Below are 111,726 nucleotides of genomic sequence, written 5' to 3'. Positions count from 1 at the left end.
TTGCGGCCCGCCCAGGGGAGCCTGCGGCGGTCTGCGGTCGTACGGGACGGGGTGGTGGGGGGAGAGCTCACCCCCGGACTATCCACGCCCCGGACCCATAATCCAAACGGATTAGGGCCCGGGGCGCGGGGTGGGACGAAAGGTGCCGAAGGGGTCGGCGGGTGGGTCAGCCGTTGCTGGCGGTGCCGTTCAGGCGCACCGAGCTGAGGACCTTGTCCATCGTCTCCTGGGGGACCTCGCCCGGGACGCCGGCGACGCTGTAGAGGATCCAGCTGGAGAAGTCACCGTTGGCGGTCTTGAAGCTGAAGGCGATGGACTTGCCGTCGGTGGTGCACTTGTCCGCCTTGGGCACGCCGATCGCCGTGGCGGTCGCCATGTGGCCCTTGAGGCCGGAGGAGGTGGTGTACTCCTTCGGCTCCGAGACCTTCACGGTGCCCTTGGGCGCCTTCTGCGCGTACGCGGCGAAAGCCCAGTTGCCGGCCTCGTTCTTCACCGCCTCGGCGGTGTCCTTGGCGCCCTGGCCGCCCTTGGTCCCGGTCCCGGCGAGCCCGGTCGACTCCTCGCGGCCGTCCTTGTTGGAGTCGACCTTGCACCAGTCCTCCTTGAGGAAGGCCGGCGCGGAGAAGGTGGTGAGCGGCATGCCGTCGTTCTTGCTCGCGTCCTCGAAGCCCGAGATGACGCCGGCGCTCGCGACGTTCCACTCCGGCGGGACGTCGAAGGCGGTGCCGTACTTGGGGTTGAGGACGACCTTCCAGCCGGGGATCACCGGCTTGACGTCACCGCCTGCGCGCGGGTTGGCGCCGGGCGAGGCCGGGGCCTGGGCAGTGGCCGGCGCCGAGGAGGACGCGGCGGGCTTGCCGTCGGCCACGTCGTCCTTCTTGTCGTCCCGGGTCAGGACGAACGCGCCGGTGCCGGCGGCCACCACGACCACCGCGGCCGCCGCGACGATGGCCACCGTCTTCGTCGAGAAGGGGCTCCCGCCGCTCTGCGGCGGCTGCACGGCCTGCGTGGGCTGGCCCCACGGCTGGACCGGGGGCGGGGTCTGGTAGCCGGCCTGCGGGTATCCGTAGCCGGGCTGCTGCTGGTAGGGGTTCGGCTGCTGTCCCGGCTGCCCCTGCTGCTGGTACGGGTTCTGATGCGCGTCCTGAGGGTTCTGCTGTCCCCCGGGCGGCTGCTGCTGTCCTGGCCACATGGCCGGTAACGATAGTGGGAGTGGGTGTCGGGGGCACGCCCGCCCCGTGTGAAGGTCTGGCCAGGGTGTCTACTCGCGGGTAACATCGCCTCCCATGAGCGCAGATCAGATGAACGTGGGCGAACTGCTCGCCGCGACCGTGCCGATGGCCCGGACCCTGAACCTCCAGTTCCTGGAGACCACCCCCGAGCGTGCGGTCGTCCGGCTGCCGGACCAGCCCGACTACCACAACCACGTGGGCGGCCCGCACGCCGGTGCAATGTTCACCCTCGCCGAGTCCGCGAGCGGCGCCATCGTCCTGGCCGCCTTCGGCGACCAGCTCTCGCGCGCCGTGCCCCTCGCCGTCAAGGCCGAGATCGGCTACAAGAAGCTCGCCAAGGGCGTCGTGACGGCCACCGCCACCCTCGGCCGCCCGGCCGCCGAGGTCATCGCCGAACTCGACGCGGGCGGCCGCCCCGAGTTCCCCGTCACCATTGCCATCCAGCGCGAGGACGAGGCGGTGACCGGGGAGATGACGGTCGTCTGGACCCTGCGCCCGAACGCGTAACCGGCCGCCGTACCCCGGCCGCGGTACGCGGCGGCCCGCGCCGCGGCCGCCGCCGCAGGGCTGAAACTCGGGCCGGCGGTGGCGCGTCCGGCGGACCCCGGCGGGGCGGCGGAGCACAGTGGTCGGCGGGAGCGGTCCGGCGCGGGCCGCTCCCGCCGACCCGAGCCGCAGCCGCAGGGAGCGCCGATGAGCGAGGCCTTGTCCAGACGCCGCGCGATCGGGCTGCTCGGAGCGGTGGGCGCCGCCCTGGGGGCGGGCGGCTGCGTGGCCGCGGTGCCGCCCGCCGGCACGGGCCCCCGCAAGGCCCCGGCATCCGCCGCCGCGACCGGAGCCGCCGCCCGGCCCGGCAGCGCGGCCCGTATCGACGCCCTGCTGGAGCGACTCACCCTCGCGGAGAAGACCGCCCTGCTGCACGGCGGCCCGGACCCCGCCCCGCTCGGCCAGGCCGGGTACGTCCCCGGCGTACCGCGCCTCGGCATCCCGGCGCTGCGGCTCGCCGACGGGCCGGCCGGGGTGCGGGTCGCCAGGCCCGCCACCGCACTGCCCGCCCCCGTCATGCTCGCCTCGGCCTTCGATCCGGCGCTGGCCCGCGAGTACGGGAGGGTCATCGGCCGCGAGGGCCGGGCGCTCGGCCAGGACGTGCTCCTCTCGCCGATGGCCAACCTGATCCGCACCCCCTACGCCGGGCGGAACTTCGAGACCTTCGCCGAGGACCCCCGGCTGACCGCGGACCTCGTCGCGGCCGTGGTCCGCGGCATCCAGGACGAGGGGCTGATCGCCACCGTCAAGCACTTCGCCCTGAACAACCAGGAGCAGGGCCGCGACACCGTCGACGCCGTCGCCGCCGAACAGACCCTGCACGAGACGGAGCTGCGCGGCTTCGAGGCCGCCGTCGCCGCCGGGGCCGGTGCGGTGATGGGCGCGTACAACAAGGTCAACGGCACGTACGCCTGCGAGAGCAAGGCCCTGCTCGACGAACTGCTGCGCGGGCGCTGGGGGTTCGGCGGCTGGGTGATGTCCGACTGGAACGCGGCCCACAGCACCGTCGCCGCCATCGGCGCCGGCCTCGACATGGAGATGCCCGGCGGCACCCACTTCGGTGCCCCGCTCCTGCAGGCGGTGCGCGGGGGCTCCGTCCACGAGGACGCCGTGGACCTCGCGGTGCGCAGGATCCTGGTCACCATGGACCGGTTCGGGCTGCTCGCGGCGCACCCCCCGGCCCGGCCCGCGCGCGACGCCGCCGCCGGGGCCCGGGTCGCCCGCCGGGTCGCCGCCGCGGGCGCGGTGCTGCTGCGCAACGAGCACGCCACCCTGCCGCTGACCGGCGCCGCGGCCCGCTCGATCGCCGTGATCGGGCCCACCGGGCAGCTGCCCTTCGTCAGCGGCGGGGGCAGCGCACACGTGGTCCCCGACCAGGCGCCCGCTCCGCTCGACGCCATCAGGCGGCGCGCCGGAACCGGCAGCACGGTGCGCTACGCGCTCGGCGAGGACCTGTACGGCCGCCCGCTTCCGGCGAAGCTGCTGACCCCGGCCGCCGACCTGGCCGACCGGCGCGTCGGGGCCGGGCGGAGCTGGAGCCACGAGGGCGAGTTCACGCTCGCCGCGGACGACGAGTGGACGCTGCTCGTCCACTACACCGGGAAGCGGCCCGGCGTGCGCCTCGACGGCGAGGAGCTCTTCCCCGTCCGGCAGGGCGTGGCCGAGCAGTTCGCCGGCGGACTGCTCGGCGCGGCCCCCGACGGGCTCGCCGTCCGCCGCCGCACCCTCGCCCTCACCGCCGGCACCCACCGGCTCTCCGTCTTCGCCGAGGGCGGGGACGAGGGCCAGCGGTTCCGGCTGCGGCACACCACGAACGCGACCCGCGCCGCCGATATCGCGGAGGCCGTGAAAGCCGCCGAGCAGGCGCACAGCGTCGTGCTGTTCGCCTACGAAGACGCCACCGAGGGCACCGACCGGGACTCGCTGGGGCTGCCCGGCGGGCAACCACGGCTGATCGAGGCGGTCACCGCCGTGAACCCCCGCACCACGGTCGTGCTCAACACCTCCTCCAGTACGACGATGCCGTGGCTCTCCCGTACCGGAGCGGTCCTCCAGATGTACTACCCGGGCCAGGAGGGCGCCGGAGCCACCGCCGACCTCCTCTTCGGGGACGTGGACCCGGGCGGCCGGCTCACCCAGACCTTCCCCGCCGACGAGCAGGCGACCCCGGTAGGCGGGGACGCGCTGCGCTACCCGGGGGTGGGCGGGCGGCAGGAGTACGGCGAGGGCGTCCACGTCGGCCACCGCTGGTACGACGCGCAGCGGGTGGCCCCGCTGTTCCCGTTCGGGCACGGGCTCTCGTACACGACCTGGGAGTACGAGAACCTGAGCGTCCGACCGGAGCGCGGCGGCCTGCGGGTGGAGTTCACCGTCCGCAACACCGGGCGCCGCAGGGGCACCGAGGTGGCGCAGGTGTACGTCGGCCCCTCCGCGGACCTGAAGCTCGACCAGCCGGTGCGCGCGCTGGCCGGCTATCGGCGGCTCGCGCTGGCACCCGGCGAGGCACAGCGGGTGGTCCTCGACGTCGATGCCCGCGCCCTGTCCTCCTGGGACCCGGAGGCGCATGCCTGGGTGCTCGGTTCAGGCCGTCGTGAAGTGTTCGCGGGCCGTTCCTCCCGCGAACTCCACCTGCGGGGAAAGGCTGTGGTCAAGAGCAGATAGGCTGCCCGTTCGGCGTGTCACAGGGGACGCGCCCCCGCGATTCGGGAGGACGTACCGGTGCACATCCAGGAATGGCTGGAGACGATTCCGGCGGTCAGCATCTATCTCCTGGTGGGTCTGGTCATCGGGCTGGAGAGCCTCGGCATCCCGCTGCCGGGAGAGATCATCCTGGTCAGCTCGGCGCTGCTGGCCTCGCAGCACGGCGAGATCGACCCCGTGGTGCTGGGGATCTGCGCCTCCACCGGGGCGATCGTCGGCGACTCGATCGGCTACGCGATCGGGCGCAGGGGCGGCAAGCCGCTGCTGGAGCGCCTCGGCCGGCGCTTCCCCAAGCACTTCGGGCCGCAGCACGTGGCCCAGGCGGAGCGCGCCTTCGAGAAGTGGGGCATGTGGGCCGTCTTCTTCGGGAGGTTCGTGGCCCTGCTGCGGATCTTCGCCGGCCCGCTGGCGGGTGTCCTGCACATGCCGTACTGGCGGTTCCTCGTCGCGAACATCCTCGGCGGGATCCTCTGGGCGGGCGGCACCACGGCCGTCATCTACACCATCGGCATCGTCGCGGAGCCCTGGCTCAAGGGCTTCTCCTGGGTCGCGCTGGTGCTGGCCCTGGTGATCGGCCTCACGGTGACACTGGTACTGCGCAGCCGGATGAAGAAGGCGGCCGAGGCCGAAACCGAGACGGAGACGGCGGCCGCCGCGGCCGAGTAGCCGGCCGCGGCGCGCGGGCAGGTGCGGACGGCTACTGCGGGGGCTGGACGGCGGCGCGGTGCTGCTCGGCCAGGTCCGCGTACATCAGGGCGTTGACCTTGATGCCCTCGCGCTCCTCGTCGGTCAGCTCGCGCCGCACCTTGGCCGGCACGCCGGCGACCAGCGAGCCGGGCGGGACCACCATGCCCTGCGGGACCAGCGCCTGCGCGGCGACCAGCGAGCCGGCGCCGATCACCGCGCCGTTGAGGACGGTGGCGCCCATGCCGATGAGGCAGTCGTCCTCGACGGTGCAGCCGTGCACCACCGCGTTGTGGCCGATGGAGACGCGCTCGCCGATCGAGACCGGGAAGCCGGGGTCGACGTGCAGGGTGCAGTTGTCCTGCACGTTGCTGTCCGCGCCGAGCGAGATCGGGCCGCAGTCGGCGCGCAGAACGGCCGAGTACCAGATGCTCGAATGCGGGGCCATCGTGACGTCGCCCACCACGACCGAGGTCGGCGCGGTGAAGGCCGTGGGGTCGATCTGCGGGCTCTTGCCGCCCACGCCCGCGACGAGAGCCTGGCCCCGGTCCGCGTGATACGTCATGTTCTCTTCCTCAGTCCTGTGTGCTGGAGTGCCCTGCGTGTCGCGCTACCGGCACGGTAGGGCACGGCCCCGGTCCGACCGGCGATGGGGTGAAGATCACGGCGCGCACCGGGTGCTCGGCACGTTACGGTGACCCGGTGCCGAAGAACCAGAACACGTTCTCATCGCTGACGGCCCTGACCGCGCTGACCGCCCTGCGCCGCAGGCTCGCCAACCGCGCGGTGCACGCCGGCTGGCGCTGGATGCAGCAGGCCGGTGCGGTCACCGCGCAGACACCCGGTCGGCTGCGCTTCGGCGCGATCGGGCACGGCACCCGCCTGGCCTTCCCCCAGGGCACGGTCTTCGGGGAGCCGTGGATCCGCTTGGGCGACCACTGCATCATCGGGGAGCAGGTCACGCTGACCGCCGGGATGATGCCGGGGCTCGACCTCGGGACCGAGCCGGTGCTGGTCCTCGGCAACGGAGTGGTGCTCGGCCGGGACACCCACGTCATAGCCGACACCCGGATCACCATCGGGGACGACACCTTCTGCGGCCCAGGGGTGTACATCACCTCCACGAACCACAGTTACGACGATCCGCACGAGCCCGTCGGCAAGCAGTGGCCGCGCAGCGCACCGGTGGAGGTGGGCCCGGGCTGCTGGCTCGGCACGGGCGCGGTGATCCTGCCGGGGGCGCGGCTGGGCCGCAACGTGGTGGTGGCCGCGGGGGCCGTCGTACGGGGCGAGGTGCCGGACCACGCGGTGGTGGCCGGGGCCCCCGCGAGGATCGTCCGCCGGTGGCAGCCGGAGACGGGCTGGCAGCCGCCGCTGCGGACCCCGGCGCCGGTGCCGATCCCGGAAGGGGTGACACCGGAGCAGCTGCGCGCGGTGGCCCTGCTGGCGGAGGCCGAGCAGCCCTCGGCGGACCCGGCCTAGCCGTATCGACCCGTGGCGTCGTCCCACGGCCGCGGGCCGGTACACCTAGCCGGCGGCGAGCAGAACCGTTCCGGCGAGGGCCAGCCCGGCGCCGGCCGCCTGGACCGTCCGGAGCCGCTCCTTGAGGACGACGAAGGCGGCGAGCGCGGTGATCACCGGGTAGAGCGAGGACAGCACGGCGGCCACGGTCACCGGTCCGTGCTGGGCGGCCACGGAGTACGTGCCGTTCGCCGCGACGTCGGCCAGGCCGACGAAGGCCAGGGCGGGCAGCAGCCCCCACAGGATCCGCCGGCCCGTACCCGCGGGCAGGGCCGGGGCTCCGCGCCGGGTCCGGGCCCACAGGGCCGCGCCGCCCGCGGCCACGTTGGTCACCCGCTGGACGAACAGGGCGAGGAAGAGTCCGGTGACGCTGCTCGACGCGTGCGCGATCAGGGCCATCACCGCACCGAACCCGAAGGCCGCCGTCAGCGTCAGCACGACCGCCTGGCGCTGTACCGGCGCGCCGCGCAGCTCCGGGCCGCCCGCGAGGACGATGCCCACGACGGCCACGGCGATCCCGGCGAACTGGCCGGGCCCGGGCCGCTCGCCCAGCGCCAGCCCGGCCGCGACGGGCACGACCACCCCGAGCGAGCCGAGCGGCGAGACCACGCCCATCGGCCCGAGCGCCAGCGCCTTGTAGAAGCTGAGCATGGCGACCGGCCCGACCAGGCCCGCGGCGACCGCGAACCACAGCTGCGGCCCGGCCTCCCGCCAGGCGCCCGTACCCAGCACCACCGCGCCGAGCGCGACGACGGCGAGGACCTGCGAGACCACGACCACCGTGAGCGCCGGCAGCCGGCGGGTCAGCAGCCCGCCGCCGAAGTCTGCGAGACCCCACAGCAGGGCTGTGGCCAGGGCAAAGAGGGCGGTCATGACGGGGCCTCGCAGTACGGTGCAGTGAACGGGGGAGTGCGGTGCGGAACACCCCGCACGGTAGTTCAGCCGCACCGTGCCACCGCGGACGGGTCGGTCAGAGGGCCGGGATCTCGATGGCGGGGCAGCGGTCCATCACCATGTCCAGGCCGGCCTCGCGGGTACGGGCGTAGGCGGCCTCGTCGATCACGTCGAGCTGGAACCAGACGGCGTCCGCCCCAGCGGCCACGGCCTCGTCGGCGACGGCCCCCGCCAGGTGGCTGTTCACGAAGACGTCCACCACGTCCACCTTGAACGGGATCTGCGCGAGCGACGCGTACCCCTGCTCGCCGTGCACCGTCTCCGCCTTCGGGTGCACGGGGACGACCCGCTTGCCGAACCGCTGGAGCGTGCGGGCCACCCCGTAGGCCGCCCGGTCCCGGTTGTTGGACAGGCCCACCACGGCCCAGGTGTCGCCGAGCTCGGTGAGGATCTTGCGGATGGTTGCCGGGTCGCCGTACACGGGTGCCGCCTCCTGTCGCCTTCCGGATGCGGTCCGGCACTCCGGCCCGCATCCGTGATCAACCGAAAGGACGCATGTCCGATTCCCCGTAGGGTGGAGCGGTGAAGTCAGACCAGTACGTGACGGTGGCCCGCGAGGGCGTGCACGAGTCGGAGATCAACCGCTCGCGCTTCCTCTGTTCGCTCGCGCCCGCCGCGACGGAGCAGGAGGCGCAGGAGTTCATCGCGCGCGTCCGCAAGCAGCACCCCACCGCCACGCACAACTGCTTCGCCTACGTCATCGGCGCCGACGCCTCCGTCCAGAAGGCCAGCGACGACGGGGAGCCCGGCGGCACCGCCGGGGTGCCCATGCTCCAGATGCTGATGCGCCGCGACATCCGGTACGCGGTGGCCGTGGTCACCCGCTACTACGGCGGCGTGAAGCTCGGCGCCGGCGGCCTGATCCGGGCCTACGGCGGCGTCGTCGGCGAGGCCCTCGACGAGCTCGGCACCCTCACCCGCCGCCGCTACCGGCTGGCCACCGTCACCGTGGACCACCAGCGGGCCGGCAAGACCCAGAACGACCTGCGCTCCACCGGCCGCACCGTGGTGGACCTGCGCTACGGGGCGGCCGTCGAGATCGAGGTCGCCCTGCCCGAGGCGGACCTGCCCGCCTTCGAGGCCTGGCTCGCCGACAGTACGGCGGGCAGCGCCACCCTCACCCTCGGCGGGGAGACGTACGCGTCCTGAGGACGTGGCTCGGGGGCCCCGGTGACGCGTTAGCGTAGAGGGGCTCAGCGAGCGGGAGACGACCGGGACGACCAGGGGGACGGAAGAAACATGTGCGGCGAGACGTCCGGCGGGGCCGGCGAGTGAGGCTCCTGCACACCTCCGACTGGCATCTCGGCCGGTCCTTCCACCGCGTGAACCTGCTCGGCGCCCAGGCCGCCTTCATCGACCACCTCGTCGACACCGTCCGCGAGCACGAGGTCGACGCCGTCCTCGTCGCCGGCGACGTCTACGACCGGGCCGTGCCCCCGCTGCCCGCCGTCGAGCTGTACGACCGGGCGCTGCACCGGCTCGCCGACCTCGGCGTGCCCACCGTGATGATCTCCGGCAACCACGACTCCGCCCGCCGCCTCGGCGTCGGCGCCGGGCTGATCGGCCGGGCCGGGATCCACCTGCGGACCGACCCCGAGGGCTGCGCCGACCCCGTGGTGCTGGCCGACGCACACGGGGAGGTGGCGCTGTACGGACTGCCGTACCTGGAGCCCGCCCTGGTGAAGGACCGGTTCGGCGCGGGAAGGGTGAGCCACGAGGCCGTGCTGGGCGCGGCCATGGACCTGGTCCGGGCCGACCTCGCCGCGCGCGCCCCCGGCACCCGCTCCGTCGTCCTCGCCCACGCCTTCGTCACCGGCGGGCTGGCCAGCGACAGCGAGCGCGACATCGCCGTCGGCGGAGTCGAGGCCGTGCCCGCCTCCGTCTTCGACGGGGTGGACTACGCGGCCCTCGGCCACCTCCACGGCTGCCAGACGATCAACGAACGGGTCCGCTACTCCGGTTCCCCGCTCGCCTACTCCTTCTCCGAGGCCGACCACCGCAAGACCATGTGGCTGGTCGACCTCGGCCCGGCCGGGGAGATCACCGCCGAGCGCGTCGACACCCCCGTGCCACGTCCCCTGGCGCGGCTCCGGGGACGGCTCGACACGCTGCTGGCGGAGGCCGCGTACGACGCGTACGAGGACTCCTGGATCGAGGCCACCCTCACGGACCCGGTCCGGCCCGAGGACCCCATGGCCCGGCTCGCCGCCCGCTTCCCGCACACCCTCAGCCTCGCCTTCGACCCCGAGGGCCGCGAGGAGTCCGGCGGGGCCTCCTACGCCCAGCGCCTCAAGGGCCGCAGCGACCAGGAGATCGCCGAGGACTTCGTCGCCCACGTGCGCGGCGGGGGCGCGGACGAGGCCGAACGCGCCGTGCTCCAGGGCGCCTTCGAGGACGTACGGGCCGACGACAGCCGGCAGGAGACCCGCCGATGAGGCTGCACCGGCTCAGGATCACCGCCTTCGGTCCCTTCGCCGAACCCCAGGAGATCGACTTCGACGCGCTCTCCGGCGCCGGGATCTTCCTGCTCCACGGCCCCACCGGCGCGGGCAAGACCTCCGTCCTCGACGCCGTCTGCTACGCCCTCTACGGATCGGTGCCCGGCCCCCGCCAGGCCCCCGGCACCAGCCTGCGCAGCGACCACGCCGACGCCGGCACCCCCACCGAGGTCACCCTCGAACTCACCGCGGGCGGGCGCCGCCTGGAGATCACCCGGCGCCCCGAGCAGGACCGGCCCAAGAAGCGCGGCACCGGCACCACCAAGGACAAGGCGCAGAGCTGGCTGCGCGAGTACGACGGGGAACGCTGGCAGGCGCTCAGCCGGTCCCATCAGGAGATCGGCGAGGAGATCGAGCAGCTGCTCGGCATGAGCCGCGAGCAGTTCTGCCAGGTCGTGTTGTTGCCGCAGGGCGAATTCGCCAAGTTCCTGCGGGCGGACGAGGCGGCGCGGGGCCGGCTGCTGGGCCGGCTCTTCGACACCCGCCGCTTCGCCGCCGTCGAGGCGCTGCTCGCCGAGCGCCGCCGGGCCGCCGAGGCCAAGGTCCGCGCCGGCGACGAGAGGGTGCTCGGCACGGCCCAGCGGCTCGCCCAGGCAGCCGGGGACAGCGCCGACCTGAGGGCCTGGCCGCTGCCCGGGCACCAGCCGGGCGATCCCGGGCTGGCCGGGGCCGTCCGGGCCTGGGCCGCCGTCGCCCGCTGCGCCGCACGGGAGCGGCTGACGGTCGCCGAGTACGCGCTGGCCGCCGTAGAGGGCCGCCACGCCGCCGCCCGGCGGGCCGCGGAGGAGGCGCGGGAGCTCGACCGGCTCCAGCGCCGGCACGCCGAGACGGCCCGCCGCACCGCCCTGCTCGCCGAGGCGGAGCCCGAGCGCGAGCGGGTCCGCGCCCTGCTGGACCGGGCCCGGCGGGGCGCCCTGGTGGCCCCCGCCCTGGAACTGCGCGGAGCCGCGTCGGCGGCCCACCTGGCCGCCGCCCACGCGGAGGCCGCCGCCCGCGCGCAGCTCCCGCCGGCCCTCGCCGAGGCGGGCACCGAACAGCTGTCCGCCGTCGAACAGCGGCTGCGCGGGGACCTCGGTGCGCTCGCCGCAGCCCAGCGCTCCGAGCAGCGCAGCGCCGAGATCGGCCGCGAACGGGCCACCCTGGAGCGGGAGGCCCGCGACGCCGAGGAACAGCTGCGGGACTCCGCAGACTGGCTCGCCCGCTGGGAGGCCACCCGGACCGCGCTCGCCGAGCGGGTGGACTCCGCCCAGCAGGCCGCGACGCTGGCCGAGCAGCTCGCGGGGCGGCTGGAGCCGGCCCGGCTGCACCTGAACGCCGCCCGGCGCCGCGATGCGCTGGACGCCGACGCGCAGCGCGCCGAGGGCGAACTGCTCTCCGTGCGCGAGGAGTCGACCGCCGCCCGGGAGGGCTGGCTGGAGCTCAAGGAGGCCCGGCTGCGCGGGATCGCCGCCGAGCTCGCCGAGGCGCTGGTGGCGGGGGAGGCGTGCACCGTGTGCGGATCTGCGGAACACCCCGCTCCGGCGCGCCCGGCCCCCGGGCACGTGGACCGGGCCGCCGAGGACGCCGCCCACGCCCGCTACGAGCGGGCAGAGGAGCGCCGGGCCGCCGTCGAGCGGAAACTCGCCGCCGTCCAGGAGGCGCGGGCCGAGGCCGCGGCGGCCGCCGGGGAGGCCACCACCGGGGAACTCCTCGCGCTGACCTCGGACCTGAGTTCCCGGCACGCCGCCGCCCATGCCGCGGCGGCCGGGCTGCACGCCGCCCGGGAGCGGCTGGCCGGCGCGGAGCGGGAGCACGCCCTACGCAGCTCCGACCGGCTCGACGCCGAGCGCCGGGCCGCCGGCCGGGCCTCCCGGCGGGAGGCCCTGGACCAGGAGCAGGCCGCGCTGGAGGCCGAGTTGGCCCTGGTGCGGGGGGACGCGCCCACGGTGGCGGCCCGCGCCCGGACCCTGGAGGACCGGGTCCGGATGGTCACCGGGGCCGCCGCGGCGCTGCGGCGGGCCGAGGACACCGCCGCCCGGCTCAAGGAGGCCGACGCCCAGCTCGCCGACGCCGCCTTCAAGGCCGGCTTCGACACCGTCGAAGCCGCCGCCGACGCGGTCCTCCCGGACTACGAACGCACCGCGCTCCAAAGGAGGCTGGACGCCTGGCAGGCGGAGGAGGCCATGCTGGCGGACCGCCTCGGCGAGACCGACACCGCCCTGGCCGCGACGCGGCCCCCGGCCGCGCCGGATGCCGCCGAGGCGTACGAAGCCCGGGCCGCGGCGAAGCATCGCGTGGCAGCGTCCGCCGTGGACGCGGCCCGGGTGCGCTGCACGGAGCTGGACCGGCTCTCCCGGCAGGCGGAGCAGGAGCTGCGCGCGCTCGGCCCGCTGCGCGAGGCGTACGACCGGGTGGCCCGGCTGGCCGGGCTCACGGCGGGCACCTCCGCCGACAACGAGCGCAAGATGCGGCTGGAGGCGTACGTCCTGGCAGCCCGCCTGGAGCAGGTGGCGGCCGCCGCGACGGTACGGCTGCTGCGGATGTCCGGCGGCCGCTACACGCTCGTCCACTCCGACGCCAAGGCGAGCGGACGCGGGCGTTCGGGTCTCGGGCTGCACGTGGTGGACGCCTGGACCGGCAGCGAGCGGGACACGGCCACGCTGTCGGGCGGCGAGACCTTCTTCGCCTCGCTCGCCCTGGCCCTCGGCCTGGCCGACGTGGTCACCGACGAGGCGGGCGGCATGCGCCTGGACACCCTGTTCATCGACGAGGGCTTCGGCAGCCTCGACGACCAGGCGCTCGACGAGGTGCTCGACGTACTGGACTCGCTGCGCGAACGGGACCGCAGCGTCGGCATCGTGAGCCACGTCGCCGACCTGCGGACCCGCGTCCAGGCCCAGTTGGAGATCGTCAAACAGCGCGGCGGCTCGGTGGTCCGCCACCGGACCGCGTCCCTCACGGACTGAGCGCGGTCCTCAGGGACCGAGCGGACGCCTCGACAGGGGTGAGGAGTAGACGATGCTGGTGGTGACGGAGCCGAGGCCGGCGATCCGGCCCGCCACCTCCTCCAGATGGCTCATTGAGCGGGTGGCGACCTTGAGCACGAAGCAGTCGTCCCCCGTGACGTGGTGGGCCTCCAGGATCTCCGGGGTCGCCTCCAGCAGGTCGCGAAACGGCTTGTAGTTGCCGTGCGGATAGCGCAGCCGGACCAGCGCCAGGATGGACTTGCCCAACTTCTCCGCGTCCACCACCGCGGTGTACCCGGTGATCACGCCCGCCTCCTCCAGGCGGCGCACCCGCTCGGTGACCGCGCTCGCGGACATCGAGACGGCGCGCGCGAGATCGGCGAAGCTGGCCCGGCCGTCCTCTTGGAGGGCCGCCAGAATGCGCCAGTCGGTGGCGTCGGGGGAATAGTCGGTCATGAGGCAGGTGTAGCAGGGGAATCCCCGGCCGAACAAGGGGAAGGCCGGGGAAAGCCACTTCCCGGGATCATCGGCGGCTCGTAGATTCAGAGCCATGACGACGACACAGAACAGCGCCGGCCCGGCCGCCCCCGCCCCCGCTCCCGCCGCCCCCGCCCCTGCTCCCGCCGCCAACCCGGTGCTCCGGGTGCCTCCGGCCGCCCCGGCCGCTGCCGCCGCCTACTTCGCCGCGAGCCTCGCCTTCCACGCGGACGTGTCCGACGTCGCCGCCGCCTTCAAGGCCCACCGAGAGCAGGGCGCCGAGCTCGGCTTCCAGCTGGTCGACTCCCGCTCCACCCCGGCCTGGGACCAGGCCCACGTGCCGGGTGCGGTCCACCTGCCGACGGCCCTCGTCCCCGAGCAGGCCGAGCGGCTCCTCGACAAGGGCCTTCCCGTGGTCACGTACTGCTGGGGCCCCGGCTGCAACGGGGGCGCCCGCTCCGCGCTCGCCCTGGCCCAGCTCGGCTTCCAGGTCAAGGAGATGCTCGGCGGCATCGAGTACTGGATCCGCGAGGGCTTCGAGGTCGAGACCTGGCAGGGCGGCCGGCAGCGCGCCGAGGCGGACCCGCTGACCGCGCCGACCGACTCCGACGACTGCGGCTGCTGACGGTCCGGTTTCGCGACGGAACGCCGTACGGGCGGCCCCCTCCCTCGCAGGGGAGCGGGCCGCCCGTACGCGCGACCGCCGTCGGTCAGAGCTTCGACAGCTCGTCCACCAGGTCGTCCAGGCCCAGCGAGCCCTGCGACAGCGCCGCCATGTGCCACGCCTTCAGGTCGAAGGAGTCGCCGTGCGCGGCGCGGGCGTTGTCCCGCCCGAGCAGCCAGGCCCGCTCGCCCAGCTTGTAGCCGATCGCCTGCCCCGGCATCGACAGGTAGCGGGTCACCTCGCTCTCGATGAAGTCCGCGGGGCGGCCGCTGTGCAGGCCGAAGAACTCCTGCGCCAGCGCCACCGTCCAGCGCTCGCCCGGGTGGAACGGCGAGTCCGCCGGGATGTCCAGACCCAGGTGCATGCCGATGTCCACGATGACGCGCGCGGCGCGCATCATCTGGCAGTCCAGGTACCCGAGGCGCTGCTCGGCGTCCTTGAGGTACCCCAGTTCGTCCATCAGACGCTCCGCGTAGAGCGCCCAGCCCTCGACGTTGGCGCTGACGAGGCCGACGCTGGCCTGGTAGCGGGAGAGCTGGTCCGCGACGTGCGCCCACTGCGCGAGCTGCAGGTGGTGGCCCGGAACGCCCTCGTGGTACCAGGTGGAGACCAGGTCGTACACCGGGAAACGGGTCTGGCCCATGGTCGGCAGCCAGGTGCGCCCCGGGCGGGAGAAGTCCTCCGAGGGGTTCGTGTAGTACGGGGCAGCCGCGCCGCCCGGCGGGGCGATCATGGACTCCACCCGCTTCACGCGTTCGGCGAGCTCGAAGTGGGTGCCGTCGAGGTTCTCGATGGCCTCGTCCATGATGCCCTGGAGCCAGGCCTGGACCTCGTCGACGCCCTCGATGTGGGTGCCGTGCTCGTCGAGGTGGGCCAGCGCCTCCCAAGGACCCGCGCCCGGCAGGATCTTGGCGGCCTCGGCGTTCATCTCGGCGAGCAGCCGGTGGTACTCCGACCAGCCGTAGGCGTACGCCTCGTCCAAGTCCAGGTCCGTGCCGTTGAAGTACCGCGACCAGCGGGCGTAGCGCTCGCGGCCGACCGGGTCCGGCGCGTCCGCGACGGCGGGGGCGTACACGTCGCGCATCCAGTCGCGCAGTCCCGCGACGGCCGCGGTGGCTCCGGCGGCCGCCTCCTCCAGCCCGGCGCGCAGCGCCTCCGGGCCGCGGGACGCGAGTTCGCCGAAGAAGTCCGCGCCGTCGCCCTCCGTGCCGTCGCCGTCCTCGCCCGCCCAGGTGGTGAGCTGGTCTATGAAGGTGGCGGTGGCGCGCGGACCCCCGTACAGGCCGCGTTCCAGGCCGAGTCCGAGGCTCTCGCGGTAGCCGGCGAGGGCGGCGGGGACCGCGCGCAGCCGCTCGGCGATCGCGGCCCAGTCCTCGTCCGTCTCGGAAGGGGTCAGGGTGAAGACGTCGCGGACGGCGTGCGCGGGCGAGTGGATGTTGCTGACGGTCCGCAGGTCCTCGTCCGCCTCGTACACCGCGAGTTCGGCGTTGAGGCGCTCGCGCAGCAGGCGGCCGCAGCGGCGCTCGGCGTCGCTGTCGGCGCCGGGCAGCCGCTCGGCTGCGTCGAGGCGGGCGAGGGTGGAACGGGACAGGTCGGCGGCGGCCGCACGGCCGGCGGGCGAGAAGTCCGGGAGCCGGCTGGAGCACGCGGCGACACCGAGATAGGTGCCCGCGATCGGATCGATGGCAATGAGGTCGTCGACGTATGCGTCGGCGACCTGGCGGGGCAGCCGGGAGGCACTGTCGCTGCGAAGGGTCTCTGACATGCGGCCATCTTCGTACGAGGGACGGCTCCGCGTCATCACCGTTCGCTTTCAGCCTCCTGACGTGCACGGGAGCGGCGGAGCCTGGTTCCGCTCCCGTGCGGTCGAGGACGTGCGTCCGGGCGCGGGTCCACGCCGTGCGGCGCGATCCCGTGGGCCGGGTAGCCGGGTTCAGCGCGGGTGCTGCCGGCCGTACGGCTGCTGCGCGTGCGGGAGTTCGTACGGGACCCGGGAGACGACCGGCGTCGCGTCCAGCCGGGCCGTGATCACCAGGGTGCCCTCCTCGATCTGGTAGTCGAGGGGGAGGCCGAGGCCGCGCATGGCGGCGACCATGCCGGTGTTGGAGGACTGGGTGACGGCGTACACGCTGTCACAGCCGGCCTCCACGGCCATCGCGATCAGGCGGCCCAGCAGTTCGGAGCCGATCCCGCGGCGCTGCCAGTCGTCCTCGATCAGGAGCGCGACCTCGGTCTCGTCCCCGTCCCACAACAGGTGGCCGAGGGCGACGAGCTTGCCGGACGCGGTGGTGGCGGCGAGCGTACGGCCGAAACGGGGGCTCAGCAGGTGGCCGAGGTAGCGGTCGGCATCGGCGACGGGCCCGTGGTAGCGCAGGCCCAGGGTGCGCTCGGAGCAGCGGTCGTGCATCGCGCGAGCGGCGGCCAGGTCGGAGCCGTCGGCGCGGCGGACAGTGATCTCGTTGCCCTCGGGCAGGGTCAGCACGTCCTGGCTGCGCGGCACGCGCGGGCCGAGCCGGGCGTCGAGCTCTACGAGGGCGCGGGCGCGGGCGAACTCGGTCGGGGTGAAGGGCAGGTAGGGGCGCTCCACGGTGATGGCGCCGCCCGAGGGGTCGCGCAGCCGCATCACCGTCGTCTCCAGGACGCCCTCGACCGGGGCGTCGGCGCCCGCGTTGGGGCGGCCGGAGAGGGTGGTGGCCGGGATCGAGTGGATGGTGCAGCGGCCGAGCAGCTGGCGCAGGGCGAGGGGCAGCTCGGCGGCGTCCAGGGCGGTGCGGGTGGCCAGGCCCAGGACCCGGGTCGGGGTGTCGACCAGGTCGTGCGCGTCGGCGCGTTCGATCCAGGTGCTGTGGCCGCCGGCCCCGGCGATGGCGCGGGAGAGGTCGGGGGAGGCCAGCTGCTGCGGCGAGCGGAGCAGGAACTCGTCGACGGTGCCGCCCTCGGGGAGCGGGTGGGTCTGGAGCGTCAGGATGTCCACGCCGTGGTGGGCGAGCGCGCTGCAGATCGCGGCCAGGCTGCCGGGCTCGTCCCGTACGGTCGTCCGCATCCGCCACAGGGCGGTCGTGGCGGCGGTGGCGCTCTCCGACGCGGAACCCGATGCGGACGCGGACGCGGCGGCGGTCGTGCCGGGGGCCGGATCGGAGGGCGCTGTGCTCGGCGGCGGCGGTGCATGGCTGTGGCGCCGTGCCCACCAGGTGTGGAACGCCGTGGTGACCAGGAGCGCGACGGCCGAGGCGATCAGCAGGACCGGGCCGTGGGGGCCGTGCGCGACGAGATTGGCGATGCCGTCGGCGACCGCCACGGCGCAGAACAGCGCGGCCAGTTCGACGAGGTCGCGGCGCCAGTGGTGGCGGTGGTGGCGGTGTGCGGGGGCCTGGTTGCGTTCAGTCATGCATGCCACTGTGACGCAGGGGTGTTGCGTGATCACGAACGATCTGTGTCCGCCTGGTTAAGTGTCCGTCTGGTCGATTTCACCCGGTTTTTCGAGACGGCGGCGGGCATGCGGAATCCGCTGCGGCGGCCGGGGGCGGCGTCCCGGGTCCCGGTCCGGGCCCCGGACGTCCGGCGCCGGGGCCCGGCAGGTTCCGGGGGCCCGGGACCTGCGGTGGTTACTGGCCCACGCGTCCGGGCTGGAGCGAGGTGGTAAAGAGTACGCCGCCTCCCTGGCGCCGCAACCGGACGGTGAGTTCCCCGCACTCGCCGTCGATCTCGACCTCGCCGTAGTACGGGGGGTTCTCGGACGGTGACATGTTGGCGAGCGGGGCCGACTGGACGTAGGCGGTCTCGGGGCCGAAGGTGGCGTCGAGCCTCCCAGCGGGGAACCCGCCCGCGCCGATGGGACCGGAGACGAACTCCCAGAACGGCGCGAAGTCGGTGTAGGCGGCCCGCTCGGGGGCGTAGTGGTTCGCGGCCGTGTAGTGGACGTCGGCGGTGAGCCAGAGGGTGCCCGTGATGCGCTGGTGCTTGATGTGGCGCAGGAGTTCGGCGATCTGGAGCTCGCGGCCGAGCGGGGCGCCCGGGTCGCCCTGGGCGACGGCCTCGAAGTTCTCGGCGCCGTCGGGTACGACGATGCCCAGCGGCATGTCGGAGGCGATGACCTTCCACGTGGCGCGGGAGCGCGACAGCTCGCGCTTGAGCCAGGCCAGTTGTTCCCCGCCCAGGATGCCGACGGGGTCCACGGTCCGGCGGCCGGGTGAGTTGGCGTCGCGGTAGGTGCGCATGTCGAGGACGAAGACGTCGAGCAGCGGCCCGTACCGCATCACCCGGTACATCCGGCCCTCGGCGCGACCGCCGCGGAGGTCGGTGACCGGGAAGTACTCGCCGAAGGCCTGGCGGGCGCGGCCGGCGAGGGTGTCGACGTCGCGCACGCTGTAACGGGGGTCGTCGATCACCTGTCCGGGGTACCAGTTGTTGCGCACCTCGTGGTCGTCCCACTGGGCGAGGACCGGCACCTGGGCGTTGAAGTCGCGCAGGTTGCGATCGAGCAGGTTGTAGCGGAAGTTCCCGCGGAACTCGGCGAGGGTCTCGGCGACCTTCGCCTTCTCCTCGGTGGTGATGTTGCGCCAGATGCTGCCGTCGTGCAGGGGGACGGAGGCCTGGATCGGCCCGTCGGCGTAGATGGTGTCCCCGCTGAACAGGAAGAAGTCGGGGTCGCGCTGGCACATCTCGTCGAAGACGCGGTAGCCGCCCAGGTCCGGGTTGATGCCCCAGCCCTGGCCCGCGAGGTCCCCCGACCACAGGAAGCGCACGTTGTGGCGGCGCGAGACGGGGGTGGTCCGGAAGGTGCCGCGGACCGGCTCGCCCGTGCGGCGCGGGTCGTCCGGGTCGGCCAGGACCACCCGGTAGTGGATCTGCTGCCCGGGCGGGAGGTCGCGCAGGGTGGTGGTGCCGGTGAAATCGGTGGCGGGGCCGAGGAACGGGCCGCCGTGCCGCCGTACGCCGTAGCGGAACGACTCGCTCGGCGAGGTCTCGACGTACATCCGCGCCGGCCGGTCGGAGCGCGTCCAGACGGTGGCCGAGTGCGCGGTGATCTCACCTGACTGGGTGCCCCAGGCGGCGCTCGGGCGCCCGGAGCGGGTGAACGCCGCGGCGGTGGTGGGCGCGGCGAAGGCGGGCGCGGCGAGCGCGCCGGACAGGGCAAGGCCCACGGGAACGGCGAGTGAACCGCCGAGCAGGGAGCGTCGGGTGTGCGGCAGCGGTGCCATCGGGGCGTCTCCAGGGGCCGGCGGGGGCGGGTCGGACCAGTGTGCCGTCGCACACCGGCCCGCCCGCGTCGCCCAACCGAACCGTGGGTGAACAGCCGTCAGCAGCTCAGGACCGTTGGCCGGTTGTGGCGCGCACCGTGTCCAGAACCACGCGGGAGACCAGCGCCGGGTCGTCGTTCATGGGGACGTGGCCGCATCCGCGGAGCCGGACCAGCCGGGCGTCGGGGACCGTGTGCTTGGCGCGTACGCCCTGGCGCGGCAGGAGCAGCCGGTCGCGGGAGCCCCAGGCGATGGTGACCGGCAGGCCGGGCACGTCCGAGGTGAACCGTACGGAACGGCCTGCGGCGAGGGTCTCCTCGAAGCCGGTGGCCTCGCGCAGGGCGAGGGTCTCGGCGACCACGGCCTCGGGCGGCCGGCGGGACGGGTGCGCGTAGATGGTGCCGGTGAGCGCGGTCCGGCCGGCCGCGCTGCGCGAGAGCCGCTCCAGGGTGGAGTGGGGCAGCGTGAGCGCTCCGACGCGCATCGCGCGCAGGGTCGCGAAGGCGTACTTGCGCTCGGCCTCGGTCCAGAAGCCGGCGGGGGAGAGCGCGGTGACCGAGCGGACCAGGTCGCTGCGGCCCATTTCGAGGGCGAGGAGCCCGCCGAGGGAGTTGCCCACGACGTGCGGGCGCTCCACGCCGAGGGCCGTGCAGAGCGCCCCGAGCGCGGGGACGAAGGTGGCCAGGTCGTACGGGACCCCTTCGGGCAGCGGCTCGGAGGCGCCGAAGCCGGGCAGGTCGACGGCGATGACGTCGTGCTCGGCGGCCAGGATGTCGGTCACCGGGTGCCAGGCCTGGAGGTGGTGGCCGATGCCGTGGAGCAGGAGGAGGGGTGCGCCGGCGCCCTTGCGTTCGTAGGCGACGGTGGCGGTGCGGGGGCCCAGCGGCGATTCGATCGGGAAGGAGACCGTGGCGGTCATGCAGCTCCTCGTCGGGTGGACGCGTGTGAGACAGGCTGTCAGTAATGCCTACCGCCATGATTACCGCCCGGTAGCCCGGCGGGACAAGCCCTGGGCGCGTGTCGGGGGAGCGAGAACATCGCATGAACGGCTTGATACGTATGCCCGATGTGCCCGGTAAAGGGGTGAGGATTGGTCTTGACCAAGGGGGTGCGCCGTCCTATCGTCGCAGGGATAGTGCAGGAACCTTTAATAAACAAAGGCGCGGAACTGCCGCTGGAACACGGCGATTGCAGCGATGGCAGGAGGAGTCAGGGTGGGGACCACGCAGCTCGAAACGGTGCCGGAGCCTAAGTACTGGCACCTCAAGACCGTCCTCAGCGAGGCGCTCGACCAGGACTTCGCGGTGGGCGAGGTCCTGCCGAACGAGCGTGAGCTCGCCGCCCGCTTCGGAGTCGCCCGGGCGACCCTGCGCCAGGCCCTGGAACAGCTCGAACTCGAAGGACGGCTGCAGCGCCGCCGCGGGGTCGGCACCACCGTGGCCCCGCCGCGGGTCGGCGTGGCCGTCGGCAGCACGGGGCAGAGCTGGCCCGGCGAGAGCGTCGACGGCTGGGAGCTCGTCGACGCGGACGTGGCCGATGCCGCCGCGCCGTCCGCCGCCGTCCTGAAGCTCCTCGGTGGCGCCGGCGCCGCCGACCAGCCCGTGCACACCGTGCGCCGGACCCGGGTCTCCCACGGGCAGGCCGTCGCCGCCGAGCTGCTGTACGTGCCGGCCGCTTCCGTGCCCGGCCTCTCCGCCATCGACGCCCCGGCCGGACCGGCGCGCGCCCGGGCCGTGTTGCGCGAGCTGCAGCGGCTCGCCCTGGACGGGCAGGACCGCTCGGTGGAGCTCGGCTCCGCACGTGCGGACGACGCGAAGGAACTCGACCGGCTGCCGGGTGCGCCGGTGCTCGTGGTCACCACCCGGTACTTCACCGCCGCGGGCACGGCCGCCGTCTCGGTCGCCACGTACCGCGCGGACACCTGCCGCCTGACCTTCGGCGACTCGGGCGACGTGGAGATAACGCACGAAGCCCGCGTCGCCTCCTGACCTCCTGGGACCACGCGCAACTCCTGGGACCAGGCCCAACGCGACGGCCCCGCCCCGGCACCTGCCGGGGTGGGGCCGTTCGCCTTTCCGGCGTGGGGCGGGGTCAGCGACGGCGGGTCGTGACCGTCTTCTCCACCGCGAAGAGCTCTTCTTCCACGTGGTCCAGCGCCAGGCGCAGCGCTCCGGTGGCCACCGCTGCCTCGCCGAGCAGGGACTGCGCCACCCGCGGGGGACGCAGGCAGTAGCGCTCCAGTTCGCGGCGCAGGGGGTCCAGGACACCGGCCAGGCCGGCCGCCCAGCCGCCGACCACGACGAGTTCCGGATCCATGGCGAGGACCAGCGCCGCCACGTCGTGCACCAGCCGCTGGATGAAGCGCTCCACCGCGGCCACGGCCCGCTCGTCGCCCCGGCGGGCCATCGCGAAGACCTCGGCGACCGCCTGCTCGTCCAGGGGGTGCAGCGGTTCGCCGGTCGTGGACAGCAGTTTCTCGGGCGTGACGTCGCGGCCCAGCAGGTGCAGGGCGCCGATCTCGCCGGCCGCCCCGCCGAAGCCGCGGTGCAGCCGCCCCCCGATCAGTGATCCCGCGCCGGGGCTGAGCCCCGCCATCACGAACACCATGTCGTCGGTGTCCTGGGCGGCGCCCTTCCAGTGCTCGGCGACCGCGGCCGCGTTGGCGTCGTTCTCCACCTGTACCGGGCAGCGGAACGAGCGCCTCAGCCGCTCGCCGAGGGGCAGTCCGGTCCAGCCCGGCAGGGCCGTGCCCAGGCGTACGGTGCCGTCCGCCTCAACGATCCCGGGGCTGCCGACGCCGACCGCCCGCAGGGAATCCCGCGGTACGCCGGCCCGCCGCAGCAGATCTGCCACCGCCGCCCGCACCCGCTCCAGCCGCTCGTCGGCGGACGCCGTCTCGGCGACCTCCTTCGTGCCGGCGCCGATCACCCGCCCGTCCAGCCCGGACAGCAGCACCGCGATCCGGTGCGAGCCGATCTCGATGCCGAGCAGATGGCCCGCCTCGGCCCGGAACCGGTAGCGCCTGGCCGGCCGTCCCTGGCGCCGCGCACCCTCCTCCGCGCCGGCCTCGACGACGAGCCCGGTCCCGATCAGCCCCTCGACCACACCTTCGACGGTCGGCCGGGACAGGCCGGTCACCCGGGTGAGATCGGTGAGGGTCGGCGATTCGGCCGCCCGCAGTGCACGCAGCACCACGGCCGAATTGATCCGCCGGAGCAGAGAGGGATCCCCGCCGGTCAGCTGCCCCAACGTGTGTCCTCCCAGCTGGTGAGCTTGTCTGCCGGATCGTACTGTGCCCCCGGGGCAGCTGCGAGACGCAGCCCCCCACTGGCCGGAACCGGCTCCTCCCCTCAGGCCGGGGCGACGAATCCCGACTCGTACGCCGTGATCACCGCCTGGGTCCGGTCCCGCGCCCCCAGCTTGCCCAGAATGGCGCTCACATGGGACTTCACCGTCTCCGTGCCGACGATCAGCTCCTTGGCGATCTCGACGTTCGTCAGGCCGCGCGCCATCGCCCGCAGCACCGCTTCCTCCCGCTCGGTCAGCGCGGCCCGCTTCAGCACCGCCCGCGCCTGACGGTTCCCGTACTCCGCGGCCAGTGCCCGCACGGCCGCCGGGAACAGCAGCGTCTCGCCCTCGGCCACCAGCCGCACCGCGTGCACGATCTCGGAGGGGCGGGCCCGCTTCAGCAGGAACCCGTCCGCCCCGGCCCGCAGTGCCTGGTACACGTACTCGTCGTTCTCGAAGGTGGTCACCACGAGGATCTTCGGCGGGGAGTCCACGGTCCGCAGCACGGCCCGCGTCGCCTCGATCCCGTCGAGCAGCGGCATCCGCACGTCCATGGCCACCACGTCCGGCCTCAGCTGCCGCACGAGCGGGACGACGGCGGCCCCGTCGGCCGCCTCACCCACCACCTCGATGTCGGGCTGGGCATCCAGGACGGCACGCAAACCCGCGCGCACCAGGGGCTCGTCATCGACGAGCAGAACGGTAACCGGCATCCGGTCAGCGTATTCGCTCCAGCGGAAGCCGTGCGCGCACCCTCCAACTGCCCTCGAACGGCCCCATCTCGGCCTCCCCGCCGAGCAGCGCGGCCCGCTCCCGCATCCCGCGCAGCCCGCTCCCGCTGCCGGGGATGAAGGTCGGCCCCTCCGGCAGCGGGTTCGTGACCTCCATGTCCAGCCTGCCGACGGCCATCTCCACCCGGATCCGGACCGGTACCGGCCCGCAGTGCCGCAGCACGTTCGTGAGCGCCTCCTGCAGGATCCGATAGCCCTCACGGGTGACCGGACCCGGCAACTGTTCCAGCGGCCCGGTCAGTTGGGCGTCGACCTCCGCACCCGAGGCCCGGGCCGACTCCAGCAGCCGGTCGGCCTCGGCCAGCGTCGGCCGCTGGGAGACGGGCTGCGCCGACTCCCGCAGGACCAGCAGGACCCGCTCCAGGTCCTCCAGCGCTGTCCGGCCCGTCTCCTCGATCGCGCTCAGCGCCCGGTCGGTGAACTCGGGGTTGCCGGCGGCCCGGGCCGCCCCCGCCTGCACCACGGCCACGGTCAGGGCGTGCCCGATCGAGTCGTGGAGCTCCCGCGCGATGCGGGTGCGCTCCAACAGCTGCTCGGTGCGGGCCTCGAGGGCGCTGAGCCGCTCGGCGGCCGAAGGACCCAGCAGCCGGCGCGCGACCGCGGTGACCAGCTCGCCCAGCAGCACCACTATGGCGAGGAGAAGCACCAGCGGCACCGGAACGAGCAGTGCGGCGGCCCAACGCGGCGGAGCGTAGGGGACCATGAAGTCCGAGTTGAGCGGGTGCCCGAGGGCAGCTGCGACCAGTTCGACCGTCACCGCCGGGAGCCACACGGTCGCGGCCATGGCGGCCAACGCGATGACGAGCCGTGCCTCAAGCCACAGCAGCGTCCGCCACCGGTCGCCCCACCGCGCCGACGGTGCGGCACAGATGCCGCTGTCGAGCTCGCCGCGGTCGTGCGGCGTGAGCAGGAACTGCGCCTGCAGCCCTTCGGCCAGCCGCACCCAGGGCACCAGGCCGAACGGTATGACGATGACCAACGGCATCCACGGCCACGCGGGCTCTATGAACATCCACAGGGCCAGCAGCAGCACGGGCACGCACAGATGCAACCAGCGTGAGTAGGTCACCGGTTGGAGCGGGGCACGGAGCAGTCGGTACATGCACCCATCGTGGCAGTGACCGGCCCGGACGCGTCTCCCCCACGTGGGGGAGACGGCACCCTCGCATGGGGGAGGAAGGGGGGTGGGGCCGGCGGCGAACCTTGAGCCATGAACAGCATCGAGATCCGAGAACTGACCAAGGAATACGGCCGCACCCGGGCCGTGGACCACCTCACCTTCGATGTCCTGCCCGGGCGGGTCACCGGGTTCCTCGGCCCCAACGGCGCCGGCAAGTCCACCACGATGCGCCTGCTGCTGGGCCTGGACCGGGTCACCTCCGGCACGGCCACGATCGGCGGGGCCCGGTACACCGACGTCCCCGACCCGCTGCACCGGGTCGGGGCACTCCTGGACGCCCAGGCGGCCCACGGCGGGCGCACCGCACGGGACCACCTCCGCTTCCTCGCCACCGCCAACCGCATCCCGGTGCGCCGCGTCGAAGAAGTACTGGAGCAGGCGGGGGTCGCCTCGGCGGCCAAGCGGCGGGTCAAGACCTTCTCGCTCGGCATGCGCCAGCGCCTCGGCATAGCGGCGGCGCTGCTGGGGGATCCCGAGGTGCTGCTCCTCGACGAGCCCACCAACGGGCTCGACCCCGAAGGCATCATCTGGATCCGCGAGCTGATGCGGGGCCTCGCCGCCGAGGGCCGCACGGTGCTCGTCTCCAGTCATCTGATGTCCGAGACCGCGGCGCTCGCCGACCACCTGGTCGTGCTCGGGCAGGGCAGGCTGCTGGCCGACTGCTCCATGGAGGAGTTCATCGAGGCCCGCAGCACCCCGAAGGTGCGCTTGCGCACCTCGGACCCGGTCCGGCTGCGGGCGGCCCTTGCCGGGGACGGCTTCGAGATGGCGAGCGCCGAAGACGGGCGCTGGACGGTGGCGGGCATACGGGCCGAGCAGCTCGGAGGCATGGCCGCCCGCGAGGGCATCCCCGTGCTGGAACTCTCCGACGAGCGCGCCTCGCTGGAGCAGGCCTACCTCGACCTCACCGCCGACCACGCCCAGTTCGCCGCCACCCACTGACTTTCCCCAAGACCCCAGGAGGCTTCGCCATGAGCGCCGCTCTGCCCACCGTCCCCGTCCTGCACTCGGAATGGATCAAGATACGGTCCCTTCGCGGCACGTTCGGGGCGCTGATCGCCATACTCGTGGCCACCGCCGGGATACAGGCTCTGGCGTCTGCCGCCGTAGGCCAGGCCGAGGCCGGCAGCATGGGGGAGGACCCGCTGCTCGGCGCCTTCTACGGCATCAACTTCGGCCAGATAGCGGCGTTCACCTTCGGGGCGAGCGCACTGGCCGCCGAGTTCCACAACGGCGCCCTGCGCACGTCGCTGACCGCCGTGCCGAGCCGTGCCCGCTTCTACCTGTCGAAGATCGCCATGGTGGGCGCACTCGCCTTCCTGACGGGCCAGGTCACCGGGGTGCTCACCTTCGTCCTGGGCCAGGCGTTCATGGGCCGGCACGCGATGTCCCTGGGGGACCCGGGCACCCTCCGCGCGGTCTTCGGAAGTGGCGTGTACCTCACGCTCATGGCTCTGTTCGCGGCCGGACTGACGGCGGTGCTGCGCAGTGCGGCAGTCGTGCTGAGCGTGCTCATACCCTTCGTCGTCATGGCGCCGTTCGTCATCGGCCAGGCCGCGGGCGGGGTCGCCGAGTTCCTGCCGGACCAGGCAGGACAGCTCGTCATGCACCTGGAGTTCAGCGGCCGGCTCGGTCCCTGGAGCGGCCTCGGGGTGCTGGCGCTGTGGGCGGCGGCCGCACTGGTCGGCGGCTGGCTGGCGGTGCGCCGGCGGGACGCGTGACGCCGGGCCAGTTGTCAGACCTCGACGCGATACTGACGGCATGACCACGGCAGAGCATCTCGACACGATCGACCGGCTCCGGACGCGTGCGTTCCCCGATGTCCGGGGCAGGTCCGAAGTGGGCACCAGCGGCCCCGGCTACCACCTGGCGGAGCTGGGCGGGAGCCGGTGGTACGGGGACGAGGACGCGGCCGATCGCTTGGCGCAGGAGGACCAGGTGTCCGCCGAGTTGGACGCCCTGACCCAGCGGCTGGAGGAGCGCTGGGGCAAGCCCGACCGGTTCACGCTCGACAGCCTGCGGCTGCGGACGCAGGCCGGAGAGGTGGCACAGCCCTGGCTGGAGATCGGCGACACCAGCGACCACCTCCACCTCTGGCGGGTGGGGGACCGCTGGGTCGCCGTCTACGAGGCCCGCTGGGGGGCCGACCACTCACCGCAGCTGATGGCCGCGGTGACCGTGATCGACCCGCCTTAGGGTGTTCCCGAGCCCGACTCGGGAGTCTGCTCGGCGGCCGACTCGGCGGCCATGCGGAGGCGGGCGTACTCCTGGGCCATGGACTCCGCGGTCCAGTGGGCGTTGAGGCCGCTGGGGTTGGGAAGCGCCCAGACGCGGGTGGAGCCGATGGTCCGGTCCTGGGGTCCGATCTGCGCCTTCCGCTCGCCGAAGGCCGTGCGGTAGGCGGTGACTCCGACGACCGCCAGCCACTGCGGCCGCAGCAGTTCCACCTTGGCGGTCAGGATGCGGCCGCCCTCGCGGAACTCCTCGGCGCTCAGCTCGTCGGCCCGGGCCGTGGCGCGGGCGACGACGTTGGTGATGCCGAGCCGGTAGGTCAGCAGCTCCTCCTGCTCCGCGGGATCCAGGCGGCGCGGGGTGAAGCCGGACAGGTGCAGGACCGGCCAGAAACGATTGCCGGGGCGGGCGAAGTGATGGCCCGTCGCGGCGGAGAGGAGACCCGGATTGATCCCGCAGAACAGCACACGCAGACCGCCCGCGACCACGTCCGGGACGACGCGGTCACGGGCGGCGCTCAGCTCCTCGGGGGTCAGAGGATCGACCCCGGCGTGTACCCGGCGGCCTCCGGGTGCTGCTTGGCGATCGCCTCGATGCGGGAGACCACTGCGGCCACCTGGTCGCCGGCCGCGCCCGTGAAGGACAGCTTGTCGGCCATCAGGGCGTCGAGCTGGGCCCGGTCCAGCGGCATCCGCTCGTCGGCGGCCAGCTTGTCCAGCAGCTCGTTGCGCTCGGCACCCTGCTCGCGCATGGCGAGCGCGGAGGCCACCGCGTGCTCCTTGATGACCTCGTGGGCGGCCTCGCGGCCGACACCGGCCCGCACCGCGCCCATCAGGACCTTGGTGGTCGCGAGGAACGGCAGGTAGCGGTCGAGCTCGCGGGCCACGACGGCCGGGAAGGCGCCGAACTCGTCGAGGACCGTCAGGAAGGTCTCCAGCAGGCCGTCGAACGCGAAGAACGCGTCGGGCAGGGCCACGCGGCGGACCACGGAGCAGGACACGTCGCCCTCGTTCCACTGGTCGCCGGCCAGCTCGCCGGTCATCGAGGCGTAGCCGCGCAGGATGACCATCAGGCCGTTGACGCGCTCGCAGGAGCGGGTGTTCATCTTGTGCGGCATCGCGGAGGAGCCGACCTGGCCGGGCTTGAAGCCCTCGGTGACCAGCTCGTGGCCGGCCATCAGGCGGATCGTCTTCGCGATCGACGAGGGGGCGGCGGCCAGCTGCACCAGGGCGGTGACCACGTCGTAGTCGAGCGAGCGCGGGTAGACCTGGCCGACGGAGGTGAAGGCCTCGGCGAAGCCGAGGTGGGCGGCGATCCGCTGCTCCAGGTCGGCCAGCTTGGCGGCGTCGCCGCCCAGCAGGTCGAGCATGTCCTGGGCGGTGCCGACCGGGCCCTTGATCCCGCGCAGCGGGTAGCGGCCGAGCAGGTCCTCCAGCCGGGCGTAGGCGACGAGCAGCTCGTCGGCGGCCGTGGCGAAGCGCTTGCCCAGGGTCGTCGCCTGCGCGGCGACGTTGTGGGAGCGGCCGGCCATGACCAGCTCGGCGTGTTCGCCGGCCAGCTTGCCGAGACGGGCGAGGACGGCGACCGTACGGTCGCGGGCCAGCTCCAGCGAGAGCCGGATCTGGAGCTGCTCGACGTTTTCGGTGAGGTCGCGGGAGGTCATGCCCTTGTGGACGTGCTCGTGGCCGGCGAGGGCGTTGAACTCCTCGATGCGGGCCTTCACGTCGTGCCGGGTGACCTTCTCGCGCTCTGCGATGGAGGCGAGGTCGACCGTCTCCAGGACGCGCTCGTAGTCGGCGAGGGCGGCGTCCGGGACCTCGATGCCGAGGTCCTTCTGGGCGCGGAGGACGGCGAGCCACAGCCGCCGCTCCAGCGTCACCTTGTACTCGGGGGACCACAGGACGGCGAGCTCCGCGGAGGCGTAGCGGCCGGCCAGGACATTGGGGATGCGGGGCTTGGCTGTCACGTGTAGGGATTCTACTTGGGCCGCAGCTGTGCGTTTACGCAGGTAGGGACCCCGCCTCGGATTGTGCCTTGCTACGAGAGCCGCTCGCCCGTAATGGCCTCGTACGGCAGCAGCTCCGGGCGCTTGGCCGGGCGGCCGTCCCCGGAGGAGCGGCCCGTCAGGCGGCGGCCGACCCACGGCAGCAGGTGCTGCCGGGCGAAGTTCAGGTCCTGCGACCGGCGCACGACCCAGCCCGGCGGCACCGCCGCCGGGAGTTCAGCGCGCCAGTCGTGCTCGGGCGGCAGGCCCAGCGTCTGCCAGACCGCCTCGGCGACCCGACGGTGGCCCTCGGCCGTCAGGTGCAGCCGGTCCACGTCCCACATGCGGGGGTCGGCCAGCACTCCGGCCCCGTACAGGTCCACGACCAGGGCCCCGTGTCGGGCGGCCAGCTCCTCGATGATGCCGAAGAGCTCCTCCATGCGCGGCCGGAAGCGGTCCATCACCGGCCCGTTGCGCCCCGGCGAGCGCATCAGCACCAGCGTCTTGCACGTGGGGGCCAGCAGCCCCGCGGCCTCCTCCAGGTGCCCGCGCACCCGGCCCATGTCGACCTTCGGCCGCAGTGCGTCGTTCAGACCGCCGACCAGCGTCACCACGTCCGCGCCCATCGCCGCCGCGACCGGGGCCTGGTCCTGGGCGATCTGGCCGATCAGCTTCCCGCGGACGGCGAGGTTCGCGTAGCGGAAGCCGGGCTCGCGCGCCGCGAGGCGGGCGGCCAGCAGGTCGGCCCAGCCGCGGTAGGAGCCGTCGGACAGCAGGTCGGACATGCCCTCGGTGAAGGAGTCGCCGACCGCGACGAAACTGGTGTAAGACGCATTCATCTCCATGGCGCAGCGATGTTACCGCGCGGTACCCCGGCCGCGCAGAGCCGGGGCACCACTGCGGTCGCAGCCGCGTCAGGCGGAGGCCGGCCTGCCGAACAGCTCGCGCAGCACGTCCTCCATCGTGACCAGGCCCGTCATCGCCCCGCCCGAGCCCATGACCGCCGCCAGATGCGTCCGGCTGCGCCTCATCGCGGTCAGCACGTCGTCCAGCGGGGTCTCCGCCCGGACCTGGGCGATCGGACGCAGCGCGGACACCGGGAACGGCTGGTCCCGCTCCGGCCCGTCCGCGTCGAGGGCGTCTTTGACGTGCAGGTACCCGAGGATCCCGGCCTGGGCGTCGAGCACCGGGAAGCGGGAGTACCCGGATTCGGCGGACAGGTGCTGAAGGGCCGTCGGCGTGACGCCCTTCCGGGCCACGACGACCCGGTCCAGCGGCAGCACCACATCCGTGACCGGCCGCCGGCCCAGCTCCAGGGCGTCGTGCAGCCGCTCGCTCGCGCGGTCGTCGATCAGCCCCGCGGCGCTGGAGTCCTTCACGATCCGGGCCAGCTCGTCGTCCGAGAACGTCGCCGCGACCTCGTCCTTCACCTCCACCCGCAGCAGCCGCAGCAGGAGGTTGGCGAAGGCGTTGATCGCGAAGATCACCGGCCTCAGCGCCCGGGCCAGCGTGACCAGCGGCGGCCCGAGCAGGAGCGCGGTGCGCACCGGCTCGGCCAGGGCCACGTTCTTCGGCACCATCTCGCCGAAGAGCATGTGCAGGTACGTGGCCAGGGCCAGCGCCACCACGAAGGAGACCGCGTGGGTCAGTCCGGAAGGCACCCCGACGAGGTCGAACAGCGGGGTCAGCAGGTGCGCGATGGCCGGCTCGGCCACCACGCCCAGCACCAGGGTGCACAGTGTGATGCCCAGCTGGGCCGCCGCCATCAGCGCCGATACGTGCTCCAGCGCCCACAGCACGGCGCGGGCCCGCCGGTCGCCCTGCTCGGCGTACGGCTCGATCTGGCTGCGCCGTACCGAGATCAGCGCGAACTCGGCGCCGACGAAGAAGGCGTTGACGACCAGGGTCGCCAGGCCGATCAGCAGTTGGAGCACCGTCATCGCGCTCCCTCCCCACCCTTGTCCGGCGACTCCTGCGCCGGCTCGGCCGGCGCGTGCAGCAGCACCCGCGCCGCCCGCCGGCCACTTGCGTCGACCACGTCGAGCCGCCAGCCGGCCAGCTCCATGCCGTCGCCGACGGCCGGGATCCGGCCCAGCTCGGTCGCTATCAGCCCGGCGAGGGTCTCGTACGGGCCGTCCGGCACGCGCAGTCCGATCCGCTCCAGCTGGTCGGTGCGCACGGCGCCGTCTGCGGAGTAGAGGAGGCGCCCGGAGGCGTCCGTACCGGCGGGGGCCAGGTCCGAGGTCTCGTGCGGATCGTGCTCGTCACGCACCTCGCCGACGACTTCCTCGACGATGTCCTCCAGGGTGACCACGCCGGCGGTGCCCCCGTACTCGTCGATCACCACGGCCATCGTCTGGCGGCCGGACAGCAGGTCCAGCAGCCTGTCCACGGTCAGTGACTCCGGCACCAGCAGCGGATCGCGCAGCAGCCGCGAGACGGGGCGGCGGTGGCGTTCCTCGGCGGGCAGCGCGAGCACGTCCTTGATGTGGACGGTGCCGACGACGGTGTCGAGGCTCCCGCGGTAGACGGGGAAGCGCGACAGGCCGGTCGCGAGCGTCGCGTTCGCCACGTCCTCGGCGGTGGTCTGCACGTCGAGGGCCGTGACCTGGACCCGCGGGGTCATGACGTTCTCCGCGGTCAGGTCGGCCAGGTTCAGGGTCCGTACGAAGAGCTCGGCGGTGTCCTTCTCCAGCGCGCCCGCCTTCGCGGAGTGCCTGGCCAGCGCCACCAGCTCCTGCGGGGTGCGCGCGGAGGCCAGCTCCTCGGCCGGCTCCATGCCGAGCCGGCGGACCATGTGGTTCGCCGTGGTGTTCAGGTGGCTGATGAACGGCCGGAAGGCGCGGCTGAAGACCCGCTGCATGGTGGCCACGCGCTTGGCGATGGCCAGCGGGGAGGAGATCGCCCAGTTCTTGGGGACCAGCTCGCCGACGACCATCAGGACGATCGTCGACAGTACGGTGCCCAGGACCAGGGCGGTGGAGGAGGCGGCGCCGGCCGACAGCCCCATGGCCTCGAACGGGCCCTGGAGCAGGGCGGCGATCGAGGGCTTGGAGATCATGCCGATGACCAGGCCGGTCACGGTGATGCCGAGCTGGGCGCCGGAGAGCTGGAACGTGAGGCTCCGGACGGCCGAGAGGGCGCTCTCGGCTCCGCGTTCGCCGCGCTCGGCGGCCTGTTCGAGCTCACTGCGCTCGACGGTGGTCAGCGAGAACTCGGCCGCCACGAAGGCCCCGCAGGCAAGGCAGAGCAGCAGCGCCACGAGGAGCAGGAGCACTTCGGTCATCGGTCGGTCACCTCCGTCCCATGATCAGCCAGGAGGAGGGGTATCGCGCGATGTCGGGTACTGGGGGGCTCGCCCATGGGCGGACGCTCACACCTTTCGTTCGGGTCGGTTTCGGGTCGCGTCGACCGCTGGCCACCATAGTAAAGGAAAGGCAAAGGGGTCGGACCGTTCTTTTGGCGGAGCGCAACCGGATGGTGGGATCCGGTCATGAGCGATCTTCATATGGGTCCCGCCTCCACCGCCGATCTCCCCGCCGTGCTCGCCTTCTGGAAGACGGCCGCCGAGGGAACGAGTATCAGTGACGACCTCGCCGGGGTCGAGCGGCTCCACGCCCGTGATCCGCACGCCCTGCTCCTCGCGCGGCGCGATGGCGAACTGGTCGGCACCGTGATCGCGGGGTTCGACGGCTGGCGCTGCCACCTCTACCGGCTCGCGGTGCACCCGGACCACCGCCGCCAGGGCATCGGATCGGCGCTGCTCGCCGCCGCGGAGGAACGATTCCGCGAGCTCGGCGGACTGCGCGCCGACGCGATGGTGCTGGACCGCAACGAGCGGGCGCACGGGGCATGGGCGGCAGGGGGATACAGCCCCGGCGACCAGTGGACGCGCTGGGTCAAGCCGCTGGTGTGAGGGCGGGCGGGACCGCCGCGGGCCGGGCGGGAACTGTGCCGGTGATCGGCTGAGTACGCGTACTCAGGAGTTCGGGGCCGTGCCGTGACGACAATCGGGTGATCCGAGCGTCCGCCCCGGCCGCCGGGGCCGGCCCCAGGAAGTGGAGACCCCGTGACATCCCGTACCAACACCCCCGCGCGCGCCGTGCTGCTCGCCACAGGGATGCTCGTCATGACCGCCTGCGGCACCACGGTGGCCGGGAGCGGCGCGGTCGCGGACCCGTCTCCGGTGCCGGCGCCCGGCCGCAGCACGGACTACGCCGCCCGGGCGGCGGCCGCCGTGGCCCGCCACGACAAGCTCTTCCCGGAGGTGGCCGCGCAGTGCGAGGGCAAGGCGAGCGCGGCGCCGATCTCCTCGGCCGCCCCGGACGACCTGCCCACGGACCCGGAGGCGCGCAAGTACGCGGAGAACCACGCGTACAAGAAGGAGGTCGCGCTCACGCCCGCCGCCCAGTGCCGCGGCGACGCGCACGCCGCACGGATCGAGGCGGCGCTGGGCGGCTCCGCGGGGAAGGGCGCGCCGCGCACGACGCAGGAGCTCAGCGGGCTCCTGACCGGGATGGGCTACACGGTGGGGACGGGAGACGTGTACGCATCGAGCACGGGCCGCCTCTCGTTCGTCCTGTCGATCCCGGAGAGCGGGCCGTGCGTGACGGGCCAGGTGGGCCCGCCGGTGAGCGTGAAGGCGCACGGCGCCTACGTGGAGGGCGGCTGCCACGAGCCGCGCGGCGGCCACTGAACGCCCCACGGCTCGAACGCCCCACGGGTCGAACGCCTCACGGCTCGAACGCCCCAGGGGCCGAACGCCCCGCCGACGGAACGGCCCGGCGGGCCGTACGGCGCCGCCGGGCCTGATCGGTCCGGGTGTCGGTCAGGCCTGCCAGGTGGTCAGGAAGGACTCCGGGGACCAGGTGCCCGACAGGGCGGCGGAGAGCCACGTGGGGGCCGCCGCGCGGAACGACTCCGGGGGCAGGGATCCCGAGGACTCGGGTACGACGCCCAACAGCGGTAGCCCCGAGGACGACGGCAGGTCGGCCAGGTTGCAGCGGCAGGCCAGGTCCGGCTCCGCCGGCCAGCTGCCGATGACCACGCCGGGCGCCTGCAGCCCCCGGGCCCGGAGGGCCTCCGCCGTCAGGGTCGTCGCGTTGAGGGTGCCCAGCGCCGGCGGGGTGACCACCAGCACCGGGGCGTCGAGCAGGCGGGCCGCGTCGGCCAGGGTGTGGCCGGCCTCGTCGAAGCGGACCAGCAGCCCGCCCGCCCCCTCCACCAGGACCAGGTCGTGGGAGCCGGCCAGGTCCCGCGCCGCCTCCGCGATCTCCGTCGGGGAGAGCGTCGGCAGGCCCGCCCGGCGGGCCGCCGTGTCCGGGGCCAACGGCTCCGGGTAGCGGGCCAGTTCCACCGCGGTGACCGTCGGCCCCGCCAGGCGGACCACCTCCGCCGCATCGCCCGGGGCGCCGGGTTCCATGCCCGTCTGAGCCGGCTTCAGGACCGCCACCGAGCGGCCCGCCGCCACGGCGGCGGCCGCGACCGCCGCCGTGACAACCGTCTTGCCGATCTCGGTGCCCGTGCCCGAGACCATCAGTACCGTCATGTCAGCCCTCCTGCGCGGCCGCGCGGACCGCACGGCAGATGCGGGCCACGTCGGCGTCGCCCGTGACGAACGGCGGCATCACGTAGATCAGGTCCCGGAACGGGCGTACCCACACGCCTTCGCGGACCGCGGCCCGGGTCGCCGCGGCCACGTCCACCTCGTGCGTCAGCTGGACCACGCCGATCGCGCCCAGGACCCGTACGTCCCGCACACCGGGCAGCTCCCGCGCCGGGGACAAGCCCTCCAGCAGGCCCGCCTCGATGCGCTTGACCTCGCGCCGCCAGTCCTGCCCGAGGAGCAGGTCGATCGAGGCCAGCGCCACGGCCGTGGCGAGCGGATTGCCCATGAACGTCGGCCCGTGCGCGAGGATCGGGACGGCGCCCTGGGAGATCCCCTCCGCCACCCGCCCCGTGCACAAGGTGGCGGCCAGCGTGAGGTAGCCGCCGGTCAGCGACTTTCCGAGGCACATCACGTCCGGTGTGATCCCGGCGTGGTCGGCCGCGAACAGGGCGCCGGTGCGGCCGAAGCCCGTCGCGATCTCGTCCAGGACGAGCAGGACGTCGTACTCGTCGCACAGCTCGCGCAGCACCCGCAGGTACCCCGGGTTGTGGAAGCGCATGCCGCCCGCGCCCTGGACCACCGGTTCCACGATCACCGCGGCCAGCTCGTCCGCGTGAGCGGAGAGCAGGGAGCGCACGTGGTCGACGTACGCGGGATCCACGGGAGCGTCGAACCCGCTCGGCGGGACGTCCGCGAAGAGCTGCTGCGGGAGGATCCCCGACCACAGCTCGTGCATGCCGCCCTGCGGGTCGCAGACGCCCATCGGCGTCCAGGTGTCCCCGTGGTAGCCGCCGCGCCAGGTCAGCAGCCTGGTCTTGCCGGAGCGGCCGATGGAACGCCAGTACTGGAGGCACATCTTCACCGCGACCTCGACCGAGACCGATCCCGAGTCGGCGAGGAAGACGTGCTCCAGGCCGGGCGGGGTGATCTCGACCAGCCGGGCGGCGAGGCGGACGGCGGGCTCGTGGGTGAGCCCGCCGAACATCACGTGAGACATCCGGCCGAGTTGGTCGGTCACGGCCTCGTTCAGGACCGGGTGGTTGTACCCGTGGATCGCCGACCACCAGGAGGACATGCCGTCGACCAGCTCGTCCCGCCCCTGCGAAGGTTCGGCCAGCCGCAGCCGGACCCCCGAGGCGGAGGAGACCACGAGGGGCTCCTGCCGCCCGGGCATCGGACCGTACGGGTGCCAGACGTGCTGCCGGTCCAGCGCGAGCAATTCCGCGGCCGGCAGCGGGAGGTGCTGGTCAGGCATTGGGGGCGAGGTCCGTTCCCGCGCCCCGGCGGCGGACCGCCACGAGGTCCGAGCGGACCTCGCCGGCCGGCGCCTGTGCCTGCGCTGCGGCCGGCTCGGCAGCCGCGGCCTGCGCGGGGACGGCCTCGTGCTCGTGGCCCGAGCAGCCTCCGCACGCCGAACCGCAGCCCGCCTCGGCCGCCGAGGAGCCGCACGGCCCCCGGCCGGGCGTGGCCGCGGCCGCCGCCATCGCGTCCGCGCGGTGCGCCGGCAGGGTCGTCGTACCGGCGCCCTCCACCTCGAAGCCGGCGTCCGCGATCATGTCGAGGTCGGCCTGGCCCGCCTGGCCCTCGCTGGTGAGGTAGTCGCCGAGGAAGATCGAGTTGGCGATGTTCAGGGCGAGCGGCTGCATCGAGCGCAGGTGCACCTCGCGGCCGCCCGCGATCCGGACCTCCACGTCAGGGCAGACGAAGCGCACCATCGCCAGGATCCGCAGGCAGCGCTGCGGGGTGAGGTTCCACTCCTTGGCCAGCGGGGTGCCCTCGAACGGGATCAGGAAGTTGACCGGCACCGAGTCCGAGTCCAGCTCGCGCAGCGAGTAGACGACGTCGACCAGGTCCTCGTCGCTCTCGCCCATGCCCGCGATGAGACCGGAGCAGGCGGACAGGCCGGCCGCGTGCGCCTTCTGCACCGTGTCGACCCGGTCCGCGTAGGTGTGGGTCTTGGTGATCTGGCCGTACGTGGCCTCGGACGTGTTCAGGTTGTGGTTGTAGGCGTCGGCGCCCGAGTCCTTCAGGCGCTCCGCCTGGCCGTCCGAGAGCAGGCCGAGGCACGCGCAGACCTCGATGCCCTCGTTCTGCTCCTTGATCGCCTCGATCGTCTTGCCGACCCGCTCGACGTCGCGGTCCGTCGGGCCGCGCCCGCTCGCCACCAGGCAGACGCGCTTCGCGCCGCCCGCGACGCCGGCCGCGGCGGCCTGCGAGGCCTCCTCCGGCTTGAGCCACGTGTACTTGAGGATCTCCGCCTTCGATCCCAGCCGCTGGGAGCAGTAGGAGCAGTCCTCGGGGCAGAGCCCGGACTTCAGGTTGACCAGGTAGTTCAGCTTGACCCGACGCCCGAACCACTGGCGGCGCACCTTGCCGGCCGCGGCCACCACGTCGAGCAGTTCGTCGTCAGAGGTCGCCAGTACGGCAAGCGCCTCTTCGCGGGTCGGCAGCTCGCGCCGCAGCCCCTTGTCCACCAGGGTGTTCAGCAGGTCCATGACGCCGATCCTGGACTACACGAGCACTCCCGGCCAAGGAGAGATCGCACAACATGGCCGGAACGGAGTGTGTGGATCGCCACACCTGGCACTCAAGTGACGGCCGTTAGGGTCAGGCAGGTCTGTGGACTGCCGACAAAAAACGAGGACCCGCCGATGAGCCAGCACAGCCCCGAGCCCGATGACGTGTTCGCCTGGATCGACGACGCGGAGCGGGCCCGTGAGCAGGCCGGACTCGTCCGGACGCTGCGCCCCCGCCCGGCCTCCTCGCCGCTGCTGGACCTCGCGAGCAACGACTACCTCGGCCTGTCCCGGCACCCCGAGACCGTGCGCGGCGCGCGCGAGGCGGCCGAGCGGTGGGGCGCCGGGGCCACTGGATCACGCCTGGTGACCGGTACGACCGAGCTTCATGCGGAGCTTGAGAGGGAGCTCGCGGCGTTCTGCGGATTCGAGGCGGCGCTCGTCCTGTCCTCCGGGTACGCCGCCAACCTCGCGGCCGTCACGGCGCTCAGCGACCGCGGCACCCTCGTCGTCTCCGACGCGGGCAACCACGCCTCCATCGTCGACGGCTGTCGGCTCTCGCGCGCCGGGATCGAGGTGATCCCGCACTCCGATCCGGAAGCCGCGCGCAAGACGCTCGCCACGCACGAGGGCAGGGCGCTGCTGGTCAGCGACTCGGTGTTCTCGGTGGACGGGGACGCCGCCCCCCTCGCCGCGTACGCGGCCGCCTGCCGGGAGGAGGGCGCGGCCCTGGTCGTGGACGACGCGCACGGGCTGGGCGTCCTGGGGGAGGGCGGCCGCGGAGCCCTGCACGCCGCGGGGCTCGCGGGTGCGCCGGGGGTGGTCGCCACCCTCACGCTCTCGAAGTCCCTGGGCAGCCAGGGCGGGGCCGTGCTCGGTCCGGCCAAGGTGATCCGGCACCTGGTCAACACGGCCCGGACGTTCATCTTCGACACCGGGCTGGCACCGGCCGCCGCGGGCGCGGCGCTGGCGAGCCTGCGCCTGCTCGGACGGGAGCCGGAGCGCGCCGAGCGGGCCCGCGAGGTGGCCGACCGGCTGTACGGGCGGCTCACCGCGTCCGGCCTGACCGCGGCCCGGCCGGACGCGGCCGTGGTGTCGGTACGGGCCCCGTCGGCTTCGGCGGCACTGCGCTGGGCCGCCGACTGCCGCGAGGCAGGTCTGTCCGTGGGGTGCTTCCGCCCGCCGTCGGTGCCGGACGGCATCTCCCGGCTGCGGCTGACCGCACGGGCCGATCTCACGGGGGAGGAGATCGACCGGGCCGTCGAGACGATCCTGCGGACCGCCCCGGCCGGAGCCACGGACCGCTAGGGCCTCACGCGAGTACGTCCACGTCTGCCCGTACGGCTGCGAGGAAGCCGTTCCAGGCCGGCTCGGTGAAGAGCACGGCCGGGCCGTCCGTCCGCTTCGAGTCGCGGACGGCCAGCAGGCCGCCGCCACCGAGGACGGCGGTTTCCACGCAGTTGTTCATTCCGGTGCTGCGGCTGCTCCGCCGCCACCGCGCGCTGATCAGAAGTCCGCTGGTGGAGAGGGGGGTTGCGGACACGGGGGTGCCTCCTTACGCGTCGTCAGCGAGTGAGCTGATGAGATCCGACGAGTCCTGGGGCGGGAGGGCGTGCGCCTGGATGGTGCGGAATGCGGCGCTGTACGCCTCAAGGTCTTCCTTCCGCTCCAGGTAGAGGCTACTCGTCAAATGGTCGAGGACCACCACATCCAGATCGGCGATGTTCGGAAATGAGAAAATTACGAACGGTCCTGTCAGGCCGAGATGACCCCCCACGCTGAACGGCAGTACCTGCAGCCGCACTTGGGGCATCCGGGCCACCTGCACCAGGTGTCGCAGCTGCGCCGCCATCACTCCGGGGCCGCCGATCTGCCGCCGCAGCACCGCCTCGTCCAGTACGGCGCTCAGCTCCAGCGGCGGATCCGCCCGCAGCACCGACTGCCGGGCCAGCCGCACGTCGACCAGCGCGTCGACCTTGGGTTCCGGCAGCCCGCCCAGCGCGGCCCTGGTCACCGCCCGCGCGTACCCCGGGGTCTGCAACAGGCCCGGCACCACCGAGAGTTCGACCGTACGGGCCGATCGGGCGCTCGCCTCCAGGCTGATGAAGTCCCGGTACTCCTGGGGCAGCAGGCCCCGGTAGTCGTGCCACCACTGGCGGCCGCGCCCGGCGGCCTCGCCCTCGCCCGTTCCGGGTCCGGCCGCCGAGGCCGACAGGGCCTCCAGCAGGGCCCGCTGCTCGGGGCTGACGACGTTTCCGTACACATCGAGGAGGAGGCGGATGTCCTCCGGTTTCACGCCACTGCGGCCCGTCTCGATGCGGCTGATTTTCGACTGGTGCCATCCCGCGATCCGGGCGGCCTCACCACTGGTGAGTCCGGTCCGGTCGCGCAGGGCGCGCAGTTCCTCCCCGAGCTTGCGCCGACGCACCGCGGGACCGTGCTGCATACCCGCCTCCTTCCACCGGCACAGCTCGCACCAGTCTGCCGTCCAAATACGCTCTTCCGTAGCAGAGTTCACCGCATTGAGCGACAGATATATGCATATCTTGGGGGAACGGCCGCTTCGACGGGACGATGGGTGGCACTCTGGCGTCCAGCACAGATCCGGGGCGGTTCGCCCCGGTGGGAAAGGGACCGTCGCCATGGCAGACCACCAGGAAGCATCCGTCACTCTGCCGAGCGATCCCGCCTCGGTCGCCACCGCCCGCCGCTACGTCGCGGAGGTGCTCGGTGAATGGGGACTGCCCGACGAGGCCGACACCGCGGACAGCGTCCGGTTGATCGTCTCGGAGCTCGCCACCAACGCCGTCCAGCACACGTTCGGCCAATCGCCGACCTTCACCGTCGACCTCCGCCTGGAGCGCGGGGAGTGGCTCCGCGTCGGGGTGACCGACAGTCACCCGCGCTGGCCCAGGCGCCTCCCGGCCGCCGTGCAGCAGGACAACGGCCGCGGGATGGTCATCATCCGCTGGCTCACCGCCGAAGCGGGCGGCCGTCTCACGGTCAGCCCCACCGAGGACGGCGGCAAGACCGTCTGGATCGCCCTCCCCTGGCCCGTCGGCGCCCCCGCGAAGAGCGTCTCGGGCCGCTGATCCCTCCCGGCCGCGTTCCTCCCGGCGTCCGTATACGGAACCGGGTGCGGGCGGCCGGGGAGTTGAACCGGGTGCTTCCCCGAAACGTGGGTTAACGCGGCGGAAAAGCGCGGCACCTAGCGTGGCGGCCACGGCCGACCGTCAATGATCACCCATCCTTCGGCAAAGCGCCGGTGCTCGGGACGGAAAGCCTTCCCCTGCGTTGGGCAAGAGACGGTTGGCCCGGAAATGCGCAGGTCAACAAAGTGTTGAAGGCCGCTAGGGTCGGCCCGGCGCGACGCTGACATGGTCCTGGAAGCTTGGTGATACGAGTGCAACTGACACCGCACGAGCAGGAACGACTGCTCATCCACGTGGCCGCGGACGTGGCCGAGAAGCGCAAGGCGCGCGGCGTCCTCCTCAACCACCCCGAGGCGATCGCCCTGATCACCTCGCACATCCTCGAAGGGGCCCGCGACGGGCGGACCGTGGCCGAACTCATGGCCTCCGGCCGCACCGTGCTCGGCCGCGCCGAGGTGATGGAGGGGATCCCCGAGATGATCCACGACGTCCAGGTCGAGGCGACCTTCCCGGACGGCACCAAGCTCGTCACCGTCCACGAACCGATCGTCTGAAGGGGAGAACCCGCATGATCCCCGGCGAAATCGTCCACGGGGACGGCCCGGTGCGCCTCAACGAGGGCCGGCCCGTCACCCGCCTCACCGTGCTCAACGCCGCCGACCGGCCCGTGCAGGTCGGCTCCCACTACCACTTCGCCGAAGCCAACCCCGGCCTCGACTTCGACCGGCCGGCGGCCCGCGGGCTGCGGCTCAACATCGCCGCCGGCACCGCCGTGCGCTTCGAGCCGGGCATCCCGGTCGCCGTGGAACTCGTACCGCTGGGCGGGCTGCGCACCGTACCGGGCCTGCGCGGGGAGACCGGGGGGCCGCTCGATGGCTGAGCTCGACCGCCGCGCGTACGCCGACCTCTTCGGGCCGACCGCGGGCGACCGCATCCGGCTCGCCGACACCGACCTCTTCGTCGAGATCGAACGGGACCTGAGCGGCGGCCCCGGGAACTCCGGCGACGAGGCCGTGTTCGGCGGCGGCAAGGTGATCCGCGAGTCCATGGGCCAGGCCCGGACCACGCGCGCCGAGGGCGCACCCGACACCGTGATCACGGGCGTCGTGGTCCTGGACCACTGGGGCATCGTCAAGGCCGACATCGGCATCCGCGACGGCCGGATCTGCGGCATCGGGAAGGCCGGCAATCCCGACACCATGGACGGGGTGGACCCCGCCCTCGTCATCGGCCCCGAGACCGAGATCATCGCGGGCAACGGGAAGATCGTCACGGCGGGCGCCATCGACGCCCACGTGCACTTCATCTCGCCGACCGTCATCGAAGAGGCCCTCGCCTCCGGCATCACCACCCTCGTCGGCGGCGGTACCGGCCCCGCCGAGGGCACCAAGGCCACCACCGTCACGCCCGGGCCCTGGCACCTCGCCCGGATGTTCGCGGCCCTGGAGTCCTACCCCGTCAACATCGGCCTGCTGGGCAAGGGCAACACCATGTCCCGCGAGGCCATGCACTCCCAGCTGCGCGGCGGCGCGCTGGGCTTCAAGATCCACGAGGACTGGGGGGCCACTCCCGCGGTCATCGACGCCTGCCTGAGCGTGTGCGAAGAGACCGGCGCCCAGGTCGCCATCCACACCGACACCCTCAACGAGGCCGGGTTCGTCGCAGACACCCTCGCCGCCATCGCCGGCCGGACGATCCACTCGTACCACACCGAGGGCGCGGGCGGCGGGCACGCACCCGACATCATCACCGTGGTCTCCGAGCCGAACATCCTGCCCAGCTCCACCAATCCGACCCGGCCGCACACCGTCAACACCATCGAGGAACACCTCGACATGCTGATGGTCTGCCACCACCTCAACCCGGCCGTCCCCGAGGACCTGGCCTTCGCCGAATCCCGGATCCGGCCCTCGACCATCGCCGCCGAGGACGTACTGCACGACCTCGGCGCCATCTCGATCATCTCCTCCGACTCCCAAGCCATGGGGCGTGTCGGCGAGGTCGTGCTGCGCACCTGGCAGACCGCCCACGTGATGAAGAAGCGGCGCGGCTTCCTGCCCGGCGACGGACCGGCCGACAACCACCGCGCCCGCCGCTACGTCGCCAAATACACGATCAACCCCGCCGTGGCCCAGGGCCTCGCCCGCGAGATCGGCTCGGTGGAGACCGGCAAGCTCGCCGACCTCGTGCTGTGGACACCCGCCTTCTTCGGGGTCAAGCCCGAAGTGGTCATCAAGGGCGGCCAGATCGCCTACGCGCAGATGGGCGACGCCAACGCCTCCATCCCGACCCCGCAGCCGGTGCTGCCCCGCCCGATGTTCGGCAGCCGCGGCCGGGCCCCCGGGATGAACTCGGTCAACTTCACCGCGCAGGCCGCGCTCGACGACGACCTGCCCGAACGGCTCGGACTCGGAAAGCAGTTCGTCGCCATCGAGAGCACCCGCAAGGTCGGCAAGGCGGACATGCGCAACAACGACGCCATGCCGAGGGTCGAGGTCGACGCCGACACCTTCACCGTCACCATCGACGGCGAGGTGGTGGAGCCCGCGCCCGCCGCGGAACTGCCCATGGCGCAGCGATACTTCCTCTTCTGACATGGAGCCCCTGTCGAAGGCGGCGGCCCCATGAGCCTCGCCGCACTGCTCGTCCTCGCCGACGGACGCTTCCCCGCGGGCGGGCACGCCCACTCCGGCGGGGCCGAGGCCGCCTGCAAGGCCGGCCGGATCCACGACGCCGCCACCCTGGAGGAGTTCTGCCGCGGCCGGCTCCACACGGCCGGACTCACCGCCGCCGGACTCGCCGCCGCGGCGGCCCTCGGGATCGCCCCGGCGGTCCTCGACGCCGCAGCCGACGCCCGCACGCCCTCGCCCGCGCTGCGCGCCGCGGCCCGGCGGCTGGGCCGGCAGCTGCTGCGCGCCGCCCGGGCCACCTGGCCCACCGCCGAACTCGACGCGCTCGCCGCGGCCTTCCCGCGCGGGGCGCACCAGCCGGTGGTGCTCGGGCTCACCGCCCGGGCGGCCGGGCTCGGACCGCTGGAGGCCGCGCACGTGGCGGCGTACGAGAGCGTGAGCGGCCCGGCGACCGCCACGGTACGCCTCCTCGGCCTGGACCCCTTCGAAGCGAGCGGGGTCCTGGCCCGCCTCGCCCCCGAGCTCGACGCCGTCTCGGACCGGGCCGCGCAGGCCGCGGACCGGGCCCTGCGGGTGGGCCCCGAGGCCCTGCCCGCGGCCTCCTCACCCCTGCTGGAGATCGCGGCGGAGCTCCATGCCGACTGGCCGGTCCGGCTGTTCGCCTCCTGACGGCTCCGGCCGCCGCCCCCCACCATCCCCTTGGAGATCCCCATGCACCTCGACCACGGCGTGACCTACCCCCGGCGCCACACCCACAGCGCCGAGCCCGTACGGGCGGACGGCTCGCGCCGCGCCCTGCGCATCGGACTCGGCGGACCCGTCGGCTCCGGCAAGACCGCCACCGTCGCCGCGCTCTGCCGCGCCCTGCGCACCGAGCTGTCCATGGCCGTCGTCACCAACGACATCTACACCCGGGAGGACGCCGAGTTCCTGCTCCGCGAGGCGGTCCTGCCGCCCGAGCGGATCAGCGCGGTCGAGACCGGCGCCTGCCCGCACACCGCCATCCGCGACGACATCTCCGCCAACCTGGAGGCGGTGGAGGAGCTGGAGGAGACGGTCGGCCCGCTCGACCTGATCCTCGTCGAGTCCGGCGGCGACAACCTCACCGCCACCTTCTCCCGCGGGCTCGTCGACGCCCAGATCTTCGTCATCGACGTGGCGGGCGGCGACGACATCCCGCGCAAGGGCGGCCCCGGGGTCACCACCGCCGACCTGCTCGTCGTCAACAAGACCGACCTCGCCCCCTACGTGGGCTCCGACCTCGACCGGATGGCCCGCGACGCCGCCGAGCAGCGCGGCGAACTCCCCGTCGCCTTCCAGTCGCTGCGCGGCGCGGAGGGCGTGGCCCCCGTGGCCGCCTGGGTGCGCGGGCGGATCGCGGCCTGGGCCGCCCGGTGAGTCCTACGGTGACCGGTGCGCCCCCCGCCGCCGCGACGACCCCGGCTCCGCTCGCCGCGACGACCCCGGCTCCGCCCGGCCTGGCCCCGCCGGCCGCCGCCCCGGCCGCCCCGCCCCGGCCCGCCCCGGTTTCGGCTCCGCCCGGCGTACGGGCCACAGCCCGGATCTCCGCCGTCGCCGACGGACGCGGCGGGACCGCCCTGCCGCTGCTGGCCGGGGAAGGTCCGCTAGCGCTGCGCCGCACCCGCGGCGCCCCCGCCGAGGCCGGCGTGATGCTGGTCGGCGCGATGAGCGCCCCGCTCGGCGGGGACCACCTCACCGTGGAGGCCGCCGCCGGCCCCGGGGCCCGCCTCGCAGTGGCCTCGGCGGCCGCCACCCTGGCGCTGCCCGGGCGCGGTGGCGCGCCCGCGCGGTACGACGTACGGCTGACCCTGGACGAGGACTCGGCACTGCGGTGGCTGCCGGAGCCGCTGGTCTCCGTACGCGGCAGCGACCTGCGGGTGCGCACCCGGGCCGAACTCGCCCCCACGGCCCGGCTGCTGCTGCGCGAGGAGCAGGTGCTGGGCCGTTCGGGCGAGGCGCCGGGCCTGCTGCGCAGCCGGCTCACCGTGACCCGGGGCGGGAGCCCGCTGCTGGACCAGGAGCTGGCCTGCGGACCGGGCGCGCCCGGCGGCTGGGACGGCCCGGCGGGGCTCGCGGGCCACCGGGCACTCGGTCAGCTCCTGGTCGTGGACCCGGCGTTCGCCGCATCGGTGCCGGCGGCCGCGGTGCTCGGGGAGTTCGCGGCCGTCACCCCGCTGGCCGGTCCCGCCGTCCTCGTGACGGTCCTGGCGCCCGACGCGCTGCGGCTGCGCGAGGTACTCGACGCGGCGTGTCGTACGTATGGCTGGTAGGCGCTGAGTGAACCTGGGACGAATGGGACACCGCTCAGCGGTACACGCCTTTCCGGTTATCGGGTTGGCAAAGAACGCGACCTCGCTCTGTTGTCAGGTGTAGGTCAGGCGAAAGGATCCCCCTGTTCGACCGAATGACCCGACCAACCCGGCCTTCTCCGGCCGGGTCTGACGCAGGGGGAACAACCACGTGATACGCACTGCAGCGCTGGGGAGCGCTGCCACTCTGATCACCGGAGCGCTGGCCGCGGGCCTGCTGCTGGCCCCGCCGGCCGCCGCGGCTTCGTCCAGCCAGAACAGCGGGCTTCCGGAGGCGCTGGGTGTCCAGCTCGCCGCCGCCCGGGCCGCCGCCACCGGCGTCGAGTGGAAGGACTGCCCCGCCGACTGGGGCTTCGAGGCCCCGATCCAGTGCGGCTGGGTCAAGGTCCCGCTGGACTACGCCAAGCCGTTCGGCAAGACCATCGACCTCGCAGTCGACCGGATCGGCAGCACCGGCACCAAGGAGGAGCGCCAGGGCGCGCTCGTTTACAACCCGGGCGGCCCCGGTGGCTCCGGCATGCGCTTCCCGCGCCGGGTCACCACCAAGAGCCCGCTGTGGGTCAACACCTCCAAGGCCTACGACTTCGTGGGCTTCGACCCGCGAGGCGTCGGCCACTCCGCCCCGATCTCCTGCATCGACCCGCAGGAGTTCGTCAAGGCCCCCAAGGCCGACCCGGTCCCGTCCAACGAGGCCGACAAGCGCGCCCAGCGCAAGCTCGCCGCCGAGTACGCGGACGGCTGCAAGGAGCGCAGCGGCGAGATGCTGCCGCACATGACCACGCCGAACACCGCGCGCGACCTGGACGTCATCCGGGCCGCACTCGGAGAGAAGAAGCTGAACTACCTCGGCGTCTCCTACGGCACCTACCTCGGCGGCGTCTACGCGACGCTGTTCCCGAGCCACGTCCGCCGCATGATCGTCGACAGTGTGGTCAACCCGGACACGGACAACATCTGGTACGAGGCCAACCTCGGCCAGGACGTCGCGTTCCAGATGCGCTGGAACGACTGGGAGGACTGGGTCGCCAAGAACGACAACGTCTTCCACATCGGCGACACCCGCGCCAAGGTCGAGGCCAAGTGGCTGGAGCTGCGCGCCAAGGCCAAGGCGAACCCGCTCGGCGGCGTCGTCGGCCCGAACGAGCTCATCGGCTTCTTCCAGGGCGCCCCGTACTACGACTCCTCGTGGGTGCCCGTCGCCCAGGCGTTCAGCGCGTACGTGGCCGGCGACGAGAAGCCGCTGATCGAGGCGATCTCCCCGGACATGTCCGACACCAAGGGCAACATCGCCTCGGAGAACAGCAACGCGGTGTACACGGCGGTCGAGTGCGCCGACGCCAAGTGGCCGACCAGCTGGGCCAAGTGGGACCGGGACAACTCCAAGCTGCACGAGAAGTACCCGTTCCTGACCTGGTCCAACGCGTGGATGAACCTGCCCTGCGCGACCTGGAAGGCCAAGCAGAGCAAGCCGATCGAGGTCGGCGCCAACGCCAAGCGCGGCCTGCCGCCGGTCCTGATCGTCCAGTCCGAGCGTGACGCCGCCACGCCGTACGACGGCGGCGTCGAGATGCACCGCCGCCTCGGCGGCTCGCGTCTGATCACCGAGCAGAACGCCGGCTCGCACGGTGTCACCAGCCTGGTGAACCCCTGCATCAACACCCGGGTGGACGCCTACCTGCTGACCGGCAAGGTGGACGCCACGGACATGAAGTGCGCTCCGCACGCCACTCCGGTCGCCCCGGCCCCGGCCGCGGCCCGCTCGCTGGAGAAGGCTCCGGCCTCGGCGCTCCCGGCGCTGGAGGAGCTCCCGGCCGTCCGCTAAGGGCCGGCCTCTGAAGCAGCACCGCACGGAACAGCACGGGAGAAGGCTCAGCGCGTCCTGCGCCGGGCCTTCTTCCGCGCTTCCTCCTCTTCCGCCTTGACCTCGGCGGCGTACCGGTCGACGTACTCCTGGCCGGACAGCCCGAGGACCGCGTACATGATCTCGTCGGTGACGGCCCGCAGAACGGCCCGCTCGCCCTCCATCCCGGCGTACCGCGAGAATTCCAGCGGCTCGCCGAAGCGGATGGTCACCCGCCTGATCTTCGGGATCTTCTGCCCGGGCGGCTGGATCTCGAAGGTGCCGACCATCGCGCACGGTACGACGGGCACCCCGGCCCCGAGCGCCATCGCGGCGACGCCCACCTTGCCCTTGTAGAGCCGCCCGTCATGGGAGCGGGTGCCCTCCGGGTAGATGCCCAGCAGCTCGCCCTTGGCCAGTACCCCGAGCCCCTCGCGCAGCGCGGCCTGCCCGGCGTCCTTGCCGGAGCGGTCCACCGGGATCTGCCCGGCGCTGCGGAAGAAGAACGCGGTCAGCCGTCCCTTGACCCCGGGGCCGGTGAAGTACTCGGCCTTCGCGAGGAAGGTGATCCGGCGTTTGAGGATGGCCGGCATCAGGAAGTGGTCGGAGAACGACAGGTGGTTGCCCGCGACGATCGCGGCTCCCTCCGCCGGGATGTTCTCCAGTCCCTCGATGCGCGGCCGGAACAGCAGCCGGAGCAGCGGACCGAGCAGCACGTGCTTGAGCAATTGGTAGAACACCGGGGCAATTTCCCTTCACCTGGGGGTCAGGTCAGTGTGCCGGACGCGGCGCCAGATGGGCACGGCGAACCAGGACGGCGTTGCCGGGGGTTCATGTGAGGGCCGTCGGAACCGGCCAAGAGGGCCGGGCCTGGGGAAGGGCGGCTGAGGCGGGAGGAGCGGGCGGGGCGCGCCGGCGCCGGTTCAGGTTTTGCGGGACGCGGCCATGCCGACGGTCAGCAGGCCGAGGACCACCCAGCCGAACCACAGCCAGCCGTTGCTGCCGAGGGCCACGGAGTACGTGGCGACGGCCACCAGAGCGGCGAAGGTCATCACGGCCATCGCCTTAACGGATCCGGTCATGCCCCATGGTCGCGCGCGAAGGCGCCGCCGCGCTACTGGCCACGCGCTTGGAGCGAGGCGAGATAGGAGTTGTACGCCTCCAGCTCCTGGTCGCCGTTGCGGTCCGCGGCGCGGTCGGAGCGCTTCGCCGCCCGCTGCTCCGAGTGGTACCACTGGTAGACCAGCGCGATCAGCACCAGCACCGAGGGGATCTCGCTGAAGGCCCAGGCGATGCCGCCGCCCCACTGCTGGTCGAGCAGCGGGTCGATGCCGAGGGAGGCCGGCGGGTTCGCGTACGTCTTGATCATCGGCTCGCTCGCCATCATCAGCGCGATGCCGAAGAAGGCGTGGAACGGCATGCCCGCGAAGAGCTCCAGCATCCGCATCACGTAGCCGGGGCGGTGCGGGCCCGGGTCCACGCCCATGATCGGCCAGAAGAAGATCAGGCCGACGGCCAGGAAGTGCACCATCATGCCGATGTGCCCGGCCTTGCTCTCCATCAGGAAGTCGAAGAGCGGGGTGAAGTAGAGGGCGTAGAGGCTGGCGATGAACAGGGGGATGGTGAAGACCGGGTGGGTGATCACCTTCATATAGCGGCTGTGCAGCAGCATCAGCAGCACCTCGCGCGGTCCCTTGACGCCCCGCGCGGCGGGCGGCAGCGCGCGCAGCGCCAGCGTCACCGGCGCGCCCAGCAGCAGCAGGATCGGGGAGAGCATGCTGATGACCATGTGCTGGACCATGTGCACGCTGAACATGACCATGCCGTAGTCGTTCAGCTTGGTGCACATCACCAGGGCGACGGTCAGCACACCCGTGGTGAACGCGATGGTCCGGCCCAGCGGCCAGGCGTCCCCGCGCCGGCGCAGCCGCACCACGCCCCACAGGTACAGGCCGAGGCCCACCAGCGAGCCGATCAGGAAGAACGCGTCGAAGGAGAATTCCAGCCCGCGCCCGAGAGTGAACGGCGGCAGGTCCATGTCCATGTTCATGTCCATGCCGTGACCGCTGTGATCCATCTGTTCACTCCCTTGACCTGTGGTGCCCCACCACAGTAGTGCCGCCCCCGGAGGCGAACGCGTCCGGGGGCGCCCATCACGGGAGTGAGGCACGGAAGGGGGGAGACGTCACAGAACGTTCTGCGCCTCGGCGTACCGTTCCGAGGGGACCGTCTTGAGGGTCTGCACGGCGTCGGCGAGCGGGACCATCTCGATCTCGGTGCCGCGCAGCGCGGTCAGCATCCCGAACTCGCCGCGGTGCGCCGCCTCGACCGCGTGCCAGCCGAAGCGGGTGGCCAGGACCCGGTCGTACGCGGTCGGCGTACCGCCGCGCTGGACGTGTCCCAGGATGACCGGACGGGCCTCCTTGCCCAGGCGCCGCTCCAGCTCGACCGCGAGCAGGTTGCCGATGCCGGCGAAGCGCTCGTGCCCGTACTGGTCGGTGCCGCCCTCCTGGACGTGCATGGAGCCGGCGCGCGGCTTGGCGCCCTCGGCGACCACGACGATCGCGAACCGCTTGCCCGCGGAGAAGCGCTCGCCGACGATCGCCGTCAGCTCGTCGATGTCGAAGGGGCGCTCCGGGACGACGATGGCGTGCGCTCCGGCGGCCATGCCCGAGTGCAGGGCGATCCAGCCGGTGTGGCGGCCCATGACCTCGACGACCATCACGCGCTGGTGGGACTCGGCGGTGGTCTTCAGCCGGTCCAGGGCCTCGGTGGCGACCCCGACGGCGGTGTCGAAGCCGAAGGTGACGTCCGTCGAGGCGATGTCGTTGTCGATGGTCTTGGGGACGCCGACGATCGGCAGACCGGCCTGCGAGAGCAGGTTCGCGGCCTTCAGGGTGCCCTCGCCGCCGATCGGGATGATGGCGTCCAGGCCGAGGTCGGCCACGTGCCCGCGGGCCCGCTCCACACCGTCGCGCAGGTGCGCCGGCTGCACCCGGGAGGAGCCGAGGATGGTGCCGCCGCGGGCCAGGATGCCGGCCACGGCGTCCAGGTCGAGCTTGCGGTAGTCGCACTCCAGCAGGCCGCGCCAGCCGTCGTGGAAGCCGATGACCTCGTCGCCGTGGTCGACGACGGAGCGGTGCACGACGGATCGGATGACGGCATTGAGGCCGGGGCAGTCGCCGCCGGAAGTGAGCACACCAATGCGCATGGCAGGAGGACCTTTGCAACGTGGGCCGACGACCGGACCACGTCGTCCGGTTGGAACTACGGCCACCCTACAAGCGGTGGAGCGGTGGGCTGAACCATCCTCCACATGCTGGTCACACTCGTCGTACGAAACCACGTCGGCCCGGTTCCCCCAAGGGAAAACCGGGCCGAACACATGATTGCGGGGCCGCCCCGATGAGCGGTCCGCGCGGTGTTATGCGGGCTGGGTCGCCGCCGCGATGCGCTCCGCGCGCAGCGCCTCGTACCACCGGTCGTCGATGGGCGGCAGCGCGTTCACGTCGAGGGCCAGCTTCAGCAGCAGGTCCGCGATCTGGGGGTTGCGCGCCATCACGGGGCCGTGCATGTAGGTGCCGAAGACCGTGTCGTTGTACGCGCCCTCGGTGCCGTCGCCGGTGCCGTTGCCGCGGCCCATCGAAACCCGGGCGAACGGGCGGGCCGTCGGACCGAGGTGCGTGACGCCCTGGTGGTTCTCGAAGCCCGTCAGCTGGGGCAGGTTCAGGCGCGGGTCGATGTCCGCGAGGACGTCGCCGACGCACCGCTCGCCCTCGCCGCGCACGGTGACCACGTCCAGCAGGCCGAGGCCCTCCTGGCGCTCGCCGATGTCGTTGACGAACTCGTTGCCGAGGATCTGGTAGCCGGCGCAGACGGAGAAGACGATCGCCCCGTTCGAGACGGCCCGCTCCAGACCGCCGTCGCGCAGCAGGCGCTCCGCGGCGAGCCGTTGCGGGCGGTCCTCACCGCCGCCGATCAGGTAGATGTCGCCCGAGGTCGGGATGGGCTGGTCGCTGCGCACGTCCACGCGCTGCACGTCCAGGCCGCGCTGGCGCGCCCGGCGCTCCACCACGAGGGCGTTGCCCTGGTCTCCGTACGTGCTCAGCAGGTCCGGGTAGACCCACACCAGACGCAGGCTGTTGTCGCTCATGCTCTTGTCCTTGAGGGTTCTAGTTGCCGACGCGGCGGCGCACGTCCTGGAAGGCGGTGTAGTTGGCGATCAGCTCGATCTGCCCGGGCGGCGCCAGCTGTACGGCCTCGTCGAGGGTCTCGCACACGCGGAAGTCCAGGCCGGCGACCTCCAGGCGGACCGCGAGGTCCAGCTTGCGGTCGCCGATCACGAAGATCGGGTGGCCGGCCAGGCGCGGGTAGTCCACGTCCCACAGCCAGGAGGTGTCCGTGCCGTCGGCGCCGCGCGCGTTCACCGAGAGGATCACCGGGGTCGGCGGCGGGTCGATCAGCGAAAACGTTTCGAGCCAGCCCGCCGGGTTCTTCGCGAGCAGCAGCCGCAGCTCACGGCCCTGGAAGTTCACCACGTCGTAGCGGCCGGCGACGGCCTGCACCTGGTACATCCGCTCCAGCGCGACCTGCGGCGGGACGCCGAAGACGGCGGCGACGGCGGCCGAGGTGGCGGCGTTCGCCTTGTTGGCGCGGCCGGGCAGCTGGAGGTGGATCGGCCAGGCCGAGCCGTGCGGGTCCAGTACGTGGTCCCCGGACAGCACCCAGCTCGGGACGGGGCGCCGGAAGCCGCACTCGCCGCAGAACCAGTCGTCGCCGGGGCGCTGCATGACGCCACCGCAGGAGGGGCACGACCACGCGTCGTCCTTCCACTCCTGGCCGGCGGCGACCCACACCACGTTCTGCGAGGAGGAGGCCGACCACACGATGAGCGGATCGTCGCAGTTGGCGACGATGACGGCCTTGGAGCCCTGGAGGCCCTCGCGCCACTTCTCCGCGAGCATGCGGGTCTCGGCGGCGCGGTCCAGCTGGTCGCGCGAGAGGTTCAGCAGGGCGATCACCTTGGGGGTGACGTCCCGGGCCACTCCGGCGAGGTACTTCTCGTCCACCTCGATGACGCCGTACTTGGCATCGGAGCCGCCCGCGAGGGCGGAGGTGATGCCGGCCGGCATGTTGGCGCCGAGGGCGTTGGAGACGACCGGCCCGCTGGCCCGCAGGGCCTCGGCGATCAGCCGGGTCGTCGTGGTCTTGCCGTTCGTCGCGGAGACGAGGACGACGTCGAGATGCTGCGCGAGCGCTCCGAGGAGATCGGGGTCGAGTTTGAGTGCGACCTTGCCACCGATCACCGATCCGCTTCCGCGTCCCGCGGCCCGCGACACCGCCGCCGCGGCCTTGCCCGCCGTCACGGCCAGCTTGGCCCGCGGCGAAAGCGGCTCTGTGTTGCCTGCCATCGTCCCTTGTCCTCCTTGCGTCGGTCGGCCCCAGCCTATCCAGTACCGGCCGGGGCCTTGACCGCGGCGCCCCCGGGGCGCCGCAGATCTCCTCATATATTCGCCCGTCGTACGCTTACGGCCATGCGACAGCGCCCCATCCCCGGTACCACCGGCCTCGTCCGCACCATCAGCCTGCTGGGCGACCCGGTGCTCCACTCGGCGTGCGCGGAGGTCACCGCTTTCGGCCCGGCCCTCGACCGGCTCATCGAGGACATGTTCGCGACGATGTACGCCGCCGAGGGCGTCGGCCTCGCCGCGAACCAGATCGGCGTCGGGCAGCGGGTGTTCGTGTACGACTGCCCCGACGACGAGGACGTGCGCCACGTCGGGCACATCGTCAACCCGCGTCTGGTGGCGGCCGACGGGGACGAGTTCCGCGGTCCCGAAGGCTGCCTGTCGCTGCCCGGCCTGGAAGCGGGAACGGTCCGCTTCGACCGCGCGGTCGTCGAGGGGGTCACCTCCGACGGCGCGCCCGTGCGGATCGAGGGCACCGGGTTCTTCGCCCGCTGCCTCCAGCACGAGTGCGACCACCTCGACGGCACGGTCTACGCGGACCGGGTCACGGGGCTGCGCGCCAGGCGGCTGCGGCGGGCGATCCGCAAGACGCCGTGGGGCGCACGGGCCGCCGGGGCCGCGCAGGACTGAGCGCGGCCCGATCCGGCGGGCCCTCGGGCTCCCGGGCCCGTCAGAACCCCGGGCCGTCCACGCGGTTGCCGGCCGTGGCCAGCCGGCCCCACAGCAGGTCGGTGAGTCCGGCGACCAACTCCGCGCGGTCGCAGGGGCGTTCGCCGAGCCACCAGTCGCCCGCGGCGTGCATCATCCCGACGATGCCGTGGCCCCAGATCCGGGCCAGGCGCTCGCCGCCGGGGCCGAGGTCCACGCGCTCGCCGATCACGTCGGCGAGCTCCTCGCCGAGCCGGCGCAGCAGCGGCGCCGAGTGCAGGCCCACGTCGAAGCCCCGCTCGGCGGAGTGCGAGTCCTCGGCCGGGTGCATCAGGAACCGGTACACCTGCGGCCGGGCCTCGATGGCCGCGAGATAGGTGTCGAGGGTGGACTCCACGCGGCTGCGGCGCTCGGCCGGGGCGTCGAGCGCGGCCCGCAGCGAGTCGAGCAGGGCGTCGGTGTGCCGGACGGCGAGGGCCTGGTAGAGCCCGGCCTTGTCGCCGAAGTGCCGGTAGAGGATCGGCTTGGTGATGCCGGCCTCCGCCGCGATGGCGTTCATGGACGCCTTGGGGCCGTCCCGGAGGACGACCCGGTCGGCCGCTTCGAGCAGCTCCCGTCTGCGGCGCTCGGCCGCTCCCGGTTCGCCGGCCTGCTGAGTGGTCTCCATGACGTGTTTCTCTCCCCGCCCTTGCGATGGTGCGTGACGCCCACGCAACGTAACACCCCGCACACCCTCGTGATCGAATCGGCTGCCCTGCGGACCGGTCTGCTTGACAGTGCTTACTCGTCGGTAACAGACTGTGGCCACCGTATGGGTTACCGCTAGTAACACACTGGTGGACGCACAGCTGGAGGGGACATGGCGGAGTTCACCATGGAGCTCAATGACGACCAGAAGCAGGTACGCGACTGGATCCACGGCTTCGCGGCCGAAGTGATCCGGCCCGCCGCCGCGGAATGGGACGAGCGCGAAGAGACTCCTTGGCCCGTCATCCAGGAGGCCGCGAAGGTCGGCATCTACTCGCTCGACTTCTACGCCCAGCAGTTCTTCGACCCTACCGGCCTCGGCATCCCGATGGCCATGGAGGAGCTGTTCTGGGGTGACGCGGGCATCGCCCTGTCGATCGTGGGCACCGGGCTCGCCGCCATCGGCGTCCTCGCCAACGGCACCGAGGAGCAGATCGGGACCTGGATCCCGCAGATGTACGGCACGCCCGACGACGTGAAGGTCGCCGCCTTCTGCTCCTCCGAGCCCGACGCCGGATCCGACGTCGGCTCGATGCGGACCCGCGCCGTCTACGACCAGGCCAAGGACGAATGGGTCCTCAACGGCACCAAGACCTGGGCGACCAACGGCGGTATCGCCAACGTCCACATCGTCGTCGCCGTCGTCGACCCCGAGCTCGGCACCAAGGGCCACGCCTCCTTCATCGTGCCGCCCAACACGCCGGGCCTGTCCCAGGGGCAGAAGTTCAAGAAGCACGGCATCCGCGCCTCGCACACCGCCGAGGTGGTCCTGGAGGACGTCCGCGTCCCCGGCTCCTGCCTGCTGGGCGGCAAGGACAAGCTGGACGAGCGCCTCGCGCGGGCCCATGAGCGGGCCAGGGCCGGGGGCGGCGAGCGCGTGAAGAACGCGGCCATGGCCACCTTCGAGGCCTCGCGCCCGGCGGTCGGCGCCATGGCCGTCGGCACCGCGCGCGCGGCGTACGAGGTGGCCCTCGACTACGCCAAGACCCGTACCCAGTTCGGCCGCCCGATCATCGACAACCAGGGCGTCGCCTTCCAGCTCGCCGACATGCGGACCTCCATCGACGCGGCCCGTCTGCTCGTGTGGCGGGCCTCCTGGATGGCGGTCGCGGGCAAGCCCTTCACCTCGGCGGAGGGCTCCATGTCGAAGCTGTTCGCGAGCGAGGTGGCCAAGAAGGTCACCGCCCAGGCGGTCCAGATCCTCGGCGGCAACGGCTTCACGCGCGAGTACCCGGTGGAGCGCATGCACCGCGACAGCGCGATCTACACCATCTTCGAGGGGACCAGCGAGATCCAGCGGCTGGTGATCGCCCGCACGATCTCGCAGATGCCGATCCGCTAGCGCGGCCCGGACGACGGCGCCCCCGCCCCCTTCCGGTGTCCGGGGGCGCACGTCTAACGCAGCGGCGTCAGGCAGGTGAGGCTCTCCCCGTCGGGGCTGTACTCCAGGGATGCGAGGAAGTCGCGCGGGGCGCAGGTACCGCCGGGCTTGTCCGCAGGGCGGGTGGCCCGGTACTGGGCGTTCGCCGAGCCGCAGTCCGTGATCAGCAGCTTCTGGTCGTGCCAGTCGCCCTCGTTGCGCACGCACTGCCCGGTGATCAGCGCGGGCGGCTTGTCCTCCCCGGCCGCCAGACCCAGCAGGACGAGCACGGGCGGCACGAAGGCGAGCAGCACGACCGGCACCAGGAAGGCCAGCGCCGACGGCCGGCGCCACAGCGGCCTGCCCGGGTCCAGCGAGCGCACGATGGCGCCCGCCGGGGGAGCGAGTCGGAGGAAGCGCGCCCGCGCACCGACGTTCATCAGCAGGGTGACCGGCGTGATGAACACGGACAGCGGGCCCCACCAGCCCTGCCACAGCGTGTCCGCGGACATCCCGCGGTAGGTGGCGAGTCCGCAGTCGCGGCAGAACGGCCCCTCCTGGCGCAGGAACCGCATCAGGACGAGCATGCCCTGGTGCCCCCGTACGGTGGCCCGCACCGCCGGCTGGGCCCCGCACACCCGGCAGCCGTACGGGGCCTGCGGCACCGGCTGGTGGCCGTACGGGACCGCCTGCGGCGGCAGGCCGTACGGGACTGCCTGCGGCGGCAGGCCGTACGGGTGGGGGCTGCCCTGCTGCGGGGCGTACGGGTGGTACGGGCCGGCGCCGTGCTGCGGTGGCGGAGTGGCCACGGATCCCTCCTCGGGTCTCGCGGTGACCACCGGGCGGTCGGTGATCACCGGCACCCTAGCCCGCGTTTCCCCGCCCGCCGCAGTCGGGCAACGGGCCCGCGGCGAACGTGATCCCGGCCACGCCCGTGCGCGCCGCGAAGGCCGCCGCGGCCCGCGTGGCCGCGCCCTCCAAGGGGCGTCGGGTGAACGATCCGAATACCGGGCATGAGCGCATGGTGAGCGGGCATACACACCCTGAACTGGACCACGAATATGGGTTCCGTCCGGGGGCGGCGATCAGCAATACTCACCGCCACCGTGGATCGCGGATTCGACCGGGTGACCACCGGCCCTCCCGCCCCACACTGCGAGGAGGTGCGCCATGTGCTCCCACCAGCCCCCCTGCCCGTCCGCCGACAGCGCCGATCACGACGCCGCCCGCACCGTGGCCTTCCGCCCCGAACAGGGCTGGAGCCTGCTCTGCAACGGCCTGGTGGTCTTCGACGACACCGGTGAGCTGCTCCCCGACGGCCGCGCGGTGGAACCCCGCCGCCCGGCCCTGGTCTGAGCGAGGAGGCCGTATGCGCCAGCAGCTGATCCGCAAGCCCGTCCCCAAGCCCGCACCACGAGACCTGGACCTGCGCACACCGTCGGGCAGACCCCTCCCGTACTGACGGGAGCCCCGACGTTATGCGGCCCCACCGGCTGGAGTTCAGCCGGTGGACGCCGCGGTTCCGCCCAGGAACGCGGCCTCGAAGGCCTCGTCGCCGATCGCCGCGCGGGCCCGCCGCTCGCCCTGGTCCCGCAGGGCCGTCAGCGAGGGTGAGCCCATCTGCGGCCGCCCGACGGTGCGCCACCAGGCGTGCCCGGTGCCCAGCAGACGCGCCGCGAGCTCCCCGTCGCCCAGCGCGGCCACCGCCGCCGCGAGCACGTCCAGGCCCAGCGCGATGCCGAACCGGTCGCCGAGCAGCCGCTTCCCGGAGAGCATCGCCCGTACGTGGCGCGCCGCCTCGCCGTGGTGGCCGAGCCCGAGCGCCGCGACCGCCAGCACGTAGTCCGCGTACGCCCGCAGCCAGCGCTCGCCCAGCTCCGCGCAGGCCTCGCGCAGCCCCCGGGCCTCCTCGGCGGCCTCCTCGAAGCGCTGCAGGTCGCACAGGGCGTAGCCGGTGGCCAGCCGGCACAGCAGCCATCCCGGGCCGCTGGTCCGGCCGCCGTGGCCGGCCCGGGCCCTGGGCCCGGCCAGCTCCAGCGCCCCCACGGGGTCCCCGGGCATCAGCACCGAGACGCCGTGCAGGTACGCCGCTCGCAGTTCCGGCTCGGGATCCGCCAGCCGGGCCGCCGCGCGGGTGCACTCCACGCCCAGCTCGCGGGCCGCCTCCATGTCCCCCTGGAGCAGCGCGGTCAGCCCGAGGGCCCACAGGGCCTGGGTGTACGCGGCGCCGGTGCCCGGGGCCGTCCGCAGGGCCCGTTCCAGGAAGCCCCGCCCCTCGTGGACGTGCCCGCAGGAGAACCAGAAGAACCACAGGGCCCCTGCCATCTCCAGAGCGGCCGCCGGGTCCACGCCGAGGAGGTGCTCCAGCGCCGTGCGCAGCTGTGCGTGCTCGGCGGTCATCCTGCGGTACCAGTCCACCTGGTCCGGGCTCATCCAGCCCCGGTCGGCGGCCTGGCAGAGCGCCGCGTACCAGTGGGCGTGCCGGTCGGCGACGGTCTGTACCTCGCCGAGCTCGCTCAGCCAGTCGTGACCGTACTCGCGGATGGTGTCCAGCATCCGGTAGCGGGCCCCCGCCCCCCGCTCCAGGGTGCGCCGTACGACGGACTTCGCGACCAGGCCCGCGAGCACCCGCTCCACCCGGGAGGCGGGCAGCGGGCCGCCCGAGCACACCGCCCGGGCGGCGGCGACGTCGAAGTCCCCGGTGAAGACGGACAGTCGGGCCCACAGCAGCCGTTCCACCGGCTCGCACAGCTCGTGGCTCCAGCCGATCGCGGTCCGCATCGTCCGGTGCCGGGGCTGGAGGGGCCCGCTGTCGGACAGCACGGCGAAGCGCGTGCCGAGGCGCTGCGCCATCTGCTCCAGGGTCCACAGCCGCAGCCGGGCGCCGGCCAGTTCCAGGGCCAGCGGGATCCCGTCGAGGCGGCGGCACACCTCGGCCGCGAGTCGCGCCCGTTCGGGGTCGTCGAAGGCCGCCGCGGCCTCGGGGGTCGCGGCCGCGGCCCGGGCGCGGAACAGGGCGAGGGCGTCGCTTTCGGGGCCGTCGCAGGGCAGGGGGCAGACCTCGACGACCTTCTCGCAGGGGCTGTCGAGGGGTTCCCGGGAGGTGACCAGGACCGTCAGTCCGGGTGCGGACTGCAGGAGTTCACCGACGAGGTGGCGGCACTCGGCCACCATGTGTTCGCAGGTGTCGAGGACGAGGAGCAGTTCCTTGTCGGCCATCCACGCGCACAGCTCCTCGTCGAGGGGGCGGGCGGAGTGGTCGGCCAGGCCGACTGCGTGGGCGACGGTCATGGTGAGCAGGCCGGGGTCGCGCAGAGGTGAGAGCTCCACCCACCAGATCCCGTCGGGCCGGGCCTGATCGGGATCGCTGACGGCCCGCAGGGCGAGGCGGGACTTGCCGACGCCGCCGACCCCGGTGAGCGTGGTCAGCCGGCGGGAGCGCAACAGGTGGTGCAGTTCGGCGAGTTCGCTTTCCCGCCCGACGAACCCCGCGGGGTGGGGCGGCAGGTTTCCCGGCGGGACGCAGGCAGCCGGACCGGGATCGCCGTCGGGCTCCGCTGAATCCGGCCGTTTTCCGTTGAACGCGTACTCACCGAACACGGATGTATTGTGCGCGATCTTCTTGCCCGGCCGTGCCGTTCCGTTCGGATTGCCGTCACCTTGCCGGGAGAGGGGCCGTGCGCCCTCATGCCGCGAGTACGATGCTCCGCTCCGCGGAGAAGGCTCCCCAGTTGCCGTCGGGCAGCCGTGCGCGCAGCTTGAGGGCCCACCGCGTGCCGGCCGGTTCGGTCACCGTGAGCCGGTGCTCCACAGCGGCGGCTCCGGAGGCGGGCACGGCGCCGGTGCCGAATTGGATGACGGTGACGGGCCGTCCGTTGACGTGGAGTTCGTACTCCGCGGTCGGGCGGCCGGTGTCCGGGGCGGTCCAGGTCAGCGTGACGGCGCCGGGAGAGGCGGTCGCGATGAACTCGGCGGGGGCGGTGCCCGGGCCCTGCCCCGCGGAGGGCGGGGTGGTCACGTCCACCGCCGGGCCGTCGGGGGAGGAGTTGTCCGCGCCGTCGCGGGCCCGGACGGTGAACGTGTAGACGGTGTCCGGCTGGAGGCCGGTCAGGGTGGTCCCGGTCTCGCCGGGGCCGGCCGTGTGGATCCGGATGCCGCCCTGGTAGACGTCGTACGCGGTCACGCCGGTGTCGTCGCCGGCCGCGGCCCAGGACAGCGTGGCGGACCGGGGCCCGTCCGCCCGGCCCGTGGTGCGGGCGGGGGCGGTGGGGGCCCGGTGGTCCTCGGCCTTGGCGGGCGGGGTGGTGGCTTCGGCGGAGGCGCTCGGGGCGGAGGTGTTCCCGGCGGCGTCCCGGGCCCGGACCGTGAAGGCGTAGCCGGTCTGCGGGGTGAGGCCGGTGACGTCCACCATCGTCTTGTCGGCCGGGAGTTCGCGCACCAGCCGACCCGCCTGGAAGACCTGGTAGTTGGTCACCCCGTCGGCCGGGGCCGCAGCCTGCCACATGACGTGTACGGAGGTGGCGCTGCCGGCCTGCGCGGTGATCCCGGCGGGGGCCGCGGGGGGCGTGGTGTCTGCGGCGGCGCAGGCGGCGAGCCCGGTGGCGGCCAGGCAGAGGGCGAGCAGGGGGGCGGTGCGTCGCACGGGGGGCCTTCCTCGGCTTCCGCTTCCTCGTAAAGGTCTAGACATATATGGCACGCGTGCGGGCGTTGCGGCAAGACCCGTGCGCGGCACTCTCGCCCTCCGGTCGAGCCGCACGACCACGGCCCCGGCGCCGGTCGGCCTCGGCACCTCCTCCGCCACCGCCTTCGCGGTGGCGGTCCTGGCAGGGCCGGCGCCCGGCGTGCTCGCGGCCCGCTGCCGCGGGGCCGGCCGGACCGGGTGGTGTCCTCGCCGGCCTACACCCCTGGAGGCCGCGCCCGCCTCCCGGCGCGGCCCGCTCGCCCTCCGGTCCTTCTCCCTCGGCGCCCTGCCGTCGGGCGCTCGGGGGACGGGGCTGACGGACGCGGGCAGGGACGTGGCCACCGCGGACCGGGTGGTCCGCCACCTCGTGCCGCTCGCCCCGGTGCTGGGCCTCTCCCAACCCCCTGGTTCTTCCTGTACGTCCGCCAGGCGCGGGGCATCGGCGAGCGGTGCGTGCTGCCGGGCCACGGGCTGCGCGCCGGGATGCTCCCGATGCTGACGCCGAGTGGCTCGCGGGTACCCGGGCTGATCAGCGGAGCGCTGCGCGTGGAGAGCTCCGGAACGTCACCGTCGGCTGCGACCGCCGCCGCCCCGTCGTCCGCGACGCGCACCCCGCGCTCCGCTCCGGCGGGTCCCTGGCCTCTCGGCACCAGCGGGTTGAGGCAAGTCCACCCTCGCCCGCCCCGCCGCACCGGCCGGACCGGGGACCGTGGCCCTCGACGGCGCTGCCGCCGCGCTCCCTGCGCGTCGCGCGCGGCGTCGTCTTCCAACAGCCCGACCTCTCGGCGGACCCCCGCCTGCGGCTGCGCGACCTCGTCGCGGAACCCCTCGGCCTGCGGGCCGGCGCAAGGAAGCGGACCAGACGGTCGCCGAGTCGGCCGCGCGTGTCGGACTCGGCGCGGATCTGCTCGCCCGGCAGCCCCACGAGGCCGGCGACGGCCGACTGCAACGCACCTGTCCGGACCGCGCCTTGATGCCTCGCCCGCGCCGGCCGGTCCGCGATGAGATGACTGCGATGCCTGACGCCTCGACCACGGCAGCCCTGGTGGGGGTGGTCGAGGAGTACCGCGCCGACACGGGGGTTGGGATCCTGGCCGTCGGCCACGATCCGGTCCTGCCCGCCCGCCCGGCGCGACCGTACGACCCGCGGGGACGTGATCGTCAAGCACTGATCACCCGTTACGGACGGTCAACACCCGTACGGCGGACACGGGTTTCGCCCCAAGGCACCCCCTCCTGCGCCACGATGGCGCCGCCTAAGGAGGTAACGATGGTGATCTCGCTCTCCGTGGTCGTGCTGCTCCTCGTCCTCGCGTGGATCTTCATGCGCAGCGGCGGCCTCAAGTTCTCCCACGCCCTCGTCTGCGTCCTGCTCGGCTTCTACCTGGCGAGCAGCAGCATGGCGGCGACCATTCACGACGGCCTGACGGCCACGGCCGAGGTGGTCTCCGGCCTGCGCCCGTAAACCGCTCCGTCCGGCGCGTATTGATCAACTGTTGCGCCTTCATGAATCATCCGACTCCTCCATGGACTCCTCAGGCCGGGCGATCTAGCGTCTGGCGGCGGCGCGATGTCATACGCACTGTCAACAAGACTGAGGAGAACGGAGGAAGTTCGGATGTTCCGCAGAGCACTGAACTGCGCCGTGGTCCCGGCCCTCATCGTGTTCACCGCGATGTACGGGATTTCCCCGGCGCAGGCCGCGGAGATACCCCAGGCCCCCGGCCACCGCCTGGTCAGCCACTACGACGGAGCCCCCGCGGCCGCCGTCCCGCTGCCCGGCGAAGCCCCGCCCCAGCACCCCTTCCTCGCGCCCAACGGCCGCAGCGGCATGCACTCCGACGCCGGGGGCAGCGCCACCTCCCCCTGGTCCGGGCCGCTGGGCCGCAACCCCCAGGTGAGCAGCGAGAAGATCGCCGCCCTCGGCGGCGAGTGCGCCACCGCCACCTTCGACGCGGCAGGCCGGCTGGTCACGGTGTGCGGCACCTTCACCGGCTTCAAGGTCAAGCTCCTTGATCCCCGTACGCTGGCCACGCTCGCGGAACACCAGCTTCCGCAGCGTTCCTCGACGGTCGAGGCGATCACCTCCCTCGACTTCTCCAAGATCTTCAAAGACACCTCCGGGGGCGCCTACTTCTATCTGGACGACCAGGACCGGGCCGTGCTGGCCGACTCCCGCCAGCACATCCTGCGGCTCTCGCACGCGCAGCGGCCGGACGGCAGCTGGGCGTTCGCCGTCGACGACGACTGGGACCTGACCGGCCAGGTCCCGCACGACTGCGTCACGTGGACCAACCTGCGGCCCAGCGGCACCTGCGATCCCGTCACCTCCGTGATGCCCGACTGGAGCGGCCGCATCTGGTGGGTCACCCGCCAGGGCCGCGTGGGCACCGTGGATCCGCGGACCTCGCAGATCCGCTCGATCAGCCTCCCGGGCGAGGAGATCCAGAACTCCTTCTCGGTCGCCGAGGACGGCGTGTCGATCGTCTCCGACCACGCCCTCTACAGCTTCCGCGCCGCCGCCGACGGCACCCCCGAAGTGCAGTGGCGCCAGACGTACGACCGCGGTACGGGAACCAAACCCGGCTCCGTGAACCAGGGTTCGGGCACCACCCCGGACCTCTTCGGCGACGGCTACGTCGCCATCACCGACAACGCCGACGACCGGATGGACGTCCTGGTCTACCGGCGGGGCGCGGACGTACCCGCCGACCGGCGGCTGGTCTGCAAGGTCCCGGTGTTCGGCAGCGGTGCCTCCACCACCGACAACTCCCTGATCACCTGGGGAAACAGCATCGTCGTCGAGAACAACTACGGCTACGAGAACCTCACCAGCCTGCTTCTCGGCAAGTCGGTCGTCGGCGGGGTCAGCCGGATCGACGTCCGCGCCGACGGCAGCGGCTGCGACACGGTGTGGCAGAGCGCCGTCCGCTCGCCCTCCGTCGTCCCGAAGCTCTCCACCGCGAACGGGCTGCTCTACTTCTACGAGAAGGAGCCCAACACCTGGGGGATCGACGCCTGGTACCTGACGGCGGTGGACTTCCGCACCGGTGAGCGCCGCTGGCGGCAGCTGACCGGCACCGGGCCGCTGTACGACAACAACTGGGCGCCGATCACGCTCGGCCCCGACGGCACCGCGTACGTGGGCGTCTTCAACGGCATCGTCGCGGTACGCGACGGCGGCTGACGCCGGGCGGGCCGACGCGCGATCCGCGTCGGCCGGACCCTCAGCCCCCTCAGCCCCCTCAGCCCCCTCAGCCCCCGGAGCGTCCGGGCGGCCGGGACCGCTCGGACCGCTCAGGCTGCTCGGGCTGCCACAGCGGGTGTTCGCGCTCGGCCCAGCCACGGCCGACGGAGCCGGTACGCAGCCCGCGGCGCGCCTCGGGGTCCGCCAGGGCCTTGCCGATGTGCGCGGCGAGCACGACGGCGACGGCGAGGGCCAGCCAGTCGTGGACGAAAGTGGCGGCCGTCCGCTGGACCAGCGGTACGAGCCCGGTCCACCACATGAGCAGGCCGGTGCCCGCCATCACCAGCACGGCTCCGGCCAGCCAGCCCGCGTAGACCTTCTGCCCGGCGTTGAACTTCCCGGCGGGCCTCCCGGCCGACCGGTCGCGCCGCAGTGCGGCCCGCAGCCAGACCCGGTCGTGCGGCCCGAACCGGCCCAGGCGCCGCAGGTCGGCGCGGAAGGCGCGCGAGGCGAGACCCAGCAGGAAGGGCACGACGAGCAACAGCCCGGACCAGACGTGCACGGTGACGACGAGGTGGCGCCGGCCGACGAGTTCGGCGAGCGGCGGCAGGTACAGACAGGCGGCCGTACCGACGCACAGGCCCATCAGCGCGGCGGTGCACCGGTGGATCCACCGCTCGGCGCGGCTGAACCGGCGGACCCGCTCGGCCCGCCGGAGTACCGGAGCGGCCGGATCAGACGGTCGGGGCATCGTCGCGTCCGTTCGACCGGCCGACCCAGGCGTCGACTTCGTACCCGAGGTCCTCCCAGTAGCCGGGTTCCACGTCACGGGTGAGGGTGATGCCGGAGAGCCACTTCGCGGACTTGTAGAAGTACATGGGGGCGACGTACAGGCGGACGGGACCGCCGTGCGAGTGGCTCAGCGGCTTGTCCTGCATGCGCAGCGCCACCATGACGTCGTCCCGGCGGGCCTGGGGAAGGGTCAGTGACTCGGTGTAGGTGCCGTCGAAGCAGCTGAAGCGGATGGCCCGGGCCTCGGGGCGCACCCCGGCGGCGTCGAGCAGCCGCGTCAGCGGGACCCCCTCGAACGGGGTGCCGGGGACCCGCCAGCCGGTGACGCACTGGACGTCCCGTACGACGCGGGTCTGCGGAAGCGCCCGGAGCGCGTCGAGGGTGTACGTCATGGGGCGGTCGACGAGGCCGTCGACGGTGAGCCGGTAGTTCTGGGGGCCGCGCTCGGGGACGGAGGAGGCCACCGAGTAGTAGCGGAACCCGCCGCCGTTCGGCAGCAGGCCGGCGAGGCCGGTGGGGTCCTTGTCGGAGGCGGCGCCGAGGAAGGTCTCGAAGCCGCCCTGGAGGTACGGGGCGGCGACCAGCCCGGCGGCGCCGAGCCCGACCATGCCGAGGACCAGTCGGCGCCCGACGGGCGTGCCCTGACCGTCGGGGTCCGGGGGCTGGGGCGGGGGTACGGATGCGGGTGCTGGGCTCACGTCCCGATTCGACCACCACTGCCGCGCCCGCACCAGGCCCGGCGGCGGTCCGTCAGACTTCCGTCACACCTTTCCCACCGCCGCCGGACACCCCCTACGCCTTCCAGAAGAAGACGGCCGTCATCCGCTTCTCCTCCAGGGTCTGGCCCCAGTAGCCGGTGGCGCTGTGGATCAGGTTCGCGGAGTAGAGCAGCAGCCGGTTGGCGCGATGGGGGACCCGTACGTCCTCGGTGAACGAGTCGGGGGAGACGAATCGGGTGCCCAGGGCGTCGACCAGGCTGTTGTGCGGTGCGATCACCTGGTTGCCGCCCAGCGCCCCGCCGGGCAGGCTCTGACGGTAGAAGCTCGTCCCGCAGTCCTTCGGCACCTTCGGGTTGAGGTAGAGCACGGCGGCGTAGCGGCACAGACTCCGTGAGTCGGTGTGCGGGCGCGGCTCGCACTCGCCGTCGCCGACCACCTGCACGCAGTTGTGGTTGAACGTTCCGCCGCCCGCGGGCCGTTCGGCCCAGATCTTCGGCGCGCCGGTGGACTTGCGCACCAGACGCTCCACCAGGGCCAGTTCATCGGGGTCAAGGCCCGGCATCGCGCGCAGCCCCGGCCAGCTCTCGGGCTTGTGCGGATAGCCCTCGGTCCAGTCGTCCTTGGCCAGGCAGCGCTCCCGTACGGCGTCCGGGTCCGGCAGCACGTCGTCCAGTACCCAGTAGTCGCGCCCGCGGGTCGGCTTGCGGTACGGGAGGACCGGGAGGGGAGGAGGTAGGGGCATGGCAGGGACGGTAGCCACCGGGCCCGGTGCGGCTCACTCCGGAGGAAGTCAACGTTCCGTCAAGTATTCGCCATGGGTGGTGAGATCGCCGGGACACGCCTGCAGGCACCCGCCGCCGCGCGGACCGGGTGGTTCACTGGCGGCATGCCGCTCGAAAACTACGGAGTGCTGTCCGGAACCCTGCACCGCCACTTCCGTGACCGGCCCGACGACCAGGGCCGCTGGTTCCACGTCCACCTGGAGGTCGACGCCCCCGCCGGCCGCTACGAGTGCGCCATCGACGTGGACAGCAAGCACTCCGAGGTAGGGGTCCAGTGGAAGGTCTTCACGCTCCACGCCTCGGTGCTCGACCCCGTCGCCTCACCGGCGCCCGGCTACACCGACCTCGCCCGGGCCTCAGGATCGGGCGCGCTCGACTACCTCCGGCACCCGGCGCTCGCGGACCGCCCCGGCTGCCTCCTCGGCGGCCACCCGCCGCGGTGGCTCCAGCGGATCCTGGACCGGCTCAACCCGCCCCGGCCCTGGATCTCGGGCTCGTACCTGGAGGCCTCGCAGGCGCTGGAGCCGATCCTCGTCGTCGGCCGGCCGGTCCTGGTCTTCGGCGAACCCTTCGACGAGGGGCTCGGCATGCACAACATCCACCAGAACCAGGGTGACCCGTACGGCAGCCAGTGGTGGCCGGACAACGGCATCTGGCAGGACGGGGCCACGCTCACCCGGCGCCCGGACGGCCTCTTCGACGTTTTCGTCTCCCGGTTCTCCACGCAGCGGGAACCCACCGATGCCGACGGCCATCCGGTCACCTGATCGACGGGTACGACACCCAAGGCACGGCCCAACGACACCCCAAGGCACGGCCTAACGAGCCGCCCGGCACGCCCCGCTCGCGTCGCTTGAGGAGTAGCCGGCCTCATGGAGGCTCGCGGCGCAGCTGGTCTGGTTGCCGATCTGGCCCTCGTAGCACGCCTGCCCCACGGCGTCCGTGATCTGCTTGCCGTGTTGTACGAGGTACTGCTCGCAGTCCTGGACGCTGCCGGGGGCGGAAGCGGCCTCCGGGGCGGCGAAGAGGGCGCCCCCGGCGGCGAGGACGAAGCCGGCGAGGACGCCGGCGATACGGGCCGACACACGCATGCGGATGCACCTGCTCTCTCGGTCGGTCACGCGGTCCGCCGGTGCGCCGGGCCACGGGCGGGGGGGGGCGGCGCGGAGCAGGCACTCCGGGGGGCGACAGCCTCGACGCGCCAGTCACCCTCGCCCTTCCGACGCTAGAGCACCGCGCGGCGGGCCGCCACCGCCGCGCAGAGCGCCGCCAGCGGCAGCTCCGCGCACACGGCCAGGGCCACGGCCGCCGCCCGGGCGCCGCCCCCCGCCGCGGTCGTCACGTCGAACCAGGCGTCCGTCAGCAGTAGCGCGGCCGTCGCCGCCGCCAGCGGCGCCGCGCGGGGATCGCTGCGCCCGAGGAGCAGCCCCGTACCGCTCAGCCCCGCGGCCAGCATGGCGTCCAGCCCGATCCAGGCAGTCGACCAGTTGGAGACCTCCGCGGTCTGCGGCAGCGTCCTCGCCAGCACCACCATCCACGGGAGCAGCGCCACCCCGGCGCCGGTGAGCAGCGCCGCCGACCGGGGCCGGGGCGTGCGGAGGGCCTGGAAGCGCGGGGCGACGAGGGTCATGGCGGTGGAGCTCCTTCCGGCCCGGTGGTCCGTCCTCCGGGGTACGAGGACCACTCTGGGCTCGCGAAGGAGCGGAATCAGTAGCGGCACCGTCCGAACCGGGGGTGGCACTGGCTACACCTCCGACCGGGTACCAGGGGGGTGGAGCGGCTCTGACCAGTGCGATTACCGTACGGGCATGGGACTTTCCGGGGCGCTGAGGCGTACCACACGCTGGATCGCCGACCACGCCCCCTGGTCGGCGTGGGCCCGGCGCAGCACCGCCTTCACCGCCGCCGCGATCCCGATGGCCCTGCCCGCCGTATCGGTGCTGGTGTTCTACAGGGCCGCCCCGCTTACGCTGCTCGCGCTGCTGCTCCTGAGCCCGCTGCTCACCCGGCTCCAGCGCAGCCGCTTCCGTGAGCTGCTGGGGCGGGAGATTCCGGCCGTCGCGTACGGGCACCGGCCGCTGCGCCCACGGGCGTTGCTCGAACGGCTGCGCTCCGAGACGACCTGGCGGCAGTACGGGTACCACCTGCTGGTCAGCCCGCTCGCGGGGGTGGGCGGGGCGCTGATCGTCCTCGCCTGGGCGTGCGGGTTCGCCGGGGCCGGCGTGTACGGATGGTCGTGGCTGCTGCCGGTGGAGTACGCGGGCCCGGGCTGGACCCGGGGTTACGACACCGCCACCGTGCTCGGAGCCCTGCTGCTGCTCGCCACTCCGTGGCTGGCCGCCGCCCTGGCCCGGCTCGACGCCTTCGCCGCGGCAGCCCTCCTCGGACCCAACCGGGCCAAGGAGTTGGAACGCCGCGTCGAGGACCTCGCCGAGAGCCGGGCCGACGTCCTCGACGCCGCGGACCTCGAACGCCGGCGGATCGAACGGGACTTGCACGACGGCGCCCAGCAGCGACTGGTCGCCCTCGCCATGAACCTCGGCATCGCCCGGGCCACGCTCACCGATCTGCCGCCCGGGGCGAAGGCCGTGATCGACGAGGCGCACCGCGAGGCCAAGGAGGCCATCGAGGAGCTCAACAACCTCGTACGGGGTCTGCATCCCGCGGTCCTTGAGGACCGCGGACTCGACGCGGCCCTCTCCGGGATCGCGGCCCGGGCGCCCCTGCCCGTCGAACTGACCGTGGAGCTGGCGCACCGGCCCGGCCCCACCGTCGAGGCCGTCGCCTACTTCGTCGTCTCCGAAGCCCTCGCCAACGTGGCCAAGCACGCCAAGGCCTCCCGCTGCCGCGTCGAGGCCCGCCGGGACGCCGACACGCTGCGCATCACCGTCACCGACGACGGGGTGGGCGGCGCGGACCCGGCCCGCGGCACCGGGCTGGTGGGCCTGCGCAAACGCGTAGGGTCGGTCGACGGAACCATCCTGATCAACAGCCCCCTCGGGGGCCCGACCATCGTGACTGTGGAGCTGCCGTGCGGGCTGTGATCGCCGAGGACTCGGTGCTGCTGCGAATAGGACTGGTCAAGGTCCTCGAAATGGCCGGGTTCGAGGTGGCCGCCGAGACGGGGGACGCCGAGGGGCTGCTCTGCGCCGTGGCAGCGCACGAGCCCGACCTCGCCCTGGTCGATGTCCGCATGCCGCCCGGCTTCACCGACGAGGGAGTGCGCGCGGCGCTGATGATCCGTCAACAGTGGCCCGGCACCTCGGTCCTGCTGCTGTCGCAGTACGTGGAGGAGCGCTACGCCGCCGACCTGCTGGCCGGGCGGGCAGGGGGCGTCGGGTACCTGCTCAAGCAGCGGGTCGCCGACGTCGAGGAGTTCATCGACGCCGTCAGGCGGGTCGCGGCCGGCGGCACCGCGCTCGACCCGCAGGTCGTCTCGCAGCTGCTGCTGCGCAGGGGCGGGGGCATCGACCCGCTGGAGCGCCTCACCCCGCGCGAGCGGGAGGTGCTCGCGCTGATGGCCGAGGGGCGCTCCAACGCGGGGATCGCGGCGCAGCTCGTCGTCAGCGAGAGCGCGGTCGCCAAGCACATCAACAACATCCTGGCCAAGCTGGACCTGCCGCAGGCCGACGGCGACCACCGGCGGGTGCTCGCGGTCCTGCGCTTCCTGGACGGCACTTCGTGAGCGGGGGCGGACGCCCGGGCGGGTCGGGTCCCCGGCGCACGGCGTGGATCGCGGCCGCGGCCCTGAGCGCCGTGTCGGTCGTCGCCCCCGCCGCCTGGCAGGTCTGGTCGTACGCCTCCAGCGAGAGCGGGGCGCTGAGCGGAGGCAGCGGTGGACGGCCGGTGTCCGCCGTGGAGATCGACGCGGGCAGTGCCGACGTACGCCTCACCCCCCGCGCCGACGGGCAGGTGGTCTACCGGGCCGAGACGCGCTGGTCGGTGGCCGCCCCGGAGATCGAGGAGAGCTGGCTCGGCGACACCCTGAAGCTGACGCCGCACTGCCCCGCGCTCGGGGACCTCGCGGCATCGGGCATCGGCTGCTCGGTCGACTTGGGCGTCACCGTGCCCGCCGGCATCCCGGTGAAGGTGACGGCGGGGTCGGGCACGGTGGTGATCAGCGGGCTGGGCGGCGCCGTCGACGCCGAGGTCGGCGGCGGGACGCTCCGGCTGAGCGCGCTGCGCGGACCGCTGCGGGCGAGCGTGGGCTCGGGCTCGCTCGAAGCCTCGGGCCTCAGCTCGCCGCAGGCCGAGATCAGGGCCGGGTCGGGCTCGGCCGTCGCCCGGTTCGCCGCCCCGCCGGAGCGGGTCACCGCCCGGGCTGGTGCGGGGCGGCTGCGGCTCACCGTGCCCGCGGACACCCGCTTCCGGGTCACGGCCCGGGCCGGGGCGGGCCGTTGTGACGTCGCGCCCGGAATGGACGACCCCGCCGCTCCGGGCCGGCTGGACATCTCGGCGGACGCGGGCCGGGCGGAGGCGGGCTATTGACGCCGCGTCCCTGGAGGGTGGCCGGCGGCCACGGCGATGTGCCGTGGCCACCGGGGTCCCGGGGTCAGGCGCGGGGCGGGATCCGGGAGGGCCGGCCGCGGCCGCGGGTGAGGGAGTACCCGAAGATGCCGGCGAGGGCGCCGAGCAGTCCGCCCGCCACCGTCCAGACCCAGCGGTCGGACCACCGGCCGCCGGACCATCCGTCGGCCGGCTCGCCGACGGCGGCCGGCTGCGGGGCCGAGCTCCCGGCCCCCGCCTGCGCGGTCTTTCCGATGCCGGGTACGAGCGGTGCCGCGAGGGCTCCGTCCACCGCGAAGGCGCCTCCCGTGTCCCGGGTGGAGGCCTCGATCTCGGCCCGCACCGGAAGACCGAGGTCCTCCTGCGCCACGCCGGCGACCGTCAGCCGGACGTAGTAGGTGCCGGGCAGCGGGTCGTTGGCCCAGGGCTCCGCGCCCGGGCGCACGGTGCGCAGGGTGCAGGACAGCTCGGCGGAGGCGGCCTCCTTGGCCGCCGCGGCCTGCTGCGTGCCGTACGTGCAGGCCTGGCGGCGGCGCAGCCCGTCGTAGACGTCGAGCTGCCAGGTCGAGGCCCCGTGCCGGTTCGCCGCCGGAGGCAGCTTCACCGTGGCCTTGACCGTGGCCCGCTGCCCCGAGTCCAGCGGGACCGCCCAGTACAGGTAGTCACCGGTCGAGGCGTCGGCCGTGGCCCGCTGCCCCGGCCGGATCGCCGTGGCGGTACGGAAGGCCGTGCCCGCCTCGGTCGGCCCCGAGGCCTTGCCGCCCGGGCTCGCACTGGCACTCGCGCTCGCCGACGGGGTGTCCGCCAGGGCGGTGCCCGCCATGCCGAGCACAGCGCCCGAGCAGAGGGCGGCGGCGGTCAGTATGCGTACGGTACGCATCAGTTCGTCCTCCAGACGGAGATACGCCAGCGGGAGATCCAGCCCCACAGCAGACCGGCGACGAGACCGGCGAGCACCAGCACGCCGAGCAGCCACCAGCCGCGGCCGAGGCCGAACGCCGCCGCGTCGGACGCGCCATCGGGCCCGTCGACCACGTCGACGGTGAGCTCGACGGGCAGGCCAGGGGTGGTCTTGACCGAGGCGGGCGCCGAGAAGGAGTTGCTGACCTGGAGGCAGACGGTCTCCACCGCCGCCTTCCCGTCGCCGTCCGCGTCGGAGTCGTCGACCTCGGCCTTCGGGTAGCGCAGACCGGTCGAGACCATGTCGGTGCGTCCGTCGCCGGCCTCCGAGCCGCGGACGATCTCCCGTCCGTGCACGGTCGTCGCCCGCAGCATGACCCCGTAGTCGTTGTTGACGGCGCGGTCGGCGGCGATGCTCACCGAAGCCCGCAGCTCCTGGCCGGGCTTGACGTCCACCCGGTACCACCGGTGCTCGCCGAAGGTCTCGCGGTCGGTGTACAGACCCGCCCCGAGCTGCGGGGCGCCCGCGCACTGCTTGGCGCCCTCGGTCGCCACCGGGGTGACGACCGGGGTCGCCGCCCGGTCCACCAACTGCTTGACACGACCGGAGAGTTCGGCGGTGTGCTGAACGGAGGTGTAGGTGCCGCCGGTGGCCTCGGCGATGCAGATCAGCTGGTTGCGCGTCTTGGCGTCGGGGACGAGCCCGAGCGTGTCGATGACGAGGTGGATGCCCTGGGCTGCGATGTCACGGGCCACCTCGCACGGGTCGAGCGGGGCACAGGTGTCCTCGCCGTCGGTGATGAGCACGATCCGCCGGGTGGCGTCACCGCCCTTGAGGTCCTCGGCCGCGCCCAGCAGGGCCGGCCCGATCGGCGTCCAGCCGGTGGGGGCCAGGGTGGCCACCGCCGTCTTCGCCTCGGTCCGGTCGAGCTTGCCGACCGGGTAGAGCTGCTTGGTGTCCTTGCAGCCGAGCTGCCGGTCGTCACCGGGATAGGTGGCCCCCAGGGTCCGTATCCCGAGCCGTACCTCGTCCGGTGTGGCGTCCAGTACCTCGTTGAACGCCTGCTTCGCCGCGGCCATCCGGGACTTGCCGTCGATGTCGGTCGCCCGCATCGAGCCGCTGACGTCGAGGACCAGCTCGACCTTGGGGGACTCCTTCGCCACCGGTTCGCCGGCGGCGGCATTCGCCGGGAAGAGCCCGACCGCCAAAGTGGCCAACAGGCCGCAGGCCCCGGCCGCCACCCATTTTCTTGTGATCATCGCCGGATCGTATTGAGGATCGGCCCCCGGAGCCAAAACGCTCGGCGGCGAAGCCCGGCCGCCGTCCGGCCGACCTGCTGCGGGCGCCGCCCGCGGCTACCCTGGATGGGGGGACGGTTCGCATTGCCCCGACGGAGGCGATCCCATGAGACGACGCCATCACTTCCACATCGATCATGCCGGGCACTCCGTCAGCGCCACCGTCGAGACCGGCCGCCACGTCGAGGTGGAGATCCTGGTCGACGGCAAGGAGACGGGGCACGGCACGACGCACCACGACCGGCCCGTCACGGTGCAGGTGGACCTCCCGACCGATCCGCCGACGCCGGTGTCCGTACGTGCGACACCCGGCCCCGGCGTCCCGCGCTGTGTCCTGGAGGCCCCGGACGCCGTTCCCCAGGTCATGTCCCCGCGCCGCTACTGACGCGGCCGAGCGTACCGACGCGGCCGAGCGGCACGCGCCCCGGCCGCGGGGGGCCGGGTGCGTGCCGCTCGGGAGCGGATCAGGAGGCGGGCGTCAGCTCGCCTGGAGGGTGACGTCGTCCACGACGAAGGAGGTCTGGAGGGACTGGTCCTCCACGCCCTGGAACTGCAGGGTGACGGTCTGGCCGGCGAACCGGGACACGTCGTAGCTCTTGAGCACGTAGCCCGGGGCCGCGTCCAGGTTGGACAGGGTCTCCAGGGTCTGGCCGCCGACCGAGACGGTGAACCGGTCGTAGACCACGTTCTCGTCCTCGTCGGTGTCGATGTGGAGGTAGAAGGCGAGCCGGGCCGTGGCACAGCCGGCCGGGAGGGACAGCGACTGCGAGGCGCTGTCGGTGTGGGAGGCGCCGTAGCCGTCCAGCCACGCCATGTACGCCCCGCCGTGCGAGGCCTGGCCGGACTGGTTGGTGACGACCCCGGCGGTGGCGGTCCACGGGCTGCTGCCGTTCTCGAAGCCGCCGTTGACCACGACCTGCTTCGGGGTGCACGTGCCCCCGCCGCCGACGGTCAGGGTGTAGGTGGTGCTGTGGGCGACCGTGCCCGTGCCGGTGACGGTCAGCGTGTAGGTGCCCGCCGCGGTGGCCGCGCCGACCTGCACGGTGAGCGTCGAGGACTGGCCGGACTGCACGGAGGCCGGGCTGAGCGTCGCGGTCACCCCGGACGGGGCGCCCGAGACGGAGAGGGCGAGCGTCTGCGGGCCGCCGCTCACGGTGGTGGTGTTCACCGTGGAGGTGACGCTGGTGCCCGGGGCGGCGGAGCCGGCGGCCGGGGAGGTGCCGATCGAGAAGTCCTGCGCCGGGGTGTCACCGCCGACGGCCTGCTTCCAGATCGCGTAGGCGACCCCGTCGGCGCTGCGGTCCAGCACCGTCGCGTTGATGTTGTTCGTCGTGTCGCAGGAGCTGTGGTAGCAGGAGTCGTACGCCGCGTTCGCGGTGCCGCCCCACTTGGTCGCCTGCGCCGAGGTCTTGCGGGCGCTGGCGCCGGCCGCGTAGCCGGAGGTGGGGATGCCGCCCTGCTGGAAGGAGTAGTCGTCACTGCGGCCCTGGCCCTCGGTGTTCTCCTCGGGGGCGAGGTTCAGCGAGGCCCAGTACGCCTTCAGCGGCGCGGCCGTGGTCGAGTTGAGGTTGTTGATGAAGTAGCCGCCGTTGGGCGAGCCGACCATGTCGAAGTTGTAGTAGCCCTTGATGGCGGCCTTCTCGGCGCTGCTGAGCCGGCCCACGTAGAACTCCGAGCCGTTCAGACCCTGCTCCTCGTCGGTCCACCAGGCGAAGCGCACGTGCTTGGTCAGGGTGGGGTCCTTCTGCGCGAGGACGAGCGCGTTCTCCAGCAGGGTCGCGGAGCCCGAGCCGTTGTCGTTGATCCCCGGGCCCGCAGAGACGCTGTCGAGGTGGGCGCCGAACATGACCGTCTGGTCGGCCGGACCGCCGGGCCAGTCCGCGATCAGGTTGTTGGACGGGTAGGTGCACGAGGTGCAGTTCTGCTCGGTGACGGTGAAGCCGGCCGCCTGCAGCTTGCCCTTGATGTACGCCACGGACTGCGTGTAGCCGGCGCTGCCCGCCCGGCGGTTGCCGCCGTTCTGCGAGGCGATCGTGTTCAGCTGCGCCAGGTGGGCCTGCACGTTGGCCACGTTGATGTTCGGCGGGTCGTTCCCGGGCTGCGTGCTGCCGACGTTCAGCGCGTAGTCGACCGTGTGCGCGAGGCTCGGGCCCTGGCCCTTGACCGTGATCGTGGAGGTCCCGGGCGCCGCGTTGGCCGTGGCGGACAGCGTCAGCGTCGAGGACTGGCCGGACTGGACGGTGGCCGGGTTGAAGGAGGCGCTCACCCCGGACGGCAGGCCGGTGGCGGTGAGCGTCACCTGCTGCGCCTGGCCGGTGGTGGTGCTGGTGGTCACGGTGGTGGTGACGGACGCGCCCTGCTGGACGGTGCCCGAGGACGGGTTCAGCGCCATCGAGAAGTCGTCGTTCTGTCCGCTCGGGGTGCAGGTCGGGTCGCCGGACTGGGCGGGCACGCTGATCGCGTCCCAGGCGGCCTTGGTCCGGGTGAACAGGTTGCAGGTGGCCGGGTCGAGCGACTTGGCGGAGCTGAGGGTCGCCGTCCGGTACTTCTTGTAGGACATGCTGCTGGTCTTGAGGAGCATGCCGCCGTAGAAGATCTTGCCGGCGGTCTGCACGCCCACGCCGGTGACCGCGGACTGGTTGCAGGTGGGGCTGTTCGGCTTGCCGCCGCCGGGGCTGCTGCCCTCGGCCAGCAGGTAGAACCAGTGGTTCAGGGGGCCTGCCGCCGCGTGCACCTCGGTGCCGGGTATCGCGGAGCTGTAGCAGTTCGGGTCGTTGTCGACGGCCGACGGGTTGTACATGTTCCGGATCGGACCGCTGCCCGTCAGATTGATCATCTCGCCGACGGTGTAGTCCGGGGTGTCGTACGGGGCCGGCTCGTTGGCGTAGGCCTCTGTCAGCGCGCCGAAGATGTCGCCGGTGCCCTCGCCGAGCCCGGACTCCTGACCGCTGGTGCCGCCGGGGGTGTTGGAGTCGATGGCGTGCCCGTACTCGTGGCCCACGACGTCGATCCCGGCGATCCACTCGTTGGCGCTGTTGTGCCCGATGGTGACCGAGCTGCCGTCCCAGTAGGCGTTGAGGTCGCCGAGGCCCACCTTGCCGGGGAAGCTGCGGCCGTTGCCGCTGACGCCGTTGCGGCCCAGCCACTGGCCCAGCATGTCCCACTGCTTCTGGGCGGCGAACATCAGGTCCGCGCAGCCGGTTTCCTTGGACGTCGCATTGCCCGTGCCCCAGGAGTCCGAGGACTTGGTGAACACGCTGCCGGTGCTGTAGTCGGCGCAGCTCAGACCGGGCCGGTTCGGGTCGCGCAGCGAGTACGAGCCGCCCGAGGCGGTGGTGTCGACGGTGAGCGGGTTCGGGCCGTTCCACTTGCTGGTGGCGCTGCCCGCGACGACCTCGTCGTGGCGGTCGACGACCTTGCCGGTGCGGGCGTCCACGAAGACGTGCAGTTTGCTGGGCGCCGTCTTGGTGCTGCCGGAGAGGACGGTCTCCCAGGCGAGCACCTGCTTGTCGTCCTTGATCTTGACCACGAGCCGGCTGTCGAGCACCTTGTCGACCTTGGCCAGCTCCGCCCGCGAGACGGCCTCCGCCGCCTTCGCGGTGACCGAGGGGGTGGTCGCCACGTCGATCGCGGTGGCGGAGGCCGACTGGACGGCCCGTACGCGGCCCTGGCCGTCGGCGAGGACGACCGCGTCGCCGCCGACGACCGGCAGGCCGCGGTAGCTGCGCTCGTAGGAGACGGAGTACAGGTCCTGCACCCAGGGGGTGACCAGGCGCCGGTCGTACTGCTGCTGGGGCGAGTTGACCAGGGTGTCGAGGCCGCTGCGGACCGCCGCGTCGGCGGCGGCGACCGCGCGCTCGGCGGACTTGGCCTGCGGGGAGGGCCCGGGGGGCTGGGCTTGGGGTGAGGCGGACGCGGCGGTGGCCAGCGTGCCGGCGAGGCCCGCCGTCAGCGCCAGGGCCGCCACGGAGGCCATCCATCTGGTGGGCTGCAAGAGTCCACTCCGATCGTGTGTGGGGGGTACGGGTGGCGTTCGCGCCGAGTATGGGCGTGGACATGGCGAGATTGGGACATACCTGCGCGCATAAGGTCCGCGTTATGGTGCCGTGGGGTCACGCTGCGTAAGCTGCCGGGATGCAGCTGGAGTTGAGGCATCTGCAAGCCGTGTGCCAGATAGCGGAGTCCGGCAGTCTCGGTGGCGCGGCCCGCCGGCTGGGGGTCTCCCAGCCGGCGCTCTCCGCGCAGCTGCGCAGGATCGAGCGGGTCACGGGCGGCGAGCTCTTCGTCCGCGGCCGGAGCGGGGTGGAGCCCACCCCGCTGGGCCAGTTCGTCCTGGCCAAGGCGCGCCGCGTGCTCACCGAGATGGAGACCCTCGGGGCCGAGACCCGTGCGATGGCGACCGACGCCCCGCTGCGGCTCGGCTGCATCCTGCTCGTGCTGATCGACGGACTGCTCGCGCGGACCGACCTCGTCCTGTCCGGGCGGGAGATCACCGTGGACGTGGAGGACTCGGTGACCGCGCTCGTGCGGATGCTCGGCGCGGGCCGGTACGACGTCGTCGTGTACGGCGAGGTCAACGACCACGAGGTGGCGCTGCCCCAGGGCACCCTGGCCCGGACCCTGGTGCCCAAGGAGCCCTTCTGCATCCGGATGTCCACCCGGCACCCGCTGGCGGGGCGGGAGGTCCTGGACCTCGCCGAACTGGCCGGCGAGCAGTGGATGACCCTGGTGGAGGACGACGACGGCGGTCCCGAGGCGCTGGTCGAGGCCTGCGCGAAGGCCGGCTTCGCCCCCTCCCTGCGCCACCGGATCACCGACCGCAAGATGCGGCACGACCTGGTGGCGGCGGGCCGGGCCATCTCCCTCACCCAGCCCACGGCCCCCGCGGTGGAGGGCACGGTGATGCGCCCGCTGCTCGGCACCCCGATCACGGGCCGTATCCGGCTCGCCTGGAACCGCTCGGCGGTCTCCGCCGGGCAGGCGGACGCCCTCTACCGGGCGGCGGCCGGCGCGTACCTGGCCAACGTCGACAACAACCCGTTCCACCGCGCGTGGTGGGACGCCCACCCGGAGGCGCACCCGGTCCTCGGATGAGCAGGGCGCGGCCGGCCGGGACCGCTCACGGGTCCCTCAGGGGCGGAGGGGCCCGGAGGCCGGCAGCAGCCGCTCGTCGTGGACGAGGCCGGCCACGTGGTCGGACACCATGTCGAGGATCTCCGCCGCCGCGGCCGCGTCGCCGAGCACGAGGAAGTTCAGGGTCAGCCCGTCCGTCATCGCCGCCAGGTAGCGGGCCAGGACGGGCACGGGGACGCGCAGTCCGGCCCCCATGCCGCTGACCTGCTCGATCAGTTCCGCGTAGGTCGCGCAGTACAGCTCGTGCTGGCGCCGCGCCAGGTGCTCGAACCCCGGCTCGCGCAGAGCGTACTGGGTGAGCTCGTACGTGAGCATGTGCTCGGCGGGGTGGGCGCGGACGTGGTCCCAGTAGGCCTGGAAGCCGGCCCGGACGGTCTCGCGGAGGGTGGTGCGCGGCAGGATCGCCTCCTTGACCACCGCCAGGTAGTGCTCGGTGATCGTCTCGATGACCGATTCGAGCAGCGCCTGCTTGGAGTCGAAGCAGTAGTGGAAGACGCTCAGCGACACGCCCGCCTCGGCGGCGATCGACCGGGTCGTCGTCCGGGGGACGCCGTCGCGGGCCATCGCGCGGATCGCGGCCTCGGTCAGCTGCCTGCGCCGCTGCGCCAACGGCATCCGTGCCATGCGGAATCGGTTCCCTTCGTACGGGCGGAGGTACGGCCGGGGCCGGGGCCGTCGGGATCGGACGAGCCGATCCCGACGGCCCCGGCCCACGGGCGCCGCTTCGGGCCGTCAGCTGCTGTAGACGCCGACTTCGTGCAGGGAGTAGCCCCACTGCGTGCCGCGCCCCGCTCCGTGGACGCGTACGTACCGGGCCGGGACCCCGGCGAACCGCGCCGTGTCCAGGCCGCCGTCGCCGGTGGTCGTGGACCACACGGTCTGCCAGTTCGCGTCGTCCGTGGACACCTCGATCCGGTACGACTTCCCGTACGCGCGCTCCCAGTCGAGGGTGACGCGCTTGACGAGGCCGGGGGAGCCGAGGTCGATCCGCAGCCACTGGTCGTCGTTCCAGTCGCTCGCCCAGCGGGTGCCCGTGTCCCCGTCCACGGCCCGGCCGGGCGCGTAGCTGACGAACGGGTTCCACTCGGCGGAGCTGGCCGAGGCGGGCGCGCCCGCGGCGAGGTTGACGCCGGCCTTGTGCTGCTCGGACGCCCCCCAGGTGCGCAGGTAGGACTCGGCGCCCTTGAAGAGGTCGTCCACGACACCCTGGCCGCCGACGAGCCGGATGTCCTCGATCCAGTCGGGGACGAGGCCGTAGTGCGCCGCGCCGTCGGTGTTGAGGTCCCAGGTGCGCTGCCCGGTGGTCTGCTTGTCGATGACGGAGCCGCCGTCGGTGCTGCGGAACGGGTACTTCACCGGGTTCGGCGTGTCGGCGCCGCGCGGGCCCGGCCAGCCGCCGACCCCGTTCATGTCGGTGCCGTACCCGTAGCCCACGTGGTACTTCTCGCGCAGCGCGTCCGTGCGCGCGGCCTCGGCGCTGAACCCTTCGGCGCCGTTCATGTACTGGGCGGCGAACCCGCCCAGCTTGTAGAGGCGTTCGGTCCAGCCGAGGTCCATCCAGCTGTGCGAGGAGATCACGCCCGGGTAGGACTCGGATTCGAGGATGTCGAAGGCCCGGCCCGCGGCCTTGACGCTCATGTGGTCGACTTCGAGCATCATCTTGCGTTTCATCATCCCGCGCACGGCGTACTCACCGAGGTCGGTGAGACCGCGGCTGTTGCACTGCGCGCCGGCCGCGTACGAGGGGACCGACACGCCCGCCGGCAGCTCCTTCTGCGCCGAGGGCGCCGGTGCCAGGCCGATCGGGTTGTCGTGCTGCGGGCCGGTGCACTGCTCGGTCTTCCAGAAGGTGCCGGTGGACAGGAACTGCCCGACGTTGATCGCCGTTCCCAGGGCGCCCTCGTCGAAACGGACCCCGCACAGGGCGTTGTCGAACTTGTGGCAGAGGAACATGCTGCGGACGCCGAGCCGGTACAGCTCGTCGAGGCCGCGGTCGATGTCCGCCTTGCTGCACTGGGAGACGTCCAGGATCTGCTTGCAGCCGAACGGCTCGGAGGTCTCCACGCCCAGGACCACGGCCAGCTTGCCCTGCTGGACGACGTCGCGGGCCTGCGCGGAGTCGGTGACGATCCGGAACCAGCCCTTTCCGGGTCCGCCGTACATCTTGTCGATGAAGGCCTGCATGTCGTAGGTCTTCTGCGCCTCCAGGCGGATGGCGGTCATCTCGTCGCAGCTGCGGTCCTTGAAGAAGTAGACCGAGCAGATCACCCCGTTGGTGACGAGGTCGTTGACGAGGACGCGCTGGCCGCCGCGCCAGGCGCGCTCGATCCAGGCGTAGTAGTTCTGCTGGTGGGTCAGGGAGTCGTGGGCGGGCCAGTCCTTGAACGTCGGCCAGCCGGTGGGGTCGTGCTTGCCGTCCCCGCCCTTGGTGATGAAGTCGAAGATCGCGAGGGAGCCGTCGGGGTAGTGCTCGGGGCAGTCCTTGAGGGCGTCGGCCACCCCCAGGTCGGAGAACGCCTTGCCGCAGATGAGCCGGCCGCCGAAGCCCTCGTTGGACATGATGTGGTCGTGGGCGTCGACGAAGCCCCGGACCTGCCCTTGGGCGTCGGTGCCCTTGAACGGCTCGCCCGTGACGTTGATCTGGGAGTCGGGCGCGGGTCGCGCGGTGGGGTTCCACCAGCCGGCATCGCCCTCGGCGGCCGCGCCGGGCGCGGGGCCGAGGGCCATGGCCACCATGGCCAGGAGGAGGGCGAGCAGAGCCAGGGGCCTGCGCCTTCGGTGCGGGGCTCGGGTCATGGTCATCACTCACGTCATCGGTCGGTGGATGGCGCGGTCGAGGACGCATACCGTCTGAGGGAGCCGGCTGATTGTCATGTCCCGCGCAGCGTTGCGACGAGAATGGCTACCGGCGGTAACAGAGTCAAGGGTCCGGGACGGTTGACCTGATGGAATGTCAGGTGCCGGGTCGGTGTGATCCGGAGGACGCGGCCTACTCGGCGCCCTCGTCGAGCACGGCCGCGACGCCCTGCGCGAGGCAGGGGATCCGGTGCGCCGGGATCCCCGCGATGTTGATCCGCCCGGCCGTCGTCCCGTAGATGGCGAACCGGTTGCGCAGCCGCAGCATCTGGCGCGCGGTGAGCGGGAGCATCGAGAACATCCCCTTCTGCCGCGCCAGCACGTCGGCCTGCGCGTCCCACCCCAGCGCGGTCAGCTCCGCGGCCAGCCCGAGCCGGTTGTCCTCGATCCGGGCCCGCATCCCGTCCAGCTCGCCGCGCCACAGGGCGCGCAGCCCGTCGTCCTCCAGGATCGCGGTCACCACCGCGGCGCCGTGCTCCGGCGGCATCGAGTAGAGCGTGCGGGCCGCGTTCTGCAGCGCCGTCTCCACGTGCCGCAGCGACTGCCGCGAGGCGCCGAGCACGACGGCGCAGCCGGTCCGGTCGCTGTACAGCCCGAAGTTCTTCGAACAGCTGATGGCGACGAGCATCTCCGGCACCCGTTCCGCGAGCAGCCGCGTGGCCGCGAGGTCGGCCTCCAGGCCATCGCCGAGCCCGTGGTACGCGAGGTCCACGAACGGCACCCAGCCGTGCTCCGCGGCCAGCTCGGCCACGGCCTCCCAGGCCTGCGCGGACGGGTCGACGCCGGTCGGGTTGTGGCAGCAGCCCTGGAGCAGCACGACGTCGTCGCGCCGCGCCCCGCCGAGGTCGCGCAGCATTCCCGCCGTGTCGAAGCGGCCCTCGGCGTCGAGCCAGCCGTACGTCCGCACCGTCAGCCCGGCGGCCTCCAGGATGGGCCGGTGGTTGACGTACGCCGGATCGCTGATCCACACCGTCGTGCCCGGCCGGGTCCGGCAGATCAGATCGGCCAGCAGCCGCAGCGCGCCGCTGCCGGCGACGGTCTGGACGGCCACGGCCCGCTCGGCCGCGCCGCCGGAGCCCAGGACCAGCGAGAGCATCGCCCGGTTGAAGGCGGCGTTGCCGGATAGCCCCCGGTACTCCTTGGAGACGGAGCGCTCCGCCAGGCGTATCTCGGCCTCGCGCACGGCCGCCATGACCGGGGTGCCGCCCGTCTGGTCGCGGTAGACGCCGAGTACGAGGTTCAGGCGCTCGGGCCGGTCGTCGGCGCCGTACGCCTCGGTGAGGTCCCACAGCGGGTCGACGGGCGGCGGGAGGAGGAGCTCAAGCATGGTCGGGAACCTCGGGCTGGGTGCGGGGGAGGGGGCGGTTGCGGGTGGGCGGGCGCCGGTTGGCGAGGGCGACGCCCGCGGTGATGAGGGGGACGCCGACGAGTACGGCCGCGGTCGGCGACTCACCGAGCAGGGGGATGGCGAGCAGGACCACGGCGACCGGGCTGAGGCTTCCCACGGTGGAGCTGCGTTCCGCGCCCAGGCTGCGGATGGCGAAGGCGTACAGCAGGCCCGCGCAGAGGCCGACGCCCAGCCCCTGCACCACCAGGAACAGGGCGATGTCGCTCCCGGCGGCCGAGGCCAGGCCGGTGGGCAGCACCCCGGTCAGGACCAGGAGCGCCATCACCGCGAACGAGGGTAGGCACAGCAGGCCGATCGATCCGACGGGATCGAGGTCGACTTCCTTCAGCCCGACCGTGTACAGGGCCCACAGCCCGCTCGCGACGAGCAGGATCCCGGCGCCGGCCAGCACCTGCGTGTCCAGCGGGACGACGTAGCGCCACACCAGGGCGACCACGCCGACCGCGATCAGTCCGAGGCCGGCCGCCTGCGTGCCCCGGGGCGCGCCCCGGCCGCCGGCGACCATCAGCGCGGAGACGAACAGCGGGACCATTCCGGGGACGATCGAGCCGACGAACGCCGCCGAGGTCAGCGAGCCGCCGTACATCGCGGCCAGGAAGAACGGCACCCCGGCCCCGCAGGCGATCTTGAGCGCGGCAGCGGGGCGGACGGCGGCTATCCGCCGGCGCCGCCGCCACAGTGCGGGCGCCAGGACGAGCAGCGGGACGCCGAAGCGCAGCAGGGCCGCGTCGGCGGGCAGCAGCGAGGAGGCGCTCAGGGCCCGGGCGCTGAGCGCGAAGGCGGCCCAGATCAGCACGGTCACGACCAGCGCCAGGGTGCCCTTCGCCTGAGGGGACGGGCGCAGGAGGCCGGCGGCGCGGGCGGCCTGCGGGGGCGCCGTCGCGGGTCCGGCGTTCGTGGTGACCAAGGGGGCTCCTCCAGCCTCTGGGGGCCGGATCCGGCCACAGGGCAACGCTAGGTCTTGTGCCGGGGCAGCCGATTGCCAGTTCTGCCTCTCGGACATACGTTTGAGGCAGAATCTGCCAAAGAGGAGCGGAAAAGGATCGAGGAGGGGCGATGGACGCAGTCGATCTGCAGATCATCCGCGAATTGCAGGCCGACGGAAGGCTGTCCAACCAGGACCTCGCCGACCGGGTGCGGCTGTCCCCGTCGCCCTGCCTGCGCCGGGTGCGGCGGCTGGAGGAGGCCGGCCTGATCCGCGGCTACACGGCCATGGTCGACCAGGTCGCCTTCGGTCTGCCGATCACGGTCTTCGTCCGGATCCGCCTGGACCGCCACACGAAGGAGGCGGTCTCCGTCTTCGAGGGGCACGTGGCGCTCATCGAGCACATCCAGGACTGCTACCTGATGGCCGGAAGCAGTGACTACCTGCTGCGGGTGGTGATCGAGAGCCTGGAGGCGTACGAATCCCTCGTCCGCAACCGGATCCACGCCATCCCCGGCATCGCGTCGATCGAGTCGAGCTTCGCGTTCGGCAGCGTGAAACAGTCCCGGGTCTATCCCGGCCCCGCGTGAAGAACGCGCGGGGAGCGGGCGTCTGACGTCCCGAGCTGCGGTGCGGCGCCGGAGGCGCCCGTCCGTTCGTCACTACCCTGCGTGACCGTGTGTGGCGCCTGTGAACCTCTGGGAATCCGCTGCCGCCCGAACCGCCTTTCATGTCCGCATTTGCCCCATCTTCGGGGGTGAACAAGATCACTCTCCGCAAGGCATTGCGCATGGATGTCCGGGCCCTGGGCACGCGGCCGGACCGGGTCGGTGCAACCGGCAGGGGGATTCAGAGGACGAAAGGCAATACGCAACGTGACCGCAGCACAACAGAGCATCCATGTGGGCGGAGAGTGGCGCGCAGCCCTCTCCGGCGCCACGCGCGAGATCATCGACCCCGTCGACGCGACCGCCTTCGCGGTCGTGGCGGAGGGCGGCGTCCAGGACACCGACGAAGCCGTGGCTGCGGCCCGGGCCGCGTTCGACGACGGTGCCTGGCCGCGTACGCCGGTCGCCGAGCGTGCCGCCCTGCTGCGGCGGGTCGCCGCTCTGCTGGAGCGCGACCGCGAGCGGATCGGCGCCCTGGAGAGCCAGGACGCGGGCAAAACCCTGGAGGAGGGCCGCGTCGACGTCGACTGCGTCCGCGACGCCTTCCTCTACTTCGCCGACCTCGTGGAGAACGAGAACGGCGGACGGGTCGTCGACGCCGGCTCGGACGAGATCCGCAGCGTCGTCGTGCACGAGCCGGTCGGGGTCTGCGCACTGATCACGCCGTGGAACTACCCGCTGCTCCAGGCCAGCTGGAAGATCGCGCCCGCCCTCGCCGCCGGCAACACGTTCGTGATCAAGCCCAGCGAGATCACCCCGCTGACCACCGTCGCACTGATCGAACTGCTGCTGGAAGCCGGACTTCCGCTCGGCGCGGCCAACATCGTCACCGGCCCCGGCGGCACGGTCGGCGCCCGGCTCGCCGAACACCCCGACGTCGACCTCATCTCGTTCACGGGCGGTCTCGTCAGCGGCACCAAGGTGGCGAAGGCGGCTGCCGACAGCGTGAAGAAGGTCGCCCTCGAACTCGGCGGCAAGAACCCCAACGTGGTGTTCGCCGACGCCTGTTCCACGCCCGAGGCGTTCGACACCGCCGTCGACCAGGCGCTGAACGCCGCCTTCATCCACAGCGGCCAGGTCTGCTCCGCCGGCTCCCGCCTCATCGTCGAGGAGCCCCTGCGCGACCGGTTCGTCGCCGAGCTCGCCCGCCGCGCACAGCTGATCCGCCTGGGGCGCGGCACCGACGAGGGCGTCGAATGCGGACCGCTGGTCTCCGCCGCCCAGCTGGCGCGCACCGAGGAGTACGTGGCCTCCGCCCTCGCCGAGGGCGCTGTCCTGCGCGCGGGCGGCGAGAAGCCGGACGGCCCCGGCTACTTCTACCGGCCCACGGTCCTGGACCGCTGCCACCGCGGCATGCGCGTCGTCCGCGAGGAGGTCTTCGGACCCGTCCTCACCGTGGAGACCTTCCGCACCGAGGAAGAGGCCGTCGCCCTCGCCAACGACACCGAATACGGACTCGCCGGAGCGGTGTGGACCTCCGACGGCGACCGGGCCCGGCGGGTCGCGGCCGCGCTGCGCCACGGCACCGTCTGGATCAACGACTTCCACCCCTACCTGCCGCAGGCGGAATGGGGCGGCTTCGGGAAGTCCGGCATCGGCCGCGAACTGGGCCCCGGCGGCCTCGGCGAGTACCGCGAGGCCAAGCACATCTACCAGAACCTCGCCCCGCGCCCCGTGCGCTGGTTCGCGGGCGCGACGGAGAAGGACCGGGCATGAACGACCAGCACGTGTACGACTACGTCGTCGTCGGCGGCGGCACCGCCGGTTCCGTGATCGCCTCCCGGCTGACCGAGGACCCGGACGTCAGCGTCGCCGTCATCGAGGGCGGCCCCAGCGACGTCGGCCGCGACGACGTCCTGACCCTGCGCCGCTGGATGGGCCTGCTCGGCGGCGAGCTGGACTACGACTACCCCACCACCGAGCAGCCCCGGGGCAACTCGCACATCCGCCACAGCCGCGCGCGAGTGCTGGGCGGCTGCTCCTCGCACAACACCCTCATCGCGTTCAAGCCGCTGCCCTCCGACTGGGACGAGTGGGCGCAGGCCGGTGCCGAGGGGTGGGACGCGGCCGCCATGGATCCCTACTTCGCCCGGCTGCGCAACAACATCGTCCCCGTCGACGAGGCCGACCGGAACGCGATCGCCCGGGACTTCGTCGACGCCGCGCAGACCGCACTCGGCGTACCGCGCGTCGAGGGCTTCAACCGGGCTCCCTTCCACGAGGGAGCCGGCTTCTTCGACCTGGCCTACCACCCGGAGAACAACAAGCGCTCCTCCGCCTCCGTCGCCTACCTGCACCCCTTCCTGGACCGGCCGAACCTGCACATCGCCCTGGAGACCTGGGCGTTCCGGCTGGAGCTGGAGGGCACCCGCGCCACCGGCGTGCACGTCCGCACCAAGGAGGGCGAGGAGCACGTCGTGCGCGCCCGGCGCGAGGTCCTGGTGTGCGCCGGGGCCGTGGACACCCCGCGCCTGCTGCTGCACTCGGGCATCGGGCCGCGCGCCGACCTGGAGAAGCTGGGCATCCCCGTCGTGCACGACCTGCCGGGCGTGGGGGAGAACCTGCTCGACCACCCCGAGTCGGTCATCGTCTGGGAGACGCACGGACCGATCCCGGAAAACTCCGCGATGGACTCCGACGCCGGGCTGTTCGTCCGCCGGGACCCGGCCTCCGAGGGCCCTGACCTGATGTTCCACTTCTACCAGATCCCCTTCACCGACAACCCCGAGCGGCTGGGCTACGAACGGCCCGCGCACGGCGTGTCGATGACCCCGAACATCCCCAAGCCGCGCAGCCGCGGCCGGCTCTACCTGACGAGCGCCGACCCCGAGGGCAAGCCCGCCCTCGACTTCCGGTACTTCACCGACGAGGACGACTACGACGGCCAAACCCTCGTCGACGGCATCCGCATCGCCCGGAAGATCGCCGAGAGCGAGCCGCTGGCCGGATGGCTGAAGCGCGAGGTGTGCCCCGGGCCCGAGGTGACCTCCGACGAGGAACTCAGCGCGTACGCGCGCCACGTCGCGCACACCGTCTACCACCCCGCCGGCACCTGCAAGATGGGCGCCGCCGACGACGAACTCGCCGTCGTCGCACCCGACCTGCGGATCCGGGGCCTCGACGGCATCCGGATCGCCGACGCGTCCGTTTTCCCCACCATGACCGCCGTGAACCCGATGATCGGCGTCCTCATGGTCGGCGAGAAATGCGCCGACCTGCTGGGAGGCACCACCCGATGAGCGCTCCGCACACCCCCACCACCCCCGCCCAGTCCGTCTTCTCCGTACGGGACCTGTGGAAGGTCTTCGGTCCGAAGGCCGACCGCGTGCCCGCCGACCCGGAGCTCGCGGCCCTCGACGCCGCCGAGCTGCGCGAGCGCACCGGCTGCACGGCCGCCGTCCGCGACGTCTCCTTCGACGTCAAAAAGGGCGAGGTCTTCGTCGTCATGGGCCTGTCGGGCTCGGGCAAGTCGACGCTCGTACGCTGCCTGACCCGGCTCATCGAGCCGACCTCGGGCACGATCTCCATCGACGGGGAGGACGTGCTGTCCATGGACACCGGCCGGCTCCGCGAGCTGCGCCGGCACCGGGCGGCGATGGTCTTCCAGCACTTCGGACTGCTGCCGCACCGCACGGTCCTCGACAACGTCGCCTACGGACTGGAGATCCAGGGCGTGGGGCGCGGCGAACGGCGCGAGCGGGCGGCCGAGTTCGTCACCAAGGTCGGCCTGGACGGCATGGAGCAGCGCAGGCCGGGCCAGTTGTCCGGCGGCCAGCAGCAGCGCGTGGGCCTCGCCCGCGCCCTCGCCGTCGACCCCGAAGTCCTGCTGTTCGACGAGCCGTTCAGCGCGCTGGACCCGCTCATCCGACGGGACATGCAGGAGGAGGTCGTACGCCTGCACCGGGAGGAGGGACGCACGATGGTCTTCATCACGCACGACCTGAGCGAGGCCCTGAAGCTCGGCGACCGCATCGCGCTGATGCGCGACGGGCAGATCGTGCAGCTCGGGACTCCGGAGGAGATCGTGGGCACCCCCGCCGACGACTACGTCAGGGACTTCGTCCGCGACGTACCGCGCGAGCAGGTGCTGACCGTCCGCTCGGCGATGCGCCCCGCCCTCGCCGGCGAGCACGAGGCCGGCCCCGCGCTCGCCCCCGGTGCCACCGTCCACGAGGCCATCGAAGCCGTCGCCCGTACGGGCGAGAACGCGCGGGTCGTCGAAGGCGGCCGGTGCCTCGGCGTGGTCGACCACGCGGGACTGCTCGGTGTCGTCGCCGGGGTCCCGGTCGCGACGGGAAAGGCGGTGGCCTGATGTACGCCCATACGACCTGGCCGCCGCCGGGCGGCACGACCGGCGCCGTCGCCGGACGGTGGGGCCGATGACCGCCACCGCCACCACCCCCGCCACCACACCCGCCCCTACGGGTTCCACGACCGCCGGCGGCACCGGGCCCGGTGCGCTGCGCGCCCTCGCGCGCCATCGCGGCCGGCTGATCGGCGCGGGCGCGGCCCTCGCACTCGTCCTCGGTTCCCTGCTCTTGGGCGGCGGCAGCTGGCCGGCACCGCTCTCCGTCGACCTGTCCGGGCCGCTCGACCGCGCCAGCGACTGGATCATCGACAACCGTGACGGCCACCCGCTCTTCCTCTACTTCCTCGGCCACGTCAGCAACGTCGTGGTCGTGTCCGTCCGCGCGGTGTACCTGGCGCTGCTCGCCCTCGGCTGGGCCGGCGTCACCGCCGCCGCAGGACTGCTGGCCTGGCGCGTCGCGGGAGTCCGGCTCGCGCTGACCTCCGTCGCCGCCTTCGCCGTGTGCGGACTGCTCGGCATGTGGGTGCCGACCCTCCAGACCCTCGCCCTGATGGCCGTCGCCGTCGCCGCGTCCGTACTGCTCGGAGGCCTCCTCGGGCTGGCCGCGGGCCTGTCGGACCGGATGCACCGCATCCTGCGGCCCGTGCTGGACACCATGCAGGTGCTGCCGGCCTTCGCGTACCTCCTGCCCGTCGTCCTGGTCTTCGGCATCGGCGTGCCCGCCGCCGTCCTCGCCACCGTCATCTACGCCGCCCCGCCCATGGCCCGCCTCACCGCGCTCGGTCTGCGCGACGCGGACGCCGGCGTCGTGGAGGCCGCCACCTCCCTCGGCGCCACCGGCCGGCAGCGGCTGCTGACGGCCCGGCTGCCGCTGGCCCGCAAGGAACTGCTGCTCGGCGTCAACCAGTCGATCATGATGGCGCTCGGCATGGCCGTGATCGCTTCCGTCATCGGCGCGGGCGGCCTCGGCGACCGCGTGTACCAGGCGCTGGCCTCCGTCGACGTCGGCGCCGCGCTCGCCGCCGGTGTGCCGATCGTGCTGCTCGCCATCGTCCTGGACCGGGTCACCGCCGCGGCGGGGGAGCGGATCGGCGCGGCCGGTGCCCGCCGGTCCCGGCTCGGCTGGGCCCTCGCGGCCGCGGTGACCGCCGCCGTCGCCGTCGCAGGGCGCCTGTCCGACCGGCTCTCGTGGCCCGACGGGTGGACGGTGGGCATCGCCGAACCCGTCAACCGGGCAGTCGACTGGATGACCGCCCACCTCTACTCCGGCGTGCCCGTCCTCGGCGGCACCGCCGAGTGGGCCGGACACTTCACCACGTGGGTCCTCAACCCGCTGCGCCACGGCCTGCAGTGGCTTCCCTGGTGGGCGGTCCTGCTGGCCGTAGGCACCCTCGCCCTGCTCATCGGCACCTGGCGCACCGCCGTGACCGCGGTCCTCGCCATGGCCGCGATCGGCGTGCTCGGCGTCTGGGACCCGGCGCTCGACACGCTGTCCCAGGTACTGGCCGCCGTCGCCGTGACCCTGCTCCTCGGCGTCGGACTCGGCGTCGCCGCGGCGCGCAGCAACCGCCTGGGTCGCGCGCTGCGCCCCGTCCTCGACGTCTTCCAGACGATGCCGCAGTTCGTGTACCTGATCCCCGTGGTCGCCCTGTTCGGAGTGGGCCGCGCCCCGGCGGTCGCGGCCGCCGTGGTCTACGCGCTGCCCGCGGTGGTACGGATCACGGCGCAGGGCGTGCGCGCGGTGAACCCGGCCGCTGTGGAGTCCTCGCGGTCGCTGGGCGCGACCGGCCGCCAGCAACTGCTGCAGGTCCAGCTGCCGCTGGCCCGGCCCGCGCTGCTGCTGGCCGTCAACCAGGGCGTGGTGCTGGTCCTCGCCGTGGTCGTCATCGGCGGCCTCGTGGGCGGCGGTGCGCTCGGCTACGACGCCGTCTTCGGTCTCGCCCAGGGCGACCTGGCGACCGGACTGGTCGCGGGCGCGGCGATCGTCTGCCTCGGCCTGATGCTCGACCGCGTCACCCAGCCCACGCAACGCCGCGACCTCGCCGGAAAGGGGGCCTGAGATGGCTCGCACACGCCTCGCCGCACTCGCGGCGGCCGCCACCGCCACCGTCGCCCTGACGGCCCTCACCGGCTGCGGCGCCGCCGACATGACCCGCCAGGCCTCCCCGTACGCCGACGCGAAGGGCTCCCGCACGGTCACCCTGTCCGTGCAGTCGTGGGTGGGCGCGCAGGCCAACGTGGCCGTCGCCCAGTACCTGCTGGAGCACGAGCTCGGCTACCGCGTGGACACCGTCCAGATCGACGAGGTGCCCGCCTGGGACGCGCTCAGCCAGGGCCGGGTGGACGCCATCCTGGAGGACTGGGGCCACCCCGAGCAGGAGAAGCGGTACGTCGACGACAAGGAGACGATCAAGCCGGGAGGCGAGCTCGGAGTGACCGGCCACATCGGCTGGTTCGTGCCGACGTACTTCGCCGAGCAGCATCCGGACGTCACCGACTGGAAGAACCTCAACAAGTACGCGAACGACTTCCGGACCGCGGAGAGCGGCGGCAAGGGCCAGCTGATGGACGGCTCCCCCTCCTACGTCACGAACGACAAGGCGCTCGTGAAGAACCTGGGCCTGGACTACCAGGTCGTCTTCGCGGGCTCCGAGGCGGCGCAGATCACGCAGATCAAGCAGTTCGCCAAGGAGAAGAAGCCGTTCCTGAGCTACTGGTACAAGCCCCAGTGGCTCTTCGAGAAGGTCCCGATGACGGAGGTGAAGCTGCCCGAGCACCAGGAGGGCTGCGACGCCGACACGGAGAAGGTGGCCTGCGCGTACCCGCACACGCCGCTGCGGAAGTTCCTCAACGCCCGCTTCGCGGACGGCGGGGGCGACGCCGCAGCCTTCCTGAAGAAGTTCCGCTGGACGACCGAGATGCAGAACGACGTCTCGCTGATGATCGCGGAGGAGAAGCTGGCGCCGCAGGAGGCGGCCGCCCGCTGGGTGAAGGAGAACGAGGCCACGTGGCGGACGTGGCTCCCGTCCTGACGCCGGTCCGGTCCGGCCCGGACGTACGGTCACGCGTAGGAGGCCGCCAGCTCGCTGCTGCGGTCGCGGGCGGCCTCCAGGGCCGCCATCAGCGCGGCGCGTACGCCGTGCCGTTCCAGCTCCCGCACCGCGCTGATGGTGGTACCGGCCGGCGAGGTGACCGCCTCACGGAGCTTGACCGGGTGGGTGCCGGAGTCGCGCAGCATGACCGAGGCACCCACGGAGCTGCGCACGACGAGCTCGTGCGCCTTGTCCCGCGGAAGCCCCAGCAGGACGCCCGCGTCGGTCATCGCCTCGACGAGGAAGTAGAAGTAGGCGGGCCCCGACCCCGACAGCGCGGTCGCGGCGTCCTGCTGGGCCTCGGGCACGGTGAGGGTGTGGCCGACGCCGCGGAACAGGTCCGCGGCCTGCTCCACGTCCTGCTGCGAGGCGTGGCCGCCGCCCGAGAGCACGGTCATCCCCTCGTCCACCAGGACCGCCGTGTTGGGCATCGCCCGCACCACCGCGACGCCGGCCGGGACCCGCTCCTCGAAGAAGGCCGTGGTGAGCCCGGCCGCCACGCTGATCAGCAGCGTCCCGGGGGCGATCGCGGGGGCGATCTCCGCCAGCAGTGCGCCCATGTCCTGCGGCTTCACCGCGAGGATCAGCACGTCGGCCCATGCTGCGGCCTCCGTGTTGCCCAGCGCCGCGATCCCGTGGCGCGCCTCGATCTCGGCGGCCCGCTTCTTGCGGCGGCAGGTGACCCCGAGTGCCCGCGCCGGCCAGCCGGAGCGCAGCAGGCCGCCGAGGAGCGCCTCACCCATCTTGCCCGCGCCGAGCACGGCGACCTTGCACGTCATGACTTGCTCCCTCGTGGTGGAAGTGACGAAGAGAAGAAGGGGCCGGCCGGCCCGGTCACCGCGTGCCCGTGCCCGTGCCCGTGCCCGTGCCCGTGCCCGCGTACGCGTGCGGCGTGAACAGGGCCACGTCCTGCGCACCGACGACCTCGGGATACGCCACGGCTGCGGGTCCGTCCTGCGGTACGGGGAACCCGGCGAGCAGCCGGATCAGATCCCCGGAGGCCAGCCGGGCGAGGCCGCGCGCCACGGGTCCGCCCGCGCCGTCGGCGAGGTCCACCGGGTCACCCGCGCCGAACTGACCCTCGACGGCGGTGACCCCGCTCCACAGCACGGGCCGGCCGTGCTCGCGTACGTCCCGCACGGCGGCGGCGTCGAGGACGATGCGGCCCTGCGGCTCCGTGGCGTGGGCGAGCCAGAACAGCTGCTCGGCGGGCCGCTGCCGGGCGGCGTGGAAGTACGTGCCCGTCTCCGCGCCCGCCAGCGCCCGTGCGGCCTGCCCGGCGGCGGCCAGTACGACGGGGATCCCGGCGCTCGCGGCGGTCATCGCCGCCTGGACCTTGGCCCCCATGCCGCCCGTACCGAATCCCGAGCGCCCCGGCGTGCCCGTACGGATCCCGGCGAGGTCGGCGGGTCCGCGGATCTCGGAGACCGGGCCGGTGCCGGGGTCCAGCGGGTCCCCGTCGTAGAGCGCCTCCACGTCGGAGAGGAGGACGAGCAGGTCCGCGCCGATCAACTCGGCGACCAGGGCCGCGAGCCGGTCGTTGTCGCCGAAGCGGACCTCGTGGGTGGCGACCACGTCGTTCTCGTTGACGACCGGCACGATCCCCATGAGCATGAGCTTCTTCAGGGTGCGCCGGGCGTTGTGGTAGTGGTCGCGGCGGGTGATGTCCCCGGCCGTGAGCAGGACTTGCCCCACCTGGATGCCGTAACGGCCGAACTCCGAGCCGTACGTGCCCATGAGCAGCCCCTGGCCGACACTGGCCGCCGCCTGCTGCTCGGACAGTTCGGTGGGCCGCGTGGTCAGTCCCAGCGGCGCGAGTCCCGCCGCGACGGCGCCGGAGGAGACCAGGACGACGCTCCTGCCCTGCCGGTGCAGTCCGGCGAGGACCTCGACCAGGGCCGCCGGCCGGGCGGGATCGAGCCGCCCGGAGGCCGAGGTGAGCGAGGACGAGCCGATCTTGACCACGATCCGGTGGGCCCCGGCCACGTCCGCACGCTCGGTGCGCGGTCCGTCCGGCGCGGCTTCGGATGTCACGGGAGCTCTCCTCGGGGCTGTGGGGCGGCGGCTGTGGGGCTCCGATTCAGCCATGATCCGTTCCCGTTTCGTTCCCGGACCCCGGGAATGGTCCGGGAACGGTTCGGTAGCCACCGGTCTCATTTTTGCTGGGCATCAGTAGGCCCACAGCAAAAAGAGGAAGGAGGCAGGGAGTTCGGTGTTCTCGTCATTCACGGAGAAAATGGCACAACCGGATCTGATAGATCTCGGCGACGGCATATACGTCCTCCGGTTCGAGGTCATGAAGGTGACCTCGGTCTACCGCGCGGTCAAGGAGTTGCTGGCGCGCGGGGTGATCCGGCCCGGGCAGACCCTCGTCGACAGCTCCAGTGGCATCTACGGCCACGCGCTCGCGCTGGTCTGCCGGGAACTGGGACTGAAGTGCCACGTCTTCGCGTCCGTCGCGGTGGACGACGGGATCAAGACCCAGCTCAAGTACCTCGGTGCCACCTACGACCAGGTCTCCGGCGGCGGAGGCAACCTCCAGCACGACCAGGAGGCCCGCGTCCGCCTCGTCCACGACTACCTCCGGCGCAATCCGGACGCGTACTGGATGCAGCAGTACCACGACGACGTGCACTACGCCGGCTACGAACACGTCGCGGAGCTGCTCCTCAAGGAGCTGGGCTGGGCCGAGATGACCCTGGTCGGCGGCGTCGGCACCGGCGCGTCGACCAGCGCGATGAGCCGCTACCTGCGCGAGTCGTGCCCCAACGTCCGGGTGGCCGGCATCCAGCCGTTCGGCAGCCGCTCCTTCGGCTCCGAGAACTTCCCGCTCGACGGGTTCATCATCGCCGGCATCGGCAGCGGGATCCGCTTCGACAACATCGACTACAGCGCCTACGACGACATCCACTGGGTCGACTTCGACGTGTCGGCCGCGGGCTGCCGCCACCTGCTCTCCACCACGGGCGTCTTCGCCGGGCTGTCCGCCGGCGCCGGCTGGCAGGCCGCCCGGTACATCCGCTCCACCGAGCCCTCCGGCGGTCCCGTCGTCTTCATGGCCGCCGACCCCGGGCACCGCTACATCAAGCAGGTCTTCCCGCCCGACGGACCGCTCGTCAAGGACCCGGAGTACCGGCCCGTGGTCATTTCCGCCCTGGAGGAGATGACCGGTCCCTGGTGCACGATGAACTGGGGCCGACGGCCGTACAGCGTCGAGGACGACCTTCCGGTGCTCGCCCTGCAGGGCTGAATGCCCGCACGGCCGACCCTGTATCGCCGAATTCCCCCGTAAAGAATCAGAGGCCGCACCATGACCGATGTCGCCATCATCAATTATGGCGCCCAGCACGACTATCCGGCCATGCTCCACGAGCTGGCGGACGGGCTCCACGTCTTCAGCCACAACCCGCTCGCGCACACCGCGGGGCTCGGCTCCTACGAACACGTCGAGGACTGCGAGTTCGTCCCCTACGCCGAACTGCGCATCCGGCAGCTGGCACGGACCCGGTCCTTCGCCCACATCATCACCGACAACGAGTACGACCTCGAACGGACCGCGCGCATCCGGGAGGACCTCGGCATTCCCGGCCAGTCAGCGCGCAGCGCACGGCAGTTCCGCGACAAGGTCGTCATGAAGCAGACCGCGGGCCGCACCGTGGCCACCCCGCGCTACGCGCGGCTGGCGACGATCGTCGACCTCACCCGGTTCATCGACGAGAACGACTACCCGGTCGTCGTCAAGCCGGTCAGCCAGGGCGGTTCGCGCGACATCGTGGTGCTGCGCGACGAGGACGACCTGATGGAGCTCAGCCGCCGCCACTGGCGCGAGGACCTCATGGTCGAGGACTTCGTCGACGGCGAGATCTACCACGTCGACGCGATCCTGGCGCCCGGCTACCGCTTCGTGGCCTCCTCCCGTTACCTGCGCGACTGCCTCGGCGTCCTCTCCGGCCAGAACAACGGCTCCCTCCAGCTCGACCCGGCCAGCAAACTCTCCCAGCGGCTGGAGGAGTTCCTCGACCGGGTCCTCGAAGCCTTCGACACCCCGGAAGTCGGCGCCTACCACCTTGAGGTGTTCCGCACGCCCGAGGACGAGTTCGTGCTGTGCGAGATCGCCTCGCGCGTCGGCGGCTCCCGCATCCCCGCCCTCACCCGCCTGACCTACGGCCTGGATCTGCACACCACCTGGCTGCGGCTGTCCTGCGGGCTGCCGGTGGACCCCCCGCCGACCGCCCCGCCGGCCGAACTCCGCGGCTCCATCGGCATCGTCCCCCAGGGCCGCCCGGTGCGCGCACCGCAGACCCTGCCGTTCGACTGGGTGGAGCACTACCAGGTCAACGAGCAGCTCGCGCTCGGGGCCGTGGCCCAGAACAGCACGTCCAACCTCTGCTTCGCCCTGGTCCGCGGAGCCGACACCGCCGAGGTGGAGCAGCGCCTGCTCCAGGCCGAGGAGTGGATCCTGAACAACCTCATCGAGGCCGACGGACCCGCCCGGCTCCCCGCGCCGTGAACGCCTGGCGAGAGGCGTCGCCCACCGCGCGCCTCCTGCTGGTGTCGGTGCTCTTCACCGGCCTGACCACCTTCATGTTCCTGCCCCTGCTGGCCATCGAACTGACGGCGCGGGGCATCCCGGCGGGCCGCACCGGCTTCCTGGTCGGTCTGCTCGCCTTCTCCGGCCAGGCGTTCTCGCTCCTGACCGGGCTGCTGGTCGACCGGTTCGGCGCCCACCGGGTGATGTCCGCGGGCTTCCTCCTGCGCGTCCTCGGCTACGTGCTCCTCGGGCTCGGCGGCGGCGGCGCCGCGGCGCCGCTCGTCGCCGGGATCGTCGCCGTCGGGGTCGGCGGCTCGCTGCTGGGCCTGTCGACCAAGACGCTGCTCGTCTCGCAGGACGGCACCGATCCGCGCACGATGCTCGCGCTGCGCTCGACGTTCGTGAACGTCGGCGTCGTGGCCGGGCCCGCGCTGGGCGCCGCGGTGTACCCGCTCGGGTTCGGCTGGATCCTGGCGGCCTGCGTGCTCTCGCACCTCGTCCTCGGTACCGGCCTGCTCCTTCGACGGTCCGTGACGGCCCCCCGGTCCCGGCCCGCCGCGGGACGGGCCCCCGCCCCCGCGCGGGCGGCGGACGGGGCGCCCGCCACGCCGTGGACACTGCGCCAGTGGCTGCCCCTGTGCGGACTGGGGGTCGCGTACTGGGCGATCTACAGCCAGCTCAACGTCCTGCTCCCGATCACCGCGAACGAGATGACCGGCAGCACGGCGGCGATCTCGGTGGTCTTCACGGCCAACGGCCTGCTCGTCGTGCTGTTCCAGTACACCCTGCTGCGCCACGTGTTCCGCCGCGCCACCGCCCGTACCCTGCTGGTCCTCGGCTTCCTCGCCTTCGCCTGCGCCTACGCCACGCTGATACCGCTCGCCGGGTGGTACTCGCTGCTCGCGTTCGTGGTGCCGGTCACGCTGGCGGAGATGCTGATCGGCCCCAGCCTCGACGAGCAGGCGGTCAACGCCGCCGCCACCCGCCGCACCGGACTCGCCCTCGGCGCGATGAGCGCCGCCGGAGCCCTGGGCAGCCTCTTCGGCTCCAGCGCGGGCGGCTACCTGCTGCAGAGCGCGCCGGGCGGCAACGGCGTGTGGCTGCTGCTGGTCGGGTCCTCCCTCGCCGCCGCAGCGATCTGTCTCCTCCTACCGAAAGTGCGTACGCGCCATGCCTGACACACAGCCGACCGTCGTGCTGCTCAATCCCCGCAGTCATGTCCTGGCCGCGGCCCGGAAACTGGGCGCCGCCACCGTGACCGTCCCCGAACCCGGCAGGCCGCTGCCCGCGGACGGACCGGGACTCGCCTTCCACTCCCCGTGGACGACCGACCCCGAGGACCTCATCGACCGGCTCCGCGCCCTGGACCTGCAGGCCCCGGTCAGCTGCTTCGGCTTCGGCGAACTCGGCTGCGTCGTGGCGGCGCTGGTCAACCGGCGCCTCGGCTGGCCCGGCAACCCGCCCGAGGCCATGGAGGCCTTCAAGGACAAGGCGAAGCTGCGGTCCGCGGTCGCAGACCGGGCCGGCGCGCCCGTCGCGTACCGGCTGTGCACGGAGAAGGGCCAGATCCGCCCGGCCGTCGAGCACATCGGCTACCCCTGCATCGTCAAGCCGGCCGACGGCACCGGCAGCGCCGGGGTGCGTCAGCTCGCGGGACCGCAGGAGCTCGACACCTACCTGGCCGCACTGGACTTCAAGTCCCCGCACCTCGTCGAGGAGTTCCTCGTGGGGACCGAGTACAGCGTGGAGGCGGCGAGCTCGTCCGCGGGCCACCGGATCCTCGCGATCACGGAGAAGGCGACCACCGGCGCCCCCGGATTCGTCGAGACGGGCCACACCCTGCCCGTACGGCTCGCCCCGCAGGACGAGGAGGCCGTCGCCGCCCTGGTCGCCGCGACCCTGGACGCGGCGGGCTACCGTACGGGCCCCTCGCACACCGAGGTCATGCTCACGGCCAAGGGGCCCCGCCTCATCGAGTCGCACGGCCGACCCGGCGGTGACCGCATCAGCGACATGCTGGACCTGGCCCTCGGCGAGGACGTCTTCGAACAGGCCATGGCCGACGGCCTCGGCCTGCCCGTCCCGGACGCCCCCACCCGCGACCGCGTCGCCGGGATCCGCTACGTCACCTTCGACCGTACGGCGCCGGTCACGGTCACGGACGCGGAGACCGCGGAGGTGGCCGCCCTGCCCGGGGTCACGGAGGTCGCCATCGCCGTCCCGGCGGGCCAACTCCCCCCGGAGGTGCACCGGTCCGGGGACCGGCACGGCTTCGTGGTCGCCCACGGCGCGAACCGCGAGGAGCTGGAGAGCCGTCTCGACCTCGCCGTACGCACCCTCACCGCCGGCCGCTGAGCCTCCCCCTCCGCCGCTTCCTCCCCCCACCCCCTCGCACCAGCACGCCAACACGCCAGCGCCCGAAAGGCACTTCCCATGTCGTACAAGATCCTGGTCCTCGTCTCAGAGGCAGCGAAGTTCCGGCTCGACAACCACTCGATCATTCCCAGCGCGCTCCACCGTGAGGGGCACGACGTCCACATCGGCGACATCGACACCCTCTGCCTGCACGACAACACCGTGGTCGTCGACCGGGTGCGGCTCAGCGAGGAGTACCTGACCGGCCACGACTTCCCCGCGCTGAGCGAGTCCTACGCCTCCGCCGAGGACTTCGACCTGGTCTGGGTCCTCACCGGCACCCATCCCGAGGCGCTCGCCGACTCCTTCCAGCTGCTGTGGCTGCTCAACCAGCGCGTCCCCTTCGTCAACGACGCCTCCGCCCTCTTCTACCTCAACTCCAAGATCACCCTCGGTGCGGCGGTCCCCGCGGAGCACCTGCCCGCCTCCTACGTGTCGAACGACTTCGAGTACCTCACCGAGCTGGTCGAATCCGACGAGAACCGCACCTGGGTGCTCAAGCCGACCAACGAGGGCTGCGGCGCCGGCGTGTACTTCGTCAACAAGAACGAGCGCAACCGCCCCGCACTGCTCCAGGCCGCCACCGGCAACGCCGTTCCGCGCTACGAGATGTACAGCCGCAACATCATCGGGCTCTCCAAGCGGTACACGGCCGTGCAGGAGTACATCCCCAACGTCCGCAGCAACGAGAAGCGCGTGATCATCGCCGGCGACGTCCCGGTCTGCGGCTTCCGCCGCTTCCACTTCGAGAACGACGACCGGGCCAACGTCACGCTCGGCACCAAGTTCGAGGGACTCACCCTGACCGCGGAGGAGGACGAGTTCGTCCGGGCCCTCGGCAAGCGGATGATGGACCTGGGCATCTTCTACTCCGGCATCGACATGGCGTACCCGTACGTCATGGAGTTCAACCTGGTGAACCCGGGCGGGCTCAACTACTCCTTCCGGGCCACCGGCGTCGACCAGTCCTCCGAGACCGTCAACGCCGTCCTCGCCGCACTGCGCAACGCCGGGAAGATCTCGTGACCGCCTGGTCCTCGCTCGACCCGCGGGCCACCGCCGCCTGGACGGAGTTCGCCGCCACCGGAGCGGCCGACGCGGACAACGAGCGATTCCAGAAACGGCTGCACCGCCCCGGCTGGGTCCACGCGTACCCGCCCGTCGTCTTCCACGGGGCCGCCGCCGACGAGGTCACCGACCTCGGGCTGCGCCTCGCCGAGCTGGTCTCGGACTTCCCGCGCCGCGTCTTCGGCGACGACCTGGAGGCCTGGGCCGCCTACCTCGCCGTCCCCGCCGAGGACGCGGAGCTGATGGTCAGCGCCCTGCGCCACCCGCGCACGGGCCGCGCGGCCACGGCGGTCATGCGGCCCGACCTGGTCGTGACCGACGACGGCCTCCAGCTCGTCGAGCTCAACGTCTCCACGCCGATGGGCGGCATGAGCACGATCGCCCCCTACACCGAGGCCACACTCGACACGGACTACGCCCGCTTCCTCGCGGAGCGCGGACTCACCCCGGCCTCCGCCGCCACCTCGCACGTCTGGCTGGACATGTTCGTCGGCCTGCTGCGCGACCACGACACGGAGCGGCCGCTGCACGTGTTCGAGGCGATCGCGAACCCCGCGGACTCCGACTCGGGGCGGCGCTTCTTCGTCGACATGATCCGCTCGGGCGGGTACGAGATCAGCTGCGGTCTCGTCACCGACCTGGAACTCGACGAGGAGGGCGCCTCGTTCGAGGGCAAGCGGGTCGACGTGGTCGTCACCATGTACACCTGGCACGAGACCAAGAAGTACGTCCCGCCCGCCCTCACCCGCAGGCTGATGGAGCTCGACATCGCCGAGAAGATCGACTTCATCGGCGCCCCGGCGACCGCCCTCCACGACAACAAGGCCAACCTGGCCCTGCTCACCGAGCCGCAGTTCGACCACCTCCTCACCGACAAGGAGCGGGACCTGGCACGGGCCCACGTCCCGGAGACCTTCCGGCTGCGGGCGGACACCCTCGACCGCGCCCTCGCGGAGCGCGAGGAGCTCATCTGCAAACCCGCCTCGGCCTACGGGGGCAAGGACCTCGCCTTCGGATTCACGCAGGACGACGGGCAGTGGCGCGCCCTGCTGGAGGAGCGCCTCGCCGACCCGCGCGAGACCTACGTCCTCCAGCGCCGGCTGCGACCCTCCGTCGTCGAGGTGCCCGGAGCCGACCCGGCCGGGCGCGAGGTCGTCCTGGCGCCCCTGGTCTTCGGCGGCCGCTTCGCCGGCACGTTCCTGCGCCAGGCCCCGCCGAGGTCCGCCTCGGCGATCAACGCCTCCAGCGGCGCGGAGGCGGCCGGGGTCCTGACCTTCGACACCCCCTAACCGCACGCCCCCCACGCCACCCCCCCGTTCGCACACAAGGAGTTCTGACGGATGCTGAGGATCGCGGTTCCCAACAAGGGCTCCTTGTCCGAGCGGGCCTCGGACATGCTGAGGGAGGCCGGCTACCGGCAGCGCAAGGAGGCCAAGGAGCTCGTCCTGGTCGATCCCGTGAACCAGGTCGAGTTCTTCTACCTCCGCCCCCGGGACATCGCCGTGTACGTCAGTACGGGGCGGCTCGACCTGGGCATCACCGGCCGGGACCTGCTGCTGGAGTCGGGTGTCAACGCCGAGGAGGTCCTGGCGCTCGGCTTCGCCCGCTCGACGTTCCGCTACGCGGCCAAGCCCGGATCGGCGCGGGACACGGCCGACTTCGACGGCATGACGATCGCCACCTCGTACGAGAACATCGTGGCCAAACACCTGGCGAACAGCGGCATCCAGGCCTCGGTCGTCCACCTCGACGGCGCCGTGGAGACCGCCGTCGAGCTGGGCGTGGCCCAGGTGGTCGCCGACGTGGTGGAGACCGGAACCTCGCTGCGCAACGCCGGTCTCGAAGTGATCGGCGAGCCCATCATGGAATCGGAGGCCGTCCTCGTCCGCCGCCCGGGGACGGAGGATCCGAGGGCCCGGAAGTTCCTGCGGCGCCTTCAGGGCGTCCTGGTGGCCGGGTCCTACGTGATGATGGACTACGACTGCCGGGCAGAACACCTGGAGGCCGCGGTCGCCCTGACCCCCGGGCTCGAAGCGCCCACCGTCTCCCCCCTGCACAACGAGGGCTGGGTCGCCGTCCGGGCCATGGTCCCGGCCAAGGAGGCGCAGCAGATCATGGACGACCTCTACGCACTGGGCGCCCGCGCGATCCTCACCACGGCGATCCACGCCTGCCGGCTCTGAGGAACCGCCGGACGTGCCCACCGGGTGAGGCTCTTCGCGTCGAGGCGCGGGCGGTCAGCCGGTGAACGGGTGGCGGGCCAGGAACCCGGCCAGCGCCTCGGCGACCGGCCGGGACCGCTCGATGTGGAGCAGGTGTCCCACTCCGTCGATGACGCACTCCTCGACATCGGGCACGTTCGAGCCGAGGAACGCGGCGACCTCGACCCACAGCGGCCGGGTGCCGCTTCCCAGCACGGAAAGCACCGGTTGGCGGATTTTCGCGGCCTCGTCCGGGCCGAACCGCCATTCGCCCAGGGCGGGGAGCTCGACCCCGAAGAACGTGTCGGCGTCCTTGACCGCCTGCTCGACGCTGCCCGGCAGGCGCTCGTCGAGCAGGGTCCGGCAGCGCTCCCGGCCCATACCGCTGACCAGGGACAGGAACAGCCCGAGGGCGCGTTCCGGCTCCCCGTCCGCGTACGCCTGGAAGGCCGGCGCCGCCTGCGCGAAGAACGCCGCGCCCGCCGGCACCGACAGCAGGGAGAGCTCCAGCAGCGAGACGGTGGCGATGCGGTCGGGGTGGTCCTGGGCCATCTGGGCGGCGACCGCAGCGCCGCTCGAATGCCCGGCCACGTGGGTCCGCTCGATGCCGAGGCGGTCGAGGAGCGCGATGGCATCGCCGACGTGGTCGGCGACGGCGACCGGCCCGAGGGTGTGGGTGCTGCCGCCCCAGCCCCGCTTGTGGTAGCGGATGAGCTGGTGGCGCTCGGCGAGTGCCGGTTCGGCGACGAGCGGGACGAACCCGTCGGCGAGGACCGGGCTGATGAGCAGGACCGGCTCCCCGGCTCCGCGGATCTCGTGTTCCAGCTGGATGCCGTTGACCGTGACGGTGTCCATGATGTCCTCCTGTGCGGTTGTGGCTCACCATGGAGGCGTAAGCAGGACGCTTACCGCCGTAACCGGTACCGCCGCAGCCGATACGGCCGTGACCGGCCATCCTGGGATCGAGGGCTGCCCGTGATCCAAGCCGCCGGGGACGCGAACGCCCTGGAGCGGGCGCGCAACGCATCCGCCCGCGGAGCGTGGCCGGACGCCTACGCCGGGTATCTGGCGGCCCGGGAAGCGGGCGGCCTCGGTCCGGCGGAGCTCGCCGAATTCGCCGACGTCGCCTACGCCGCCGGGCACCTCGACGTCACGATCGAGACCTGGGAGCAGCTCCACGGCGAACTGTCCCGGCTCGGCCAGGACGCCGCCGCGGCCGGGGCCGCCGTACGGGTGGCCATGCACCTGCTGTTCGACACCGCGCTCATGGCCCCCGTACGGGGGTGGCTGCGCCGCGCGGAGCGCCTCCTCGATCGCACGCCGGTGACCGGAGCGCACGCGTGGTTCGCGGCGGTGCGGGCGTTCGAGCGCTGTCTCAGCGGCGACCTCGACGCGGCGCGGGACTGGGCCGAGCGGGCGATCGAGACCGGCTCGCGCAGCGATCCGGCGGCAGCGGCGGTCGGGCGCGTGGCCCAGGCCCGGCTGGTGATCCTCGACGGAGACGTGGAACGGGGCCTGGAGCTCCTCGGCGACGCCGGCACGGTGGCGATGTCCGGCGACCTCGACCCCCTGTCGACCGGGGTCGTCTACTGCGAGGTGGTCTGCGCACTGCAGGGCCTGGCCCAGTACGACCTGGCCGAGCAGTGGACCGAGGCGATGGAGCGGTGGGCGCGCACGAACGCGATCGGCAGCCTGCACGGCCGGTGCCGGGTGCACCGGGCCGAGATCCTGCGCCTGCGGGGCCAGTGCGCGAGCGCCGAGCAGCAGGTGCTGACGGCCTGCGACGAGCTACGCCCGTACGTGCGGCGGGAGATGGGCTGGCCGCTGACGGAGCTGGGCCGGATCCGCCTGCGGCGCGGCGACCTGACCGGTGCCGAAGAGGCATTGCGCGCGGCACACCGCCTCGGGTGGGATCCCGAACCCGGTCTGTCGCTGCTCCGGCTCGCCGGCGGCGACCTCGACACCGCGGCTGACGCGATCCGAGAGGCACTGGCCCGGCCGCTGCCGGTGCCGTCGAAGGAGCTGCCCCCCACCTCCGAGCTGCGGCGGGCACCGCTGCTGGACGCGCAGGTCAGGATCGCCGTCGCCCGCGCCGACCTGGAGACGGCGCGGGTCGCGGCCCGCGAGCTGGCGGAGGTGGCCGTCCGCTTCGAAAGCAAGGCGCTCGCCGCATCGGCACTGCGAGCCGGCGGCGACGTCCTGCTGGCCGAGGGCGATGCGGCCGGCGCGTCGGTGTCCTTCGCCGACGCCGTCCGCGGCTGGAGCGACGTCGGAGCCCCCTTCGAGACGGCCGAGTGTCGGCTTCGGCTCGCGGACGCGCAGCGAGCCCTGGGCAACCTCCAGGCCGAGGCCCTTGAGCGGGAGGCGGCGCGTACCGAGTTCGAACGGATCGCCCGCGCGCCTGCGGCCGACGCGCCCCGGGCGGACGCGGCCGGGCCGGATGCACCCGGGCGGGAAGCGGCCGGGCCGGACACGTTCGTCCTGGAGGGCGAGTACTGGAAGATCGTCTTCGACGGTCGGCGCCTGACCGTCCGCGACAGCAAGGGCATGCACCACCTCGCCCGCCTGCTCGCCGCGCCGGACCGGGAGTTCCACGTCCTCGACCTCGCGGCCGCCGACACCGCCGACCCCGTCGCAGCCGCCGCGCTCGCCCGCGCCGGCGACGCCGGCCCGCTCCTGGACGACCGCGCCAAGCAGATGTACCGCCGGCGGCTCGCCGAGATCGAGGACGACATGGAGGAGGCCCGCGCCGACGACGACATCGCCAGACGGGAACAGGCAGAACTCGAACGGGGATTCCTGATCGACGAACTCGCCCGGGCCGTCGGGCTCGGCGGGCGCGACCGGCACGCCGGGGCCGCCTCCGAACGGGCCCGCGCCGCCGTCACCCAGGCCGTCCGCAAGGCCATCGGCCGCCTCCGCGAGGCCTCTCCGGCCCTCGGTGACCACCTCGACCGCACGATCCGCACGGGGACCTACTGCGTCTACGTCCCCGACCCGCGCGCTTCCTCCCGGTGGGCCATGTGATGAGTGAACGCGGACGGCCGGCGCAGCGGGGGCTGCGGCTCGCCTGAGCACCGGGTGCCTGCTGTTGCACAGCCCGGCCGATCAGACCTTGTCCCGGTGGGGGTGACGCCGAGCAGGTTCGGTACGAGTGCCGGCCGGAACAGGACCTGAGGGACGCGGCGCTCGCTCCACGGAAGAGCCACGAGCGGCAGCCCGCACAGGGTGCCCAGGTGGCCTGGCCGAGTACGACCTCGGGCCAGAAAGAGCGGCGCACGAGCGCACCCCCCACGACGGCCATCAGGGCGCCCACAGCCGGGTGCCGAGAGGGCGGGCAGCTCCTTCGCCTCGGCTGGCCAGATGCGACACCGATGGTGACCGGGCGCGCCGGGCGGACCCGCTGGTCTGCGGACAGAGCCGACGCGGCAGAGGAGAGCCATCGATGGGCTGTGCTGCGGGTGGTCAAGGCGGTACCGGGCGTGTCTGCCGTCCGGCGGTCGCAGGCGGCTGGGCCGCATCAGGCTGCGGCGTGCCCGGTGTGCAGTTCGGCATCCAGTTGCTCGAACAGCTCGTTGCCGGAGGCCGTGAACTTGGCTATGCCCTCCTCCTCCAGCACACGCACCACATCGTCATAGGACACCCCGACCGCATCCAGGTCATCGAGCACCTGCTGGGCCGTCACATACGTGCCGTGGATGGCGTCGCCCTGGATGCGGCCATGGTCCGCGACCGCGCGCAGGGTCTGCTCCGGCATGGTGTTGACCGTCCCGGGCGCCACCAGTTCGTCGACGTAGCGGGTGTCGGAGTAGGCGGCGTCCTTCACACCGGTGGAGGCCCACAGCGGGCGTTGGGGGCGCATCCCGGCCTCCGCAAGGGCCATCCACCGCTTCGATGCGCACGCCTGCTCGAAGCGCTGATAGGCCAGGCGGGCGTTGGCGACCGCGGCCCGCCCCCGCAGCTCCCGTGCTTCAGGTGTGCCGATCCCGTCGAGTCGGCCGTCGACTTCGGTGTCCACCCGGCTGACGAAGAAGGAGGCCACCGAGGCGATGGACGCCAGGTCGTGTCCCGCCGCATGCGCCCTTTCCATGCCGTCCAGGAAGGCGTCGAGGACCTGGTCGTAGCGATCCAGGGAGAAGATCAGCGTCACATTGATGCTGATGCCTTCGGCGAGCGCCGTGCTGATCGCCCCCAGGCCCTTCTGCGTGGCGGGGATCTTCACGAGAAGGTTCGGCCGATCCACCAGCCACCACAGGGCCCGTGCCTCGGCGACCGTTGCCGCCGTGTCGTGGGCGACGCGCGGGTCCACCTCCAGCGACACCCGTCCGTCCACCCCGCCACTGGCCTCGTACGCCGGGTGCAGCACGTCGCAGGCCCAGCGCACGTCGAACGCGGTCAGCATCCTGACGGCTTCCTCGACCCGGACCCCGCGCCGGGCAAGATCGGCTACCTGCCCGTCGTAGCGGGCACCCGAGCGGATCGCCTTGGCAAAGATCGTCGGGTTGCTGGTGATGCCCACTACCCGCTGTTCACGCACCAAGTCGGCCAGTCTGCCGCCGGCGAGGCGCTCCCGGCTCAGATCATCCAGCCAGACCGCCACACCTTCTGCGGCCAGCCGGTCCAGGTTCTCACTCATGGACTTCTCCCTCGCGGGCTGTCGCGGCGGCCACGGCAACGAGTGCGGGTCAAGCCCCCCTGAGCTCACCCGCCTCGTCGCCGAGTGCCCTTCGAGGCCTGTCAGTGGGGCTGCCGCTTGCCGTGGTAGCGCTGGGCGAGCCGGGCGAGGGCGACCGCACCGAGCAGGAGGCCGAAGTCGCGCAGCGCCACGTCGTAGTACCCGGGGATGGTCAGCAGGTTGACGATGATGCCGGCGAGCCATCCGGCGACCAGCCAGCCCCCGAAGCGCGGGGCGACGGCGACGGCAAGGCCCGCGATGATCTCGATGGCGCCGACGGCGTACATGGCTGCCTGGGCGCTGCCCGGGACGATGTTGTTGACCCAGGGCGCGAGGTAGGTGGGCCAGTCGACGAGCAGGTTGGCGAACTTGTCCAGCCCGAACAGGATCGGTGCCACGGTGAACCCGGTGCGCAGGATGACGAATGCCTGGTAGCCGGGGTCACTGAAGGCGGCCCGCCGGGGGGCGACGGGCGTGGTGGTTGTGGATGCGGACGACATGGCGCCCCTCCTTCTATCGGCAACTTCCACTACCAATAGAAGCGCGGAAATTTTCTTTCGTCAACGACTCTGGGTTTTACACTGGTGTCCATGGACCACCCGAAAGAGGCACCCCGCCCCGACGTCTCCGCCGTCGCCGCTCTCGACGAGCCGACCCGCAGGAGGCTGTACGACCACGTCGTGCGCCAGCCGGGACCGGTCAGCCGCGACGAAGCGGCCGAGGCCTTCGGCCTTCCCCGGAAGACCGCGGCCTTCCACCTCGACCGGCTGGCCGACGAATCACTCCTCGACGTCGTCTACGAACGCCGCAGCGGCCGCACCGGTCCCGGCGCCGGCCGACCCGCCAAGCTCTACAAGCGCTCCACCAAGCAGGTCACCGTCAACCTGCCCGAACGGCACTACGAACTCGCCGGACGACTGCTCGCCCGGGCACTGGAGGAATCCGAAGCCACGGGTGAGCCGGTCCGCACCGTCCTGCACCGCAAAGCCCACGAACTGGGCACACAGCTCGCCGGGCCGGACGGGACGAGTGCGCTCGCCCTGCTGGAAGACAACGGCTTCGAACCCCGCTACGACGGCGACGCCATCGTCCTGGGAAACTGCCCCTTCCACGCGCTCGCACGGGAACACACCCAGACCGTGTGCGGCATGAACCTGCACCTGCTCCGTGGCGTGCTCGAAGGACTCGACGAACGCGGACTCCAGGCATGCCTGGCACCCGCCCCCGGTCACTGCTGCGTCCGCCTGGAGCCGGCTTCCTCCCCGTCCACCGCGGCACGCCCTTCTTGAGGCGTACCCCACCCCGCCGTCCGCAGCTCCGAGCTGCCGCCGGCGTCGAAGGCCCCTGGAAGCGATGCGCAGCGCAGCCTGTGCGCCGCCCAGCAGATCGTGAGCCGGGGTCTGACGATGCCACCCACACTTCCTGGCGATGTCATCGCGACGTGGAATCGGGCCAGGAGGAACGCCCCTGACGGGCCGGGACGGAGGCGGTGCCACCGCCCCAGCCGACTCATTCGGTGTTCTCCGCGCTCGGCCTTACCGAGGCGGGCAATGCGATGCAGCGGTGTGCAGCCAAGGGCGAAGGCGGTCAGAAGAGACCGAGCTTCTTGGGGGAGTACGAGACCAGGAGGTTCTTGGTCTGCTGGTAGTGCTCCAGCATCATCTTGTGGGTCTCGCGGCCGATGCCCGACTGCTTGTAGCCGCCGAAGGCGGCGTGGGCCGGGTAGGCGTGGTAGCAGTTCGTCCAGACGCGGCCCGCCTGGATCGCGCGGCCCGCCCGGTACGCGGTGTTGATGTCGCGGGTCCAGACGCCCGCGCCCAGCCCGTACGCCGTGTCGTTGGCGATCCGGACGGCGTCGTCGAAGTCCCGGAACGAGGTCACGGACACCACCGGGCCGAAGATCTCCTCCTGGAAGATCCGCATCCTGTTGTCCCCCTCGAAGATGGTCGGCTCCACGTAGAACCCGCCCGCGAGTTCACCGTCCTGCTCGATGCGCCGACCGCCCGTCAGGATCTTCGCACCCTCCTTCCGGCCGATCTCCACGTACGACAGGACCTTGCGCAACTGCTCCTCGGAAGCCTGCGCGCCGATCATCGTGTCCGTGTCCAGCGGGTGCCCCGGCGCGATCAGTTCGGTACGGGCCACGGCCGCGTCGAGGAAGTCGCCGTAGCGGCCACGCTCGATCAGTGCGCGCGAGGGGCTCGTGCACACCTCGCCCTGGTTCAGGGCGAACATGGTGAACCCCTCCAGCGCCTTGTCGCGCAGGTCGTCGTCGGTGGTCCAGATGTCGTCGAAGAAGAGGTTGGGGCTCTTCCCGCCGAGTTCGAGGGTGACCGGCTTGAGGTGCTCCGCCGCGTACTGCATGATCAGCCGCCCGGTGGAGGTCTCCCCGGTGAACGCGATCTTCGCAACGCGCGGGCTGGACGCCAGCGGCTTGCCCGCCTCCTCGCCGAAGCCGTTGACGATGTTCACCACACCCGGCGGCAGCAGGTCCGCCACCAGGCTCAGCCAGTAGTGGACCGAGGCCGGGGTCTGCTCGGCCGGCTTCAGCACGACCGTGTTCCCGGCCGCCAGCGCCGGAGCCAGCTTCCACACCGCCATCAGGATCGGGAAGTTCCACGGGATGATCTGCCCGACCACGCCCAGCGGCTCGTGGAAGTGGTAGGCGACGGTGTCGTCGTCGAGCTGGCTCAGCGCCCCTTCCTGGGCGCGCAGCGCACCCGCGAAATAGCGGAACTGGTCGATGGCCAGAGGCATGTCGGCGGCGAGGGTCTCCCGGACCGGCTTGCCGTTCTCCCAGGTCTCCGCGACCGCCAGGGCCTCCAGGTTCTGCTCCATCCGGTCCGCGATGCGCAGCAGTACGGTGGACCGCTCGGCGACGGAGGTGCGGCCCCAGGCGGGCGCCGCCGCGTGCGCCGCGTCGAGTGCCCGCTCCACGTCCTCGGCCGTGCCGCGCGCGACCTCCGTGAAAGTCTGGCCGTTGACGGGGGAGGGATCGGCGAAGTACCCGCCGAGGGCGGGCGCGACGTACTCGCCGCCGATGAAGTGGCCGTAGCGGGACGCGTACGACATGAGCGCGCCTTCGGTACCGGGCGCAGCGTAACGGGCCATGGTGTCCTCCCCTTGCCGGGCGCCGGCCGCCGTCGGACAGCGCTCGGGAGGAGGCTAGGAGCGGGCACGTTGCGGATACGTTGCGGGCCGCGGGGGCGGAGCCGGCTCCTGGCGTACGAGGGCGGGCTCGGCGCCGAGTTCCTCGTCGAGGGCGCGTACGCGGGCCAGCGCGGCCGGGCGGCCCTCCGGCGGCAGTGCTGCGGCCAGCGCCCGCCACACCGCCGCGTCGTCCGCGCCCCACGGAGTGCACACCCAGTCGGTCAGCAGCCCCGCGTCCGCTCGGGCGATCACCGCGGCCCGAGCCTGGTCCTCGATCCGGCGCCGCAGCCGGACGATGCCCGGCGCGGTCGAGCCGGGGAGCAGCGGGCCCGCGTAGTGGTGGAGGGCCGCCGAAACGGCGCCGGCCGCCAGATGGCGGGTCACGAGGGTGAAGTCCGCCTCCAGCGGCGCCGCCGTACGGTACGGGCGCGAGAGCGGGGCGCGGTCGCCCAGCACTCCGCGCAGCCGTGACATTTCGGCGCGCAGGGTCACCGGTGACACCGACTCGTCCTCGTACAGCGCGATCGCCAGCTCCTCGCCCGTCAGGCCCTCGGGGTGGTGCGCGAGGAGAGCCATGATTTCGCTGTGCCGCCTCCCCAGACGGACCCCGCCAGCCCCGCCGGCCAGCAGCGCCTCGTCCCGGCCGAGGGCGCCGAGGGTGTCCCCGGTGGCCGGCGGGATGACCGGGTCCAGCAGCGCCAGTTGGGCCTCCGCGGCGCGGGCCACCGCCTGCACGAAGGCGAGGGAGTGCGGATGGGCCAGGCCGTCCCCGCCGGTGATGTCCACCGCGCCGAGCAGCCGACCGGTCCGGGGATCGCGCACCGGGGCCGCCGCGCACGTCCAGGGGTGGACCCGGCGGCTGAAGTGCTCGGCTCCGAAGACCTGGACCGGCTGACCGACGGCGACCGCCGTACCGGGCGCATTGGTGCCCATCGCCGTCTCCGCCCAGCGGGCGCCCGGTACGAATCCGAGCCGTTCCGCCCGCCGCAGCGTGGCCGACTCACCCTCCACCCAGAGCAGGCTGCCCCGCGCGTCGCACACCGCCAGCAGGTGGGACCCGTGCGCCGCGAACGCCCCCACGAGATCCCGGAACACCGGCATCACCCGGGCCAGGGGGTGCTGCGCCCGGTACGACCCGAGCTCCGCCTCCGCCAGCTCGACCCGGGGCGTGCACTCCGGGCTGACCCGGGCCCGGGCGCACCGCCGCCAGGAGCTCGCGATCACCGCCCTGACCGGGGCCTCGACCCGCCCGTTCTGCGTGAAAGCGGTGTGAGCCCGGCGCAGTACGCGCGTGCGCTCGGCGGGATCGGCCCCGCCCGGCAGTGCCACCGGCGGATCGTCCATGCGCCCTCCCGTGGTGCCGCGGTACCCGGAGCGCCCCATCGTCGTGCCGGTACCGGGTCGCGACAAGCGCCGCGTCGGCCACGCGGTGCCCGAAAGGCCGCCACGGCGTGGCGGCGCGGTCGCGGACGGTGGTGGCCGCCGCGGGGGCCGGGCCGGGCCGTCGGCCCGGCCCGGACGGAGCCCGGCCGGGAGGCGCACGGGTCTTCGCCGGGGCGGGCGGGCGGTCGGGAACGCGTGGTCGCGGCGGTGCGTTGAGGGGGTAGTGGACGACGACAGGTGGAGGTGTCCGCAGATGTCCAAGCGCGGCAAGGTCGCGGTTGCCGGAGTCGCGGCAGCCATCGTGTTGTTCTGGACGGTCGGGTTCTGGGCCGGGCTGCTGGTCCTGATCGGTGTGCCGGCCGCCGCCTACCTGCTGCTGGACTCCTCCCAGCGGCGCCGCCTGCGGGGCATATCCAGGAAGCAGCTGGGCCGCTGAGGCGCAGCTAGTAGTAGTCGCGCATCAGGGTCGTGGCCCACGGGGGCTGGTGCAGTTCGCCGCGAGGGCCGAACTCGGCCATGTAGGGCTTCAGGTCCAGGACCGGGGTGCCGTCGACCGCGTCCAGGCCCTCCACGTGCACCTCGAGCCCGTCCACCTTCAGGATCCGGCATCGGGAGACGCCCAGCCGGTTCGGCCTGTTCTTGCCGCGCTGGGCGAAGATGCCGACCAGCGGCCAGTCGGGGTTGCCCCGGGGGTGGCGTGCGCCCGTCTCGATCTTCTCCACCGGAACCCGGTCGAAGTGGTAGACGACCTCCAGGTGCGAGAACTCCGCCAGCCCGTACAGGGCCTCAGGGCCGAACCGCCCGGCGTCCAGCCGGATCACGGCCGTCTCCCGCCCCCAGTCGTCGTCGACCGCCTCCGCGCGGCCGCCCACCACCACGGCCACCGGCTCCGATTCCACCAGCAAGGCGTCTCTCCCTCTGTTCAGGCCGGGCGTACGGCGACGCGGTCCAGGGCCGCGAGCAGCTCCGGCAGCTTCGGCAGGCCGAGATCGGGATCCCCGTCACGGGGGACGGCGAGGACCTCGCTCGGCTCCTCGTCCAGCAGTATGAAGGCCGCGTCGCCGGTCCGCGCCACCAACGACCACCCGGGGCCGTCCACCCTGAGCGTCCGCACCCCCTCGCCCGCGAACGAGGACCGGACCCTGCCGGGTGGCGGTGGGCTCTGCGTGTACCCCAGCGCCTCCTGGAGCGCCCTCGCGAGCCCGGGGTGCGCCGCGGCGGCCGCGCCGCCGTCCGTCGCGACCCGTTCGTGCCAGTCGGTCCACTCCCGGGCGATCTGGTCCGCGCCCATCCGGCGCTGTACCGGCCCCCACACCTCGGCGGACGGCGGTGCCAGCGGCACCCGCCCCGTGCCGTCGGCGCCCTGCTCCGGGTCGTGCGGCTCCGGGATGCCCGGCGCCGCCACGGACAGGGCCAGCGGCCAGCCCGCCAGCGAGACCACAATGGACCGCTCGTCGGGCGACAGGTCGTACTCCATGCCGCAGTCCCAGGAGGCGATCGCCATGGCCACGAGCGAGACGTCGTCCACGACGACCGTCCAGCGCGCGCCCTCCTCGTCCTGGCCGAGCACCAGCCCGTATCCCTGCGCCGCCGGCTTCACACCGAGCAGCGAGCACGCCTCCGGGAAGTCGTCGCCCAGGATGCTCGGAAACTGCGCGGGGGTCAGCAGCACGGCGGTCAGCACGTAGAGCGAACCGCCCCCCTCCTCGTCCGTCACGTGGCCTCCCGGTCGCTCTCTCGTCGGCGCACCCTAACCAGCGGGTAACCCCCGCGTCGAGAGCCTGCGGCCGTCGATTTCCAAGCCCGCCACC

At 72.8% G+C, this 111,726-nt stretch carries 104 protein-coding genes and 1 pseudogene (1 of these 105 only partly in view); 51 read left to right on the top strand and 54 right to left on the bottom strand.

Annotation, left to right across the window (positions count from 1 at the left end):
• Together ACIBAD_RS02735 and ACIBAD_RS02730 are read right to left on the bottom strand one after the other, a co-directional pair.
• Window positions 1-71, bottom strand: partial view of an MFS transporter gene (locus tag ACIBAD_RS02735; protein WP_134068334.1) — the start only. The gene continues 1,255 nt to the left of window position 1, outside the view; only the first 71 of its 1,326 coding nucleotides appear in the window; the start codon lies at window positions 69-71; the stop codon falls past the left edge of the window.
• A 95-nt stretch (window positions 72-166) separates the two neighbouring features.
• Window positions 167-1,192, bottom strand: a complete 1,026-nt coding sequence (locus tag ACIBAD_RS02730) for a hypothetical protein (RefSeq protein ID WP_398903901.1) — start codon at window positions 1,190-1,192, stop codon at window positions 167-169.
• Window positions 1,193-1,286: 94 nt separating this feature from the next.
• Here ACIBAD_RS02730 and ACIBAD_RS02725 point away from each other — a divergent pair, with 94 nt between their 5' ends.
• The 3 genes from ACIBAD_RS02725 to ACIBAD_RS02715 all read left to right on the top strand — a co-directional run bounded on the left by ACIBAD_RS02725 (window position 1,287) and on the right by ACIBAD_RS02715 (window position 5,144).
• Window positions 1,287-1,739 (top strand): DUF4442 domain-containing protein, encoded by a 453-nt coding sequence (locus ACIBAD_RS02725; RefSeq protein ID WP_181382609.1) that lies wholly within the window; start codon window positions 1,287-1,289, stop codon window positions 1,737-1,739.
• A 186-nt stretch (window positions 1,740-1,925) separates the two neighbouring features.
• Window positions 1,926-4,439 carry a beta-glucosidase gene (locus ACIBAD_RS02720; protein ID WP_398903898.1) on the top strand — a complete coding sequence of 838 codons (2,514 nt, stop codon included), beginning with the start codon at window positions 1,926-1,928 and terminating at the stop codon, window positions 4,437-4,439.
• A gap of 57 nt (window positions 4,440-4,496) precedes the next feature.
• Window positions 4,497-5,144, top strand: a complete 648-nt coding sequence (locus tag ACIBAD_RS02715; protein WP_398903896.1) for a DedA family protein — start codon at window positions 4,497-4,499, stop codon at window positions 5,142-5,144.
• 31 nt (window positions 5,145-5,175) lie between these two features.
• Here ACIBAD_RS02715 and ACIBAD_RS02710 read toward each other — a convergent pair whose 3' ends face one another.
• Window positions 5,176-5,727: a gamma carbonic anhydrase family protein gene (locus tag ACIBAD_RS02710; protein WP_134068330.1), complete on the bottom strand. Its 552-nt coding sequence runs from the start codon at window positions 5,725-5,727 to the stop codon at window positions 5,176-5,178.
• 137 nt (window positions 5,728-5,864) lie between these two features.
• Here ACIBAD_RS02710 and ACIBAD_RS02705 point away from each other — a divergent pair, with 137 nt between their 5' ends.
• Window positions 5,865-6,644 (top strand): acyltransferase, encoded by a 780-nt coding sequence (locus ACIBAD_RS02705; protein WP_208328892.1) that lies wholly within the window; start codon window positions 5,865-5,867, stop codon window positions 6,642-6,644.
• A gap of 45 nt (window positions 6,645-6,689) precedes the next feature.
• Here the strand turns inward: ACIBAD_RS02705 and ACIBAD_RS02700 are convergent, their stop codons facing one another.
• Window positions 6,690-7,556, bottom strand: a complete 867-nt coding sequence (locus tag ACIBAD_RS02700; RefSeq protein ID WP_398903893.1) for an EamA family transporter — start codon at window positions 7,554-7,556, stop codon at window positions 6,690-6,692.
• 97 nt (window positions 7,557-7,653) lie between these two features.
• Complete coding sequence (locus ACIBAD_RS02695) at window positions 7,654-8,058, bottom strand: CoA-binding protein (protein WP_134068328.1); 405 nt, start codon at window positions 8,056-8,058, stop codon at window positions 7,654-7,656.
• 101 nt (window positions 8,059-8,159) lie between these two features.
• On the opposite strand from ACIBAD_RS02695, the gene ACIBAD_RS02690 reads away from it, so the two are divergent.
• The 3 genes from ACIBAD_RS02690 to ACIBAD_RS02680 all read left to right on the top strand — a co-directional run bounded on the left by ACIBAD_RS02690 (window position 8,160) and on the right by ACIBAD_RS02680 (window position 13,080).
• Window positions 8,160-8,786: a YigZ family protein gene (locus ACIBAD_RS02690; RefSeq protein WP_134068327.1), complete on the top strand. Its 627-nt coding sequence runs from the start codon at window positions 8,160-8,162 to the stop codon at window positions 8,784-8,786.
• 122 nt (window positions 8,787-8,908) lie between these two features.
• On the top strand, window positions 8,909-10,072 hold the full coding sequence (locus ACIBAD_RS02685; RefSeq protein WP_134068326.1) for an exonuclease SbcCD subunit D: 1,164 nt from the start codon (window positions 8,909-8,911) through the stop codon (window positions 10,070-10,072).
• Window positions 10,069-13,080 carry an AAA family ATPase gene (locus tag ACIBAD_RS02680; protein ID WP_398903890.1) on the top strand — a complete coding sequence of 1,004 codons (3,012 nt, stop codon included), beginning with the start codon at window positions 10,069-10,071 and terminating at the stop codon, window positions 13,078-13,080. Before ACIBAD_RS02685 ends, ACIBAD_RS02680 begins: the two co-directional genes overlap by 4 nt.
• A gap of 9 nt (window positions 13,081-13,089) precedes the next feature.
• On the opposite strand, the gene ACIBAD_RS02675 is transcribed toward ACIBAD_RS02680, so the two are convergent.
• On the bottom strand, window positions 13,090-13,536 hold the full coding sequence (locus ACIBAD_RS02675) for an Lrp/AsnC family transcriptional regulator (protein WP_398903888.1): 447 nt from the start codon (window positions 13,534-13,536) through the stop codon (window positions 13,090-13,092).
• A 94-nt stretch (window positions 13,537-13,630) separates the two neighbouring features.
• Between ACIBAD_RS02675 and ACIBAD_RS02670 the strand changes: the two genes are divergently transcribed.
• Entirely contained in the window at window positions 13,631-14,182 is a 552-nt protein-coding gene (locus tag ACIBAD_RS02670) for a rhodanese-like domain-containing protein (protein ID WP_134068323.1), read from the top strand.
• Window positions 14,183-14,267: 85 nt separating this feature from the next.
• On the opposite strand, the gene ACIBAD_RS02665 is transcribed toward ACIBAD_RS02670, so the two are convergent.
• The 4 genes from ACIBAD_RS02665 to ACIBAD_RS02650 all read right to left on the bottom strand — a co-directional run bounded on the left by ACIBAD_RS02665 (window position 14,268) and on the right by ACIBAD_RS02650 (window position 20,380).
• Window positions 14,268-15,986 (bottom strand): DUF885 domain-containing protein, encoded by a 1,719-nt coding sequence (locus ACIBAD_RS02665; RefSeq protein ID WP_398903886.1) that lies wholly within the window; start codon window positions 15,984-15,986, stop codon window positions 14,268-14,270.
• 168 nt (window positions 15,987-16,154) lie between these two features.
• Window positions 16,155-17,609, bottom strand: a complete 1,455-nt coding sequence (locus ACIBAD_RS02660; protein WP_398903884.1) for a GNAT family N-acetyltransferase — start codon at window positions 17,607-17,609, stop codon at window positions 16,155-16,157.
• Window positions 17,610-17,826: 217 nt separating this feature from the next.
• On the bottom strand, window positions 17,827-19,422 hold the full coding sequence (locus ACIBAD_RS02655) for an alkaline phosphatase D family protein (protein ID WP_398903882.1): 1,596 nt from the start codon (window positions 19,420-19,422) through the stop codon (window positions 17,827-17,829).
• Window positions 19,423-19,528: 106 nt separating this feature from the next.
• The gene (locus ACIBAD_RS02650; protein WP_398903880.1) at window positions 19,529-20,380 is read right to left on the bottom strand and encodes an alpha/beta fold hydrolase; all 852 of its coding nucleotides are present in this window, start codon (window positions 20,378-20,380) and stop codon (window positions 19,529-19,531) included.
• A 295-nt stretch (window positions 20,381-20,675) separates the two neighbouring features.
• On the opposite strand from ACIBAD_RS02650, the gene ACIBAD_RS02645 reads away from it, so the two are divergent.
• Window positions 20,676-21,449, top strand: coding sequence for a GntR family transcriptional regulator (locus ACIBAD_RS02645; protein ID WP_134068319.1), 774 nt, complete (start codon window positions 20,676-20,678; stop codon window positions 21,447-21,449).
• 103 nt (window positions 21,450-21,552) lie between these two features.
• On the opposite strand, the gene ACIBAD_RS02640 is transcribed toward ACIBAD_RS02645, so the two are convergent.
• The 3 genes from ACIBAD_RS02640 to ACIBAD_RS02630 all read right to left on the bottom strand — a co-directional run bounded on the left by ACIBAD_RS02640 (window position 21,553) and on the right by ACIBAD_RS02630 (window position 24,642).
• Entirely contained in the window at window positions 21,553-22,710 is a 1,158-nt protein-coding gene (locus tag ACIBAD_RS02640) for an ROK family transcriptional regulator (protein ID WP_385586229.1), read from the bottom strand.
• A gap of 101 nt (window positions 22,711-22,811) precedes the next feature.
• Window positions 22,812-23,462, bottom strand: a complete 651-nt coding sequence (locus ACIBAD_RS02635) for a response regulator transcription factor (protein ID WP_134068317.1) — start codon at window positions 23,460-23,462, stop codon at window positions 22,812-22,814.
• A gap of 4 nt (window positions 23,463-23,466) precedes the next feature.
• A complete protein-coding gene (locus ACIBAD_RS02630; RefSeq protein ID WP_398903877.1) occupies window positions 23,467-24,642 on the bottom strand; it encodes a sensor histidine kinase in 1,176 nt (391 codons plus the stop codon).
• A 108-nt stretch (window positions 24,643-24,750) separates the two neighbouring features.
• Here ACIBAD_RS02630 and ACIBAD_RS02625 point away from each other — a divergent pair, with 108 nt between their 5' ends.
• From ACIBAD_RS02625 to ACIBAD_RS02615, 3 genes are read left to right on the top strand one after another with little or no spacing between them, the layout of a single operon-like run.
• Entirely contained in the window at window positions 24,751-25,662 is a 912-nt protein-coding gene (locus ACIBAD_RS02625; protein WP_398903875.1) for an ABC transporter ATP-binding protein, read from the top strand.
• A gap of 29 nt (window positions 25,663-25,691) precedes the next feature.
• A complete protein-coding gene (locus ACIBAD_RS02620; RefSeq protein WP_134068314.1) occupies window positions 25,692-26,441 on the top strand; it encodes an ABC transporter permease in 750 nt (249 codons plus the stop codon).
• Between the two features lie 40 nt (window positions 26,442-26,481).
• A complete protein-coding gene (locus tag ACIBAD_RS02615) occupies window positions 26,482-26,916 on the top strand; it encodes a hypothetical protein (protein WP_134068313.1) in 435 nt (144 codons plus the stop codon).
• Here the strand turns inward: ACIBAD_RS02615 and mug are convergent.
• From mug to ACIBAD_RS02590, 5 genes are all read right to left on the bottom strand, one after another.
• Complete coding sequence (gene mug / locus ACIBAD_RS02610; protein ID WP_134074116.1) at window positions 26,913-27,488, bottom strand: G/U mismatch-specific DNA glycosylase; 576 nt, start codon at window positions 27,486-27,488, stop codon at window positions 26,913-26,915. The two genes, ACIBAD_RS02615 and mug, sit on opposite strands and share 4 nt — an antisense overlap.
• Window positions 27,485-28,918 carry an adenylosuccinate lyase gene (gene purB, locus ACIBAD_RS02605; RefSeq protein WP_398903872.1) on the bottom strand — a complete coding sequence of 478 codons (1,434 nt, stop codon included), beginning with the start codon at window positions 28,916-28,918 and terminating at the stop codon, window positions 27,485-27,487. Before purB ends, mug begins: the two co-directional genes overlap by 4 nt.
• A 71-nt stretch (window positions 28,919-28,989) precedes the next feature.
• Window positions 28,990-29,781, bottom strand: coding sequence for an SGNH/GDSL hydrolase family protein (locus ACIBAD_RS02600; RefSeq protein WP_398903869.1), 792 nt, complete (start codon window positions 29,779-29,781; stop codon window positions 28,990-28,992).
• Window positions 29,782-29,850: 69 nt separating this feature from the next.
• Window positions 29,851-30,876 (bottom strand): hemolysin family protein, encoded by a 1,026-nt coding sequence (locus ACIBAD_RS02595; protein WP_134068311.1) that lies wholly within the window; start codon window positions 30,874-30,876, stop codon window positions 29,851-29,853.
• Complete coding sequence (locus ACIBAD_RS02590) at window positions 30,873-32,222, bottom strand: hemolysin family protein (protein ID WP_398903867.1); 1,350 nt, start codon at window positions 32,220-32,222, stop codon at window positions 30,873-30,875. Before ACIBAD_RS02590 ends, ACIBAD_RS02595 begins: the two co-directional genes overlap by 4 nt.
• A 207-nt stretch (window positions 32,223-32,429) precedes the next feature.
• Here ACIBAD_RS02590 and ACIBAD_RS02585 point away from each other — a divergent pair, with 207 nt between their 5' ends.
• Both ACIBAD_RS02585 and ACIBAD_RS02580 read left to right on the top strand, forming a co-directional pair.
• Complete coding sequence (locus ACIBAD_RS02585; RefSeq protein ID WP_398903865.1) at window positions 32,430-32,852, top strand: GNAT family N-acetyltransferase; 423 nt, start codon at window positions 32,430-32,432, stop codon at window positions 32,850-32,852.
• Between the two features lie 153 nt (window positions 32,853-33,005).
• Complete coding sequence (locus tag ACIBAD_RS02580; RefSeq protein WP_398903863.1) at window positions 33,006-33,632, top strand: hypothetical protein; 627 nt, start codon at window positions 33,006-33,008, stop codon at window positions 33,630-33,632.
• Window positions 33,633-33,764: 132 nt separating this feature from the next.
• Here ACIBAD_RS02580 and bioD read toward each other — a convergent pair whose 3' ends face one another.
• From bioD to bioB, 3 genes are read right to left on the bottom strand one after another with little or no spacing between them, the layout of a single operon-like run.
• Window positions 33,765-34,484: a dethiobiotin synthase gene (bioD, locus tag ACIBAD_RS02575; protein WP_134068307.1), complete on the bottom strand. Its 720-nt coding sequence runs from the start codon at window positions 34,482-34,484 to the stop codon at window positions 33,765-33,767.
• Between the two features lies 1 nt (window position 34,485).
• The gene (locus tag ACIBAD_RS02570) at window positions 34,486-35,799 is read right to left on the bottom strand and encodes an adenosylmethionine--8-amino-7-oxononanoate transaminase (RefSeq protein ID WP_398903861.1); all 1,314 of its coding nucleotides are present in this window, start codon (window positions 35,797-35,799) and stop codon (window positions 34,486-34,488) included.
• The gene (gene bioB, locus ACIBAD_RS02565; RefSeq protein ID WP_134068305.1) at window positions 35,792-37,039 is read right to left on the bottom strand and encodes a biotin synthase BioB; all 1,248 of its coding nucleotides are present in this window, start codon (window positions 37,037-37,039) and stop codon (window positions 35,792-35,794) included. Before bioB ends, ACIBAD_RS02570 begins: the two co-directional genes overlap by 8 nt.
• A gap of 156 nt (window positions 37,040-37,195) precedes the next feature.
• Here bioB and ACIBAD_RS02560 point away from each other — a divergent pair, with 156 nt between their 5' ends.
• On the top strand, window positions 37,196-38,368 hold the full coding sequence (locus ACIBAD_RS02560; protein ID WP_134068304.1) for an 8-amino-7-oxononanoate synthase: 1,173 nt from the start codon (window positions 37,196-37,198) through the stop codon (window positions 38,366-38,368).
• A gap of 4 nt (window positions 38,369-38,372) precedes the next feature.
• Here the strand turns inward: ACIBAD_RS02560 and ACIBAD_RS02555 are convergent, their stop codons facing one another.
• Complete coding sequence (locus tag ACIBAD_RS02555) at window positions 38,373-38,603, bottom strand: DUF397 domain-containing protein (RefSeq protein ID WP_134068303.1); 231 nt, start codon at window positions 38,601-38,603, stop codon at window positions 38,373-38,375.
• A gap of 12 nt (window positions 38,604-38,615) precedes the next feature.
• Window positions 38,616-39,506 carry a Scr1 family TA system antitoxin-like transcriptional regulator gene (locus ACIBAD_RS02550; RefSeq protein WP_134068302.1) on the bottom strand — a complete coding sequence of 297 codons (891 nt, stop codon included), beginning with the start codon at window positions 39,504-39,506 and terminating at the stop codon, window positions 38,616-38,618.
• 196 nt (window positions 39,507-39,702) lie between these two features.
• Between ACIBAD_RS02550 and ACIBAD_RS02545 the strand changes: the two genes are divergently transcribed.
• From ACIBAD_RS02545 to ACIBAD_RS02510, 8 genes are all read left to right on the top strand, one after another.
• Complete coding sequence (locus ACIBAD_RS02545; RefSeq protein ID WP_134068301.1) at window positions 39,703-40,152, top strand: ATP-binding protein; 450 nt, start codon at window positions 39,703-39,705, stop codon at window positions 40,150-40,152.
• 311 nt (window positions 40,153-40,463) lie between these two features.
• Window positions 40,464-40,766, top strand: a complete 303-nt coding sequence (locus ACIBAD_RS02540) for an urease subunit gamma (RefSeq protein WP_030158263.1) — start codon at window positions 40,464-40,466, stop codon at window positions 40,764-40,766.
• 14 nt (window positions 40,767-40,780) lie between these two features.
• A complete protein-coding gene (locus ACIBAD_RS02535; RefSeq protein ID WP_030860667.1) occupies window positions 40,781-41,092 on the top strand; it encodes an urease subunit beta in 312 nt (103 codons plus the stop codon).
• On the top strand, window positions 41,085-42,806 hold the full coding sequence (locus ACIBAD_RS02530) for an urease subunit alpha (RefSeq protein WP_134068300.1): 1,722 nt from the start codon (window positions 41,085-41,087) through the stop codon (window positions 42,804-42,806). Before ACIBAD_RS02535 ends, ACIBAD_RS02530 begins: the two co-directional genes overlap by 8 nt.
• Before the next feature lie 30 nt (window positions 42,807-42,836).
• On the top strand, window positions 42,837-43,511 hold the full coding sequence (locus ACIBAD_RS02525; protein WP_134068299.1) for an urease accessory UreF family protein: 675 nt from the start codon (window positions 42,837-42,839) through the stop codon (window positions 43,509-43,511).
• 42 nt (window positions 43,512-43,553) lie between these two features.
• Window positions 43,554-44,240: an urease accessory protein UreG gene (gene ureG / locus ACIBAD_RS02520; protein WP_134068298.1), complete on the top strand. Its 687-nt coding sequence runs from the start codon at window positions 43,554-43,556 to the stop codon at window positions 44,238-44,240.
• Between the two features lie 164 nt (window positions 44,241-44,404).
• The gene (locus ACIBAD_RS02515; RefSeq protein WP_398903978.1) at window positions 44,405-45,133 is read left to right on the top strand and encodes an urease accessory protein UreD; all 729 of its coding nucleotides are present in this window, start codon (window positions 44,405-44,407) and stop codon (window positions 45,131-45,133) included.
• Window positions 45,134-45,323: 190 nt separating this feature from the next.
• Window positions 45,324-46,994 (top strand): alpha/beta hydrolase, encoded by a 1,671-nt coding sequence (locus tag ACIBAD_RS02510; RefSeq protein ID WP_398903855.1) that lies wholly within the window; start codon window positions 45,324-45,326, stop codon window positions 46,992-46,994.
• Window positions 46,995-47,041: 47 nt separating this feature from the next.
• Here ACIBAD_RS02510 and ACIBAD_RS02505 read toward each other — a convergent pair whose 3' ends face one another.
• From ACIBAD_RS02505 to ACIBAD_RS02480, 6 genes are all read right to left on the bottom strand, one after another.
• On the bottom strand, window positions 47,042-47,752 hold the full coding sequence (locus ACIBAD_RS02505; RefSeq protein ID WP_134068296.1) for a lysophospholipid acyltransferase family protein: 711 nt from the start codon (window positions 47,750-47,752) through the stop codon (window positions 47,042-47,044).
• A 183-nt stretch (window positions 47,753-47,935) separates the two neighbouring features.
• Entirely contained in the window at window positions 47,936-48,094 is a 159-nt protein-coding gene (locus ACIBAD_RS02500; RefSeq protein ID WP_166681950.1) for a hypothetical protein, read from the bottom strand.
• A gap of 32 nt (window positions 48,095-48,126) precedes the next feature.
• Window positions 48,127-49,089 carry a cytochrome c oxidase assembly protein gene (locus ACIBAD_RS02495; protein ID WP_398903853.1) on the bottom strand — a complete coding sequence of 321 codons (963 nt, stop codon included), beginning with the start codon at window positions 49,087-49,089 and terminating at the stop codon, window positions 48,127-48,129.
• Between the two features lie 108 nt (window positions 49,090-49,197).
• Window positions 49,198-50,223, bottom strand: coding sequence for a 6-phosphofructokinase (locus tag ACIBAD_RS02490; RefSeq protein WP_134068294.1), 1,026 nt, complete (start codon window positions 50,221-50,223; stop codon window positions 49,198-49,200).
• 213 nt (window positions 50,224-50,436) lie between these two features.
• The gene (locus tag ACIBAD_RS02485) at window positions 50,437-51,165 is read right to left on the bottom strand and encodes a glutamine amidotransferase (RefSeq protein WP_134068293.1); all 729 of its coding nucleotides are present in this window, start codon (window positions 51,163-51,165) and stop codon (window positions 50,437-50,439) included.
• Window positions 51,166-51,184: 19 nt separating this feature from the next.
• Window positions 51,185-52,423, bottom strand: a complete 1,239-nt coding sequence (locus tag ACIBAD_RS02480) for a MurT ligase domain-containing protein (RefSeq protein ID WP_398903850.1) — start codon at window positions 52,421-52,423, stop codon at window positions 51,185-51,187.
• Window positions 52,424-52,546: 123 nt separating this feature from the next.
• Between ACIBAD_RS02480 and def the strand changes: the two genes are divergently transcribed.
• Window positions 52,547-53,110: a peptide deformylase gene (gene def / locus ACIBAD_RS02475; protein ID WP_134068291.1), complete on the top strand. Its 564-nt coding sequence runs from the start codon at window positions 52,547-52,549 to the stop codon at window positions 53,108-53,110.
• A gap of 40 nt (window positions 53,111-53,150) precedes the next feature.
• Here def and ACIBAD_RS02470 read toward each other — a convergent pair whose 3' ends face one another.
• Entirely contained in the window at window positions 53,151-53,795 is a 645-nt protein-coding gene (locus tag ACIBAD_RS02470) for a TetR/AcrR family transcriptional regulator (protein ID WP_134068290.1), read from the bottom strand.
• 192 nt (window positions 53,796-53,987) lie between these two features.
• Between ACIBAD_RS02470 and ACIBAD_RS02465 the strand changes: the two genes are divergently transcribed.
• Entirely contained in the window at window positions 53,988-55,217 is a 1,230-nt protein-coding gene (locus ACIBAD_RS02465; protein WP_398903847.1) for an acyl-CoA dehydrogenase family protein, read from the top strand.
• A gap of 53 nt (window positions 55,218-55,270) precedes the next feature.
• Here the strand turns inward: ACIBAD_RS02465 and ACIBAD_RS02460 are convergent, their stop codons facing one another.
• Complete coding sequence (locus ACIBAD_RS02460) at window positions 55,271-56,044, bottom strand: hypothetical protein (protein WP_134068288.1); 774 nt, start codon at window positions 56,042-56,044, stop codon at window positions 55,271-55,273.
• A gap of 361 nt (window positions 56,045-56,405) precedes the next feature.
• Here ACIBAD_RS02460 and ACIBAD_RS02455 point away from each other — a divergent pair, with 361 nt between their 5' ends.
• Window positions 56,406-56,591 (top strand): DUF5999 family protein, encoded by a 186-nt coding sequence (locus tag ACIBAD_RS02455; protein WP_030158228.1) that lies wholly within the window; start codon window positions 56,406-56,408, stop codon window positions 56,589-56,591.
• 144 nt (window positions 56,592-56,735) lie between these two features.
• On the opposite strand, the gene ACIBAD_RS02450 is transcribed toward ACIBAD_RS02455, so the two are convergent.
• Complete coding sequence (locus ACIBAD_RS02450; protein WP_398903845.1) at window positions 56,736-58,835, bottom strand: ATP-binding protein; 2,100 nt, start codon at window positions 58,833-58,835, stop codon at window positions 56,736-56,738.
• An 85-nt stretch (window positions 58,836-58,920) separates the two neighbouring features.
• The gene (locus tag ACIBAD_RS02445; RefSeq protein WP_398903842.1) at window positions 58,921-59,877 is read right to left on the bottom strand and encodes a fibronectin type III domain-containing protein; all 957 of its coding nucleotides are present in this window, start codon (window positions 59,875-59,877) and stop codon (window positions 58,921-58,923) included.
• Between the two features lie 590 nt (window positions 59,878-60,467).
• On the opposite strand from ACIBAD_RS02445, the pseudogene ACIBAD_RS02440 reads away from it, so the two are divergent.
• From ACIBAD_RS02440 to ACIBAD_RS02430, 3 genes and pseudogenes are all read left to right on the top strand, one after another.
• Window positions 60,468-61,033, top strand: a pseudogene (locus ACIBAD_RS02440) (ABC transporter ATP-binding protein); the annotation flags it as partial.
• A gap of 153 nt (window positions 61,034-61,186) precedes the next feature.
• Complete coding sequence (locus tag ACIBAD_RS02435) at window positions 61,187-61,381, top strand: hypothetical protein (RefSeq protein WP_134074112.1); 195 nt, start codon at window positions 61,187-61,189, stop codon at window positions 61,379-61,381.
• Between the two features lie 153 nt (window positions 61,382-61,534).
• The gene (locus ACIBAD_RS02430) at window positions 61,535-63,103 is read left to right on the top strand and encodes a hypothetical protein (RefSeq protein WP_398903840.1); all 1,569 of its coding nucleotides are present in this window, start codon (window positions 61,535-61,537) and stop codon (window positions 63,101-63,103) included.
• Between the two features lie 67 nt (window positions 63,104-63,170).
• Here ACIBAD_RS02430 and ACIBAD_RS02425 read toward each other — a convergent pair whose 3' ends face one another.
• The 3 genes from ACIBAD_RS02425 to ACIBAD_RS02415 all read right to left on the bottom strand — a co-directional run bounded on the left by ACIBAD_RS02425 (window position 63,171) and on the right by ACIBAD_RS02415 (window position 65,356).
• The gene (locus ACIBAD_RS02425) at window positions 63,171-63,854 is read right to left on the bottom strand and encodes a cytochrome b/b6 domain-containing protein (protein ID WP_134068284.1); all 684 of its coding nucleotides are present in this window, start codon (window positions 63,852-63,854) and stop codon (window positions 63,171-63,173) included.
• On the bottom strand, window positions 63,838-64,503 hold the full coding sequence (locus ACIBAD_RS02420) for a molybdopterin-dependent oxidoreductase (RefSeq protein WP_398903975.1): 666 nt from the start codon (window positions 64,501-64,503) through the stop codon (window positions 63,838-63,840). Before ACIBAD_RS02420 ends, ACIBAD_RS02425 begins: the two co-directional genes overlap by 17 nt.
• A 184-nt stretch (window positions 64,504-64,687) precedes the next feature.
• A complete protein-coding gene (locus tag ACIBAD_RS02415; RefSeq protein ID WP_134068283.1) occupies window positions 64,688-65,356 on the bottom strand; it encodes a DUF6445 family protein in 669 nt (222 codons plus the stop codon).
• 144 nt (window positions 65,357-65,500) lie between these two features.
• Here ACIBAD_RS02415 and ACIBAD_RS02410 point away from each other — a divergent pair, with 144 nt between their 5' ends.
• Complete coding sequence (locus ACIBAD_RS02410) at window positions 65,501-66,163, top strand: DUF2278 family protein (RefSeq protein WP_134068282.1); 663 nt, start codon at window positions 65,501-65,503, stop codon at window positions 66,161-66,163.
• A gap of 51 nt (window positions 66,164-66,214) precedes the next feature.
• Here the strand turns inward: ACIBAD_RS02410 and ACIBAD_RS02405 are convergent, their stop codons facing one another.
• Window positions 66,215-66,487: a hypothetical protein gene (locus ACIBAD_RS02405; protein WP_134068281.1), complete on the bottom strand. Its 273-nt coding sequence runs from the start codon at window positions 66,485-66,487 to the stop codon at window positions 66,215-66,217.
• A gap of 134 nt (window positions 66,488-66,621) precedes the next feature.
• Entirely contained in the window at window positions 66,622-67,026 is a 405-nt protein-coding gene (locus ACIBAD_RS02400; RefSeq protein ID WP_134068280.1) for an LPXTG cell wall anchor domain-containing protein, read from the bottom strand.
• Between the two features lie 178 nt (window positions 67,027-67,204).
• On the opposite strand from ACIBAD_RS02400, the gene ACIBAD_RS02395 reads away from it, so the two are divergent.
• Genes ACIBAD_RS02395 through ACIBAD_RS02385 form a run of 3 tightly spaced genes read left to right on the top strand, consistent with a single transcriptional unit; the run spans window position 67,205 to window position 69,884 of the window.
• Entirely contained in the window at window positions 67,205-68,440 is a 1,236-nt protein-coding gene (locus ACIBAD_RS02395) for a histidine kinase (protein ID WP_398903836.1), read from the top strand.
• Window positions 68,428-69,081, top strand: coding sequence for a response regulator (locus ACIBAD_RS02390; protein ID WP_398903834.1), 654 nt, complete (start codon window positions 68,428-68,430; stop codon window positions 69,079-69,081). The genes ACIBAD_RS02395 and ACIBAD_RS02390 overlap by 13 nt, the downstream gene beginning before the upstream one ends.
• Complete coding sequence (locus ACIBAD_RS02385; RefSeq protein WP_134068278.1) at window positions 69,078-69,884, top strand: hypothetical protein; 807 nt, start codon at window positions 69,078-69,080, stop codon at window positions 69,882-69,884. The genes ACIBAD_RS02390 and ACIBAD_RS02385 overlap by 4 nt, the downstream gene beginning before the upstream one ends.
• 64 nt (window positions 69,885-69,948) lie before the next feature.
• Here the strand turns inward: ACIBAD_RS02385 and ACIBAD_RS02380 are convergent, their stop codons facing one another.
• Both ACIBAD_RS02380 and ACIBAD_RS02375 read right to left on the bottom strand, forming a co-directional pair.
• Window positions 69,949-70,782 (bottom strand): hypothetical protein, encoded by an 834-nt coding sequence (locus tag ACIBAD_RS02380; RefSeq protein WP_398903831.1) that lies wholly within the window; start codon window positions 70,780-70,782, stop codon window positions 69,949-69,951.
• A complete protein-coding gene (locus ACIBAD_RS02375; protein ID WP_134068276.1) occupies window positions 70,782-72,062 on the bottom strand; it encodes a VWA domain-containing protein in 1,281 nt (426 codons plus the stop codon). Before ACIBAD_RS02375 ends, ACIBAD_RS02380 begins: the two co-directional genes overlap by 1 nt.
• A gap of 145 nt (window positions 72,063-72,207) precedes the next feature.
• On the opposite strand from ACIBAD_RS02375, the gene ACIBAD_RS02370 reads away from it, so the two are divergent.
• Window positions 72,208-72,486, top strand: coding sequence for a hypothetical protein (locus tag ACIBAD_RS02370; protein WP_134068275.1), 279 nt, complete (start codon window positions 72,208-72,210; stop codon window positions 72,484-72,486).
• A gap of 93 nt (window positions 72,487-72,579) precedes the next feature.
• On the opposite strand, the gene ACIBAD_RS02365 is transcribed toward ACIBAD_RS02370, so the two are convergent.
• Window positions 72,580-76,077 carry a M28 family peptidase gene (locus tag ACIBAD_RS02365; RefSeq protein WP_398903973.1) on the bottom strand — a complete coding sequence of 1,166 codons (3,498 nt, stop codon included), beginning with the start codon at window positions 76,075-76,077 and terminating at the stop codon, window positions 72,580-72,582.
• A 158-nt stretch (window positions 76,078-76,235) separates the two neighbouring features.
• Here ACIBAD_RS02365 and ACIBAD_RS02360 point away from each other — a divergent pair, with 158 nt between their 5' ends.
• Window positions 76,236-77,195, top strand: a complete 960-nt coding sequence (locus ACIBAD_RS02360) for a LysR family transcriptional regulator (RefSeq protein WP_134068274.1) — start codon at window positions 76,236-76,238, stop codon at window positions 77,193-77,195.
• 36 nt (window positions 77,196-77,231) lie between these two features.
• Here the strand turns inward: ACIBAD_RS02360 and ACIBAD_RS02355 are convergent, their stop codons facing one another.
• The 4 genes from ACIBAD_RS02355 to ACIBAD_RS02340 all read right to left on the bottom strand — a co-directional run bounded on the left by ACIBAD_RS02355 (window position 77,232) and on the right by ACIBAD_RS02340 (window position 82,405).
• Window positions 77,232-77,858, bottom strand: a complete 627-nt coding sequence (locus tag ACIBAD_RS02355; protein ID WP_134068273.1) for a TetR/AcrR family transcriptional regulator — start codon at window positions 77,856-77,858, stop codon at window positions 77,232-77,234.
• Window positions 77,859-77,966: 108 nt separating this feature from the next.
• Window positions 77,967-80,036, bottom strand: coding sequence for a discoidin domain-containing protein (locus tag ACIBAD_RS02350; protein WP_398903828.1), 2,070 nt, complete (start codon window positions 80,034-80,036; stop codon window positions 77,967-77,969).
• Between the two features lie 187 nt (window positions 80,037-80,223).
• Complete coding sequence (locus ACIBAD_RS02345) at window positions 80,224-81,417, bottom strand: aromatic amino acid transaminase (RefSeq protein ID WP_134068272.1); 1,194 nt, start codon at window positions 81,415-81,417, stop codon at window positions 80,224-80,226.
• The gene (locus ACIBAD_RS02340) at window positions 81,410-82,405 is read right to left on the bottom strand and encodes a DMT family transporter (protein WP_398903826.1); all 996 of its coding nucleotides are present in this window, start codon (window positions 82,403-82,405) and stop codon (window positions 81,410-81,412) included. The genes ACIBAD_RS02345 and ACIBAD_RS02340 overlap by 8 nt, the downstream gene beginning before the upstream one ends.
• A gap of 149 nt (window positions 82,406-82,554) precedes the next feature.
• On the opposite strand from ACIBAD_RS02340, the gene ACIBAD_RS02335 reads away from it, so the two are divergent.
• The 6 genes from ACIBAD_RS02335 (at window position 82,555) to ACIBAD_RS02310 (ending at window position 90,432) form a co-directional block, all read left to right on the top strand.
• Entirely contained in the window at window positions 82,555-83,013 is a 459-nt protein-coding gene (locus tag ACIBAD_RS02335; RefSeq protein ID WP_134068270.1) for an Lrp/AsnC family transcriptional regulator, read from the top strand.
• Between the two features lie 285 nt (window positions 83,014-83,298).
• Window positions 83,299-84,807 carry an aldehyde dehydrogenase family protein gene (locus tag ACIBAD_RS02330; RefSeq protein WP_398903824.1) on the top strand — a complete coding sequence of 503 codons (1,509 nt, stop codon included), beginning with the start codon at window positions 83,299-83,301 and terminating at the stop codon, window positions 84,805-84,807.
• The gene (locus ACIBAD_RS02325) at window positions 84,804-86,330 is read left to right on the top strand and encodes a GMC family oxidoreductase (RefSeq protein ID WP_398903821.1); all 1,527 of its coding nucleotides are present in this window, start codon (window positions 84,804-84,806) and stop codon (window positions 86,328-86,330) included. The genes ACIBAD_RS02330 and ACIBAD_RS02325 overlap by 4 nt, the downstream gene beginning before the upstream one ends.
• A complete protein-coding gene (locus ACIBAD_RS02320) occupies window positions 86,327-87,403 on the top strand; it encodes a glycine betaine/L-proline ABC transporter ATP-binding protein (RefSeq protein ID WP_398903819.1) in 1,077 nt (358 codons plus the stop codon). Before ACIBAD_RS02325 ends, ACIBAD_RS02320 begins: the two co-directional genes overlap by 4 nt.
• Before the next feature lie 67 nt (window positions 87,404-87,470).
• Window positions 87,471-89,459: an ABC transporter permease subunit gene (locus tag ACIBAD_RS02315; protein ID WP_398903817.1), complete on the top strand. Its 1,989-nt coding sequence runs from the start codon at window positions 87,471-87,473 to the stop codon at window positions 89,457-89,459.
• 1 nt (window position 89,460) lies between these two features.
• Window positions 89,461-90,432, top strand: coding sequence for an ABC transporter substrate-binding protein (locus ACIBAD_RS02310; protein ID WP_398903815.1), 972 nt, complete (start codon window positions 89,461-89,463; stop codon window positions 90,430-90,432).
• Window positions 90,433-90,461: 29 nt separating this feature from the next.
• On the opposite strand, the gene proC is transcribed toward ACIBAD_RS02310, so the two are convergent.
• Window positions 90,462-91,271 (bottom strand): pyrroline-5-carboxylate reductase, encoded by an 810-nt coding sequence (gene proC, locus ACIBAD_RS02305; RefSeq protein WP_134068265.1) that lies wholly within the window; start codon window positions 91,269-91,271, stop codon window positions 90,462-90,464.
• Window positions 91,272-91,326: 55 nt separating this feature from the next.
• Window positions 91,327-92,478, bottom strand: a complete 1,152-nt coding sequence (proB, locus tag ACIBAD_RS02300) for a glutamate 5-kinase (RefSeq protein WP_398903971.1) — start codon at window positions 92,476-92,478, stop codon at window positions 91,327-91,329.
• A gap of 250 nt (window positions 92,479-92,728) precedes the next feature.
• On the opposite strand from proB, the gene ACIBAD_RS02295 reads away from it, so the two are divergent.
• From ACIBAD_RS02295 to hisG, 7 genes are all read left to right on the top strand, one after another.
• Window positions 92,729-93,742: a pyridoxal-phosphate dependent enzyme gene (locus tag ACIBAD_RS02295; protein ID WP_134068264.1), complete on the top strand. Its 1,014-nt coding sequence runs from the start codon at window positions 92,729-92,731 to the stop codon at window positions 93,740-93,742.
• Between the two features lie 60 nt (window positions 93,743-93,802).
• Window positions 93,803-95,002, top strand: a complete 1,200-nt coding sequence (locus tag ACIBAD_RS02290; RefSeq protein WP_398903812.1) for an acetyl-CoA carboxylase biotin carboxylase subunit family protein — start codon at window positions 93,803-93,805, stop codon at window positions 95,000-95,002.
• The gene (locus ACIBAD_RS02285; protein WP_398903810.1) at window positions 94,999-96,201 is read left to right on the top strand and encodes an MFS transporter; all 1,203 of its coding nucleotides are present in this window, start codon (window positions 94,999-95,001) and stop codon (window positions 96,199-96,201) included. The genes ACIBAD_RS02290 and ACIBAD_RS02285 overlap by 4 nt, the downstream gene beginning before the upstream one ends.
• On the top strand, window positions 96,194-97,378 hold the full coding sequence (locus tag ACIBAD_RS02280) for an ATP-grasp domain-containing protein (protein ID WP_398903808.1): 1,185 nt from the start codon (window positions 96,194-96,196) through the stop codon (window positions 97,376-97,378). Before ACIBAD_RS02285 ends, ACIBAD_RS02280 begins: the two co-directional genes overlap by 8 nt.
• Before the next feature lie 78 nt (window positions 97,379-97,456).
• Window positions 97,457-98,464, top strand: a complete 1,008-nt coding sequence (locus ACIBAD_RS02275) for a glutathione synthase (RefSeq protein ID WP_134068259.1) — start codon at window positions 97,457-97,459, stop codon at window positions 98,462-98,464.
• Window positions 98,461-99,795, top strand: coding sequence for a hypothetical protein (locus ACIBAD_RS02270; protein ID WP_398903806.1), 1,335 nt, complete (start codon window positions 98,461-98,463; stop codon window positions 99,793-99,795). The genes ACIBAD_RS02275 and ACIBAD_RS02270 overlap by 4 nt, the downstream gene beginning before the upstream one ends.
• Window positions 99,796-99,846: 51 nt before the next feature.
• Complete coding sequence (hisG, locus tag ACIBAD_RS02265; protein WP_134068257.1) at window positions 99,847-100,689, top strand: ATP phosphoribosyltransferase; 843 nt, start codon at window positions 99,847-99,849, stop codon at window positions 100,687-100,689.
• Window positions 100,690-100,743: 54 nt separating this feature from the next.
• Here the strand turns inward: hisG and ACIBAD_RS02260 are convergent, their stop codons facing one another.
• The gene (locus tag ACIBAD_RS02260; protein ID WP_398903804.1) at window positions 100,744-101,562 is read right to left on the bottom strand and encodes an alpha/beta fold hydrolase; all 819 of its coding nucleotides are present in this window, start codon (window positions 101,560-101,562) and stop codon (window positions 100,744-100,746) included.
• 120 nt (window positions 101,563-101,682) lie between these two features.
• On the opposite strand from ACIBAD_RS02260, the gene ACIBAD_RS02255 reads away from it, so the two are divergent.
• A complete protein-coding gene (locus ACIBAD_RS02255) occupies window positions 101,683-103,734 on the top strand; it encodes a transcriptional regulator (RefSeq protein WP_398903802.1) in 2,052 nt (683 codons plus the stop codon).
• 493 nt (window positions 103,735-104,227) lie between these two features.
• Here the strand turns inward: ACIBAD_RS02255 and tal are convergent, their stop codons facing one another.
• A complete protein-coding gene (tal, locus tag ACIBAD_RS02250) occupies window positions 104,228-105,343 on the bottom strand; it encodes a transaldolase (protein ID WP_398903800.1) in 1,116 nt (371 codons plus the stop codon).
• Window positions 105,344-105,444: 101 nt separating this feature from the next.
• Window positions 105,445-105,882 carry a hypothetical protein gene (locus ACIBAD_RS02245; protein ID WP_398903798.1) on the bottom strand — a complete coding sequence of 146 codons (438 nt, stop codon included), beginning with the start codon at window positions 105,880-105,882 and terminating at the stop codon, window positions 105,445-105,447.
• Between the two features lie 90 nt (window positions 105,883-105,972).
• Between ACIBAD_RS02245 and ACIBAD_RS02240 the strand changes: the two genes are divergently transcribed.
• Window positions 105,973-106,671 carry a helix-turn-helix transcriptional regulator gene (locus ACIBAD_RS02240; protein WP_398903796.1) on the top strand — a complete coding sequence of 233 codons (699 nt, stop codon included), beginning with the start codon at window positions 105,973-105,975 and terminating at the stop codon, window positions 106,669-106,671.
• Window positions 106,672-106,969: 298 nt separating this feature from the next.
• Here the strand turns inward: ACIBAD_RS02240 and ACIBAD_RS02235 are convergent, their stop codons facing one another.
• Together ACIBAD_RS02235 and ACIBAD_RS02230 are read right to left on the bottom strand one after the other, a co-directional pair.
• Window positions 106,970-108,493: an aldehyde dehydrogenase family protein gene (locus tag ACIBAD_RS02235; protein WP_398903794.1), complete on the bottom strand. Its 1,524-nt coding sequence runs from the start codon at window positions 108,491-108,493 to the stop codon at window positions 106,970-106,972.
• Between the two features lie 54 nt (window positions 108,494-108,547).
• Window positions 108,548-109,876 (bottom strand): GAF domain-containing protein, encoded by a 1,329-nt coding sequence (locus ACIBAD_RS02230; protein ID WP_398903792.1) that lies wholly within the window; start codon window positions 109,874-109,876, stop codon window positions 108,548-108,550.
• 292 nt (window positions 109,877-110,168) lie between these two features.
• On the opposite strand from ACIBAD_RS02230, the gene ACIBAD_RS02225 reads away from it, so the two are divergent.
• Entirely contained in the window at window positions 110,169-110,351 is a 183-nt protein-coding gene (locus ACIBAD_RS02225; protein ID WP_030158088.1) for a hypothetical protein, read from the top strand.
• A gap of 7 nt (window positions 110,352-110,358) precedes the next feature.
• On the opposite strand, the gene ACIBAD_RS02220 is transcribed toward ACIBAD_RS02225, so the two are convergent.
• Window positions 110,359-110,814, bottom strand: coding sequence for an SAM-dependent methyltransferase (locus tag ACIBAD_RS02220; protein WP_398903969.1), 456 nt, complete (start codon window positions 110,812-110,814; stop codon window positions 110,359-110,361).
• A gap of 23 nt (window positions 110,815-110,837) precedes the next feature.
• Window positions 110,838-111,632, bottom strand: a complete 795-nt coding sequence (locus ACIBAD_RS02215) for a hypothetical protein (protein ID WP_398903789.1) — start codon at window positions 111,630-111,632, stop codon at window positions 110,838-110,840.
• Window positions 111,633-111,726 lie beyond the last annotated feature (94 nt).

The sequence above is a fragment of the Streptomyces sp. NPDC051109 genome (genome assembly GCF_044455885.1).
In the GTDB taxonomy this organism is placed as follows: domain Bacteria; phylum Actinomycetota; class Actinomycetes; order Streptomycetales; family Streptomycetaceae; genus Streptomyces.
The sequence above is the reverse complement of the archived record's forward strand: the minus strand, read 5'-3'. Positions and strand labels throughout refer to the sequence as shown.

Excerpts from the sequence above, each read along its gene's own strand:
- ACIBAD_RS02730 (WP_398903901.1), bottom strand. The coding sequence starts at position 1,192 with ATGTGGCCAGGACAGCAGCAGCCGCCCGGGGGACAGCAGAACCCTCAG.
- ACIBAD_RS02725 (WP_181382609.1), top strand. The coding sequence starts at position 1,287 with ATGAGCGCAGATCAGATGAACGTGGGCGAACTGCTCGCCGCGACCGTG.
- ACIBAD_RS02720 (WP_398903898.1), top strand. The coding sequence starts at position 1,926 with ATGAGCGAGGCCTTGTCCAGACGCCGCGCGATCGGGCTGCTCGGAGCG.
- ACIBAD_RS02710 (WP_134068330.1), bottom strand. The coding sequence starts at position 5,727 with ATGACGTATCACGCGGACCGGGGCCAGGCTCTCGTCGCGGGCGTGGGC.
- ACIBAD_RS02700 (WP_398903893.1), bottom strand. The coding sequence starts at position 7,556 with ATGACCGCCCTCTTTGCCCTGGCCACAGCCCTGCTGTGGGGTCTCGCA.
- ACIBAD_RS02680 (WP_398903890.1), top strand. The coding sequence starts at position 10,069 with ATGAGGCTGCACCGGCTCAGGATCACCGCCTTCGGTCCCTTCGCCGAA.
- ACIBAD_RS02675 (WP_398903888.1), bottom strand. The coding sequence starts at position 13,536 with ATGACCGACTATTCCCCCGACGCCACCGACTGGCGCATTCTGGCGGCC.
- ACIBAD_RS02670 (WP_134068323.1), top strand. The coding sequence starts at position 13,631 with ATGACGACGACACAGAACAGCGCCGGCCCGGCCGCCCCCGCCCCCGCT.
- ACIBAD_RS02665 (WP_398903886.1), bottom strand. The coding sequence starts at position 15,986 with ATGTCAGAGACCCTTCGCAGCGACAGTGCCTCCCGGCTGCCCCGCCAG.
- ACIBAD_RS02660 (WP_398903884.1), bottom strand. The coding sequence starts at position 17,609 with ATGACTGAACGCAACCAGGCCCCCGCACACCGCCACCACCGCCACCAC.
- ACIBAD_RS02655 (WP_398903882.1), bottom strand. The coding sequence starts at position 19,422 with ATGGCACCGCTGCCGCACACCCGACGCTCCCTGCTCGGCGGTTCACTC.
- ACIBAD_RS02650 (WP_398903880.1), bottom strand. The coding sequence starts at position 20,380 with ATGACCGCCACGGTCTCCTTCCCGATCGAATCGCCGCTGGGCCCCCGC.
- ACIBAD_RS02635 (WP_134068317.1), bottom strand. The coding sequence starts at position 23,462 with ATGCCGGTTACCGTTCTGCTCGTCGATGACGAGCCCCTGGTGCGCGCG.
- ACIBAD_RS02630 (WP_398903877.1), bottom strand. The coding sequence starts at position 24,642 with ATGTACCGACTGCTCCGTGCCCCGCTCCAACCGGTGACCTACTCACGC.
- ACIBAD_RS02625 (WP_398903875.1), top strand. The coding sequence starts at position 24,751 with ATGAACAGCATCGAGATCCGAGAACTGACCAAGGAATACGGCCGCACC.
- ACIBAD_RS02620 (WP_134068314.1), top strand. The coding sequence starts at position 25,692 with ATGAGCGCCGCTCTGCCCACCGTCCCCGTCCTGCACTCGGAATGGATC.
- ACIBAD_RS02615 (WP_134068313.1), top strand. The coding sequence starts at position 26,482 with ATGACCACGGCAGAGCATCTCGACACGATCGACCGGCTCCGGACGCGT.
- ACIBAD_RS02600 (WP_398903869.1), bottom strand. The coding sequence starts at position 29,781 with ATGGAGATGAATGCGTCTTACACCAGTTTCGTCGCGGTCGGCGACTCC.
- ACIBAD_RS02595 (WP_134068311.1), bottom strand. The coding sequence starts at position 30,876 with ATGACGGTGCTCCAACTGCTGATCGGCCTGGCGACCCTGGTCGTCAAC.
- ACIBAD_RS02590 (WP_398903867.1), bottom strand. The coding sequence starts at position 32,222 with ATGACCGAAGTGCTCCTGCTCCTCGTGGCGCTGCTGCTCTGCCTTGCC.
- ACIBAD_RS02585 (WP_398903865.1), top strand. The coding sequence starts at position 32,430 with ATGAGCGATCTTCATATGGGTCCCGCCTCCACCGCCGATCTCCCCGCC.
- bioD (WP_134068307.1), bottom strand. The coding sequence starts at position 34,484 with ATGACGGTACTGATGGTCTCGGGCACGGGCACCGAGATCGGCAAGACG.
- ACIBAD_RS02570 (WP_398903861.1), bottom strand. The coding sequence starts at position 35,799 with ATGCCTGACCAGCACCTCCCGCTGCCGGCCGCGGAATTGCTCGCGCTG.
- bioB (WP_134068305.1), bottom strand. The coding sequence starts at position 37,039 with ATGGACCTGCTGAACACCCTGGTGGACAAGGGGCTGCGGCGCGAGCTG.
- ACIBAD_RS02560 (WP_134068304.1), top strand. The coding sequence starts at position 37,196 with ATGAGCCAGCACAGCCCCGAGCCCGATGACGTGTTCGCCTGGATCGAC.
- ACIBAD_RS02550 (WP_134068302.1), bottom strand. The coding sequence starts at position 39,506 with ATGCAGCACGGTCCCGCGGTGCGTCGGCGCAAGCTCGGGGAGGAACTG.
- ACIBAD_RS02545 (WP_134068301.1), top strand. The coding sequence starts at position 39,703 with ATGGCAGACCACCAGGAAGCATCCGTCACTCTGCCGAGCGATCCCGCC.
- ACIBAD_RS02535 (WP_030860667.1), top strand. The coding sequence starts at position 40,781 with ATGATCCCCGGCGAAATCGTCCACGGGGACGGCCCGGTGCGCCTCAAC.
- ACIBAD_RS02530 (WP_134068300.1), top strand. The coding sequence starts at position 41,085 with ATGGCTGAGCTCGACCGCCGCGCGTACGCCGACCTCTTCGGGCCGACC.
- ACIBAD_RS02525 (WP_134068299.1), top strand. The coding sequence starts at position 42,837 with ATGAGCCTCGCCGCACTGCTCGTCCTCGCCGACGGACGCTTCCCCGCG.
- ureG (WP_134068298.1), top strand. The coding sequence starts at position 43,554 with ATGCACCTCGACCACGGCGTGACCTACCCCCGGCGCCACACCCACAGC.
- ACIBAD_RS02500 (WP_166681950.1), bottom strand. The coding sequence starts at position 48,094 with ATGACCGGATCCGTTAAGGCGATGGCCGTGATGACCTTCGCCGCTCTG.
- ACIBAD_RS02495 (WP_398903853.1), bottom strand. The coding sequence starts at position 49,089 with ATGGATCACAGCGGTCACGGCATGGACATGAACATGGACATGGACCTG.
- ACIBAD_RS02490 (WP_134068294.1), bottom strand. The coding sequence starts at position 50,223 with ATGCGCATTGGTGTGCTCACTTCCGGCGGCGACTGCCCCGGCCTCAAT.
- ACIBAD_RS02485 (WP_134068293.1), bottom strand. The coding sequence starts at position 51,165 with ATGAGCGACAACAGCCTGCGTCTGGTGTGGGTCTACCCGGACCTGCTG.
- ACIBAD_RS02480 (WP_398903850.1), bottom strand. The coding sequence starts at position 52,423 with ATGGCAGGCAACACAGAGCCGCTTTCGCCGCGGGCCAAGCTGGCCGTG.
- def (WP_134068291.1), top strand. The coding sequence starts at position 52,547 with ATGCGACAGCGCCCCATCCCCGGTACCACCGGCCTCGTCCGCACCATC.
- ACIBAD_RS02470 (WP_134068290.1), bottom strand. The coding sequence starts at position 53,795 with ATGGAGACCACTCAGCAGGCCGGCGAACCGGGAGCGGCCGAGCGCCGC.
- ACIBAD_RS02465 (WP_398903847.1), top strand. The coding sequence starts at position 53,988 with ATGGCGGAGTTCACCATGGAGCTCAATGACGACCAGAAGCAGGTACGC.
- ACIBAD_RS02455 (WP_030158228.1), top strand. The coding sequence starts at position 56,406 with ATGTGCTCCCACCAGCCCCCCTGCCCGTCCGCCGACAGCGCCGATCAC.
- ACIBAD_RS02435 (WP_134074112.1), top strand. The coding sequence starts at position 61,187 with ATGGTGATCTCGCTCTCCGTGGTCGTGCTGCTCCTCGTCCTCGCGTGG.
- ACIBAD_RS02430 (WP_398903840.1), top strand. The coding sequence starts at position 61,535 with ATGTTCCGCAGAGCACTGAACTGCGCCGTGGTCCCGGCCCTCATCGTG.
- ACIBAD_RS02425 (WP_134068284.1), bottom strand. The coding sequence starts at position 63,854 with ATGCCCCGACCGTCTGATCCGGCCGCTCCGGTACTCCGGCGGGCCGAG.
- ACIBAD_RS02420 (WP_398903975.1), bottom strand. The coding sequence starts at position 64,503 with ATGGTCGGGCTCGGCGCCGCCGGGCTGGTCGCCGCCCCGTACCTCCAG.
- ACIBAD_RS02415 (WP_134068283.1), bottom strand. The coding sequence starts at position 65,356 with ATGCCCCTACCTCCTCCCCTCCCGGTCCTCCCGTACCGCAAGCCGACC.
- ACIBAD_RS02410 (WP_134068282.1), top strand. The coding sequence starts at position 65,501 with ATGCCGCTCGAAAACTACGGAGTGCTGTCCGGAACCCTGCACCGCCAC.
- ACIBAD_RS02405 (WP_134068281.1), bottom strand. The coding sequence starts at position 66,487 with ATGCGTGTGTCGGCCCGTATCGCCGGCGTCCTCGCCGGCTTCGTCCTC.
- ACIBAD_RS02400 (WP_134068280.1), bottom strand. The coding sequence starts at position 67,026 with ATGACCCTCGTCGCCCCGCGCTTCCAGGCCCTCCGCACGCCCCGGCCC.
- ACIBAD_RS02395 (WP_398903836.1), top strand. The coding sequence starts at position 67,205 with ATGGGACTTTCCGGGGCGCTGAGGCGTACCACACGCTGGATCGCCGAC.
- ACIBAD_RS02380 (WP_398903831.1), bottom strand. The coding sequence starts at position 70,782 with ATGCGTACCGTACGCATACTGACCGCCGCCGCCCTCTGCTCGGGCGCT.
- ACIBAD_RS02375 (WP_134068276.1), bottom strand. The coding sequence starts at position 72,062 with ATGATCACAAGAAAATGGGTGGCGGCCGGGGCCTGCGGCCTGTTGGCC.
- ACIBAD_RS02370 (WP_134068275.1), top strand. The coding sequence starts at position 72,208 with ATGAGACGACGCCATCACTTCCACATCGATCATGCCGGGCACTCCGTC.
- ACIBAD_RS02365 (WP_398903973.1), bottom strand. The coding sequence starts at position 76,077 with ATGGCCTCCGTGGCGGCCCTGGCGCTGACGGCGGGCCTCGCCGGCACG.
- ACIBAD_RS02360 (WP_134068274.1), top strand. The coding sequence starts at position 76,236 with ATGCAGCTGGAGTTGAGGCATCTGCAAGCCGTGTGCCAGATAGCGGAG.
- ACIBAD_RS02355 (WP_134068273.1), bottom strand. The coding sequence starts at position 77,858 with ATGGCACGGATGCCGTTGGCGCAGCGGCGCAGGCAGCTGACCGAGGCC.
- ACIBAD_RS02350 (WP_398903828.1), bottom strand. The coding sequence starts at position 80,036 with ATGACCATGACCCGAGCCCCGCACCGAAGGCGCAGGCCCCTGGCTCTG.
- ACIBAD_RS02345 (WP_134068272.1), bottom strand. The coding sequence starts at position 81,417 with ATGCTTGAGCTCCTCCTCCCGCCGCCCGTCGACCCGCTGTGGGACCTC.
- ACIBAD_RS02335 (WP_134068270.1), top strand. The coding sequence starts at position 82,555 with ATGGACGCAGTCGATCTGCAGATCATCCGCGAATTGCAGGCCGACGGA.
- ACIBAD_RS02325 (WP_398903821.1), top strand. The coding sequence starts at position 84,804 with ATGAACGACCAGCACGTGTACGACTACGTCGTCGTCGGCGGCGGCACC.
- ACIBAD_RS02320 (WP_398903819.1), top strand. The coding sequence starts at position 86,327 with ATGAGCGCTCCGCACACCCCCACCACCCCCGCCCAGTCCGTCTTCTCC.
- ACIBAD_RS02315 (WP_398903817.1), top strand. The coding sequence starts at position 87,471 with ATGACCGCCACCGCCACCACCCCCGCCACCACACCCGCCCCTACGGGT.
- ACIBAD_RS02310 (WP_398903815.1), top strand. The coding sequence starts at position 89,461 with ATGGCTCGCACACGCCTCGCCGCACTCGCGGCGGCCGCCACCGCCACC.
- proC (WP_134068265.1), bottom strand. The coding sequence starts at position 91,271 with ATGACGTGCAAGGTCGCCGTGCTCGGCGCGGGCAAGATGGGTGAGGCG.
- ACIBAD_RS02295 (WP_134068264.1), top strand. The coding sequence starts at position 92,729 with ATGGCACAACCGGATCTGATAGATCTCGGCGACGGCATATACGTCCTC.
- ACIBAD_RS02290 (WP_398903812.1), top strand. The coding sequence starts at position 93,803 with ATGACCGATGTCGCCATCATCAATTATGGCGCCCAGCACGACTATCCG.
- ACIBAD_RS02280 (WP_398903808.1), top strand. The coding sequence starts at position 96,194 with ATGCCTGACACACAGCCGACCGTCGTGCTGCTCAATCCCCGCAGTCAT.
- ACIBAD_RS02275 (WP_134068259.1), top strand. The coding sequence starts at position 97,457 with ATGTCGTACAAGATCCTGGTCCTCGTCTCAGAGGCAGCGAAGTTCCGG.
- hisG (WP_134068257.1), top strand. The coding sequence starts at position 99,847 with ATGCTGAGGATCGCGGTTCCCAACAAGGGCTCCTTGTCCGAGCGGGCC.
- ACIBAD_RS02260 (WP_398903804.1), bottom strand. The coding sequence starts at position 101,562 with ATGGACACCGTCACGGTCAACGGCATCCAGCTGGAACACGAGATCCGC.
- tal (WP_398903800.1), bottom strand. The coding sequence starts at position 105,343 with ATGAGTGAGAACCTGGACCGGCTGGCCGCAGAAGGTGTGGCGGTCTGG.
- ACIBAD_RS02245 (WP_398903798.1), bottom strand. The coding sequence starts at position 105,882 with ATGTCGTCCGCATCCACAACCACCACGCCCGTCGCCCCCCGGCGGGCC.
- ACIBAD_RS02240 (WP_398903796.1), top strand. The coding sequence starts at position 105,973 with ATGGACCACCCGAAAGAGGCACCCCGCCCCGACGTCTCCGCCGTCGCC.
- ACIBAD_RS02235 (WP_398903794.1), bottom strand. The coding sequence starts at position 108,493 with ATGGCCCGTTACGCTGCGCCCGGTACCGAAGGCGCGCTCATGTCGTAC.
- ACIBAD_RS02230 (WP_398903792.1), bottom strand. The coding sequence starts at position 109,876 with ATGGACGATCCGCCGGTGGCACTGCCGGGCGGGGCCGATCCCGCCGAG.
- ACIBAD_RS02225 (WP_030158088.1), top strand. The coding sequence starts at position 110,169 with ATGTCCAAGCGCGGCAAGGTCGCGGTTGCCGGAGTCGCGGCAGCCATC.